General features: G+C 37.3%; 101 protein-coding genes, 1 tRNA gene, 1 pseudogene and 1 riboswitch (2 of these 104 cut by a window edge). Of the genes and pseudogenes, 27 read left to right on the forward strand and 76 right to left on the reverse strand.

What is annotated here, in order from left to right; genetic code table 11:
* Positions 1-85, forward strand: the 3' end of a protein-coding gene (locus AC4BHA_RS01050; RefSeq protein ID WP_490558013.1) for a CidA/LrgA family protein. Its footprint begins 305 nt before the window's first position; only the last 85 of its 390 coding nucleotides appear in the window; the start codon falls outside the window, past its left edge; the stop codon is at positions 83-85.
* A complete protein-coding gene (locus tag AC4BHA_RS01055) occupies positions 70-762 on the forward strand; it encodes an LrgB family protein (protein ID WP_490558014.1) in 693 nt (230 codons plus the stop codon). The genes AC4BHA_RS01050 and AC4BHA_RS01055 overlap by 16 nt, the downstream gene beginning before the upstream one ends.
* Positions 763-798: 36 nt before the next feature.
* Here the strand turns inward: AC4BHA_RS01055 and AC4BHA_RS01060 are convergent, their stop codons facing one another.
* The 4 genes from AC4BHA_RS01060 to AC4BHA_RS01075 form a co-directional block, all read right to left on the reverse strand.
* Positions 799-2,349 (reverse strand): hypothetical protein, encoded by a 1,551-nt coding sequence (locus tag AC4BHA_RS01060; RefSeq protein ID WP_490558015.1) that lies wholly within the window; start codon positions 2,347-2,349, stop codon positions 799-801.
* Between the two features lie 224 nt (positions 2,350-2,573).
* The gene (gene proC, locus AC4BHA_RS01065) at positions 2,574-3,389 is read right to left on the reverse strand and encodes a pyrroline-5-carboxylate reductase (RefSeq protein ID WP_139891893.1); all 816 of its coding nucleotides are present in this window, start codon (positions 3,387-3,389) and stop codon (positions 2,574-2,576) included.
* 93 nt (positions 3,390-3,482) lie between these two features.
* Positions 3,483-5,357 carry a squalene--hopene cyclase gene (shc, locus tag AC4BHA_RS01070; protein ID WP_140461496.1) on the reverse strand — a complete coding sequence of 625 codons (1,875 nt, stop codon included), beginning with the start codon at positions 5,355-5,357 and terminating at the stop codon, positions 3,483-3,485.
* 23 nt (positions 5,358-5,380) lie between these two features.
* Positions 5,381-6,418, reverse strand: a complete 1,038-nt coding sequence (locus AC4BHA_RS01075; RefSeq protein ID WP_490558016.1) for a threonine synthase — start codon at positions 6,416-6,418, stop codon at positions 5,381-5,383.
* A 101-nt stretch (positions 6,419-6,519) separates the two neighbouring features.
* Between AC4BHA_RS01075 and AC4BHA_RS01080 the strand changes: the two genes are divergently transcribed.
* Together AC4BHA_RS01080 and AC4BHA_RS01085 are read left to right on the forward strand one after the other, a co-directional pair.
* Positions 6,520-7,014: a hypothetical protein gene (locus AC4BHA_RS01080; protein ID WP_139891890.1), complete on the forward strand. Its 495-nt coding sequence runs from the start codon at positions 6,520-6,522 to the stop codon at positions 7,012-7,014.
* Between the two features lie 205 nt (positions 7,015-7,219).
* Entirely contained in the window at positions 7,220-7,456 is a 237-nt protein-coding gene (locus AC4BHA_RS01085; protein WP_139891889.1) for a hypothetical protein, read from the forward strand.
* 126 nt (positions 7,457-7,582) lie between these two features.
* On the opposite strand, the gene AC4BHA_RS01090 is transcribed toward AC4BHA_RS01085, so the two are convergent.
* Positions 7,583-8,461 carry a GNAT family N-acetyltransferase gene (locus AC4BHA_RS01090; protein WP_148630253.1) on the reverse strand — a complete coding sequence of 293 codons (879 nt, stop codon included), beginning with the start codon at positions 8,459-8,461 and terminating at the stop codon, positions 7,583-7,585.
* Positions 8,462-8,735: 274 nt separating this feature from the next.
* On the opposite strand from AC4BHA_RS01090, the gene AC4BHA_RS01095 reads away from it, so the two are divergent.
* The gene (locus AC4BHA_RS01095) at positions 8,736-9,110 is read left to right on the forward strand and encodes a hypothetical protein (RefSeq protein ID WP_490558017.1); all 375 of its coding nucleotides are present in this window, start codon (positions 8,736-8,738) and stop codon (positions 9,108-9,110) included.
* A gap of 15 nt (positions 9,111-9,125) precedes the next feature.
* Here AC4BHA_RS01095 and AC4BHA_RS01100 read toward each other — a convergent pair whose 3' ends face one another.
* The 15 genes from AC4BHA_RS01100 to AC4BHA_RS01170 all read right to left on the reverse strand — a co-directional run bounded on the left by AC4BHA_RS01100 (position 9,126) and on the right by AC4BHA_RS01170 (position 24,793).
* Positions 9,126-10,793, reverse strand: a complete 1,668-nt coding sequence (locus AC4BHA_RS01100) for an FAD-dependent oxidoreductase (protein WP_490558018.1) — start codon at positions 10,791-10,793, stop codon at positions 9,126-9,128.
* A 174-nt stretch (positions 10,794-10,967) separates the two neighbouring features.
* Positions 10,968-11,531 (reverse strand): alkyl hydroperoxide reductase subunit C, encoded by a 564-nt coding sequence (gene ahpC / locus AC4BHA_RS01105; RefSeq protein WP_066103636.1) that lies wholly within the window; start codon positions 11,529-11,531, stop codon positions 10,968-10,970.
* Between the two features lie 497 nt (positions 11,532-12,028).
* On the reverse strand, positions 12,029-12,505 hold the full coding sequence (locus tag AC4BHA_RS01110; RefSeq protein WP_066103634.1) for a GNAT family N-acetyltransferase: 477 nt from the start codon (positions 12,503-12,505) through the stop codon (positions 12,029-12,031).
* Complete coding sequence (locus AC4BHA_RS01115; RefSeq protein ID WP_490558174.1) at positions 12,502-14,004, reverse strand: M81 family metallopeptidase; 1,503 nt, start codon at positions 14,002-14,004, stop codon at positions 12,502-12,504. The genes AC4BHA_RS01110 and AC4BHA_RS01115 overlap by 4 nt, the downstream gene beginning before the upstream one ends.
* 22 nt (positions 14,005-14,026) lie before the next feature.
* Positions 14,027-15,478, reverse strand: coding sequence for an aldehyde dehydrogenase family protein (locus AC4BHA_RS01120; RefSeq protein ID WP_490558019.1), 1,452 nt, complete (start codon positions 15,476-15,478; stop codon positions 14,027-14,029).
* 3 nt (positions 15,479-15,481) lie between these two features.
* Complete coding sequence (locus tag AC4BHA_RS01125) at positions 15,482-16,780, reverse strand: aminotransferase class III-fold pyridoxal phosphate-dependent enzyme (RefSeq protein WP_490558020.1); 1,299 nt, start codon at positions 16,778-16,780, stop codon at positions 15,482-15,484.
* 3 nt (positions 16,781-16,783) lie between these two features.
* Complete coding sequence (locus AC4BHA_RS01130; RefSeq protein ID WP_490558021.1) at positions 16,784-18,130, reverse strand: aminotransferase family protein; 1,347 nt, start codon at positions 18,128-18,130, stop codon at positions 16,784-16,786.
* A gap of 85 nt (positions 18,131-18,215) precedes the next feature.
* Positions 18,216-18,872 (reverse strand): 3-oxoacid CoA-transferase subunit B, encoded by a 657-nt coding sequence (locus AC4BHA_RS01135; RefSeq protein WP_066103624.1) that lies wholly within the window; start codon positions 18,870-18,872, stop codon positions 18,216-18,218.
* A complete protein-coding gene (locus tag AC4BHA_RS01140; protein WP_077248016.1) occupies positions 18,869-19,552 on the reverse strand; it encodes a CoA transferase subunit A in 684 nt (227 codons plus the stop codon). Before AC4BHA_RS01140 ends, AC4BHA_RS01135 begins: the two co-directional genes overlap by 4 nt.
* A 72-nt stretch (positions 19,553-19,624) precedes the next feature.
* Positions 19,625-19,894 (reverse strand): YokU family protein, encoded by a 270-nt coding sequence (locus AC4BHA_RS01145; RefSeq protein ID WP_066103622.1) that lies wholly within the window; start codon positions 19,892-19,894, stop codon positions 19,625-19,627.
* The gene (kamA, locus tag AC4BHA_RS01150; protein WP_066103620.1) at positions 19,891-21,306 is read right to left on the reverse strand and encodes a lysine 2,3-aminomutase; all 1,416 of its coding nucleotides are present in this window, start codon (positions 21,304-21,306) and stop codon (positions 19,891-19,893) included. Before kamA ends, AC4BHA_RS01145 begins: the two co-directional genes overlap by 4 nt.
* A 408-nt stretch (positions 21,307-21,714) precedes the next feature.
* Entirely contained in the window at positions 21,715-22,359 is a 645-nt protein-coding gene (locus tag AC4BHA_RS01155) for an SDR family oxidoreductase (protein WP_490551672.1), read from the reverse strand.
* 28 nt (positions 22,360-22,387) lie between these two features.
* A complete protein-coding gene (locus tag AC4BHA_RS01160) occupies positions 22,388-22,972 on the reverse strand; it encodes an RBBP9/YdeN family alpha/beta hydrolase (RefSeq protein ID WP_066103618.1) in 585 nt (194 codons plus the stop codon).
* Between the two features lie 144 nt (positions 22,973-23,116).
* Positions 23,117-23,689 carry a nitroreductase family protein gene (locus AC4BHA_RS01165; protein WP_066103616.1) on the reverse strand — a complete coding sequence of 191 codons (573 nt, stop codon included), beginning with the start codon at positions 23,687-23,689 and terminating at the stop codon, positions 23,117-23,119.
* Between the two features lie 153 nt (positions 23,690-23,842).
* Positions 23,843-24,793, reverse strand: coding sequence for a peptidylprolyl isomerase (locus AC4BHA_RS01170; protein ID WP_077248015.1), 951 nt, complete (start codon positions 24,791-24,793; stop codon positions 23,843-23,845).
* A 430-nt stretch (positions 24,794-25,223) separates the two neighbouring features.
* Between AC4BHA_RS01170 and AC4BHA_RS01175 the strand changes: the two genes are divergently transcribed.
* Complete coding sequence (locus AC4BHA_RS01175) at positions 25,224-25,676, forward strand: OsmC family protein (protein WP_066103613.1); 453 nt, start codon at positions 25,224-25,226, stop codon at positions 25,674-25,676.
* A 103-nt stretch (positions 25,677-25,779) separates the two neighbouring features.
* Here AC4BHA_RS01175 and floT read toward each other — a convergent pair whose 3' ends face one another.
* Genes floT through AC4BHA_RS01190 form a run of 3 tightly spaced genes read right to left on the reverse strand, consistent with a single transcriptional unit; the run spans position 25,780 to position 28,574 of the window.
* Entirely contained in the window at positions 25,780-27,330 is a 1,551-nt protein-coding gene (gene floT / locus AC4BHA_RS01180; RefSeq protein WP_066103610.1) for a flotillin lipid rafts scaffold protein FloT, read from the reverse strand.
* 15 nt (positions 27,331-27,345) lie between these two features.
* Positions 27,346-27,879: an NfeD family protein gene (locus AC4BHA_RS01185; protein ID WP_066103608.1), complete on the reverse strand. Its 534-nt coding sequence runs from the start codon at positions 27,877-27,879 to the stop codon at positions 27,346-27,348.
* 20 nt (positions 27,880-27,899) lie between these two features.
* Positions 27,900-28,574, reverse strand: a complete 675-nt coding sequence (locus tag AC4BHA_RS01190; RefSeq protein ID WP_490558022.1) for a PspA/IM30 family protein — start codon at positions 28,572-28,574, stop codon at positions 27,900-27,902.
* 229 nt (positions 28,575-28,803) lie between these two features.
* Between AC4BHA_RS01190 and AC4BHA_RS01195 the strand changes: the two genes are divergently transcribed.
* Positions 28,804-29,133 carry a hypothetical protein gene (locus AC4BHA_RS01195; protein WP_066103604.1) on the forward strand — a complete coding sequence of 110 codons (330 nt, stop codon included), beginning with the start codon at positions 28,804-28,806 and terminating at the stop codon, positions 29,131-29,133.
* On the forward strand, positions 29,120-29,275 hold the full coding sequence (locus AC4BHA_RS01200) for a hypothetical protein (protein ID WP_175354253.1): 156 nt from the start codon (positions 29,120-29,122) through the stop codon (positions 29,273-29,275). The genes AC4BHA_RS01195 and AC4BHA_RS01200 overlap by 14 nt, the downstream gene beginning before the upstream one ends.
* A gap of 37 nt (positions 29,276-29,312) precedes the next feature.
* Here AC4BHA_RS01200 and AC4BHA_RS01205 read toward each other — a convergent pair whose 3' ends face one another.
* The 3 genes from AC4BHA_RS01205 to AC4BHA_RS01215 all read right to left on the reverse strand — a co-directional run bounded on the left by AC4BHA_RS01205 (position 29,313) and on the right by AC4BHA_RS01215 (position 35,108).
* Positions 29,313-32,810: a S8 family peptidase gene (locus AC4BHA_RS01205; protein ID WP_490558023.1), complete on the reverse strand. Its 3,498-nt coding sequence runs from the start codon at positions 32,808-32,810 to the stop codon at positions 29,313-29,315.
* 296 nt (positions 32,811-33,106) lie between these two features.
* Positions 33,107-33,778: a DUF3885 domain-containing protein gene (locus tag AC4BHA_RS01210; protein ID WP_066103600.1), complete on the reverse strand. Its 672-nt coding sequence runs from the start codon at positions 33,776-33,778 to the stop codon at positions 33,107-33,109.
* 94 nt (positions 33,779-33,872) lie between these two features.
* Positions 33,873-35,108 (reverse strand): helix-turn-helix domain-containing protein, encoded by a 1,236-nt coding sequence (locus tag AC4BHA_RS01215; protein ID WP_066103598.1) that lies wholly within the window; start codon positions 35,106-35,108, stop codon positions 33,873-33,875.
* A gap of 217 nt (positions 35,109-35,325) precedes the next feature.
* Between AC4BHA_RS01215 and AC4BHA_RS01220 the strand changes: the two genes are divergently transcribed.
* From AC4BHA_RS01220 to AC4BHA_RS01230, 3 genes are all read left to right on the forward strand, one after another.
* On the forward strand, positions 35,326-37,632 hold the full coding sequence (locus tag AC4BHA_RS01220; RefSeq protein ID WP_148629757.1) for a glycoside hydrolase family 2 protein: 2,307 nt from the start codon (positions 35,326-35,328) through the stop codon (positions 37,630-37,632).
* A gap of 84 nt (positions 37,633-37,716) precedes the next feature.
* Entirely contained in the window at positions 37,717-38,718 is a 1,002-nt protein-coding gene (locus AC4BHA_RS01225; protein WP_066103594.1) for a sugar kinase, read from the forward strand.
* A gap of 171 nt (positions 38,719-38,889) precedes the next feature.
* Positions 38,890-40,377 carry a potassium/proton antiporter gene (locus AC4BHA_RS01230; RefSeq protein WP_139892017.1) on the forward strand — a complete coding sequence of 496 codons (1,488 nt, stop codon included), beginning with the start codon at positions 38,890-38,892 and terminating at the stop codon, positions 40,375-40,377.
* Between the two features lie 103 nt (positions 40,378-40,480).
* Here the strand turns inward: AC4BHA_RS01230 and AC4BHA_RS01235 are convergent, their stop codons facing one another.
* The 3 genes from AC4BHA_RS01235 to AC4BHA_RS01245 all read right to left on the reverse strand — a co-directional run bounded on the left by AC4BHA_RS01235 (position 40,481) and on the right by AC4BHA_RS01245 (position 46,351).
* Complete coding sequence (locus tag AC4BHA_RS01235; RefSeq protein ID WP_490558024.1) at positions 40,481-42,655, reverse strand: ATP-dependent Clp protease ATP-binding subunit; 2,175 nt, start codon at positions 42,653-42,655, stop codon at positions 40,481-40,483.
* Between the two features lie 214 nt (positions 42,656-42,869).
* Positions 42,870-45,533: a pyruvate, phosphate dikinase gene (gene ppdK, locus AC4BHA_RS01240; protein WP_066103591.1), complete on the reverse strand. Its 2,664-nt coding sequence runs from the start codon at positions 45,531-45,533 to the stop codon at positions 42,870-42,872.
* Entirely contained in the window at positions 45,533-46,351 is an 819-nt protein-coding gene (locus tag AC4BHA_RS01245; protein WP_066103589.1) for a pyruvate, water dikinase regulatory protein, read from the reverse strand. Before AC4BHA_RS01245 ends, ppdK begins: the two co-directional genes overlap by 1 nt.
* A gap of 311 nt (positions 46,352-46,662) precedes the next feature.
* Between AC4BHA_RS01245 and AC4BHA_RS01250 the strand changes: the two genes are divergently transcribed.
* The 3 genes from AC4BHA_RS01250 to AC4BHA_RS01260 are packed head-to-tail and all read left to right on the forward strand — an operon-like array spanning position 46,663 to position 49,713.
* Entirely contained in the window at positions 46,663-47,979 is a 1,317-nt protein-coding gene (locus AC4BHA_RS01250; RefSeq protein WP_066103587.1) for an alkaline phosphatase family protein, read from the forward strand.
* A 12-nt stretch (positions 47,980-47,991) separates the two neighbouring features.
* Complete coding sequence (locus AC4BHA_RS01255) at positions 47,992-49,266, forward strand: MFS transporter (protein WP_066103586.1); 1,275 nt, start codon at positions 47,992-47,994, stop codon at positions 49,264-49,266.
* Positions 49,267-49,323: 57 nt separating this feature from the next.
* Positions 49,324-49,713, forward strand: a complete 390-nt coding sequence (locus tag AC4BHA_RS01260) for a DUF3021 family protein (protein WP_066103583.1) — start codon at positions 49,324-49,326, stop codon at positions 49,711-49,713.
* Between the two features lie 153 nt (positions 49,714-49,866).
* Here AC4BHA_RS01260 and AC4BHA_RS01265 read toward each other — a convergent pair whose 3' ends face one another.
* Positions 49,867-50,622, reverse strand: coding sequence for an exodeoxyribonuclease III (locus AC4BHA_RS01265; RefSeq protein WP_490558025.1), 756 nt, complete (start codon positions 50,620-50,622; stop codon positions 49,867-49,869).
* Between the two features lie 118 nt (positions 50,623-50,740).
* On the opposite strand from AC4BHA_RS01265, the gene AC4BHA_RS01270 reads away from it, so the two are divergent.
* On the forward strand, positions 50,741-50,992 hold the full coding sequence (locus AC4BHA_RS01270) for an alpha/beta-type small acid-soluble spore protein (protein ID WP_066103579.1): 252 nt from the start codon (positions 50,741-50,743) through the stop codon (positions 50,990-50,992).
* A gap of 461 nt (positions 50,993-51,453) precedes the next feature.
* Here the strand turns inward: AC4BHA_RS01270 and AC4BHA_RS01275 are convergent, their stop codons facing one another.
* From AC4BHA_RS01275 to AC4BHA_RS01305, 7 genes are all read right to left on the reverse strand, one after another.
* Positions 51,454-51,795, reverse strand: coding sequence for a PTS sugar transporter subunit IIA (locus tag AC4BHA_RS01275; protein ID WP_218975783.1), 342 nt, complete (start codon positions 51,793-51,795; stop codon positions 51,454-51,456).
* Positions 51,796-52,530: 735 nt separating this feature from the next.
* The gene (locus AC4BHA_RS01280) at positions 52,531-53,010 is read right to left on the reverse strand and encodes an acyl-CoA thioesterase (protein ID WP_490558026.1); all 480 of its coding nucleotides are present in this window, start codon (positions 53,008-53,010) and stop codon (positions 52,531-52,533) included.
* Positions 53,011-53,111: 101 nt separating this feature from the next.
* Positions 53,112-53,846, reverse strand: a complete 735-nt coding sequence (locus AC4BHA_RS01285) for a gamma-glutamyl-gamma-aminobutyrate hydrolase family protein (protein ID WP_066103574.1) — start codon at positions 53,844-53,846, stop codon at positions 53,112-53,114.
* 127 nt (positions 53,847-53,973) lie between these two features.
* Complete coding sequence (locus AC4BHA_RS01290; protein WP_066103573.1) at positions 53,974-54,840, reverse strand: YitT family protein; 867 nt, start codon at positions 54,838-54,840, stop codon at positions 53,974-53,976.
* Between the two features lie 30 nt (positions 54,841-54,870).
* Positions 54,871-55,302: a MarR family winged helix-turn-helix transcriptional regulator gene (locus tag AC4BHA_RS01295; RefSeq protein ID WP_066103571.1), complete on the reverse strand. Its 432-nt coding sequence runs from the start codon at positions 55,300-55,302 to the stop codon at positions 54,871-54,873.
* A 174-nt stretch (positions 55,303-55,476) separates the two neighbouring features.
* Positions 55,477-56,580: a branched-chain amino acid aminotransferase gene (locus AC4BHA_RS01300; RefSeq protein WP_066103569.1), complete on the reverse strand. Its 1,104-nt coding sequence runs from the start codon at positions 56,578-56,580 to the stop codon at positions 55,477-55,479.
* A gap of 133 nt (positions 56,581-56,713) precedes the next feature.
* Positions 56,714-57,316 (reverse strand): DUF6438 domain-containing protein, encoded by a 603-nt coding sequence (locus tag AC4BHA_RS01305; protein ID WP_139891881.1) that lies wholly within the window; start codon positions 57,314-57,316, stop codon positions 56,714-56,716.
* Between the two features lie 1,089 nt (positions 57,317-58,405).
* Between AC4BHA_RS01305 and AC4BHA_RS01310 the strand changes: the two genes are divergently transcribed.
* Positions 58,406-58,558 carry a YpzG family protein gene (locus AC4BHA_RS01310; RefSeq protein WP_077248014.1) on the forward strand — a complete coding sequence of 51 codons (153 nt, stop codon included), beginning with the start codon at positions 58,406-58,408 and terminating at the stop codon, positions 58,556-58,558.
* 45 nt (positions 58,559-58,603) lie between these two features.
* Here AC4BHA_RS01310 and AC4BHA_RS01315 read toward each other — a convergent pair whose 3' ends face one another.
* The 8 genes from AC4BHA_RS01315 to AC4BHA_RS01350 all read right to left on the reverse strand — a co-directional run bounded on the left by AC4BHA_RS01315 (position 58,604) and on the right by AC4BHA_RS01350 (position 71,128).
* On the reverse strand, positions 58,604-59,656 hold the full coding sequence (locus AC4BHA_RS01315) for a ribonucleotide-diphosphate reductase subunit beta (RefSeq protein ID WP_490558027.1): 1,053 nt from the start codon (positions 59,654-59,656) through the stop codon (positions 58,604-58,606).
* Between the two features lie 16 nt (positions 59,657-59,672).
* Entirely contained in the window at positions 59,673-61,937 is a 2,265-nt protein-coding gene (locus AC4BHA_RS01320) for a ribonucleoside-diphosphate reductase subunit alpha (protein ID WP_490558028.1), read from the reverse strand.
* A gap of 28 nt (positions 61,938-61,965) precedes the next feature.
* Entirely contained in the window at positions 61,966-62,430 is a 465-nt protein-coding gene (gene nrdG, locus AC4BHA_RS01325; RefSeq protein ID WP_490558175.1) for an anaerobic ribonucleoside-triphosphate reductase activating protein, read from the reverse strand.
* A complete protein-coding gene (locus tag AC4BHA_RS01330) occupies positions 62,427-64,307 on the reverse strand; it encodes an anaerobic ribonucleoside triphosphate reductase (RefSeq protein WP_490558176.1) in 1,881 nt (626 codons plus the stop codon). Before AC4BHA_RS01330 ends, nrdG begins: the two co-directional genes overlap by 4 nt.
* A 132-nt stretch (positions 64,308-64,439) precedes the next feature.
* A riboswitch (cobalamin riboswitch) is annotated at positions 64,440-64,621 on the reverse strand.
* An 86-nt stretch (positions 64,622-64,707) separates the two neighbouring features.
* Positions 64,708-66,948 (reverse strand): DEAD/DEAH box helicase, encoded by a 2,241-nt coding sequence (locus AC4BHA_RS01335; RefSeq protein ID WP_490558029.1) that lies wholly within the window; start codon positions 66,946-66,948, stop codon positions 64,708-64,710.
* A gap of 165 nt (positions 66,949-67,113) precedes the next feature.
* Positions 67,114-67,569: a YueI family protein gene (locus AC4BHA_RS01340; RefSeq protein WP_066103561.1), complete on the reverse strand. Its 456-nt coding sequence runs from the start codon at positions 67,567-67,569 to the stop codon at positions 67,114-67,116.
* Between the two features lie 379 nt (positions 67,570-67,948).
* The gene (locus AC4BHA_RS01345; protein ID WP_490558030.1) at positions 67,949-68,875 is read right to left on the reverse strand and encodes a manganese-dependent inorganic pyrophosphatase; all 927 of its coding nucleotides are present in this window, start codon (positions 68,873-68,875) and stop codon (positions 67,949-67,951) included.
* A gap of 90 nt (positions 68,876-68,965) precedes the next feature.
* A complete protein-coding gene (locus tag AC4BHA_RS01350) occupies positions 68,966-71,128 on the reverse strand; it encodes a DNA topoisomerase III (protein WP_066104290.1) in 2,163 nt (720 codons plus the stop codon).
* Positions 71,129-71,443: 315 nt separating this feature from the next.
* Between AC4BHA_RS01350 and AC4BHA_RS01355 the strand changes: the two genes are divergently transcribed.
* Complete coding sequence (locus AC4BHA_RS01355; RefSeq protein ID WP_175354252.1) at positions 71,444-71,587, forward strand: hypothetical protein; 144 nt, start codon at positions 71,444-71,446, stop codon at positions 71,585-71,587.
* Between the two features lie 78 nt (positions 71,588-71,665).
* Here AC4BHA_RS01355 and AC4BHA_RS01360 read toward each other — a convergent pair whose 3' ends face one another.
* Both AC4BHA_RS01360 and AC4BHA_RS01365 read right to left on the reverse strand, forming a co-directional pair.
* Positions 71,666-72,727 carry a hemolysin family protein gene (locus AC4BHA_RS01360; protein WP_066103558.1) on the reverse strand — a complete coding sequence of 354 codons (1,062 nt, stop codon included), beginning with the start codon at positions 72,725-72,727 and terminating at the stop codon, positions 71,666-71,668.
* Positions 72,728-72,800: 73 nt separating this feature from the next.
* Positions 72,801-74,108: a hemolysin family protein gene (locus AC4BHA_RS01365; protein ID WP_066103556.1), complete on the reverse strand. Its 1,308-nt coding sequence runs from the start codon at positions 74,106-74,108 to the stop codon at positions 72,801-72,803.
* Between the two features lie 818 nt (positions 74,109-74,926).
* Here AC4BHA_RS01365 and AC4BHA_RS01370 point away from each other — a divergent pair.
* From AC4BHA_RS01370 to AC4BHA_RS01390, 5 genes are all read left to right on the forward strand, one after another.
* Complete coding sequence (locus tag AC4BHA_RS01370; RefSeq protein WP_490558031.1) at positions 74,927-75,415, forward strand: STAS domain-containing protein; 489 nt, start codon at positions 74,927-74,929, stop codon at positions 75,413-75,415.
* Positions 75,416-75,561: 146 nt separating this feature from the next.
* Positions 75,562-75,635 (forward strand) — tRNA-Arg (locus AC4BHA_RS01375).
* A gap of 374 nt (positions 75,636-76,009) precedes the next feature.
* Positions 76,010-76,609, forward strand: coding sequence for a DUF6944 family repetitive protein (locus AC4BHA_RS01380; protein WP_066103552.1), 600 nt, complete (start codon positions 76,010-76,012; stop codon positions 76,607-76,609).
* 222 nt (positions 76,610-76,831) lie between these two features.
* Entirely contained in the window at positions 76,832-77,248 is a 417-nt protein-coding gene (locus AC4BHA_RS01385; RefSeq protein WP_490558032.1) for a hypothetical protein, read from the forward strand.
* Positions 77,249-77,254: 6 nt separating this feature from the next.
* Positions 77,255-77,746, forward strand: a complete 492-nt coding sequence (locus tag AC4BHA_RS01390) for a hypothetical protein (RefSeq protein WP_148629767.1) — start codon at positions 77,255-77,257, stop codon at positions 77,744-77,746.
* Positions 77,747-78,285: 539 nt separating this feature from the next.
* On the opposite strand, the gene AC4BHA_RS01395 is transcribed toward AC4BHA_RS01390, so the two are convergent.
* Positions 78,286-79,374, reverse strand: coding sequence for a copper resistance D family protein (locus tag AC4BHA_RS01395; protein WP_490558033.1), 1,089 nt, complete (start codon positions 79,372-79,374; stop codon positions 78,286-78,288).
* A gap of 3 nt (positions 79,375-79,377) precedes the next feature.
* Positions 79,378-79,956 (reverse strand): copper resistance CopC family protein, encoded by a 579-nt coding sequence (locus AC4BHA_RS01400; RefSeq protein WP_139891877.1) that lies wholly within the window; start codon positions 79,954-79,956, stop codon positions 79,378-79,380.
* 357 nt (positions 79,957-80,313) lie between these two features.
* On the opposite strand from AC4BHA_RS01400, the gene AC4BHA_RS01405 reads away from it, so the two are divergent.
* Complete coding sequence (locus AC4BHA_RS01405) at positions 80,314-80,520, forward strand: hypothetical protein (RefSeq protein WP_490558034.1); 207 nt, start codon at positions 80,314-80,316, stop codon at positions 80,518-80,520.
* Between the two features lie 73 nt (positions 80,521-80,593).
* On the opposite strand, the gene fbp is transcribed toward AC4BHA_RS01405, so the two are convergent.
* Positions 80,594-82,522, reverse strand: coding sequence for a fructose-1,6-bisphosphatase (fbp, locus tag AC4BHA_RS01410; protein WP_066103543.1), 1,929 nt, complete (start codon positions 82,520-82,522; stop codon positions 80,594-80,596).
* Positions 82,523-82,946: 424 nt separating this feature from the next.
* Between fbp and AC4BHA_RS01415 the strand changes: the two genes are divergently transcribed.
* A complete protein-coding gene (locus AC4BHA_RS01415; RefSeq protein ID WP_139891876.1) occupies positions 82,947-83,684 on the forward strand; it encodes a cyclase family protein in 738 nt (245 codons plus the stop codon).
* A gap of 177 nt (positions 83,685-83,861) precedes the next feature.
* Here AC4BHA_RS01415 and AC4BHA_RS01420 read toward each other — a convergent pair whose 3' ends face one another.
* The 5 genes from AC4BHA_RS01420 to AC4BHA_RS01440 form a co-directional block, all read right to left on the reverse strand.
* Complete coding sequence (locus AC4BHA_RS01420; RefSeq protein ID WP_066103540.1) at positions 83,862-84,116, reverse strand: sigma-G-dependent sporulation-specific acid-soluble spore protein CsgA; 255 nt, start codon at positions 84,114-84,116, stop codon at positions 83,862-83,864.
* 164 nt (positions 84,117-84,280) lie between these two features.
* Positions 84,281-85,900: a long-chain fatty acid--CoA ligase gene (locus AC4BHA_RS01425; RefSeq protein ID WP_066103538.1), complete on the reverse strand. Its 1,620-nt coding sequence runs from the start codon at positions 85,898-85,900 to the stop codon at positions 84,281-84,283.
* An 84-nt stretch (positions 85,901-85,984) separates the two neighbouring features.
* On the reverse strand, positions 85,985-87,127 hold the full coding sequence (locus AC4BHA_RS01430; RefSeq protein WP_490558035.1) for an acyl-CoA dehydrogenase family protein: 1,143 nt from the start codon (positions 87,125-87,127) through the stop codon (positions 85,985-85,987).
* A gap of 201 nt (positions 87,128-87,328) precedes the next feature.
* The gene (locus AC4BHA_RS01435) at positions 87,329-87,619 is read right to left on the reverse strand and encodes a YxcD family protein (protein WP_066103535.1); all 291 of its coding nucleotides are present in this window, start codon (positions 87,617-87,619) and stop codon (positions 87,329-87,331) included.
* Entirely contained in the window at positions 87,607-88,050 is a 444-nt protein-coding gene (locus AC4BHA_RS01440; RefSeq protein ID WP_225983572.1) for a hypothetical protein, read from the reverse strand. Before AC4BHA_RS01440 ends, AC4BHA_RS01435 begins: the two co-directional genes overlap by 13 nt.
* Before the next feature lie 250 nt (positions 88,051-88,300).
* On the opposite strand from AC4BHA_RS01440, the gene AC4BHA_RS01445 reads away from it, so the two are divergent.
* Entirely contained in the window at positions 88,301-89,176 is an 876-nt protein-coding gene (locus AC4BHA_RS01445) for a phosphatase PAP2 family protein (protein ID WP_066103533.1), read from the forward strand.
* 330 nt (positions 89,177-89,506) lie between these two features.
* On the opposite strand, the gene AC4BHA_RS01450 is transcribed toward AC4BHA_RS01445, so the two are convergent.
* Positions 89,507-90,295: an SDR family oxidoreductase gene (locus AC4BHA_RS01450; protein WP_066103531.1), complete on the reverse strand. Its 789-nt coding sequence runs from the start codon at positions 90,293-90,295 to the stop codon at positions 89,507-89,509.
* Positions 90,296-90,447: 152 nt separating this feature from the next.
* Between AC4BHA_RS01450 and AC4BHA_RS01455 the strand changes: the two genes are divergently transcribed.
* Positions 90,448-91,371: an NAD(P)/FAD-dependent oxidoreductase gene (locus AC4BHA_RS01455; RefSeq protein WP_490558036.1), complete on the forward strand. Its 924-nt coding sequence runs from the start codon at positions 90,448-90,450 to the stop codon at positions 91,369-91,371.
* A 184-nt stretch (positions 91,372-91,555) separates the two neighbouring features.
* Positions 91,556-91,948, forward strand: a complete 393-nt coding sequence (locus AC4BHA_RS01460) for a DUF1648 domain-containing protein (RefSeq protein ID WP_066103528.1) — start codon at positions 91,556-91,558, stop codon at positions 91,946-91,948.
* Positions 91,949-92,030: 82 nt separating this feature from the next.
* On the opposite strand, the gene AC4BHA_RS01465 is transcribed toward AC4BHA_RS01460, so the two are convergent.
* The 20 genes and pseudogenes from AC4BHA_RS01465 to AC4BHA_RS01560 all read right to left on the reverse strand — a co-directional run.
* Positions 92,031-93,071 (reverse strand): aldose epimerase family protein, encoded by a 1,041-nt coding sequence (locus AC4BHA_RS01465; RefSeq protein ID WP_139891872.1) that lies wholly within the window; start codon positions 93,069-93,071, stop codon positions 92,031-92,033.
* 215 nt (positions 93,072-93,286) lie between these two features.
* Positions 93,287-94,270, reverse strand: coding sequence for an aldo/keto reductase (locus AC4BHA_RS01470; RefSeq protein WP_490558037.1), 984 nt, complete (start codon positions 94,268-94,270; stop codon positions 93,287-93,289).
* 31 nt (positions 94,271-94,301) lie between these two features.
* On the reverse strand, positions 94,302-95,465 hold the full coding sequence (gene mmsB, locus AC4BHA_RS01475; RefSeq protein ID WP_066103520.1) for a multiple monosaccharide ABC transporter permease: 1,164 nt from the start codon (positions 95,463-95,465) through the stop codon (positions 94,302-94,304).
* Positions 95,462-96,997 (reverse strand): multiple monosaccharide ABC transporter ATP-binding protein, encoded by a 1,536-nt coding sequence (gene mmsA, locus AC4BHA_RS01480; RefSeq protein ID WP_490558038.1) that lies wholly within the window; start codon positions 96,995-96,997, stop codon positions 95,462-95,464. The genes mmsB and mmsA overlap by 4 nt, the downstream gene beginning before the upstream one ends.
* An 80-nt stretch (positions 96,998-97,077) precedes the next feature.
* Entirely contained in the window at positions 97,078-98,157 is a 1,080-nt protein-coding gene (chvE, locus tag AC4BHA_RS01485; RefSeq protein ID WP_066103515.1) for a multiple monosaccharide ABC transporter substrate-binding protein, read from the reverse strand.
* A gap of 107 nt (positions 98,158-98,264) precedes the next feature.
* Positions 98,265-99,344, reverse strand: a complete 1,080-nt coding sequence (gene chvE, locus AC4BHA_RS01490; protein ID WP_066103512.1) for a multiple monosaccharide ABC transporter substrate-binding protein — start codon at positions 99,342-99,344, stop codon at positions 98,265-98,267.
* A 221-nt stretch (positions 99,345-99,565) separates the two neighbouring features.
* Positions 99,566-100,633, reverse strand: a complete 1,068-nt coding sequence (locus AC4BHA_RS01495) for a GntR family transcriptional regulator (RefSeq protein ID WP_375138406.1) — start codon at positions 100,631-100,633, stop codon at positions 99,566-99,568.
* A gap of 408 nt (positions 100,634-101,041) precedes the next feature.
* A pseudogene (locus AC4BHA_RS01500) lies at positions 101,042-101,613 on the reverse strand (nucleotidyltransferase family protein).
* A 184-nt stretch (positions 101,614-101,797) separates the two neighbouring features.
* Positions 101,798-102,970 carry an acyl-CoA dehydrogenase family protein gene (locus tag AC4BHA_RS01505; RefSeq protein WP_139891871.1) on the reverse strand — a complete coding sequence of 391 codons (1,173 nt, stop codon included), beginning with the start codon at positions 102,968-102,970 and terminating at the stop codon, positions 101,798-101,800.
* Positions 102,971-103,016: 46 nt separating this feature from the next.
* Positions 103,017-104,195, reverse strand: coding sequence for an acyl-CoA dehydrogenase family protein (locus AC4BHA_RS01510; protein WP_373925476.1), 1,179 nt, complete (start codon positions 104,193-104,195; stop codon positions 103,017-103,019).
* Between the two features lie 36 nt (positions 104,196-104,231).
* Positions 104,232-105,521 carry an acetyl-CoA hydrolase/transferase family protein gene (locus AC4BHA_RS01515; RefSeq protein ID WP_490558039.1) on the reverse strand — a complete coding sequence of 430 codons (1,290 nt, stop codon included), beginning with the start codon at positions 105,519-105,521 and terminating at the stop codon, positions 104,232-104,234.
* Positions 105,522-105,524: 3 nt separating this feature from the next.
* Positions 105,525-106,718, reverse strand: a complete 1,194-nt coding sequence (locus tag AC4BHA_RS01520) for a thiolase family protein (protein ID WP_140461519.1) — start codon at positions 106,716-106,718, stop codon at positions 105,525-105,527.
* 32 nt (positions 106,719-106,750) lie between these two features.
* On the reverse strand, positions 106,751-107,926 hold the full coding sequence (locus AC4BHA_RS01525; protein WP_148629774.1) for an acyl-CoA dehydrogenase family protein: 1,176 nt from the start codon (positions 107,924-107,926) through the stop codon (positions 106,751-106,753).
* Between the two features lie 150 nt (positions 107,927-108,076).
* Positions 108,077-108,859: an enoyl-CoA hydratase/isomerase family protein gene (locus tag AC4BHA_RS01530; RefSeq protein ID WP_490558040.1), complete on the reverse strand. Its 783-nt coding sequence runs from the start codon at positions 108,857-108,859 to the stop codon at positions 108,077-108,079.
* 47 nt (positions 108,860-108,906) lie between these two features.
* Positions 108,907-109,689 carry an enoyl-CoA hydratase gene (locus tag AC4BHA_RS01535; protein WP_490558041.1) on the reverse strand — a complete coding sequence of 261 codons (783 nt, stop codon included), beginning with the start codon at positions 109,687-109,689 and terminating at the stop codon, positions 108,907-108,909.
* A 22-nt stretch (positions 109,690-109,711) separates the two neighbouring features.
* Complete coding sequence (locus AC4BHA_RS01540) at positions 109,712-110,482, reverse strand: 3-hydroxyacyl-CoA dehydrogenase (RefSeq protein ID WP_490558042.1); 771 nt, start codon at positions 110,480-110,482, stop codon at positions 109,712-109,714.
* Between the two features lie 48 nt (positions 110,483-110,530).
* Positions 110,531-111,682, reverse strand: a complete 1,152-nt coding sequence (locus AC4BHA_RS01545; protein WP_490558043.1) for a thiolase family protein — start codon at positions 111,680-111,682, stop codon at positions 110,531-110,533.
* Positions 111,683-111,695: 13 nt separating this feature from the next.
* Entirely contained in the window at positions 111,696-112,832 is a 1,137-nt protein-coding gene (locus AC4BHA_RS01550) for an acyl-CoA dehydrogenase family protein (RefSeq protein WP_490558044.1), read from the reverse strand.
* 264 nt (positions 112,833-113,096) lie between these two features.
* Positions 113,097-114,185 (reverse strand): CaiB/BaiF CoA transferase family protein, encoded by a 1,089-nt coding sequence (locus AC4BHA_RS01555; RefSeq protein ID WP_490558045.1) that lies wholly within the window; start codon positions 114,183-114,185, stop codon positions 113,097-113,099.
* Positions 114,186-114,276: 91 nt separating this feature from the next.
* Positions 114,277-115,343, reverse strand: the 3' portion of a protein-coding gene (locus AC4BHA_RS01560; protein ID WP_490558046.1) for a sigma-54 interaction domain-containing protein. Its footprint extends 181 nt past the window's final position; only the last 1,067 of its 1,248 coding nucleotides appear in the window; its start codon lies beyond the right edge, outside the window; its stop codon occupies positions 114,277-114,279.

A 115,343-nucleotide genomic window follows, 5' to 3' on the forward strand; every position in this document is an offset into this window, starting at 1 on the left:
CCTGCTGATATCCGGAGGAACCAGTCAGATACTCGAAAATTCAATGAACAAACGAAAGGATCAAAATAAATGGGGAAATTACTGATTGCCATTACAATTATTATTATAACTGTCATCATATTTCTTTTATTAAATAAACTCTATATCCGATTTTCCTATCCCTTTCTTTTGCCAATCTTAACAACAACCATTTTTATTGTTTGCATCCTTTCAGTTTTTAATATTTCTTATGATACATACATGATTGGCGGAGAATGGATTAATCAATTACTTGGTCCGGCAGTAGTTGCACTTGCTTTTCCGCTTTATAAACAATGGAGAATGTTAAAAGATCATATATTCGTCATTTTAGGAGGTGTCTTTCTTGGGGTATTGGCAGGAATGGTTAGTGGACTTCTATTTAGTAAGCTGGCTGGTGTAGCCGAAGAGACTGCCGTTTCCATACTGCCAAAATCATTAACTACACCGGTTGCTGTACAGATCTCCGAGGAATTAGGCGGGGTTCCAGCATTAACAGCTATTTTTGTCATGATAGCAGGTCTAACCGGAGCTATTTTAGGGCCGCTTATTTTAAATCTATTCCACATAACAAATCCCGTTAGTAAAGGGATTGCTTTGGGCAGCGCATCCCATGCAATTGGTACCTCAAAGGCATTTGAATTCGGTGAATTAACGTTTTCCATGAGTTCTATCTCCATGACATTAAGCGCTGTTTTTGGTTCCATTATAGGACCAATTATCATGAACCTCTTTATTAACTAGGGGTAAAAAAAGTCCGTTTTTGCTGAAACGGACTTTTCATATACTTTGCGCTACCTCTTTAATCCCGTAATTTTCGTTCTCAATTTGTTTCACCTTATCGCTGCATTCCTGTAATTGTTGATTCAGTTTGATAAGCTCCTTTTCATATTTACTTTTAATCTTATTCTCCGTTTCAATCATGAAATCAATATCCGTTAATTCCTTCTGTATTTGTTTAATCCCAATTCGATCAGCCCGTTTAAAGTCACTATCCGAATCTAAAATATCTCGGACTAAGCTCTCAAGAAGCTCATCCACTTTTTTCTCTTTACCAAGCTGATCAAGTGTCACTGACATATTCAGCAATTTATTAGTAAATTGTTTGATTAAACTGGTTTCCAATATTTCATTGCTTTTGGATGCAGCTAATTGGTTTAATTTTTTTTGGATGTGAATGTACTCAGTACGATGTTTTTCAAAACTTTGATTTATCGTCAACTCATTTATATCCATAAAAAGGAGTGTTGATTTAAGCTTGTACATTTCGATATTCAATCGTTCCTGAATATGTTTTTTTTGATTTGCAAATTCGTTTATCCGCTGCCGGGATTTATGGACAGATGAACTCATTTCGATATGTTTCATTTCTAATAAATCAGAATGATACTCCAATTGACGGTATTCCTCTACCCTTCTTTTCCATTCATTCAGGAATAAAACTGGACTGGATACAGAATTTTCATCGCATAAATACGCTAAAGTTATTTGCATTAGGATAAAAGGCATTAGCCTTTTTTTTATGGCATGATGCTGATAGTTTATTTGAAGGACTCTGCCTCCAAGGACATAGGGTGTAATAAAATATGGAGAAGTTAATAATTTTGTCGTAGGGGAAATATTTTCTTGATTGATTAATGGGATATTCATTGGAAGCTTTTCATTGTAGTTCATTAAAAGCTTTGTAAACATATCAAAAAATGAAGGAAGACTGATATTTGATACCTGAATAAGTAAAGTGGATAATTCTATTTCTTTAAAAACCTCAATTGACAAATAATTTGCAGGCAATTGTTGAAGAAGGATCCATTTTTCATCCTCTGAGAGCTGAATTATAAATTCATATATAGTGTTTAAAAAATCCTGCTGATCCTCAACCGAAAGATTTTGAAAGCGATATTCCACCTCATAAAATAGCTGTCTGAGCTGATAGTGAATAATGTGATGGATCCTTGTAAACTCAATTTGTTCCGTGTTTTGAAGGAATGATTTTTCCTGATTTATATATATTTGATATACTTTTTCAACAATTTCTTCACATTGATTATCCACATGGATAGCTTCACTATAATAAACACCTTCTAGTTCAAGTGTTTTATTCATTTCCTGAAACAAACTGACCTGCAATGCCTCATCTGAGAGATGAATATATTCATCGGTTTTTTCAAGAAGGCAGTTTACATAATCAGTATTATGTTTCCTAGAAATGATTTTGTTAAAATTAAATGGGATTAGTTCTTTTAGATTTAAATTCGTTAATAAACTATAAATGATTCGTAAATCGGTTCCTTTCAACGAATAGATACTGTTAGATAATAAAGTTCCATCCATAGTACTCACTCTCCCGGCCTTAACGGATAGAAATATTTTAACATGGAAATAGTTGTTAATATACATGTGAGTGTAAATCTTTTTCAATTTAATACGGATTGATAGGAGTGTAATTCATAAAAAGCGGGACAAAGAATGGTTTAACTACACCATGAATAATCACTGCATAAAAAACAGCATCCATATCCCTAAAAGGTAAAATGGATGCTGCATTATTTTCGTTTCTAGTAAACTTCATCATTCATTTTCTTTGATTGTTCAGCACAAACCTCCATCGCTTTAATGACAGAACTTCTGAATCCTTGTGCCTCCAGTTCTGTGATGGCAGCAATCGTTGCACCACCTGGGGAGCAAACTTGATCCTTCAGTTCTGCTGGATGAATCCCTGTTTCCAAAGCGAGTTTTGCCGATCCCATAATGGTTTGTTCAGCCATTCGATAGGCCTTTTTTCGATCTATCCCTAATTTCACAGCTGCATCTGCCATTGCTTCAATTAATACGAAAATATAGGCTGGAGAAGAACCGCATAAAGCAATAAACGCTTCGAAATCATCTTCTTTAAGAATTTCATATTCTCCAAACACACTAAATAACTGGCAGATTTCCTCTAACTCTTCTCCTGTGACATGGTCATTTGGACAAATAGCTGTCATCCCTGCATTCACCAGGACAGGAGTATTAGGCATAGACAATATAAATTTTGATTCTGCTCCAATCCATTCATCCATTTGCTTTATTTTAACTCCGGCAGCAATCGAAATAAGAATCTTCTTATCAGTAACATATTCTCTTATTTCTTTAATAACTTCTTCATATTGGTTTGGATTAACTGCTAAAAAGATTATATCTGAATTTAGGACAACTTCTTTATTATCCAGAGTTGTATGAATCGGCCACTTTTCCGAAATAGCAACTTTTGATTCTTCTGAGCGCACAGATACCAACAATTGATCAGCGAGTTTTTGATTACTGTTAATCAAAGAACCAACCATCGCTTTCCCCATATTTCCACAGCCAATAAAACCTATTCTCTTATTCATGCTTCAACACCTATTCTTCCTCATTTGCCACTATTCTAACATAAAACAAGTAAAAAATAGAAAATTAGGATTAGCGCGCTCATTCCCAATTAGCTATGTATGGTCAGTAATCAGTTTCTTTTCATAATGACCCAGTGCTAACAGAGGAAAAATATAATTATAGCTTTCATAAATGATATAAAAACCACCCCGTAAACCGAGACCTGTTGGATACCTGTTTGCATTAGGATGGTATAACTCTTCATTTATTAAAAAGTTAACCCCTTTCTGAATGGTTGGTGAAGTTGCCCGCTTAACTGCTAAGAGAGCATCCAATGCCCAGGCTGTCTGGGATGGAGTACTGTAGGACAATGGGATATAACGTTCTTTATCTGCACTCATACAGGATTCTCCCCATCCTCCATCTTTCAGCTGGATAGACTCCAGCCATCTGATTGCTTTTTGGATAGAAGGGTGCTCAGGCTTGATTCCGATTGCACATAGTCCAGTCACCGCTGCCCACGTTCCATAAATATAACAAACACCCCATTTTCCATACCAGCTACCATCTGATAATTGTTCTTTCAGAAGCCAGGCAGCTGCTCTTTTAATAAAGGAATGGTCATGTGTTAATCCAGCATAATTACCCATAAATTCTAAAACACGACCTGTCAGGTCTGAGGTAGAATCGTCAATGATGGCATCCTTTGCATTTTCGATTGGTAGATAAGCAAATAAAGAATTATAGGCATCTTTTTCAAAGGCTCCCCATCCTCCATCCTTATTTTGCATGCCCTTCAAATACGAGAAACCTTTTTTCCAAGCAAGATTTGCTTGTTGGTTCAATTTACTTTGCTTTGTTAATGCTCGTAAAACCGCACTTGTATCATCATTATCCGGTATATAATGATTGCTGTCAGAAAATCCCCATCCCCCAGGAATCACATCTGGAGCATGTACTGTCCAATCCCCTCTCGTGCTTTGTTGTTTTTTCAGCAAATACGCATTTGCTCGATCGATAACAGGATGGGTTGCCTTAACCCCCGCTTCTTGTAAGGAATAGCTTAATAAAGCTGTATCCCACACCAGGGAGGGTGAATTTTGCAAATGAAGGCCATAAGGTGTATCCGTTAAATAGCTCTTCATTCCCTCCATCGCCTTAAGAATAATCGGTGAGTTTCGTTTATACCCTAAGGCAAGTAAAGCATAAATCATATAACAGGTAGCCGAACTATAACTATACAGTGTCCCATTTTTCTCAACCCGGTCAATCATTAGCTTTTCTGCAGATTGATAGCCTGCTTTTTGCCAAGAGGATGGAGAAAAATTGAGGATCTTTAGTTGATTAATCAATTGTTCTGTCTGAAAAAAACGTTCCTCTCTAAACCATCCACCTTCTTGTCCATCAAGGAAACTCTTATCTATCCCCTTGTGTTCATACATAAATCGTTTATTAATGCAGATGGTCATAGGAGTTAAATGCACTCTGGCATAGTTACTGCATTGATACATGTTAAAAGGTACATGGGGCGGGAGCATAAAATAACTCATCGGAAATTTAAAAAAGCTTGGATAATTATACATTCCATTGACTGCGAGCATCATTTTAGTCATAAAGTGAGATTTTGATACTCCACCATGCTTAATTATAAATTGTTCAGCTCGCTTCATCTCCTCATCCATCCGAGTAAATTTGCCTGACACAAGCAGGGCTGTATAAGATTGAACGGTGGCAGATAAATTACCATCCTTCTCATCCGGATAGATACTCCAAGACCCATTATCATTTTGAGTGCGCAGCAGCCGTTTCACTAGTTGATGCATTAATTCTTCTTCATCTATTCCTAAGGTCCGTATAAGTAAGATCATAAAACAATCCGTTAATGAAGATCCTTCAAAGTTGAATGTCCATGAACCTGATTGATTTTGTGTTTTTTCCAGCCTTTCTAGCTTGGAGGCTATATACTTCTCAACGTTAGATTTTGTCATAACTATCTTATCACCCCAAAAAACTATTTGGATTTTCCTATCTCGCTAAAATTACTAAGGGGTATCACAATCGATTCATTTTTGATTGAAAAGTCTCGATAATATCTCATGCATCCTGCGTAGGCTGCTGCACTTTGTTCATCTATCTGATAACCTCTCATAAAAAGCGCTTTACTGGCTTGAATGATTTCAGTTTTCGTAATGGTCTGTAAGTGTCCATCTGTCTCTTTAATCATTTTTATCAATTCTTTATATAGGGGTTGAGGGATAGATACCGCTTTACTTTTTACAGGCAGAGAAGTTGATTGAATGTCGACAATGATAAATCTGGGGAGTTTTCCTATTAAATGATGTTCTAAAAGATCCTTAAATCCATAATAAGTACCTACTGCTAACATACTGGTTTCAACCGAGAACGTAACGATATCAGGATGACGGTGTCCCAACTGCTCCCATATCTCATATGCATATGTTTTTGCTCCCTCAATCATATAGGGGTGAAAGTCGGGTAAAATAAAATTATTTGCAGCAGATTCTTGATCAGAAACAAAATCGCTTACTCTGACTCCTTCATTTCTGTATGCATCCACCAGCTGACAGGCTGTATTTTCAGGTAAAGCTAACTCACAGGCAATTTGAGCATGTTTTGCATATTTAGCAACAGAAAGACTCATACAAGTGGCTTCCGTTATAAGGATGTTTTGTATCTTTTTCTCTAGTAACTTAGTCACTAATAATGCTGAGCATCTATCTATATAAGATTGGCTTGGTAAAGTGTTTTCTAATTTTAAGTAGATGTGCTGATTGTCCGAGTCCAATTTATCGAGCACGGTATTCCCCTCACCTAATGATACCTTCTCCCATGCACGTTTGTTTGCTTGTACTGATACTACTAGATAGTACTTCCACATCGTCTGGTTCTCACCAACAATCCAATTATCCTTAAAAATGCTTTTACTTGTTTTGATTATTAACAGACCGCCGCATGTACAACAATTTTTATCCGTTTCCTCCATGAATAGCTCCTGGCAATCTACACAAATAAATTGAATTTCACTCATTCCTGCTCCTCTCGTTAATCAGTTAATCAACATATTAAGATGGAAAAGTTTGCGTTTTTCATTTATGATGATGGTATTAATAAAAATATGGAGGCGATTAGATGATTGATGTATTTCATGGAACCTCTACTACCAATTATGAAAAAATTCTCGATAAAGGCCTTACACTACGGACCTCTTTCAGTCATGGAAAAAAGCATGGTGATGCTATTTATGCCACGACACGTAAACATTGGGCTAAAAAGTTTGGACCAAACATCATAGAGTTTCGCGTCAATACGGAATACTTCTTATTTATTGAAGATGAGGACTATGCTAAATTATATGATTCATTTACCAATGAATTCGTACAACCTTACGAAACGATAAGTGCATATATATACCATAAACAATTCGATAAAATTCGTAATTTATCTGGAGTTAATAACAGAACAAACATTAAATTATTTATTAGAGATACCGAATTTAAAATAGGCAGCTTGCTTCGCGAAATGCTCACCTCTAACGGCTACAAAGGTATTGTTATCTCATCAGAAGACAGTAAAGGTCCATTTTATGATCTGACAATTTATGACCTTAGCTGTATTAGCATGTAAACCACCTCCTTTTTACTTATTCGAGAAACCTCACCACTATCCTCATGGCGTTTTTTTAAAACTGTTTCCTGCTGAATAATAAGTTTATAGATACTAAATGGTTAAATAAGGTTAATTTCAAGAATATGTATATATTCTGCAAATTAAAGTTGTTATAATATTAACCAGAATACATAAACTTTCGAAAAAGATTGGAGGAGATTTGTTGGCTAAACAGCATTCACTAACTGAATACCTTATTCCAGGCAGTCTGTTAACTGGCCTTGGAATTGGACTATCCATTGGGTCTCCAGGTGTAGGGTGTCTTGTTGGTTTGGGCGGTGGCTTCCTATTAACGTCAATATGCAATATTTTTCTGGATGGACAATCCAAACTATTAGGGATGGAAGAACTCGAACAAAGAATCAGTAAACTTGAAGAGAACGCAAAAAAGAACGGATGAATGGTGAATAGTCGCACCATCTTCGTTCTTTTTTCTTTGTGATTATTTAAGTTTTAACCTTACTTGATTTAAATAATTTCCCCTTATATGATCATGTGATTCTTGTTCAAACAATTGATCATATAACTATTCGAAACTTTCCTTTTTCAACTCTCGGTTATACACTTCGAACAATTTTTCCACTGAAATACCATTGATTTTCATTCCTGTTATCTCACTTTCCGTGATTTCCAGATTACTTAGGTCACAATTCCTAATCTTTGATTCCTGGAGGTCACATCTTACAAAGGATATCGGATTTTTGTCATCTCCAAGATTTGTGTCCATAAATTCGATTCCTGCAAGGGTAACTAATCTCATATTAGAAAAGGATAGGTTTAAATCTGCAAAATAGGAGTGTTTTAAATTTATGTTTTGGAATTTTGACTGACTAAGATTACAGTTACTGAAATGAGTACTTCTCAAGTTACTGTTACTAAAAGAACTCTCTTCTAAGTTGACTTGGTACCATTCTGTATATGCCATATCACAATTTTCATATGGTTTATTTGAAATATCATGATTTTCTACCGAATTATCAGATTTTGTCAAACTCTCTTTCCTCTTTATGTAGCAAAACTCATCTTCCGACTTAAAGATCGTTTTATAGCCCAATTTCTCGTAAAAATGGTGATTATTAAGCTGTCTGCTGGATGTCTCAAGGTCCCATTGTCTTACGCTTGGAAATTTCTCCTCAATTAATTCCATTACTCTGGAACCGATTTTGAGATTCTGAAAATCTGGATCAACGTATATACGGTCTATTCTTCCATATGACTTACCGGTAATCGTCACGATAACTCCACCAACTATAGCCTCTTTATAGATGATTTTGTAATAGGATAATTCTTCGATCATATATTTAGTCATTTCAACTGAAGTATAGCCAGGAGGCTGGATATTGCAATCCACAATCTCTTGATCTATAAGCCATCTTTTTGCTTCTTCATCAAATGTTTTCTTCATTAGTTCTGTTAATTTTTCAGCGTCACAAAAGATTGCTTTTTCAATTGTTAACAAGTTGTAATCTCCTTTTTCAAAATTCGACTGGATAAACTGATGAATAGTTCTAAATTTTGTAACTATCAAGTGAATTCTACCATAATTTACAAGTTACACGTCATTTATTTAGTTATTTGTTTAAGAATACAAACAATATAAACTGAAGTATTTATAGTCGGGTATAACCATCTCTATATTGCACAAAATGTAAAATAGAATATAACAAGGAGTCTAATATATGCAAAAAATTTTGTATCGTATAATATGGGTATTGATTTTATTAGGCATAAATCTTTGTGCCCTTCCCATTTCGATTTATTCGATCTTCGCAGTTGAAAAAGGGACAAACATTACCACAATGAACTATACTTTGGCAATTACCATTATGGTTATCAGTAATTTCATTACACTCCAGCTCTTCATTGCCATAAAAAAGAATCAAAAAAAGAACGCAATTTATGGAATAATCATTGCTGTCACTCAAATAATTGCCTTCATTTTATTCATGCATTTGTATGAGATTGCAAGCATAATCATCTTTTTACTTTCACTCATTGCATCTGTTACCATGATCATAAAAACCTGGAGAAACAAAAACCCAGCCTTGATGTAAGGCTGGGTTAATTGTTTAAGCTTGTTGTAACACTGCTACAATTTCATTAATTTTTTTAGCGCCAAAGACTACTTGTTCATCATTAATAATCATGGCTGGAACACTCATTACTTTATATTTCTTTTTAATATCTTGGAAGTTGCTGATATCAATCATTTCTGCTTCGACATTTGGGTTTTCAATTGCAATTCTTTGAGCACCGACAACAACATCTGGGCAGTAGTGGCATGATAAAGATACCATAATCTTAATATTTGCTTTTTTATCGATTGCCTGAATAGACTGCTTGATTGAGGAATCTAACGCTTGTCCAGGACCTGCCAGGTTATAAATGGCCAAGATAAAGGAATTAAGCTCATGTCCTCCCGGTACACCATGGAACTTCACGCCACTGTAATTCCCTTTATGATCAAGCAACGAAACAACCGGGAATTTATCAGCATTGATTTTCGTTTCCATTTCAGTATTTTCGCCTTTTGGATAAACTTCCAGATGAAGTTTATCGCCAAGTTCAGCAACATCGATCAAGAAATCACGTAATTCTACAGATTTAGGCATACTTTCATCCACAATACTTACTAATGTTACATCATTCTCCATTTTGGCAAAAATACCTTTTAATTGTCCTTTGATGGCATCGCTTAGTAGGCTGCTCTTACCACTTTTAGCTGTTTCTTTTGGTGCAGATTCTTTTTTCTCTGCCGGTTTTTCTTCTTTTGGCTCATCTACAATGCCAAGACGCTCTTTTTCTTCAGCAACATATTTCTGTACGTCTGTTCCGGCAATCGCCCCATCGGCAACAGCTGTAATAACTTGACGTAAAGATTTTGGACGAAGATCTCCAACAGCATATACACCTTTAATATTTGTTCTCATTTCTTCATCTGTAATAATGTAACCACGTTCATCCATTTCTACATGACCTTTAAAGATCTCTGTCTTAGGCTGATATCCCACGAAAACAAATACACCGAATGCGCCATCTTCTTCTTTCGCTGTGTATTCCCATTCTTCCTTCGTTACATTATTAATAAATCGGGCATGCTGAACCATCTCCACCCCTGAAACCTCAAGCAATTCCGTATTAAATTTAACATCTATATGTTCGTTGGCAAAAACCTTATCTGCGATAGAAGGAGCACAAGTAAACTCAGGTTCACGAGCAATAATGGTAACCTTGCTGGCAAAACGGGTTAAATACATCGCTTCTTCAGCTGCGGCAAATCCTGCTCCAATGACAAACACTTCTAATCCTTCGAAGAATTCACCATCGCATGTTGAACAGTAGGCAACACCACGGCCCGTGAATTCTGCTTCTCCAGGGAATCCAAGTTTACGAGGACCTGCACCTGCTGCAATGATTACAGATCTTGCCTGATACTCGCCATTGATCGTTTTAATTATTTTAACTTCTCCGGATAGGTCAACATCCGTAACATCTGTTTTGGTAAATTTAACACCAAAATCTTCACATTGTTTTTTCATTTCTTCTATTAATAAAGGTCCAGTCGTCTTACGAACACCCGGATAGTTAACAATTTCATTTGTCGTTGCAGCTTGGCCACCCATATTTCCTTTTTCAATAATAAGAGTGTTTAATTTTCCACGTCCGGCATAAATACCCGCTGACAATCCAGCAGGACCTCCGCCAATGATAATTAAATCTAAAATTCCTTTTGTCAAAATACTCACCTAATTTAGTAAACTTTTTAATAAAAAAGGTACTTATCATTTTAAGTACCTCATTTGATCATCTGATAGAAAAAACATTCAAAAACTGGACAAGCAGCTGTCAGTCCTTAAGATAAAATTTACACTCATCTTCCATTAAGAAAGATAAATGCAAATGATTAATAATTATATTTTACCTACTAGGTCCAGGCTTGGCTCAAGTGTTTCTTCACCAGGAGTCCATTTTGCTGGACATACTTTATCACCGTGTTCTGCAACAAACTGAGCAGCTTGTACTTTACGCACAACTTCTTCAGCATTACGGCCAATACCTAGGTCGTGAATTTCATATGCTTTAATTTCACCCTCAGGATTCACAATGAATGTTCCACGAAGCGCTTGACCAGCTTCTTCAATTAATACTTCAAATTGACGAGAAAGAACATGCGCCGGATCTGCAAGCATAGGATATTTAATTTTGCCGATTGTATCTGTAGCGTCTGCCCATGCTTTATGTACAAAATGAGAGTCCGTAGATACGGAGTACACTTCGCAGTTAATTTCTTTAAGGGCATCATAATTATCTTGCAGGTCAGCTAATTCAGTTGGGCACACAAAAGTGAAATCAGCTGGATAGAAGAAAAAGATTGACCATTTACCTTGAACATCTGAAAGACTTACTTCTTTAAACTCTCCATCATGGTAAGCCTGTACTGTAAAATCCTCTAATTTTTTATTAATAAGTGACATATCGTATATCCTCCTAAACAATATCATCATCTAAGTGATGTTTAATACTATATTATAATAATTATTAAAAAGAAATTTGTCAATTACTTATTTATAATTATTATCATATTCCTTTAAAATTTTCCGCTCTTCCATTAGGTAAACTCAATAAAAACTCTCTATATAAACGGTAATCAGGATCAAACATAATTACTGTCGATACAGTAAATTTATCAATTGAATTGTATTTTAATGATAAAACGTGAGGGAAATCACCGAATTATATTATATAAATATAATTTGTTTTGCTTTTTTCTTTCACTTGCTAGTATGCCCAAAAACGTTCATTTTTTTCATCTGTTTATGTTTCAATACAATCTATTTATCAAGGTACTTTTTATCTTCATTTGAAGGTTTTGTTTTATAAAAAGAAGAGCCACACTGGCTGTAATAGTCCCTTTGCAGCCAATAATCATCAAAGAAAAAAACGTGTGATTAGTCACACGTCCTGTTGTTGATTATAAAATTTTCTCCATATACAACCGATCCTCACCGTCTCCGAATTCACCATACCTTAATTCATTTACAGTAAAACCGATGTTTTTATATAATTTAACAGCAGCCGTGTTTGCTTCGCTTACAGTTAAACTGACTTTATGAAAACCATCATCCCTCAGAATGCTCAGAACCTCATGTAAAAATTGTGTCCCCAATCCTTTCCCATGCTGATCTGACCGTACATAGTAGCCAAATATATAAGCTTTATCCGGCTGATTATAATCTCTCATACATTCACAAACCGCAACTGGTCGTTCATCCCCCTGTTGTCTATAAAGGATTAGTTTTCCGTATCTCGCCAAAGGAACCAGTGTTTGTTCATCTACCGCTCCCAACCCAGGAAATGCATCCTTTTCGAGCTCCATCATCATGTTCTGCTGTGCAGGCGTTAGGGATTCGGGTATTTCAATGTAATACATCGAATTCGTTTGTGTCATGATTTTTTCCTCTCTTCTACCTTTAGAAATTCTATATTTTTTAAGGGCCATGTTTGTTCCGGGATATTTTTATAGGGTAGCTGTGCGATGTTATTAGCGGCCGCGCCCGGTGCATCAACATAAATGACTTCACTTATCAACGGATCAAAAGCTGCCCTGAAATGATTTTTAGCTTTCAATATCAAATACCTGTACGCACTTGGTTCTATCCCAATATGACGAAAAAGTTCAGGATCATTAGCAGACATAGGTCTTCCAATTAGGAGAATATCTATATTTCTTACTCGAATCCAACAAGCACCCTTAACATCTACTTTCAAATCTTTATTAAATGGTCCACTATTATAAAATACACCATCAGTTAACCTGATAACAGTCGCTTGCACATTAACCGGTAATCCAAACTCAGGATAGATTTTCCCGCCAAGTGACAGTTGGACGGTTCCACCAACTCCCACACTCCTGCATATATCAATTGCCTTAGAATCCGTTAATGCTCCAAAAAGCGTTTTCTCTCTATTGTATTCTATACATTCTCTCAAAAGCTTCGTTGTATCTCCACTGCCACCGCTCAACGGATTATCAGAAATATCAGCTAATGCGATTGGTTTATTTTTCTTCATTGCTAACGCAAGCTGAAATGCTTCTTTAACATCAGGCAATTTGACGATAAATTCTTCCCTTAGTTTCCAAAATATTTTGGCCAAGTCACTGGCAGTACGTTCGGCCAACAACTGATTTTTAGCAATTACTATCACACTTGCACCTGCGCTCGGTACATCTGAATATGGAAATCCACCAAATACGGAAATGTTTAAAATACCATCTTCCTCTTCATAACGGTGAGCAAGCTTCATCATTTTTGCCATTGGACCTTCCATTGTCTTCATATTGATTGAGGGAAGCAGCATGGGAATTTTAACACATCTCGCTACATAATCTACGCCAAGCGAAAGATGATTCATTAATGCATTCGCGGCATTTACTCCTTGCTCATACATATCAATATGCGGATAGGTTTTAAATCCAAAATGATAGGGTGTAATTCCAACGATGGCCGGACTAATATTGGCATGTAGATCCAGGGTCGTTGCAATCGGGATATCTACCCCAAGTTTTGCTCTAATCTTTAAAAGTAAATATTCTTCTGCATCATTAATTCCCTCAATGACCATTGCTCCATGCAGGGCAATCAATAATCCATCAAGCTTTCCTGCCGCTTCCATTAAACCCATAAGCTCTGTTTCAATTTCTTCGTATGTTTCATAGGTTACCGGACCCGAAGGAACAGCTGCTGCACAAAGAAGGGGGACTATCTCTACCTCTTCAAGTTTCCTCAGAACATCAATAAACCCGCCAACCTCTGTCCTTGTATTTGTATAAACGTCAAAAATTTGGTTCCCTTTAAAATAACCCTCATTCTTAAAATCCTGAATAGTCGTCTTAGTTCTAGAGAAACTATGGGATTCATGATAAAAAAAAGCTATTCCAATCCTCATTTGTTTCACAAGGGAATCCCTCCTATAGATAAGTCATATACACTGATTTCCATTCCGTCATACTATCCAAAGCATGATGGGATACTTCACGATGGCCATTCCCTGAATACTTCATCCCGCCAAACGCAACACCAATTTCAGCATTAGCAGTTCCGTTATTCACATAAACCAATCCACTTTCAATTTCAGCAGCAGCTCGGTTGGCAATAGACAAACTGCTTGTAAAAATGGATGTCGACAGTCCATATTTCGTATCATTATTAACCTCAATCGCCTCTTCATAGCTGTCCACTTCAATAAAGGCAAGAACAGGTCCAAATATTTCTTCTTTAGCAATCGTATGTTCCTTTTTCACATCACTGAAAATAGTTGGTTCAAAAAAACACCCTTCTTCGTTCGCTAATTTCTTTCCTCCACACTCCAATAAGGCTCCTTCTTCTGTAGCTATCCTTACGTATTTCTCAACCACCTTCATTTGCTGCTCATTTACTAAAGGACCTATATCTATATTTTCATTAAGGCCATTACCTATTTTCAATTCCTTCGTTAACTTTACGACCCTTTTCAATAAATCCTCTTTAATCGATTGTTCAACAATAACCCGGCTTGTCGCCGTACATTTTTGGCCAGTTGTTCCATATGCACCTTTAGCAATACACTCTGCTGCATAATCTAAATTAGCGTCCTGTAGAACAATTGCTGCATTTTTCCCACCTAGCTCAAGGGAAACCCTTTTTAATTGTTTGGCACCTACCTGTGAAAGCAGCAAGCCTACTTCAGTAGAGCCTGTAAAAGAGATCACTTTGACATCTTCATGTTCAGCAAGCTGCATTCCCACCTGACTGCCGCTCCCTGTAATGAGATTTAAAACCCCATTTGGGAGACCAATTTCATGAAAGACTTGCATAAATATACCTGCTGAGAGTGCAACCTCAGAAGCTGGTTTCCACACAATCGTATTCCCACTGATTAAAGCAGCACAAATTTTATAAGCGGCAAGCGCTACCGGAAAATTCCACGGAGTGATACATGCAACTACACCAAGCGGCTCACGATTCATCGTAATCGTTCGATTGTTGTTGCCGGAAGCAATGGTTTCACCATACATTCTGCGACCTTCCCCAGCCATATAGCGGCATGTTTCTATGACGACATTCACTTCCCCGCGTGTTTCCGCCAGAACTTTCCCCATTTCTTTGGTCATAACTTCGGCTAATTGATCTCTTTTTCGTTCAAATAATTCTGCTGCCTTCCATAAAAATACAGCACGTTCCGGCGCGGGTGTTCGTCTCCAGCTTTTAAAGGCAAGGTGAGCATGCTGTACAGCCTGGTCTACCTGGCTTGAAGTTGCGATTGCATACATACCCACCGCTTCATTCGTTGCAGGATTCTTGCTTTCCCGATAATTCTGATTTAAATCGTGAGTCCAATGACCATTCATGTAAAGCAGCTGTTTTGTAAATTCTTTGGACATTTACTAAATACCCTCCTTTACCACGTCTCCAATAACGGTTTCGAGAATGGTTAACCCAGCATCCAATTCTTCTGTTAATATATTTAATGGCAGCATGAGCCTGATGGTTTGCCCGTTAACTCCGCAGTTCATGATTAGTAAATGCTTATCCAGGCATCGTGCTTTGATAAGCGGCACAATGGACTTTTTATCGGATTCATTGAATTCAATGCCAATCATCATACCGATTCCGCGGACTTCTTTTATTGGCTCGTATCCTAGCAAACTATTTTGCAGCCTATTAACAATTTGCTCACCGAGTTCTTTACTCCTCTTTACCAGATTCTCTTCTTCAATTACCTGTATACTTGCTAGGGCAGCTGCACATGAGATTGGGTTGCCTCCAAACGTGGAGCCATGCCCCCCTACAGGCCATTTATTATGTAAATCCCTATTTGCCACAATTGCACCAAGAGGCAGTCCGCCTGATAAAGCCTTTGCTAAAACGAGAATATCTGGAGTTACTCCTGAGTGTTCCGAAGCAAACATCCGCCCAGTTCTGCCAAATCCTGTTTGAACCTCATCAAATATTAATAAAATACCATGCTCATCAGCAATACTCCTTAATTCCTGTAAAAACAATGGAGGTGCGGGATAGTAACCGCCTTCCCCCAAAACCGGTTCAACAAGTATAGCAGCCACTCTCGATGGGTCAATATGTAAATCAAATAACGAACGTAATTGGTTAATACAATAATTTGTCAAATCAGCATTATCGATATTTTTTACTAAACCGGGATATGGATAAGGTGTATGGTAAACCTCTCCTACCAGCGGTTCGTAGTACTTTTTATATTTACTGCTTGATCCTGTTACAGTAGTAGCACCTAACGTACGTCCATGAAAGGACCCATTGAAAGCGATAATTCCCGGGCGGTCAGTAGCCGCACGTGCCAGCTTCAATGCTCCATCAATGGCTTCACCGCCTGAATTTGAGAAGAATACAGTATCTAAATTACCTGGCGTGATTTGTGCCAGCTTTTCAGCCAAGCCGATCACAGTCTCGTAATAGCCATAATTCAAACCAAAATGAACGAGTCGCTCCGCCTGTGTTTTTATAGCGTTAACGATTCTTTCATGAGAATGGCCGAGTGCATTAACTGCTACCCCTGAAACAAAATCAATATACTCTTCTCCATCCTTCGTCCAAAAACGTGCTCCCTTACCTCGATCTATAATTAATTCCGTCACTCTTGTGCTAACTGGAGATATATGTTTTCTCGCTTTCTCTGTTAATTCAGTAACTTTTTCAGAATGACTCATGATTTACTTCCCCCTCGAATACATAAATTGTTGCAGAGCAAGTTCTAATATATTTATGATTGCATCGATTTCTTCCCTGGAGACTGTTAAAGGCGGAGCAATTAACAAATGATCACCTTCATAGCCATTGATTGATCCACTTCCAGGATAAAAGACAGCTCCAATTTGCATGGCAATCCGATTAATCACTTCAGATGTTGAGCTAGAGGGAGGGAATGGGTCTCCTTTCGGACTGGAAGCAAATTCAATGCCTATCAAAAGGCCTTTACCCCTTATATCCCAAATGACAGGGTAACGGTCCTGAAGCAGTTTAAGTTGTTTAATTAAATATTCACCCTGCATAACTACGTTGGGAAGGATTTTATTGTGAGCTAATTTTTTCAGAACTGCCAATCCGGCAGCGACAGAGACCGGATGGCCACTGTATGTATATCCATGCGCAAATTTCCCCTTGCTGTTTTGAATAATCCCTTTAATTAATCGATCGTGAACAATCATACCGCCAAGAGGCGAGTAGCCGGCTGATACTCCCTTGCCAAACGTAATAATATCCGGTATGAAATCAAAATGCTCTACAGCAAAATAGGTCCCTGTTCTCCCAAAACCCGTCATCACTTCATCTGCAATCAAAAGAATATTATAATCGTCACATAACTTTCTGACCTCTTTAAAATACGAGTCTGGCGGACTTACACTTCCCAATTGGCTCCCGACGATTGGCTCAGCTATGAAGCAAGAAATTTGTTCCGGACCTATCTCAATAATCAACTTTTCTATATCCTTAATGCATGACCAATTGTGTTGTTGATTGCAATCATCGAGCTTTCTTTGGTATGGGCATCGTTTACAATGAGGGGAATAAACATGTTTAAAATCAAGTAGATTTTGAGTGTATACCTGCCTTCTTTTAATATCGCCTCCAGCAGACAAGGATCCTAAAGTATTCCCATGATAAGATTGCCATCTGCCAATCACAATATGTTTTTCCGGATTTCCTGCACCTTTATGATATTGCTTTGCAAGTTTAATAGCACTTTCATTCGCCTCCGAGCCGCCACAGGTGAAATAAACCTTGTTTAATGGAACGGGAGCAATCTCCGCAATTCTCTCTGCCAGAAGATGCAATACCTCGGTTTCAAAACGCATCGAATGTACAAAGGCTGCTTTTTTTGCCTGTTCAGCCATCGCTTCAGCAATTTTCACATCCCCGTGACCTAAATTTGCGGCAACAGCACCGGAGCATGCATCAATATATTGCTTGCCATCCTGATCGTATAAATAAATCCCTTGCCCATGCGTTATGATTGGGTATTTATTCGTAAAATCACGATGAAATACATGGTCAGCCATTTGCGTCTCTCCATTTCATAGAGATGTTCTATCATTTTTCTACATACAAGATATGCTTAAAAAGCAAGTTCAAGACTTTTTTATGCTACATATCAAAGCCAACAAATTCACTGTTTAATTGAATTCTGAAATCCGCTTCCGTTTTTTCTTTAACAGTTTCCACTGTTATTCCTGGACCAGTTTCCACTAAAATAAGCCCCCTATCATCGACTGCAAATACGGCCAATTCAGTTATAATGAAATCCACTCTGCGCTCAGATGTAAGCGGATAATTAAGATTCTTAACGAGCTTCGGCTTCCCCGCTTTTGTTGTATGTAAGGTTGTTACGATAATTCTTTTAGAGCCCTCTAATAGATCCATCGCTCCTCCTACACCCAAAACCGCTTTTCCTGGAACTGCCCAATTTGCTATCCTGCCCATTTCATCCATTTGCAGAACACCCAAAATCGAGACATCAATATGGCCCCCACGTATCATCGCAAAAGATGATGCACTATCAAAATAAGATGCACCAGTCATGACAGTTACAGGAAGCTTTCCTGCATTCACCAAATTGGGATCTGGTTCATTTAATGGGGTAGGTCCCACCCCAAGAATCCCATTCTCTGTATGTAGAAATACGGATAGATGAGGAGCGATAAAATCTGCCACCAATGTTGGAATCCCGATCCCCAAGTTGACAATATCACCATTTCCAAGGAATCGTGCAGCACGTTTGGCAATCGTCTCTTTTGCACTCACAACGACTCCTCCTTTAACACTAAGTAATCAACATACAAATGAGGTGTGATAATTTCCTCAGGATCGAGTTCTCCCGCTTCTACTATTTCATCAACTTCAGCAATCACGATATTCCCGGCCGTCGCCATAGCAGGATTAAAATTCCGGGCAGACTTTATATAAATTAAATTACCAAGTTTGTCTGCTTTATAGGCCTTAATCAGTGAAAAATCAGCCTTCAAAGAATGTTGCAATATATATTTATTATCATTGAATTTTTTTTCTTCTTTCCCATTTGATAAGTCAGTGCCTACTCCAACGGGTGTATAGAATGCTGGTATTCCAGCTCCACCCGCACGAATCGCTTCTGCCAGTGTGCCCTGCGGCAGAAGTTCAATCTCAAGCTCTCCCCCCAAATAAGCCTCCACTACATCCGGGTTGGATGTGAAATAAGAACCTATCCCCTTTCTTACCTTCTTTTTTTGAACAAGCACTCCAAGTCCCCTGCCTGGCTCACCGAGATTATTGCTGATAATTTCAAGATTATTTATCCCTTTTCGGTCAAGAGCGTGTACCAATGTTATTGGACATCCCACCAATCCAAAGCCCCCAACCATGATACGGGCTCCGCTCTTTAGCAAGGATGCTGCTGCATCAGGTAAAAGTACCGGTTTCAACCTATTCACCTCTGTCCATTTCATTTTAATAAAAACGCCAAAGAATATAGCTTTTCTTTGACGTTGAATAACTGAAATCGCTTACATATTTTTTGTCTATTTGAAATAGTTTCGCTTTAATAACCTTGGTACTTTCATCAATTCTTCAAAATGTACAGTGCCTGTTAATTGTTTTGTATTAATGAGCAATAAATGGTCCTCAATCTCCTCAGTCTGTTCATCCGTTAAATATTCCATTTGGCAATTGCCACAATGGATGGCTGGTGTTTCCTTTATTTCTAGTGATTGCGTTCCATCTGGCAGCTCCCAAAATACAGTGGTATTGGTCTCAATTGCCCCATCTTGTTCACACCATTGGCATTTCATACTTTTGAATCCTCTTGATCAGTTTTAGTTGTTTTTGTTTGTTGGGCCTTGAATTTCTTTTCTTTTAGAACGTCCCGTTTATCTCGTTGATCTTTTAGTGACGAATGCTCCGGATTTTGTTGATAGGCGTTTCGCTTGTTGTATCTTTCTAATCCATCCGGAGTAATATTAAACTTTTCATCATCCATAATGGACAAGATACCTGTACTGTTGTAATCTTCATATACATTTGGGTATGTTTGTTTGAAATATTCATCTGCACGACCGGACACATAGTTCTCCGGTTCTGGATATGATGTAATCACACCTTCAAAATTACGTAAGATCACTTTATTTGAACTTTGTGAAATGATGTAGTTCGGCTGAAGCGGTATTTTTCCACCCCCGCCTGGTGCATCAACCACAAAAGTCGGCACAGCATATCCGCTTGTATGACCGCGCAGCCCCTCCATAATTTCTAAGCCTTTACTAATAGGAGCTCTGAAATGTCCAATTCCTTCTGATAAATCACATTGGTAAATATAATAAGGACGAACTCTTATTTTGACTAAATCATGCATTAATTTTCTCATGATTGGGACACTGTCATTAATCCCAGCCAAAATAACCGCCTGATTGCCCACAGGTACTCCCGAATCAATAAGCAGCTCGCAGGCACGCTTTGATTCTTCTGTAATTTCGATCGATGTATTAAAATGTGTATTCAGCCAAACGGGATGGTACTTTTTAAGAATGGTACATAAATCTTTAGTGATTCTTTGCGGAAACACGACCGGGGCTCTAGTTCCAATACGAATAATTTCTACATGAGGAATGGCGCGTAAGTTTTTTAATATATATTCCAGTATACTGTCATTAATGAGAAGGCCATCACCACCAGAGATTAAAACATCCCGGACTGCCGGTGTTTGGCTGATGTAATTGATTGCTTTATCCAACTGCTTCTTCGGAACTCCCATACCAATCTGACCAGAAAACCTTCTTCTTGTGCAATAACGGCAGTACATGGAGCATTGATTTGTTACTAAAAATAAGACACGGTCCGGATAACGGTGAGTTAACCCTGGAACTGGGGAATCTTCATCTTCATGTAAGGGATCCTCTAAATCATACACCGTTTTGTGGAGCTCTTTTCCTATGGGAACGGATTGCATACGGATTGGACAGCGCTCATCATCAGGATCCATTAAAGATGCGTAATAGGGCGTTATATTCAAGGGAATCGTTTTAGTTGAGATCCGTACACCTTCTTCCTCTTCTGGTGTAAGATTAATCACCTTTTTTAAATCATCAAGTGTTTTGATGGTGTGGGTTAACTGCCAAATCCAGTCATTCCACTGATCATCCGCTACATCCTTCCATAACTCGATTTCACTCCAATGGCGTTTAGGTTTGTATAAATTATAGTCCACTATTCTCCCTCCCATGGTACGTATTCCATAACATCTCGGCTATGTGAATGGATAATTATTCGAGCTTTGCTCAGAAAAACCATATCGGTGGCTTTATTGTCATTCGATTGGTAAATTGTACTCCATCTGAATGGTAAGCTCATTCTAAATCATTCAGCTCCTGAGCTGAGCGCTGAAAAGAAGTCTCCTACGGAATGAAGATTAACATTTAATTTTGATTTACAGATACAAAATCTAATATATGAGTGAATGAAAATATGGTGTATTTAACCCAATCTCAACCTATCACCTCTAACCTTACACTGTCAATGACAAAAAATTTTGACAATTTAAGTCGAAAGATTTTCATATTTTTTATGACAAACAAATAAAGCAGTTCAGCTAAAAACTGAACTGCTTCGACAAATTTTATAGTTGGTTAAGAGCTTCCTCAATCGGGGTATCACCTGATATTAGATCAAAAGAACGATTATAGCTTGCCTCATTCGTGAGGCAAGCCAAAATAGTTCGTGCCACATCCTCACGCGGTATCGTTCCAGCCTTTATTGTATCCCCAGTACGGATTTTCCCGTTTCCAGGTTCATTCAGCAATCCACCCGGCCTTATAATCGTATATGTTAATGGGCTGTTTTCCAGAATTCGATCTGCATAATGCTTGGCAACATAATAAGGTTTAATTTCATCGCTCCAGTTTTCGCGGTTGTTAGCCTGAAGGGCACTGACCAAAATAAATCGTTTGATTCCAGCCTTTTCAGCTGATTCCATCATTTTCACTGCACCATCAAGATCAATTAAAAGCGTTTTGTCATGACCTGTGCTTCCTCCTGACCCAGCTGTGAAGCATATCGCATCTGATCCTTCAATTGCCTTCGCCAGATTTTCTACGCTATCTTCTAAATTAGCAAGAACAGTCTGTATACCACTATTTTCAAATGATTTTACCTGCTCTTCTTTTCTGATCATCGCTTTTACATTGTGTTGTCCATCTTCCTTAATGAGGTGAACCAATTGATTGCCAATTTGTCCATTTGCACCAACTACTACTATATTCATAGAAACAATCACCGTCCTATCCATACATTCAGCCTTCATTTACTGCAAAATCATGATTTTGATCCAGACAATAATCAAGAATCCACTGCCATTTTCCAAAACCGGAGTCGATATTGATATGACCTTTATTCACAACCAAAAGTTGTATAATACCCAAGTCTTTATAAAATTGACTGTCTTCAACAGAGCAATAAGAATCGTTTGTGGATTGAATTTGCAGTGTATGATCAATAGACTGTATTAATTCTTTACCCTTAACTGGAAGGGGAAAAAACCTTTGGATGATTTCATGCTTTAAATAGGGAGAGGGCGGTGCCACTAAAATAACACGGTTAACCGATTTTTTTATCTTATGAGCATTTTTGAGAGCAAAATGAAGCCATAGGACACATCCTAAACTGTGAGCAACAACGGTTATATGGTCTGAGGTAATAGTTTGAAAGGTATCTTCCAATTTTTTTATCCACTTATCTTTATAAGGATCATCATATTCAGGAAGGGTCGGATAATAAACTGTTTCACCTGCATCCACCAGCTCATTATACAGCCAGGATTGCCAATGTTCAGGTCCGCTTCCGCCAAGTCCATGTATTATGAGAAAACTTCGGTCCATATTAACCCCTCCTTTTACCGATTTTATTCCATACTAAGTTTATCAGATTAATATATTTTATGTCTACTTTTATAGTAATCAAACTTTTTCCAAAAAATAAACCGGTACAGAGTGAATATCCTCTTTGTACCGGCTTTCGTTAATTTAATTGGTTATCCATGTGGTCACTTCATCAATAGATTTTCTTGAACCTTCTTTAGGATTCATATCTGGATATCCTAAATAGATAAACCCAGTTACAGCACCATCCTCAGAGAGATTAAAAGCCTTACTCATCCGTTTATCATGGCATTGTTTCCCGGTTCTCCATACGGCACCCAGTCCAAGAGCGTGAGCTGCCAGCAGGATATTTTGTGTAGCTGCATGGACAGCAGCGTATTCTTCTTCAATCAGAACCTTTTCATTCTTCACTGGTTCAACGGCAGTCACTATGATAACAGGAGCACGATAGGGATTCTTGCTTACTTTTTCTAATCTTTTTTTACTTTCTTCTGACTCAAGATCATCTAATTCAGATTTCAGGATATCCACTAACACATCACTGAGGATTTTTCTGCCATCCTCTTTCAAAACAAAAAACTTCCATGGTTCTGTACGATGATGACATGGTGCCCATGTTCCCGCTTCAATAATTTTATGTATGAGCTCATCAGGTATCGGCTCATTTTTAACCTTGCCAATACTTCTTCTTCCTTTAATGGCTTCAAATAGTTCCATAAACATTACCTCCCTATCTATTTTTCTCTATATTTTGTAAAATTTAGTTACTACTATACTATATATCCCTATGTTAGAAAGTACAAAAATTTCTTCTTCTCAAACAAAAAAGAGCAAACCAGTAACGGCTTGCTCTTAATCATTTATACATAATTATTCAAATTTATTTTTAATTTTATAATCTTTCTTTAAATCTTCCAACCATGTGCTGTACTCAGAAGATATCTTTTCGCTTAGAGCGGCTTCTTTAGCATCCTCTTTTGATTCTTCATAAGTGGATTCTTTAGCTTCTTTATGGCCTGTAGCTTTAATAATGTGGTAGCCATATTCTGATTTAACCACATCACTTACTTCATCAACTTCTAAAGCGAATGCTGCTTTTTCAAACTCTTCTACCATTTCTCCTTCAGAAATATAGCCGAGCTCTCCACCATTTTCAGCAGATGCTGTATCAGTGGAATTTTCTTTGGCGAGTTCAGCAAAATCCTCGCCGTCTTTGATTTTTTTCAATAATTCCTTTGCTTTGTCTTCGTCTTCAACAAGGATGTGGCTAACTTCAACTTGTTCAGATTGATCATAATTTGCTTTATTCTCTTCATAATAAGCTTTTACTTCATCCTCAGTGATTTCAATATCTTCCTGCATTAACTTTTCGATTTTAATATTTACCGCTATATCCTCTTTTAAATCATCAAGAGTTAAACTGCTAGCTTCAAGTGCTGATTTTAAAGCATCCTCTCCACCATAGCTTTCTATATATGCATCTACTTCTTTATTAATTTCACTATCATTAACTTTTATATTGCGCTCATCTGCTTCCTTTTCAATAACCTTCATCGTAACTAAGCTATCTACAGCAGAAGCTCCATACACATTGGCCATTGTGTCATATAATTCACTTTTAGTAATACGGTCGCCATTGACACTGCCTACTGTTTGAGATTTAGTATAAGCATATGCTCCGCCAGCTATAGCTGCAGTTAATACGGCAGCTGCTGCAATACCAGCAATCCATTTTTTATTTTTACGTTTTTTTGTTTGATCTGTTTTTATTTCAGTAGCTTTCTCTTCTGTATCTGAAGTATTCTTTGTCTCGTTGGTCATAATATAACTCCTATCGAAATAAAATTTATGTTGTCTGTTAACAATACTATAATCATATAATGTGTCAGGAATATGTCAAATATAAAATACCCACTGTCAAATATTGTTTAGTCAATGAAACAATGAATATTATTAGCATTACTATATGTAATATTATCTAATATAGTATATAAAAATATCATAAAGTGAAAATATAACCACTAGTTGAATTTGCACTGTATGTTTTCACTCCCTAAAGGATACTGGTCTACAAAAATAGATCTTCAATCATTAATTTTCTAACATAATAATATGTTCCAACCTTGTCCTAAAGTATGGTTAGACGATTAAAAATAAAAACTCCTTTTCAACTATATTTAAGCACTTTGTGTGAATTAGATTCATTTACGCATTAAAATGAAGATAATAGTAAAATAAAGGGGACTTTATAATGGCAGAGCATCAATTTATTTTAGAGGCTGTTTGGCCTGGATTACGAAACGATATAGGAGAAATACATACTAAAAACCTTCATACTAAAGTTTCGATACCGGAGGAAATGGATGGACCTGGAATCGGAACAAATCCTGATGAAATGTTACTTGGTGCTGCAGCAACCTGTTATATTATTACGCTGGCAGCCATGATGGAACGCAGCTATTTAGAAAAAGAAGGGTTAACCTTACAGTCAGCGGGAATTGTCGATGTAACAAACGGTGTGTTTACCTATAAAAAGATCATTCATCGGCCAACGATTATACTAAAGGACTCTGCAACAAAAGAAGATATCGGACTTGTCCAAAAACTAGCCCAAAAAGCTGAAGCATCCTGCATGGTCAGCCGTGCTCTCAAAGACAATGTAGACATAGAATTAGAAATCACGGTTAAGCGTATTTCTGAATAATGGTTATATACTCTAGAAGATTTTGAGTTTATTCAATCCTAATATCCGTAATAAACAAGAAACAACCTGAGCCCATATGAACTCAGGTTTGTTTATTGTTTATTTAGAGTTGATCTGGAGTACGATCAAGTCCCTTAACAATAGGAATCTCAGTTTTAGCCAACTCTTCTTCAAGGTTTATTCTGGGACTGACGCCTGAATTTTTACCTGCAAAGCTTTCAATTAACTCTTTCATGTCGATACCGGAGGATGCTTTTAATGACTCTTGTAAAGTTGCCATTAAATTCGTCGCATATCCGGTCACTTTATTGGCGCCGCCGCCTGTACCGCCGCTCCCTGTATCAACAATCGTAATTTTATCAATACTGCTCAGCGGTTTAGCCACTTCCCTTGCATATTCCGGAAGCATTTTTAACATCATATCCATAACAGCAGCCTGACCAAATTGCTCGAAGGCTTCTGCGATTTTTTGCTTTGCTTCCGCTTCCGCCAAACCTTTTAAACGAATGATATCCGCTTCGGAAACCCCTTGTGCTCTTTGTGCTTCCGCTTTTGCAAGACCATCTAAACGTACTCTCTCTGCTTCCGCTCTCGCCATTGCTTCGATGCGATATTGATTGGCATCGGCTTCAGTTAATTGCTTTGTTTTTTCCGCAGAAGCTGCTTGTTCAACTGCGTAGCGATCTGCATCCGCCTTTTTCTTCACTTCAGAATCATATTGCTTTTCACGGCGCAAAATTTCTTTTTCTTCTAATTCAATCAGCTTCTGCCGCTCAATGATTTTAATTTGCATCTCTTGTTCCGTAACATCTTGCTTAGAACGTGCAGTCTCCAAATCATATGCCTGATCGGCTTTTGCTTTAGCAATATCCTGTTCACGTCTGAATTCAGCAATTTTCAATTGATTTAATTTTTCTGCCTCTGCGATTTCAGTTGCACGTTCAAGTTCAGCTTTTTGCGCTTCCTTGGATGCTTCAGCCCGTTTGATCCGTGTTTCTTTATCGGCTTCGGCTGTTGCGATATCCGCATCCCTTTTCACCTGAGCTATTCTCGGTTTACCAAGCGATTCCAAATATCCATTTTTATCACGTACATCTTTAATTGTAAATGAAACGATAACCAATCCCATTTTCGCTAAATCCTGTGAGGCAACCCTCTGCACTTCCTGTGAAAATTTTTCACGGTTTTTATAGATTTCCTCAACTGTCATCGAACCAAGAATGGAGCGTAGATGCCCTTCCAGTACTTCTCTTGCTTCCTGTTCACGGTCATCCTTCGTTTTCCCTAAAAATTGTTCAGCAGCCGTTGCAATTTCAGAAATGGTATTACCTATTTTAATAATGGATACACCATCGGCCATTACCGGCACACCCTGTTCGGTATATACTTCCGGTGTTGAAACCTCTAATTTACTCGATAATAAGCTCAACGGCTCAGCTTGCTGGAATACTGGAAGAACGAAGGTCCCTCCTCCGCGTACAATTTTGATTCGATTTCCGGATTCATCAATATGTACATTTTTACTGCCTAAGTAACTGCCCGTGACAATCAATGCTTCATCAGGACCAGCTGTTCTATATTTTGTAACAAAAACTCCTATAAGGGCTAATAAAATAAATACCACTGCACCAACAATACCGTAGATTAATGTCATACTACTCCCACTCTCCTATCCCAGTTCATTTAATTCTTCATGTGGACTGACATGCAGAACACCATTTTGGATATCAATGATTAATACCTTTGTCTCAGATGGTATCGCTTCTTGGTCAAAACTTACGGCCGGCTTTGAAAACGTTCCGCTTTTACTTGTTATTAATACTTCACCATACCCATTAACAGGTACTGATGTTATCACTTTTCCCAACCGTCCCTTTAGTTCATCCTCGGTTATCGTTAAAGATTCATGAGCTGCCGACAAGGGGACTAAAACGAATAGATTAATAATAGAGACAAGTATAAAAGCAATTGCGAAGGAAATAAAAAAAATGGGAAGTGCCCGCAATGAGGTTAAAGAAACAAGCACATACCCTGATCCGCTTGCAATGGTCAAAAAGCTTAGTATAAGGGTTGGGTTTAAAAAGTCAGGGAGGTCTAATCCGGCAAACAGATCATTAAATAATATGAAGAAAAACGTAAGGATACCGGATATAATCAGTGAATATAAGAAAAAATCAGCTAATTCCACCCCTAAAAATTCCATACTAATCAACCCTTTATCAGTTATTTTTCGCTATTCAATGAATCCTTTAATCTTTGTAATTCTGATTCAACTAATTTTTCGGTTTCCATCTTTTTAAACTCATTATCAATTTCAAGATGATTACTTTTAAGCTCTTTACTGACTTCCGCTTCTGCTTCATATTCCATTACTTTTTGTTCCATTCGTTCAAATCCAGCTTTGGCCGAATTTCGACTTTCTGTATGGAAAGAACGATTTACTGAAGTTTGCACTTTAGCAGAAAGCGCTCTTGCCTTTAATGTATCTCTGCGCATCACAAGTTCCTGATAATCAGCTTTCATTTCTCGCAGTCGATTTTGCAAATCCTTGACATTTTGTTTAGCCTGTTCATGCAAATTCTCCAATGAGGCAAGCTCAATCCCGAGCTGAAGTTTGTTTTCTAAAGCTTGTTTTGCAAGCGTCTCTTTACCAGCTTGAATGGCTTCCATTGCCTGAGTATTACGTTTTTCAATCAGTAATTTTAAATCGGTGATTTTTCTGTGGGTTAATTTCTCCTCAGCCATGACCTTTGCAGTTGTCTTCTCTGCTTCTTCAATTTCTTGATTCATTTCTCTTAGGTATTGGTCGGCCATTTTAATGGGATCTTCTGCTTTTTCAATGAGTGCATACAATTCTGAACTGACCACCGTCTTCATTCGTTTAAAAAACTCAAACATCTTATCAACCTCCTAGGATAATCTTACCATTTTATACGGTTGAATATCACTGAAAGTTTCAATTATTTTACAATATTATAATAATTCAAAAAATTTTATTAATGAAATACGATAGTTATTCACACCATGAATAATCTAATCATGCTTTTTGCTCAATCTTTTACTCCGCAATAGCCTTTATAGTAAGCTTAAAAAATAACAACATAGTTATTCTGAAAGGAGATTTTCATTGAATATAGAAAAACCAGAATCAATCGATGCAATTATAAGTGACTTAAATAATGAAATAAGCTACTCTTTAACTACTCTTTCACCGTTTAAAAAAACACCGGAAGAGTTAAAGGCGGCCAGCCAATTGGCTACATTAAGAGATTCAGATATAATGGCTATTTCGTCAATGGCTCGTATATTGATTTCTCAAAGTCAACACCAAACAGATCAAGAAATAGCATCCAAACTAATAAAAGAACTATCCAATTCTCATCCGAATCGTTTCATCAAAAAAATATGCAAAAAGATGGCAAAGCAAAAGTGGGGTGAAAAACATGAGACAGAATGACCTTCATCATTTATGGGAGAAAATTAAGCCAATCACATCAGATCCCATTATCCAAAAACAATTCTGGAGCATTCTTGTCAAACTAATTAAAAACGAACGAAATCTTCAAAACCAACTCCCCATTCAGAAGGAAGAAGTGTAAAAAAGGTTTCCAGAAAACCTGGAAACCTTCTAAGTACCTATTTCTTTTCTTGCACGCGGATTGTGTACGGTGACAGAGAAGCAGAACCTTGAGCATCTTTTAATTTTATATAATAGGTACCTTTTTTAAGACTGATATTTAAAACTTCTGTATCATTTCCAGCATATCGGTCAGAGCCGGCGATTTTTTTGCCATTTTGATAAACCTCAAAGGCTCCATCCAATTCTCTGCCGCCACTTAAAGTGATTTGACCGCTGAAGGCTTTATCCACTTTAAGCTTGTACCAATCTTCATCATTTTTCTTTGTATTAAATGCGTTAAATCGGCCTGTTTTCTCCCATTTTCCCTTCGATTTCTTAAAGCTGATTGGTTTTGATGGTTTATTTTTCTTAATAACAGTCCCGGCATCTTCATCTTTGTGATTCACTTGACTGAGCTTAAACGTATATTGAGTTAAAGAGAATGGTAAATATTCCCCATCACCCATAATCGCGATAAAATACGCTTTACCCTTTTGGAAATAATGTGAGCCATATGCACCTGCAGGATCATAATAGGAATCTATATATTTAATCGTATCTAAATCCGCATCATCTACATTCTTGTTATTATTTTTATCTTCCATTACGGCAATATACGAATAAACATCACCTTTAACTAGTGCAGGGAGTCCTGGTGTGCTTGGTTTATTATTATCCACCGTTAATGCATAGTTACCAGATGCTTTGGCTGTGTATCTAAACAGATCCGTATCCGATAATTTTGCGTAATCTCCTTTAACAGTAGTACCAGGAAGAGTCTTTACGTTTTTCATAGAATCGTTGTTCTCGTATTTATCAGCAGGCTTACCTACCAATCTTGATTCAAAGAAATATTTATCCGTAGAATAGGAATCAGACATCCAATCCATCTCAATCTTCATATAATAGGTTTTTCCAGCTTCAAGTGAGGCATAAAACGTATTAAGCTTTTTGCCGGTAAATGGATCATAATTATCAGCAACTGCTTCTAGTAAACGGATTTCATTTCCGTCTTCACCTTCAGATTCAACGACCTGATAAATGGAGTACGAATGTTTAGCTGTACCTAAATCAAAGGCATGGATTCCTGCTGATGTTACATTGACTTTATACCAATCTTCATCATAGCGTGACTGTAAATAACCCGATTTTTCACTTGTTAATTTATACGGAATGGCCATTTCATTCAGCATTTCAATTACTTCATCGTCGCCTTCTTCTTCCCAATATTCTTCATCATCACCAACATATTCTTCTTCTTCGTCATACTCTTCATCACGATCATAAATGGAATGAATTCCATCCTCGTCCGCTGGCATTTTGACTAGGCTGGCCTTGAAAATATAGGGATCACCGTTTTGTCTGATTGCACCAGTTATCTTGGTAGCCGATGATTCGAATCCTTCTGAAAGGATAAAAAAGTCAAAGAAACTTTCGGAATATCCTTCATATTTGTTAGAAATTTTAATGGTATAGGTTGTTTTAGGCTCAGCAGTGAATACATCCTGTTCACTTTCTCCGATGGTGCCGCTGTTAATTTCCTGTTCAAGAATATTAACATGCGTTGGCTCTTCTTCTGAGTTACCATCCTCTATGTCTCCATCTGCTTCCTTACTCATACCCTCACCTTCAGTAATTTCCTCCTTTTCTTCCAACTCCTCTTCATCTCTAATGTCTGTCAAAGCATAGACAAACATGCTGACGTCTGCACCAGGTGTACCATTTACAGAAAGCTTAATGTTTTCCTCTTTTTCACCCGTTGTAAATTGAAAATAATCATCATCTCCATTTTCGCCAACAAGATGCATTTTTTTACCGGTAGTATCATATGACAATTTTGGTATTATAATCGGGTTTTCTTTACCGGATTCATCTTTTGAAACAGTTACTTTTTTGAATACTAATTCATATTCAGATAATTTGCTTCCGGCCACATCGTAATTTCCGCTAATATCTTTAACACCAACGGTCAAAGTACCATCGTATGGTGCTTTAAAGTAATAACCCTCTGTTTTACCTTCAGTGACATCATCGATTTTTTTCGTGCTTGATTTATCCTTTCCATACATACTCACAAGTAATTGGGAATCAAACACTTTAGATCCCATTAAATTGATTTGATATGTTTCACCTTTTTTTACGGTATGCTTAATCCAGTGCTGTTCCAAAGGTTTCATAAATGTTTTTTTCACCGTATAGCTGCTGCCAACCGTTTTAGCACTTTTCATAATTGTATCCTTATTCCACACGGCAGTAGTTAAGGATGGAATTTTTTTAATATCAAAGCTTAAAGCAGATGATGGGTTGATTAGTCCATATCCATATTTCTTATCGTAGCCCTTCGTACTCAAATCGGTAGCTGTTTTCTTCAAGATGTATTCTACCTGTTCCGGTTTTAATTTAGGATATTTAGATAATAATAAAGAAACCGTACCAGTCACCATTGGAGCTGCCATCGATGTGCCGCTAAATGAAGCAAAAGTCGATTTTTTCTCATAATCATAGATTGGTGCATAAACATTATCCCCAGGTGCTACCAAATCTGTCGATACACCATAGGATGACCAGGATGTCAGTGTTTTGCTTTTATTCACAGCACCGACACTAATGACTCCTTCATATGCAGCCGGGTAACCTTTCATATCAGATCCTTCATTACCAGCCGCAGCAACAATCACAATTCCAGCCGCTTTCGCTTTTTTGATTGCGGCTTCAAGAACCGGTGAACTGAATGGGCCACCTAAGCTTAAATTAATTACCTTCGCTTTCTTTTTAATCGCATATAAAACACCTTCTGCGATATTGTAATCATACGCACCCCATTCTCTATTAAATACATCAATAGATAAAACCGAGGCATTTGGATTTATGCCATATCCGCCAATTCCATTATTCTTCTCAGCTGCAATTATGCCGGCTACATGTGTGCCATGATCCTCCGGCAATGAGGCGTTAACTGGATTATGGACATTATAGCTTGATACAATTTTGTTTTTTAATTCAGGATGATTTTTATCAATTCCCGTATCAATCACAGCCACCAATACTTTATTTTTCCCTGCTTTTTTCTGTGCCACAGGTAAGTTTAACAGCTTGTTATAATATTGTTGACTGATCTTAGGATCGGTTTTGACAGAAGAAGTTTTATACTTTACGCTCGGCGAAATCGATGTGACCGAATTAGATTTACTTAATTCCGTGTAAGCTTGTTTAGCTGCGGATGCTGTTTTAAATTTTACAACTGAATAACCAAGGTTCCCGCCAGCCTTCATCACTTTCCCCTTATATTTGGTCAGGGTTTTCTTAGATAACGATCCACTATGCTTAATAACCAAGGTGTCTGCCTGAATATATTCGTCATATTTCTTCGTTGTTGGTTTGTAAATTTTTTCGGAACTGCGGATTTCATCTCCCTTTTGGTTTATTGAACTCACCTTTGCCGCAGCAAATACCCCACTTGTACCCGACGTGAGCAGCAATGCGGTTACGGCTATGACAGCTACTATCTTTTTCATTCTTTCTCCCCTTTTTGTCTTCACTGATTTTTAAATTGAAGACTATTACCATTTCGTTACATTTATGTAAATAACCTGCTGTTAATTATGAAAAAGATTCGACAAAATTCTTTCTCTGCTATTTTGAAATCGGCAAAAAAACTGTTCAGCATTTATGCCAAACAGCCAGTTATAATTTAAGGTGATTTTATTAATTAAACTGGGACCAAGGTAATATGTATATATTGCATCAGAAAAAATAAGCAATACAGCAGAAGTGCAGCATCATAGACGATGACTGCACTTCTTTTAATTTATCAATTGCTTCTCCGGTTCAACGCTCGTTCAATCTTCTGCCGATCCACATCTTCCACCCAATCCTTATGTTGTTCATATAGCGGGCGCAGTCGTTCAGCGTCTATAGCAATAACCTCACACCCACGGTCATCATAGACAAATAAAATAAGGTCTTTAGTGATGTTCACTAAGAAGACATCCGGATAATGAATGGCGTCCCCTCCGAATCTTGGCTTTAGAGGAAAATCTTCGTGAGTTGCTGCTTTTAATAATTCAGTTATGCGTATGTCCTTTGTTTTACACAATAAGGAAAATTGCTGCGTTTCATATTCTTCTTCATCTAACTCAAAAGGATATGGACATGTTCTCACCTGAATATGATTTAAAGAATTTCTATACTTTAGAAAAGGTTCATATACCTTCAACTTTCTCGTATGCTTTACATTAGTTTTATACGTGTACATATTCGTTACAAGGAATACGTCATCATATTGCTCAAATAATTGATTAAAGATCGTATCAAGTTGCTTGTACACTAGCCTAAATCTTTCACAATTTAGTTCACCATTTTTTTTGAACTGATAATTAGTGCCACCGAGCGTAAAGTGGATTCCTATGTCCCATTGATTATATATACTTGGCATTAATTCGATAGATGGAAATTTCTCCTTCAGATAGTCTATTACTTTCAAAGATTGATTCTCTCTTTCTATTATTAAGTGTATGGCCAATCTTACTAATTAAATAGAATTATTAATTCGGGTCTATTATGCCGTAGAAAAAAATTTACTCACCTGTTAATCCGGTTCCTTTTACATATTGAGAAGGTGTCATAGATGTAATCCGTTTAAAAATCCTACTAAAGTAATTTACATCATTAAATCCAACTAGGTAAGCAACATCTGTGATTGACATATTTCCATTTAATAAATATAACTTGGCCGCCTCTATTCTTTTTAAATTGATGAAATCGGTGATACTTTTGCCTGTCTCCATTTTAAATTTTTTTGATAAATGTGATGGATTCACATGAATAGACTCTGCTATTTCATTAAGCATCAAGGGGCTTTCCAAATTGAAATTAATATATTGCACAGCATTTTTGACAATTGGACTAAACTTTCGTGTTGAGAACTCATTGACGAGTTCACAATATGCATCAAGCATACTCCTCATAAGCTTGTGTAAATATGGAAGATTATCTGCTCTTTCAATCAGAATAGCATATTTTTCTGAAATATCATGTAGATAAACCGGATGAACTCCGCCTTTTTCAGCAGCAATTCTAAATAATGTATTCTGAACAAACGTTAAATTTTTAGTCGATCGAATTGGATTTTCCGGCACCCTATTTTTTAGATGTACATCAGTTAAACCCGTTAATTGGTTTAATGCCCCTTCCTTATCCCCTCTTGCAATGGCATCTATAATTCTTTTTTCTATTTTATAACGGTGTTCAATGATCTTTTCACGATCCTCTTCTTCATGCTGAATAGGTTTTACTGGATTACTTTGTTTATTAATAGTCGGTGTAACCAGCTGTGATGACGAAATATAGTCGTGAGGACACAAATTTACTAATAACTCTCCAATACTTCTTATTTCTTCATCACTTAGGATTGATAAAGTCTCGTAGAAATCTTGATATTGCTTTCTGTCACTAATGGGTAAACTTTGAGAGGAGATAATTTGGCTGATAAATAAATCTGAAGGTAAATCAGACAAAAAAGGGCCAACCATCACTGTGCCTGCATATTGATCATCTTTCCAGATTCCAGCAAAAATACATTCCAATTTAGCCGAATTAATATAATGTAAATATTCATTTTTATTACTTGCCTTTAAAAATTCCGTGATTGATTTATTTTCCTCTTCGTTATTTGCCAATCCACTTGGTATCTGGTGTTTAGCCATTAGGATAATTTTATTTCCATCCAGGTCAAGCAGTTTTACATCCAATTTAACAATTGAACTGACCAGATTACATAGCTGAGCGTATACTTTTATCTGTTCCTGATTCAATCTAAATCATCCTTTAAAATTCACTTTTTTATTTTCATTATACAATGAAAACGCCATCACGAACTAAAAATAATACTAAAAAAACAAAAATTGTACGATATTTTTCTAAAATTAATACCTATAATGAAATTAATTCAGTAAACACTATATATGAAGACAATCTGTTCTTATATCCTGATTGTTTACTGAATTAATTTATAAACAGGGAGTTCAATACATGAGAAAAGTAATTAATCTGAATGACGCATGGAAATTCATTAAAGAAAACGTACAAGATGCAATGAACCAAGTTTATGATGATGCTAATTGGGAGTCCGTAAACGTCCCTCATACGTGGAATGCGATTGATGGCGCAAATGGATTTGATTTTTATAAAGGAGCATGCTGGTACAGAAAAGAATTTACTGTAGATACTATAAATGCCGGCAATAAAGTATATATCGAATTTAATGGAAGCAATAGTGTCACAGACGTTTATGTTAATGGACAACACCTTGGCCAACATCGTGGCGGTTACTCTATTTTCAGATTCGATATTACAGATGTTCTTACTTTCGGAGGTAAAAATACGATTGCCGTAAAAGTCGACAATACAGTTGTTGAAGATGTATATCCTCAAATGGCTGACTTCACTTTCTTTGGCGGAATTTACCGTGATGTTAATTTAGTTATTGCTAGCCATGTTCACTTTGATTTAATGGATCATGGTTCCCAAGGTGTTTATATCGTTCAAGATGAAGTGACGAAGGAACAAGCATCCATTACCCTAAAAACTAGACTTACAAATGATCATGAAGAAGAGAAAAAAGTTCGTTTATGGGCTGATATGCTTGATGCAGAAGGTAAGACAGCTGCTTATGGAGCAAAAGAGATTGTTCTTCCAGCAGGACAAACTACTGTTGTTGAATTGCCAATCAAAATCGAAAACCCAATCCTTTGGAATGGCCGTAAAAATGCCTATATGTATGAAGCTAACCTATCTTTAACAAGCTATAACGATGTAATTGATGAACTTTCCATTCCATTTGGTGTCCGTTACTTTAAAGTGGACCCTGAAAAAGGCTTCTTCTTAAATGGAGAACACCTTCGTCTGAATGGGGTTTCCCGTCACCAGGATCGTAAAGATATGGGCTGGGCAATCACTAAAAAAGAGCACAAAGAAGATATGGAATTTATCAAAGAAGTGGGCGCTACTTCCATTCGTTTGGCCCACTACCAACACGATCAATATTTCTATGATTTATGTGACCGTGAAGGTATGGTTGTTTGGGCCGAGATTCCGTTTATCTCTATCATGTCCAAGACTGAGCTTGAGGGTATAAACGCTAAACAACAAATGGTTGAGTTAATCAGACAAAATTACAACCACCCTTCCATTATGTTCTGGGGTGTTCAAAATGAGATTCAAATTGGCGGTAACAGACCAGAAGTAAGAAAACTTGTTAAAGAACTTAATGAGTTAACGAAAAAAGAAGATCCAACACGTTTAACTACACAGGCCAACGTTATGTTTGTTCCTGATACAGATGAATACAACTATATCACCGACACGATTGGTTACAATAAATATTACGGATGGTATCAAGGTAAGGCAGAAGATTTTGCTGAGTGGATTGATGCTTATCATGCAACGAACCCACAAGTTAGCCTTGGTATCTCTGAGTACGGTGCAGAAGGTATTATCCAGTACCATACAAACGATCCAAAAGTAAAAGATTACACAGAAGAATACCATACTCTATATCATGAAACTGTATGGAATATATTCGCTGACCGCCCATTCCTTTGGTCAACATATGTATGGAATATGTTTGATTTCGGAGCCAACATTCGTGATGAAGGCGGTGTAAAAGGCAGAAATAATAAAGGTTTAATGACTTACGACCGTAAAATTAAAAAAGATGCATTCTATATGTACAAAGCAAATTGGTCTGATGAAAAATTCGTACATATTACAAGCAAACGATTTGTAGACCGTGCAGACGAAAAAATTACAGTTAAAGTGTATTCTAACTGCGAGGATGTAACGTTAGTAATAAACGGGACTACCTATACAGCAGAACGTAACCGCGCTGCCTTTACCTTTAATGATGTGGCACTGGAAGACGGCATGAATACTGTAAAGGCAATCGGTACATCCGAAGGAAATACATTCGAAGATACTGCTCACTTCAATAAAGTGGATGAGCCAAATCCAAGCTACCTAGTTCCAGAAAGTGATGCTGGCGGAGTGGTTGCTAACTGGTTTGACATGCCTGATTTAGATGAAGACATGGAAATTGAAGAACTTGTTATCACTGATGATGTATATTCTACTCGCAATACACTCGGTGAGTTATATAAAAATGAAGAAACTAAGAAAGTATTAGAGAAGTATTTAAAAGGATTCAATGAGGATAATCCAATGTTCGGTATGGCAGAAGGTATGTCAATTGATATGCTGGCATCCATGGCGGATGATATATTTACTGAAAAAATGATGTATGCCATTAACAAAGAGTTAATTAAAATTAAAAAAGCTTAATTTAAAAAATGGAAATAGCGATCTGGGTTTATACCCGGTCGCTATCTTTCCTATATTCTTAGTCAAATAAAGAAGGTGCACGTATTGAAATCAATCATGTTATTTGGTGAAATGCTGTTGCGTTTAACACCAACCAATCATCAAATGTTAATTCAGGCAAGCCAGCTGGATATGATGTATGGTGGTTCTGAAGCAAATATTGCTGTCGCTCTCAGTCATTGGGGTGAAAAAACCTCCTATGCTACTTGCTTACCAGATAATAACCTTGGACTTGCCGCTGTCACACAGTTAAGAAAATATGGTGTAAACACTAATCATATCGTCTATAAAGGCAAGAAAATGGGCTTATATTTTGTTGAACAAGGTCATTCCATCAGACCTACAGAAGTCACTTATGATCGCCAAAACTCCGCTTTTGTTGAAGCTTTGCCAAATGATTATGATTTTGAAGCGATGCTTTCCGAAGTTAAATGGCTCCATGTCAGCGGAATTAGTTTAGGTGCAAGTAAAAATGCACGTGAAACGACTATGGAATTGGTCAAGGCGGCAAAACAAAAAGGCATTAAAATCAGCTTTGACTTTAACTATCGTGCAAAATTATGGACATTAGATGAAGCAAGAAAAGCTTACATCGAAATCCTGCCATATATTGATGTTATTATCGGAAGTTACCTGGACGTTCTAACAATCAGACAGGAAAAAAGAGAAGTTAACACATTCGAAGAAAAAATCGCTTTATTAAAAGAGTTTCAAAAAGAGTATCAGTTTGACCAAATTTACACAACTGAAAGAAATATTCTTGGTAACAATGTACAAGAATTACGATGTGCCATTATAACTGAAACAGAGCACTTCACAGCAGGTCCGGTTAAAGTAAATGTTCTTGATCGAATCGGTACGGGCGATTCATTTGTAGCTGGCGTATTATATGGAATCAACAATCAATACAGTCCTCAAGAAATCATTAATTTTGCCCTATCATCATTCGCCTTAAAACATACCATTATCGGCGATTTTCAAATTGCCAGCAAGGCGGATGTTCAACAATTTGATGTTGAAAATGAAAAAGTAGTTATCAAACGCTAATGAAAGCAGGTGCTAAAAAAGCACCTGTTTTTCATTTTCTCCCCTCTTCTGCTCCCTTTCAATAAAAAGCAATTCTCGAAAAACAAGTTTGAAGATTATGCAATTATGGAGATAGGTATATATATTCTATTAACAGCTTATATAGATTTACAGAAAGTGAGTCGATTGTTCATGCCATCTGAAGTACTAACAACTGATTTTTATATTTTAATAGCAGCGATCCTATTAATCCTCGGAATTCTGTCTACCAAATTCTCAGCAAAATTAGGAGTCCCTTCACTCGTCTTTTTTATACTGGTCGGAATGGCCATGGGAAATGATACCTTCGGCGTAATTAATTTTTCGAATGCAGGATTAGCACAAACGATTGGTGTTCTGGCCTTGATTATTATTTTGTTTGAAGGTGGAATACAAACTAAATGGAAATCATTGCGGCCAATTATTCTCCCTTCCCTTTCACTGGCAACCATTGGTGTTTTGATAACCTCTGCAATAGTTACGATAGCAGCTCATTATATTCTTAATGTTGATTGGCTGATAGCTATGTTATTCGGTTCAATTGTTGGATCAACGGATGCAGCAGCAGTATTTGCTGTATTAAAAGGACAAAACATACAAGACCATTCAGGTAAAACATTAGAGGCTGAATCTGGTTCCAATGACCCGATGGCAATCTTTTTAACCGTGTCCTGTATTGAAATGATTACCTCTTCTGAAGTAAATGTAGTTAATCTAATTGGATCTTTTATTGTCCAGATGGGACTTGGTTTACTGCTTGGATGGATATTCGGGAAAATAGCCGTTGCTGTGCTTAATCGGATCAATTTGGAATCAACTGGCCTTTACCCTGTTTTCGCTGTTACATTCGCTTTATTAACATACGGTATTACTGCGAATCTAAACGGAAGTGGATTACTGGCCGTCTATGTAATGGCTATTATCATTGGAAACTCTGAGGTCGCCTATGAAAAAGCTACACAATTCTTTGCCGAAGGATTTGCCTGGATGATGCAAATTTTAATGTTCATTATATTAGGCTTACTTGTTAATCCCGACGATTTATTTTCACTTGAAATTATCTTAAAAGGCTTATTGCTTTCTGTTATTTTAATCCTGATTGCAAGGCCGGCAGCTGTATTCATTTCTACTATTAAAATGAATTTCAATTTTAAAGAGAAAGTATTTTTATCCTGGGCTGGCTTAAAAGGCTCCGTACCAATTGTCCTGGCGACATTTCCCTTACTTGCAAACATTGGAGACAGCCACCTGATTTTTAATGTTGTCTTCTTTGTTGTATTAACAAGTTGTTTAATACAAGGATCCACCATATCCTTCGTGGCTGGCAAACTTGGATTAGCCGAGCCTGCCAGTGAAACCCCTAAGCATTCACTTGAAATTGTCTCACTGGGTAAGGCCAATGCTGAAATGGTGAAATATCAAATGGAACCGGACTCTTTCTTGATTGGGAAAACACTAATTGAAATACCATTCCCTGACCATACATTGGTCAATGCAATCATAAGAGATGACAAATTGGTTACCCCTACCGGTGACACAGTGATCAAAGAAGGCGATTTTCTCTATGTATTGACACCTAAGTTAAAAAAACGCAGCGTAAAACAGTTACTGCGAAAGAAAAATACTGATAATGAAGAATAATAGTAAGATTAGAAGTTAGTATCCTATTTCAAAACTATGATAGCTTAAAGAACAAAATCTCATCAAAAAATGCCTCCTATCTCAAGGATAGGAGGCATTTTTATTAGACAGTCACTACTTTTATTTCGTTTTTGATCACTTCTGCTTTAAATGTTCTCTTGTCTGGGTGATTAAAGATACAATCCGCAATTCCATCCTCAAGTTGTTCCTGAATAACTCGACGTAATGGACGTGCTCCAAAAGCAGGATTATATCCAAGCTCAGCCAGTTTTTCTTTTACTTCATCTGTTATGGTCAGTTTAAATCCTTCATGATCAAGAATTTCATATAGTTCAGCAAGCATAATATCTACAATTTCAAGTAAGTTTTCTTTTGTTAATGATTTAAACTCAATGATGCTATCAAAACGGTTTAAAAATTCAGGCTTGAAGTAGCTGCCAAGAGATTGAAGAATAGATACTTCTTCCTCTACTCCTCCTGCTCCAAAACCAACTTTCTTAACTTTCTCACCGACTCCTGCATTACTTGTCATGATAATCACTGTGTCTTTAAAGTTTACTGTGCGTCCCTGACTGTCTGTTAAACGTCCATCTTCAAGGATTTGCAAGAACATGTGCATCACATCTGGATGAGCTTTTTCAATTTCATCCAAAAGAATGATGCTATATGGTTTACGGCGAACCTTTTCGGTTAATTGTCCGGCTTCTTCATGTCCGACATATCCCGGAGGAGAACCGATTAATTTAGACACACTGTGTTTCTCCATATATTCACTCATATCTAAACGAATCATAGAGTCTTTTGTGCCAAACAATTCTTCTGCCAATGCTTTTGATAGCTCAGTCTTCCCAACTCCAGTCGGACCTACAAATAAGAATGATCCAATTGGGCGATTTTTGGCTTTTAAGCCGGCACGGCTCCGACGAACAGCTTTCGCCACTTTTTGAACGGCCTCATCCTGACCGATTACTTTATTTTTAAGTTCCTCTTGAAGCTTATTCATTCGAACAGCTTCATCCTCTTGTAGCTTACCTACTGGTATACCTGTTTTCTGTTCGATGATTTTCTGGATATCTTCTACAGTTACCTTCGGCTTTTCACCAGTTCCTGTTTTAAGCATATTTTCAAGTTTTTCTTCTTCGTCTCGAAGTTTGGCAGCCTGTTCATAGGCTTCTGTTTTTAATGCCTGTTCTTTTTCTTTGTGAATTTGCGCCAATCTTTCTTTTACTGATTCTTCACCTTGATTTTCAATTGTCAAATTCAATTTAGAACCAGCTTCATCCATTAAGTCAATGGCTTTATCCGGCAAGAAACGATCTTGAATATAGCGGTGTGACAGTTCTACCGCTGCTTCTAATACTTCATCACTAAATTCAACAGAATGGTAGGATTCATATCTTTCTCTTAATCCTTTTAGAATATCTAACGCTTCTGCAGTTGTAGGCTCATTAACCATTACTGGTTGGAAACGTCTTTCAAGTGCCCCATCTTTTTCAATTTGACGATACTCATTTAATGTTGTTGCACCTACTAATTGTAACTCTCCACGCGCAAGCGCTGGTTTCAGAATATTCCCTGCATCCATGGAGCCTTCTGCAGATCCGGCACCTACAAGCTGATGAATTTCGTCAATAAACAGAATCACATTTTTTCTTGTTTGCAATTCTTGAATAAGCTGCTTCATCCGTTCCTCAAATTGCCCACGAATACCAGTATTGGATACTAAGGAAGCAACATCAAGCAGATATACTTCTTTATCCTTTAGTTTTAAGGGAACATTCCCTTCCGCAATTTTAAGCGCAAGTCCTTCAGCAATCGCTGTTTTACCAACCCCTGGTTCACCGATCAGGACTGGATTATTTTTCGTACGTCTGTTCAATATCTCAATTACACGTTTAACCTCTTCTTCACGTCCAATCACTGGATCAATGAGTCCTGCTTTTGCATTATAAGTTAAGTTACGACCGTATTGATCAAGTAATCCTCCACCATTAGGCGGCTGTGTTTGTGTTCTGACCTGTTTATGCTGGTTGTGATTTGTCTGGTCCATTGAGCCAGACATATCTGACATAAATGAATCTCCGTTACCCTGGTTGAAAAATGATTCTAATGTAAATGGCTTAAATGGATGTAAATTCATTCCTCCCATTTGAGCTCCTAATTTATTGCGTTCCTCTTTATAGCATGAAGAACACAAATGATGATTTTCCTGATGTCCATTCACCCTTAATTGCATCTGTACAGTTGCTTGGTTTTGTTGGCATTTTTCGCAAACCATAGATGTATCCTCCTTATAATTCTAAATTTATTTTATCGTTTTACAGTTACTAAACTCATTTGAAAATTGGTCAATTTGACTTTGACTATCTTTGACCTTAATTACATTATACTCTGACCTTTTTTGACTTTCAACTATTTTATACCCCTTTGTTTATTTTTTAATCATAAAAAAAGGAAGCGCCTGATACAGCGCTTCTTAGATAAACAAATAATTAATTAGTCACGGCTTCCTTTATATCATCATATCGCAAAGTTGCCTGTGCAGCTGCCAGCCTTGCCAATGGAACACGATAAGGCGAACAGCTTACATAGTCTAAACCGGCTTTATAACAGAAGTCGATTGATATTTTTTCTCCGCCATGCTCCCCGCATATGCCAGTTTTTAATTCAGGTTTTGTTTGTCTGCCCAATTTCACTCCCATTTCGACCAGCTTACCTACACCATCTTGGTCTAACACTGCAAAAGGGTTTTCAGGCAGGACTTTTTCTTCTATATATGTTTGTAAAAACTTCCCTTCCGCATCATCACGGCTGTATCCAAAAGTTGTTTGGGTTAAATCGTTAGTACCGAATGAGAAGAAGTCTGCCTCTTTGGCAATTTGATCAGCAGTAAGTGCTGCCCTTGGGATTTCAATCATAGTACCAATCGTGTACTGGAACTTTTTGTCCGTTTCTGCCTCTACCTGAATCGCTGTATCCATCACCAATTGTCGCATTTGTTTCAATTCATTCACATGTCCAACAAGCGGAATCATGATCTCAGGCTGAACCGGAATACCGCGCTCCATTAAGTTAGCAATCGCATAGAAAATAGCTTTTGCCTGCATGCCGTATATTTCTGGATGAATCATGCCTAATCGGCAACCGCGATGTCCAAGCATAGGATTAAATTCATCCAATTGACGAACCTTTTTTAACAGTTGCTCTTTTTTCATTAATTCCTTTGAATCAGGATCAGTAATTTGAAGCTTCGTCACTTCGATGATTAATTCTTCTTTATCAGGTAAGAATTCATGTAATGGTGGATCTAATAAGCGAATAGTAACCGGATTTCCCTGCATGGCTTCAAAAATGCCTTCAAAATCCTCTTGCTGCATTGGCAATAAATATTCTAATGCTTTATTTCTTTCCGCAATGGTCTCAGAAAGAATCATTTGTTGGACAAACGGTACACGTTTTGCATCCATGAACATATGCTCTGTTCGACATAGTCCGATTCCGCCAGCCCCAAATTCGAGAGCCTTTCTTGCATCCTCTGGATTGTCGGCATTTGCACGTACCCCTAGTTTTCTAGTTTCATCCGCCCATGATAATAAAGTTAAAAATTCATCCGATAATTCTGGATCAATCATTGGAATCTCTCCAAGCATGATTTCACCTGTAGATCCATCTATCGTAATGGTATCATGATGGTTCACTACTGTATCGCCAACTCTGAATTGCTTTTCTTTTAAATCAATCTTTAATGGCTCACAGCCGCAGATACATGGCTTTCCCATACCTCTCGCTACCACGGCAGCATGGCTTGTCATTCCCCCACGGGTTGTAACAATTGCCTGGGCAGCAACTATTCCATGAATATCATCAGGTGTCGTCTCAGGACGGACAAGAATGACCTTTTGGCCGTCATTGCCCAATCTTTCTGCTTCATTCGCATCAAATACTACTTGGCCTGTAGCAGATCCTGGTGATGCTGGAAGGCCTTTAGCCAGTTGTTTTCGTTCATAAGTGTCATCAATTCGGGAGTGGAGTAGCTGATCCAATTGCTCCGGATCTACTCTTAACAGCGCTGTTTTTTTATCGATGATCCCTTCCTGCACCATTTCTACAGCAATTCTAATGGCTGCCTGTGCAGTACGTTTACCGGATCTCGTTTGAAGAATGTATAATTGTCCACGCTCAACCGTAAATTCTATATCCTGCAAATCCAAATAGTGTTTTTCAAGCTGCTTGCATGTATTTACGAATTGTTCAAAAACATCTGGCATATCATTTTCCAAGGTATGTATAGGCTGTGGTGTCCTGATTCCCGCAACTACATCTTCTCCCTGAGCATTAATTAAATATTCCCCATATAAAACATGCTCTCCGGTGGATGGGTTTCGGGTAAATGCCACTCCTGTTCCGGAATCTTCACCCATATTCCCAAAAACCATGCTTTGAATATTAACTGCTGTTCCTAAATGTCCAGGAATTTTATTTAAACGTCTGTACACTTTTGCACGCTGATTATTCCAAGAATCAAATACCGCTTTAACAGCTAAAAACATTTGCTCACGAGGGTCTTCGGGGAAACTTTGTTTCGTGTGCTTTCTAACAATATTTTTATAACCTTCTATAACTGTTTTCCAATCTTCGGCGGTTAATTCAGGATCATTTTGATACCCTTTTTGTTCACGTATATCTTCCAGCAATTGCTCAAAATAAAATCCATCAACTCCCAAAACCACATCGCTGAACATTTGAATGAAACGACGATAAGAGTCATAAGCAAACCTTGGATTTCCTGTTAACTCTGCCATGCCAACAACCGTTTTATCATTCATACCGAGATTTAAGACAGTATCCATCATACCCGGCATTGAAAAGACGGATCCTGATCTAACAGAAACTAAGAGGGGATCAGTTGGGTCGCCAAGCTTTTTACCAGTGCTCTGTTCAAGATTTTGGAGTGCCTCGAGAATTTGCTCTTCCATCTCTTCAGTAATTTGTTTTTCATTTTCATAATAAGAGTTACAGGCTTCTGTACTGATGGTGAATCCAAATGGTACAGGTAAACCGATATTCGTCATTTCAGCTAAATTAGCTCCTTTACCACCCAATAAATCTTTCATATTACTATTTCCTTCGTTAAAAAGATAAACATATTTAGTCATCATACATAGCTCCTCTCACCTTTTAAAATATCCAAAATAATACTCGCTGTTTCTTCAATAGCTTTATTGGAAACATTAATGATCGGACAGCCGACTCTTTTCATAATTTTCTCGGCATAATCCAATTCCTCTAATATTCGCTCATAACTGGCATAGTTAGACTGAGAGGTTAAACCTAATGATTTTAATCTTTCTTTACGGATTGCATTTAACTGGTCTGGAGTTATAATCAGACCAACACATTTACTCTTTTTAATTTTGAATAACTCATCAGGCGGTGAAACTTCTGGAACTAAAGGCACATTGGCTACCTTGTACCCTTTGTGTGCTAAATACATCGATAATGGAGTTTTTGAAGTCCTTGAGACTCCTATTATCACAATATCTGCATTTAAAAGACCCCTTGCATCTTTACCATCATCGTACTTGACGGCAAATTCAACTGCTTCAACCTTACGAAAATAGTCTTCATCCAATTGTCTGGTTAATCCTGAAAGATGATTGGCTGGCTTATGGAATTTTTCCTCAAATGCATTTAATAATGGAGATAACAGATCAACTGCTACTACATTCGCTTCTTTAGCCCGCAAATCCACATGCTCTTTTAAGGAAGGAATAACAAGGGTGTACGCAATAATGGAGGAGTCCTGTTTTGCTAAATTGATAATTTCATCAATATCTTCTTCACTTTTTACATATGAATTTCTTCTAATATCTACTTGTCCGCCATTAAACTGTGTGGCAACCGCCTTTACGACAAATTCTGCTGTTTCTCCTACCGAATCAGATATGACGTATACAATTTCCCTCTTGTTCATCAGCCAATTCCCTTCTATCCATAAATTAGTTATGTATTCGTAATATATAAGCAATGACTGTTATTTTTCTGTTCATCTCCCTCTCTAAATCAACCTCAATTAATTTTTTCGTTAACTTAATAGTATCACCACTTTTTTTAAAATTCAAACTAATATGTTATACTTTTTACCAATTAGTATAACACAATTTACTTCTTGAAAATCATCTATTATATATAAATATATCTCAATTTTGTGTATTTTCAAAAAAATAAACTATACAATTCATTACACAATAGTAAAATAAAAGATAAAGCGGAAAGGAGGTATCTATGAACGGCCTAACAAAGCGAATAATTGTAATATCTTTTGATTGCTTATCTGCATTGGATTTTCCTAAATTAACTAATTTAACGCACTTCAGGGATATAATTGAGAGAGGATCTTATGCAAACCATGTTCAAACCATCTACCCCTCTTTAACCTATCCTTGTCATACATCCATCATCACAGGTAATTATCCGAAAAGACATGGGATTATCAACAATACGCTTATTCAGCCCGGCCGGAAATCTCCTGATTGGCAATGGTACAGATCTTCTATTAAAGGCACTACTTTATATGATCAGGCAAAAAAGGCCAACCTAACAACCGCTTCCCTTTTATGGCCTGTCACTGGCCGTGCGAACATCGATTACAATTTGCCGGAAATTTTTCCAAACAGACCCTGGCAAACTCAACTGCTTGTCTCACTCTTCAGCGGCAGTCCTCTCTACCAATGGCAGCTGAATAAAAAATTCGGCCATCTGAGGCAGGGACTGAGTCAACCACATTTAGATGACTTTGTGCTGGCCTCTTGCCTTGAAACAATCAAAACGAAGCAGCCACATTTACTTCTTGTTCATTTCACAGATTTGGATTCAAAGCGACATGACCATGGATTTGATTCCAGCGAAGCTAATGAAGCACTGACAAGGCATAATGAACGTCTTGGCCAAATTATTACCACATTGAAAGAAATACAATTATATGAAGAAACAACAGTGATTGTCCTTGGGGATCACAGTGCATTAGATGAAAATAAAGCGATACAAGTAAACACCCTATTTAAACGGGAAAATTTTATACATATTAACAAACAAGGAAAATTGATCAATTGGAAGGCTTATTGTAAATCCTGTGATGGATCAGCATATATTTACGTAAAAGATAAAGAAGATATCGGTACCTACAAGCGAGTTCAGTCATTATTGACTAAATTAATGGAGAACAAAGACAACGGGATTGAACAAATCCTGACTGGTACTGAAGCAGAAAATTTAGGGGCAGACCCAGCTTGTGCCTTCATGCTTGAAGCAAGAAAAGGGTTCTATTTCACGGAATCTTATGAAGGCGATTTCATTAAGCATATAAGCGCAGAAGATGTGAAGCGTGAACCCAAATATACATTGGCCACACATGGATATTCTCCTCAAAAACCAGATTACAGCACCGTATTTATAGCAGCAGGCAAAGGAGTCACAAGCGGACAAATCATTCCAAACATGCACCTTGTCGATATAGGTCCTACATTAGCTGCTATGCTGGGTCTCTCCCTGGGAGAAACAGATGGAAAGGTGATAGAAGCGTTTATCCAGCCAAAAGAATAAAGGAGGTAAGGTATGAGTTCACTAACAAAGCAGGAGAAAAGCTGGGCTTTTTATGACTGGGCAAATTCAGCCTATTCAATTGTAATCGTGACAGCCATCTTTCCTATTTATTTCAAAGCAGCCGCAGATGCAGCGAATATATCGAATGCTACGTCAACTGCTTATTGGGGTTATGCCAATTCTATTGGTACATTATTAATCTCTATTTTGGCACCGCTCTTGGGTACAATTGCAGATTTTAAAGGATTTAAGAAACGTTTCTTTATTTTCTTTTTTTCACTGGGGATACTCTTCACTTTCATGCTAGCAATCGTACCTTTTGATCAATGGATCATTTTATTGATTTGCTACATCATCACTTCCATTGGTTTTGCAGGCGCAAATATTTTTTATGATGCCTTTTTAGTAGATGTGACCGATGATAATAAAATGAGTAAACTCTCTGCTCACGGATATGCATTGGGGTATATAGGAAGTACCATTCCATTTATCATTGGGATTGCCCTCACCCTGCTCGCTCAACAAAAAATCATTCCACTCTCCATTACAGCAGCAATGCAAGCAGCCTTTATAATCACAGCACTATGGTGGGGATTATTTACGATTCCGCTGTTAAGAAATGTACAACAAACATATTATATTGAACGGGTTAGAAACCCAATCAGGATGAGTTTTAAACGCCTGTTTGCTACGTTCCAAAATATCAGAGCCTATCGTCATTTATTTATTTTCCTGATTGCTTATTTTTTTTATATTGATGGTGTGCATACGATTATTACGATGTCGACTGCCTATGGAACTGATTTAGGCTTTAGCTCGACTACCTTGTTAATTGTTTTATTTGTCACGCAAGTCATAGCCGCTCCATTCTCTTTGCTATATGCCAGACTGGCAGCTAAATACAATGAAAAAATCATGATTTTAGTAGGTATAGCAATCTACACATTTATTTGTATCTACGCTTATTTTATTACGTCAGCGCTTGATTTTTGGATATTGGCTATCCTGGTAGGTACGTCACAGGGTGGGATTCAAGCTTTAAGCCGCTCCTATTACGCTAAACTTGTGCCAAAAGAGTCTTCAAATGAATTTTTTGGCTTTTATAATATCTTTGGAAAATTTGCTGCTATTACCGGTCCATTTTTAATGGGAATCACAACGCAAATTACCGGCAATACAAATATTGGTGTGCTTAGTTTAGTGGTCCTATTTATCATTGGCGGGCTCTTCATGCTCCGTGTGCCAAATACTGCCCAGCATGCCCCTACTGTTACGGCAAAATTATAAATATGTTAACAAATATAATCTGTTTATTGGTAAGGTCTACTCTTGTGAATATGATATATGAACGAGGTGAAGACAATAGCTTATGTAACGGCAGGAATGATAAGAGCGTTTATACCTTTTTTAATTTTGACTAGTATATCAATTGTTCTTTATTACGGCTCTGGCCCGGTTCATGAGGTAAGAAGTACGTTTATTGTGGGTATAATCAGTGCTCTAGTTGCAGGTTTTTCAGTTATATACAGTATTGATGGCTGGTCGTTGAAGAAGCAGAGTATAATTCACTTTGGTTTTATGCTTTTGACCATTTTTCCATGTCTTATTTTCAGTGGATGGTTTGAAATAAAATCTTTAATGGATATTGCAGCCTTATTGGGTATCTTTTTGATATGGGGAATTACTTTATGGAGTATCTTCTACCTCATTTTTGGTATTCTAATCAAACGGTAAACCATAAAGAGATTTACAGAATGCTTTAACAAACAAAAAGAAACACTTTCTCGAAATGCTGAAAGTGTTTCTTTGTTTTCAAATAATTTTTAGATTAATGCCTTACTTTTGAATATGGACTTCTCTATACGACTAACTAAAAATTACATCGACTCAAATTTTCATTTCCAAAGAAATTGGACAATGGTCACTACCCATAATTGACGTGTGGATTTCTGCTTCGGTAATTGGATTAGCGATTGATTCAGACACAATAAAGTAGTCAATCCGCCACCCAATATTACGTTCGCGGACTTTGCTCATATAAGACCACCAGCTATACACTTCTGTTTTATCAGGATAGAGATAACGGAAGGAATCAACAAAACCGCTAGATAATAAAGCTGTCATCTTACCTCGTTCCTCATCTGTGAAGCCAGAATTCCCTTTATTTGATTTGGGGTTTCGTAAATCTTCGGGTTTATGAGCAACATTTAAATCTCCCGTTAAAATCACTGCTTTCTCTTTATTCAATTCATGTAAGTAAGCATAAAGTAAATCTTCCCAAACCAAACGGTACCCAAGCCTTGCCAGGTCACGCTGTGAATTTGGTGTATACACATTTACAATGAAAAATTGATCAAATTCCAATGTAATGGCTCTGCCTTCCACATCATACTCATCATTCCCAATCCCGTATTTAACGGATAATGGTTTTTGACGAGTAAAAATTGCCGTGCCTGAGTATCCTTTTTTTACAGCGTAATTCCAGTATTGATAATAGCCATCCAGCTCCAGATTAATCTGGCCCTCCTGCAGTTTAGTTTCCTGCAAACAAAATATATCAGCGTTTAATTCTTTAAAAGTATCCAAAAAACCTTTTCCAACGCAAGCTCTTATCCCATTCACATTCCAAGAAACAAATTTCATAACTTTAATTTTCCCCCTGCTAAATATCTCTATCTAATTCATATAAAATTCATTATAACAAATCGAGTAGATAAAATGCGGTTTGGGCACCTTATATTTAAAGGAGACGTGATTAACGATGGCCAAACGCAGAAAAATTTTAGTACCTGAATCCAGGGAACAATTAGATCAGCTGAAAGCAAAAGTGGCGCAAGCCGACCACCCGGACAGAGCAAAATATGAAGTAGCTAAAGATCTTGGCATTCCCCTCAATGAAGGATATAATGGTCGCATTGCTGCAGCAGATGCAGGAAAAATCGGCGGTAAACTAGGTGGAAGCATGGTGAAGGAATTAACCAAATTGGCAAAGGAAAATATATTGAGGCAATAAAAAAAGCCTCTCAGGCTTCAAAAAAAGTTAAGTGAAGAATTATAAAAGCTGAAATTTATAGAGCTACAGAGTTTTTCAACTATTTTGTTAACCCCCGAAGATACAAGTTGATTGCTCGTTAACTCAATTACAGCTAATCCTGTTTTCCAAAATTACCGTTTCACTCTCAAATGATTTAATTTACTTTACTGTACTCAGACGCAACCGGAAGATCGCCAATTGCTATTGGTAAGGCCCTTACTTGTAATAATACAGCTGATTTCAACAACGCTGTCATAGAGTAAACTTCCTGATTGCTCCTTTATTCATTGACAGCTTGTTGTAATGCCTTTCTACCCATCAATTCAATGATAATACAAGCAAACCTTCTTTTTAATTTGGCAACGTTCCTACTCTTTCCAGTTTTTATTTGCCATCTTCAATATCGGTAAACCATAATCCCTTCACAGCCAATTTATTCCTCATACATTTTTATAAATTCTTCTATCAATTCCGGTGTGTAACTCGCTGCTTTCATATAATTCTACAAATTCAGCAGCCATATTCTTAACTGTCAAGGTTTTCATCAGATTATTCTGTGCAAGTAGCATTAAGAATGATACATTCATAACTTCTTCCGTTTCTTTCTGTAATAAACAAACTTGCGTTTGATGAGCCATTAGAATAGCATCTGTTGATTCTTTCAATTTTTGGTGAGCTAGGCTATAATCTCCGTGCTTCGCTGCAGCAATTGCTTCCACCGCACAGCTTCGACCGTCTCCACCATGGAGAATTAACCTGAATTTTTCTACTTCATTCATCATTTTCCCTCCATTTAGATAGATTTGATATTTTATAATATTGCAGTCCTCATCTCTGATTCTCCTGCTTTATCTTATGCTATCCATATTTTCATATCTTTTAATACGTATCAGATTGGAATTTCCAATCAATATTCCATAGTCGAAAAATCATTCATAACGTTGATAAAACAATACCCTTTTTAAAGGCTTACTAACCAGAAATTTCAAATGCAATAAATCTCATAATCATCAGCATTCACAATTAGTATTTTCATATAATATAGTACCTTCGTTTGAGTTATTTATATCTGACGATCCTAAGATTTTTATGATAGGATAATCATCCAATTAATACTGGGAACATCTGATCTTGAGTCTATATCACTCTCTGTAAACCCTGTTCAGTTTCGGAGGTATACACATGGTTAATATGAAATATCTAGAGGAGTCAGATACCATTATTTATTTTTCAGAAATAAAAAAGGGAAGGCCTCAGCCCTCCCTGTTATCATCTGTGTTAATCTCTATAATAGTAAACTAGCTCCCTCAGGTTACTGAATTCGGTCTGGATCTATGTATATGTTTTCTCTCTTCTTTTGGTAGAAGTAACTCAACTATAGCTATTCATCTCTAGAAATTTCCTTCTAATTTAGGACTATTTCTTTTTAAAAAGCAGGAATAATTGAGGAGTATTAGCCGTTACAAAAATCATCATAAAACCTTGAAAAACATATTTCCAAGGTTTTGGTGACTCCCTTATTTAGATTTCTCCTTTCTCATTTTCCGTTCTTGATACTTCGCTTCAGCACGATTATACAGCTCTTTTTCAAGCTCGGTTTCAGGCAGTACTTTAGGAACTGAAGAGGGCCTTCCATCTTTATCAATCGCAATCATGGTCAAGAATGCCTCAGACGTTAGTCTTCTCTCTCCAGTCATCAGATTCTCTCCTTCAACCCTTACATACACCACCATTGAGGTATTGTGTGACCAAGTAACAAACGCCTCCAAACAGATAGCCTGCCCAGATTTAATAGGAGCATGAAAATCGAACGAATCACTTGAAGCTGTAACCACTGGTTTTCTACAATGACGCATCGCAGCAATTCCTGCAATTTTATCAACATACGCCATTACCTTACCACCAAAAATCGAATTGTACTGATTTGTATCAGCAGGTAAAACTAAATCAGTCAAATAAGCTTTTGAATTACTTGGTACTTTGCCTTCATCCAACATGGCGCTCGACCCCTAACCCAGTATATTCTATTTATCCCAATATACTACACATAGAAAAAGACTGCCAAATGACAGTCTTTTCGTTTAGCTTACTTAATTTCTCATAAAGCGTTTTGCTTACAAACACCAATAAAATGTCTTAACAATTGATCCATGCTGGCATCATGTTTACGCAATTCTTCTGGATGAAATTGTGTTGCCATAATTGAATCATCAATTCCTTCAAACGCTTCTATTAATCCATCTTCAGCCTTCGCGACTGGTTTTAAGCCTTTACCTAACTCTTTTATGCCCTGATGATGAAAACTATTCACATCCATTTTATCCTTTTTGACAATACTATATAGTTGGCTATCCTGTTCTAAAAAAACTGTATGAACTGGCTCAGGCCGCTCTACATTTGATAGATGCTCCAAATCATCAGAATTATCATCTTCTTTATCTTCTTCAACATGCTGGTAGAGACTTCCACCTGCTGCTACATTAATTAAATGTGAACCCCTGCATATTCCAAATAACGGTTTCCCTTGCTTGCGTGCTTCTTCAATGATTTGGAAATGTGATTGATCTAGCCCCTTATGTGTGTCTCCTAAATCCTCACTTGGTGGTTCATTGTAAAATATCGGATTCACATCAATACCACCCGTTAATAAAATCCCATCAACCATCGAAACCCAAATCTTAGCGAGTTCCTCATTACCCAATGGAAAAATCAATGGAATTCCACCTGTTTTTTTTATTGCTTCTGAATAACTTAAAAATACAGTTGTTGTATTGTTTCCTTCTATTTTTAATATATTACTTGTTAACCCAATAATCGGTTTATCATTTTTCATATCTAAATTCCTCCCTTAATCTCTCACTTCTATTCCCATTAAATATTATTTTTACTCTAGAAATATTTGTAATTTATTCAACTAACAAAAATAGCAGCCCAATGATGAGCTGCTATCGTATTAAATATTAGTGTATGTTTTTCTTTTCAAAGTTACCGCCCATAACATCAGAAACGTTCTGAATCGCTATAAAGGCATTTTCATCAATATCATGTACAACATCTTTTAATTTAGCCAATTCCAGACGTGTCATTACGCAATAAACCATTTGCGTATCTTCCTTTAGGTAGCCACCCTTTGCATAAATAAACGTGGTCGATCTTCCAAGGCGATCCTGAATAGCCTCTGAAATTTCTGCATATTCGTTGGAAATAATCGTTACAGATCTAGATTCATTTAAACCTTCTACTACGATATCCATAACCTTAGCGGCCATATAATACGCGAAAATAGAATACATTGCAGAATCCCATTCAAATACGAAACCTGCAGCTATAAAGATGAAAACATTTATGAACATAATGATTTGTCCAACTGGTAATCTTAATTTCTTAGATAATAAAATCGCTATGATTTCTGTACCGTCAAGGGCACCGCCAACACGAATGACAATCCCAACTCCAAGTCCAAGAATCAATCCTCCAAATAACACAGCCAGGATTTTCTCATCTGTAAATGGCTCAATATGATGCAACATTGCTGTACTAACAGAAAGGACAGCAATACCATAAATAGAGGAAATCGCAAAAGTTTTACCAATTTGTTTGTATCCAATATAAAGGAATGGCAAGTTAATAATAAAGATGAATAGTCCCAACTGTAATTTGGTTATATGTGAAAGCATAATGGATATCCCAGTTATTCCACCATCAATGACACTGTTTGGTACCAAGAAGAGTTCCAATGCAACAGCCATCATGACTGCACCTAGTGTAATGAAGAAAAATCTTGTTAGTATTTTTAATATAGATGCTTTTTTATGTGTTTTTGGCAAAACTATTCCTTCTTTCTTTATAAATATTTATTATTTTGATTGATAATCAGTAAATTTTTGAAGAATAGAATTTAATATCTTCAGTTCGTGTTCATCCAGTAAAGCTGCATACTTTTTTAAAATTTCTCGGGAGTTCTCTCTTGCCTTCTGAAGAACTTGAACCCCCTCTTCGGTAAGTGTTACAGCGACAAACCTTCTATCCTTCTCATCTTGAACTCTTGAAACAAATCCATGCTGCACCAGCCTTTCAAGCATGACGGTGATCGCGCTTGGTTTCACATTGAGGATTTTCGCTAAATGTTTAACGTTTGTCACTTTTTCTTTTTCAATTTTATTTAACAAATGAAATTGCGATCCGGTAATCCCCAAATCCTGATGCTGCGTAATCTCCGACATGATTGTTCTAATTGTTGAAATCAATATACTTTCAAATTCTTCTATTTGATTTTCTTTACCATCCATCCTATATTGTCCTCTCTTACATCGAGAATAATTTTAATTTTTTTGCTTAATTATTATACCATATTATAATTAAATAGTTTAACTATCTTATATATACACTTTCCAAATTAATATTAACCAAACAAAAAGGCATAAAAAAAACCGTGGTTACCCACGATTCTCTTTCAAAACTTTTTATTTATATACATGTATCTGGCTTTCTTCTTTGACTTCCTTTATCCAATTGAATGGATCTTCTACTTTTCCATTTTGTATTCCTGTGATGGTATCATATAATTTTTGCGTTAACGTTCCTATTTTCCCTTTGTTGATGGTTAAAATTTCATTATCCCATAATAATTCACCAATTGGCGAAACTACTGCTGCTGTTCCTGTCCCAAAGGCTTCTTCCAATTTCCCATTTTTATTAGCCTCAATAATCTCCTGCATAGAAACTCGACGTTCTGTAACTGGGATGTTCCAATGTTGTAATAGCTGAATAATTGATTGACGAGTCACACCATCCAATACACTGCCGTTTAATGCAGGCGTGACAACCTCACCATTTATTTTAAAGAAGACGTTCATGCTTCCGACTTCTTCGATATACTTTTTCTCAATTCCATCAAGCCAAAGCACCTGTGAACAGCCAAGTGCTTCTGCCAATTCCTGTGCTTTAAGACTGGATGAATAATTACCGCCTGTTTTGGCCATCCCTGTACCGCCCTTTACAGATCGTACGTAATCTTTCTCAACACCAATTCGAACGGGATTGATTCCCTCTTTATAATACGCTCCCACTGGTGACAAAATGATTATGAACTGATAATGCTTGGACGGTGCAACACCCAAATAAGGTTCTGTTGCAATAATAAACGGCCGTACGTATAAAGAAGTACCTTCCCGGTCCGGAATCCATTCACGATCAATATCGATTAGGATTTCCAATGCCTTGATAACAAACGACTCATCTATATGGGGGATGCATAAACGATCATTAGATTTGTTCATCCGTTCAAAATTCTTTTCCGGTCTAAACAGAAAAACCCGATTATCGTGAGTACGATATGCTTTTAGCCCTTCAAAAACCGTTTGTCCATAGTGAAAAGTCATGCAGGAAGGCTCAAGTGTAATAGGTTGATAGGGAATAATCCTCGGATCATGCCACCCACCCAATTCTTCATCATAATCCATAATAAACATATGATCCGTAAAAATTCTTCCGAAGCCAAGTGTTTCAGGATTGGGCTTTTCTTTTTTATAATTGGTTTTTGTGATAGAAATTAGTTGAGTATCCATGTGATGTCCCCTTTAAATTGTCAGAATAATTAATAAAATTAATTGTACTCCTCAAATAGGGAACCTGCAAGTAGCAAACTTAAAATTAATAAAAAAACTCCAATTCATCGACTATTTCTCATAATCAAATGTTTTAGCGCTCCGAGCTCATAATGATATATGGATGTATACGACCTGTACTATCTTTTCCTAACTTATCAATCTGCCAGTTATGATAATTAGCCTCATTCACATTAATCATTTGAAATGCATCAGCTTGATTGGAGCTGGATATTACATATTCCTCATGTGAGTTCGACTTTCTTTTAATATGGAAGAGATAGAGAGGTTGTTTAATTAAATTCTTTAATCCCAATAATTCTTCCATTTTTCTTTCAAAGGCATCCAATTTTTTCAATGTATGCTTACTATTATCACAAGCAGCATCCTCGTCACCCAAATCATGTACCACTGTCTTATGTTCGCCAAATTGATATACCAATCGGGTAACACAAGTCGGGCTATCCGGCACAATTTGTGCAGTAGTATTATAAATGAAGTTTTTGTAATCGAATGATAGCAAGAGATCTTCAATTTTTTTAACTCTTTGCTTAGAAACCGTAAAGTTCTTAACGCCTATATATGAAACATACTTCTCACCCTGCCAACTTACATGCCCTTCACTTGTGATGGTTGCCTGATAAATCGGGGATTTGCCAAGACATGATGTCCGCGAGATGGAAAATTCTTTAAACAACTTTATACTTCCTCCTATTAGTACAAACTGATTCTTTAGAGTGCTAGATATCTATATATTTATCACCGTGCTCACTTTTCAAACATTTTCCAAATTATAATAGGTCTACCATATATACTATGAAAGACCAATACCATTTATAATAAGCCAACTGACACATTAATTAAAGACCAAAAGTATCTATTTAAGGCTGGCTGCTACAAGTATAATATGAGTTAAATTTCCTAAATTAATATAGTTTTAAAAAAATATAACATACCTCTTTAGATGTTAGTTATCATTTTGCGGGAGAGTGTATTTTACATGGTGAAGAAATTGAAAAGAGAACAAGCTGATCTTTCTTGACAATATCGAGGAATGTTTCTGTATGGATTTCTGCCAATAAATTAAAATCAATCACTAAGCTACTATAACATATCTGTAAAAATTGATGTTTCAGATAAATATGCTAACTTTAATTTTACGAAAATTAGAAACAGCAATCTTTCTTTTGGACAAATTTTATCTGAAAGAAGTGCTGGCTCATAAGCAGAAAACAAACTATAAGAAAGCCCGACTTTTATTCAATAACACATTTACTTATACAGGTTCCGCAATAAGGATAAATCGATGATGTGTTACATCAAAGTACCCATCCGCCTGAATAATCTGGTGGATTATATATCATACATCCAATTAATGATCCAACTCAAAACTCGGTACTTTCCAAGGAATGGCTTTTAGATATAAAAGTACCAACATCATAAAACGTTGGATTGGATAGGCTTCTTGACTATAAACAACAGTCATATCATTCTTCCGGACTTCTTTCAGTGCTATTTCATCGTATTTTCCCCTTTAACAGATGATTTTATAAATCATTCTGTCAAAATGGGAGACCGCGGCATAGATTTCTCCGTTATTATTGTTCATATTCCAAATTTCGCATAATTATCCACCATCAATATCCATATTATATATATTTTATCATAATATAGAAAATAATTCGTGAACTTTTCCCGAGATTAAAAGGCACTCATTTTGTATATCCTATACTTGATGTCCTCAAAAGGGACATCAGAACGTATCCTACTGATGGGGTGATAAGCAATGAGTTATCGGAATCATTTAGATCCACACTCTTCTCTTTTTCACCATAACTGGACAAGGCGGAAGCGCTCAAAATCACAGGTTAACGGACATACTGCAATGTCCCAAACCAATATCATTTTGAGGAGCAATGCGAAAGCTCACCGCTGGTAAGGATGCCTTCAAGCAAAAAGACGCCGTAATGGCGTCTTTTTACATTTACAGTTCATCAAATCCATTGGTATCTGTTGTTTTTGTATATTGTCTTGATTTCTGCTCAAAGAAATCCGTCTTGCCTAAATCCACTTCCTGATAGGCAACAATCCATCTTAATGGATTTTTGTTCGAAACCTCTGGAAACGGAGATCTTCCATACCCCAATTGATTGCAACGCTTATTAGCCATAAACTGGATATATTGTTCGAGCTCAGCCATCGTAATTCCCTCGATTTTATTTCCTATAACTTTATAACCCCATTCAATCTCAAGCTCTGCAGCAGTTCGGAAGGTTTCAATCGCAAAATTTTTCAATTCTTCTGTATTTGTTTCAGGATGTTCAGCCAATATTTCTTTAAAAATCTTCTCAAACAGCCCAACATGGATCTGCTCGTCTCGATTTATATAATTAATCATCGTTGAAGTTGCCACCATCTTTTGGTTTCTGGCCAAATTATAAAAGAAAGCAAAGCCTGAGTAAAAGAAGAGCCCTTCTAGGATTACATCATAGATAATCGATTTAAGCAGATTTTCAATTGTTGGGTTTTCTGTGAAATCCCGATAGCCATCAGTAATAAAATCATTTCGTTTACGCAAAATCTCTTCGGTTCTCCAATATTCAAAAACTTCATCTTGCTTGCTTTTCTGGACAATACTTGACAATACATAGGAGTAGGAATGGTTATGAATGACTTCTTGCTGCGCCAGCATAATCATCAATGCATTCAGAGATGAATCGGTCAGATAGTCGGCGACTTTACTGGCATAGTCAGACTGGATACTATCAAGCAATGCCAACAAGCCTATAATTTTTAGAAAGGATTCTTGTTCAATTTCTGAAAGATTTGGAAATTGTTTCGCATCATTCACCATATTAATTTCAAAAGGCGTCCAAAAATTAGATAGCATTACTTTATATTTAGGATATGCCCATGGATAGCGCACATCATCCCAATTTAAAATATTTGAATTTCTGCCATTAACAATACCCGTTGAACTATTCGGTGCTTCCCGATCGACTAATTTACGTTTTTCCACTATTGTTTTTGTATCCATTATATTTCCCCCATCCTTATTGGCAGCTTTCGCATTCTTCTATAACAGCGCTTGAAGTAGAACGTACATAGTATGTTGTTTTTAATCCGGTCTCCCATGCAAGCAGATGCAAGTCTAATAAATCACGTGCTTTAATATCATTACGGACATACAAATTAAACGAGATTCCTTGGTCGATATGTTTTTGACGACGTGCATTTTGGAGAATGCTCCATTTTTGGTCAATTAAATAAACGGATTTATAATACCACATTGTCTCCAGATTCAAGTCAGGTACAGTCACTGGAATACGGTAATTCTTCTTCTCTTCGGAATATTCCCTTCTGAAAATTGGATCAATTCCGGATGTAGAACCGGCAATAATCGCAGTTGAAGAATTTGGTGCTACGGCCATAAGATAGCCATTTCGAATTCCGGATGTATGCACTCTATTTTTCAATTGACTCCAAGCATCTGAATCATAGCCTCTTTGATCAAAATAAGATCCGGTCTCCCAATCAGATCCTTCAAAAAATGGGTAAGCACCTTTTTCACCAGCTAAATCCACACTTGATTTAATCGTTAAATAAGCGATTTTTTCGTATAATCGGTTACAGTACTCAACGGCTTTCTCTGATTCCCAGGCAATGCCCTCAAGTGCTAATAAATGATGCCAGCCAAATGTCCCAAGTCCTATAGCACGATAATTTTTATTCGTTATATTTGCCTGAATGACCGGGATATTATTTAAATCAATGACATTATCAAGCATTCTCACCTGTATCTTAATTAAGCGTTCAAGGACATCTTCCTTTACAGCTTTGGCAAGGGAGATAGACGAAAGATTACAGACAACAAAGTCACCCGGTGTTTTTTCAATAATAATTTTCCCATCCTCGGTTCTTTGTTCAATAACTTTGGTAGCACTTTGATTTTGCATAATTTCCGTACATAAATTACTGCAATATATCATTCCTTTATGGCGATTAGCATTAGAGCGGTTGACCGTATCCCGATAAAACATATAAGGTGTTCCTGTTTCAAGCTGAGAAATCATGATCGCCTTAAACACTTCAATGGCAGGTATTTCTTTTTTGGAAAGCTGCGGATGATTGATACATTCAGTATATTTTTGTCTGAATTGGCCATCCCCTGCTTCTTCATCAAAATAATCTTCAAGAGAATATCCCATTACTTTTCTTACTTCATGCGGATCAAATAAATACCAGGTACCCCGCTCCTTGACCATTTCCATAAATAAATCCGGAATACAAACACCAGTAAATAAATCATGCGCTCGAAAACGTTCATCCCCATTATTTAAACGCGCTTCGAGGAAGGCAAATATATCCTTATGCCAAACATCCAGATAAACTGCAATGGCACCCTGTCTTTGGCCCAGTTGGTCCACACTGACGGCGGTATTATTTAATTGCTTCATCCATGGTATAACTCCTGAGGAAACACCCTTAAATCCTTTAATATCACTGCCTCGCGCTCTAATTTTCCCTAAATAAACACCTATTCCTCCGCCATTTTTAGATAGATTGGCAATATCGGTGTTTGAATCATAGATACCTTGCAAACTATCATCAACAGTATCGATAAAACAACTGGATAATTGGCCATAGCTTTTCCCAGCATTAGCAAGCGTAGGAGTTGCCACCGTCATATATAGATTGGATAAGGCCCAATATGCTTCTCTTATTAATTTGATTCGCTGTTCTTTAGGCTCATTCATCATTAATGTCATGGCAATAATCATAAACCGTTCCTGAGGAAGTTCATATAAGCTTCCATGATGAGATTTGGCTAAATAGCGATCTGCCAGCGTCCGAATGCCAATATACGTAAACAACTGATCTTTTGATGAATCGATGACTGCTTCGAGTTCATTGATTTCGTCTTCCGTATATTCATTTAACAATGCTGGATTATAAATCCCCATATCAGTCAATAGTTCAACAAGCTGATGAAAGCTCCCATATTTGTGTGTTAAATCATATCCCCGGCTTTTTGAAGCTTTATCATATAACTGGTCTAAATAAATAGTTGCCGCCACAAATGTCCAATCAGGCTCATCAGCAGAGATACGCTCTACGGCGCTTAGTACCAGTAAATTCACCAACTCTTTCTTGCTATAGTCAGACTTATACTCAAGTGCTGTCTTGATTTTTTCTAAGTATTCCTCTGCTGAATACATAGATGTATAGGAACTAACACATTCCTTTATGTATGTTTCTATGCTTTTTAAATTTATGACTTCCAGACTTGCATAGTTTGATTTGTAAGATACTGCCATACTAATTTCCCCCTTATTAATTGCCGATCTATTCAATCAAAAACTCCTGTAATGGTATAATTCTTTGATTTGAACTTCCACGGAACGGTAAAGTTATATCCCTTTTATCCAATTCGAATTTTCCATCAACCAATACATCACATAGATACAATAATTTTTGATAAGACGTATTTGGATGCGAGAGAATCTCCTCTAAAGTAAAACCGCTGTAAATCCAAATATTTTTACCGCCTTCCTTTAAAAGCCTTGCCAGCTTTACTAGCTGATCTGCCTGAATAAACGGTTCCCCACCCGAAAATGTTACATCCGTCAGCGAATTGCTCATTAATTCTTTATAAATATCTTCTATGCTAATGTTTTTGCCGTTTCTTCCATTCCAGCTTTCAGGATTGTGGCAACCTTTACACTGATGAGGGCAGCCGGCAAAGAAAACGACTGTTCTCATTCCTTCCCCATCGACAACACTGTCATGAATAATGTTCATTACTCTCATTGTCCATGCTTCACTCGATTCTTTTCTTCCTCGGCCTTGGCAGGATTCCATTTACTCATGTCCCCTACAAGATAACCGGTAATCCTTCTGATTCGTTCTATCTTCAACTCATCATCGTTATGGCAAACCGGACATTGTTTTTCAATATATCCTTTGTAATTACACTCAAGACATCGATCAACTGGATGGTTAATGGACCCGTATCCGATATTGCTTTTAGCCATTGTACGAATGATGATATCCAGCGCTTTTAGATTATGCTTTGGATCTCCATCAATTTCCACATACGTAATATGTCCCGCATTGCATAATTCATGGAAAGGAGCTTCCTTTTCAATTTTCTCGACTGTACGAATTGGGTAGTGAACTGGAATATGAAAGGAATTCGTATAATAGGCACGGTCCGTCACATTTTTAATAACGCCAAATTCTTTACGATCCCGTTTGACAAATTTTCCGCTCAGACCCTCTGCAGGGGTAGCGATTAAGGAAAAGTTCATATTAAACTCTTCTGCCGCGTTATCTGCTTTCTTTCTCATAAATGATACAATTTCATAAGCCAAGTCGTATGCTTCCTCATTCTCCCCATGATGATAGCCAGTCAAGGCTTTAACACATTCCGCTAAACCGATAAAGCCAATTGATAGGGTCCCCTGTTTTAACAGCTCGCCTACTAATTGTTCTTCCTTCGCCTTTTTACTGCCTCTCCAAACACCTTGTGTATATAAAAATGAAAAATGGCTCACTTTCTTTTTTGCCTGATATTCATACCGATCAAATAACTGCCTGATGGCAATATTACAAATTTCATTTAGTTTTACGTAAAATTGTTCAATCGAATTAGATTGCAGCGCCAGTTTTACGAGGTTAATAGACGTAAAGGATAAATTGCCTCGGCCTATGCTGTTTTCTATCCCATGACGATTTCCCATAACCCTTGTGCGGCATCCCATATACGCAACCTCGGAATGATGTGTTCCATCATAATACTGATAATTAAAGGAACTATCTATAAAACTAAAATTCGGAAACAGCCTTTCCGCAGTTGTTTCAAGTGCTAATTGATAAAGGTCATAGTTTGGATCAGACTCGTCAAAATTAATACCAGTTTTCACTTTGAAAATCTGGATTGGAAATATGGGAGTTTCCCCATTACCTAAACCTGCTTTTGTAGCTAATAAAAGATTTCTAACAAGCATTCTGCCCTCTTTTGTTGTATCCGTTCCATAATTCACGGATACAAATGGAACTTGTCCGCCTCCGCGTGAATGCATGGAATTACAGTTATGGATAAATGCTTCACATGCCTGATAAACGGAACGCTCCGTTTCCTTCCATGCTGTTTGATGAAGCAACACCTCATTCCATTCACAAGGATATTGCTTCAAACGTTTCACATGTTTTTTAAATGTTTTCTTTACATAGGGGGCTAGGTCCGCATCAAACATCGGAAACGATTGGCCGCCATGCTGCATATTTTGATTAGCCTGTATAATGATGGAAGCAAGCGCCATTGCACTGCCAATATCCTGCGGTGGTCTCATGGTACCGTGACCCGTATTAAAGCCTTTCTCAAGAAGATTCCCCAACGGAATTTGGCAGCAAGTTGTAGTACCAGTAGCATAAAAATCCAAATCATGCGAATAAAGGAGATTTTCATCAATCGCATGTCTTGCTTCATCAGAAAGTAAATTCTCCTTTGCATAATAGCGAGCACTTTCACTCGCAAACTTGCCCATTTGTCCCATTGGAGAGGAGGCATTCATATTGGCATTTTCATTGATCAACTCCAAATTATTCAGATGAACTATTTCTTCAAATGATTTTAATAATTCGTCTACTGGAGTTTCTGTCAATTTACTCTTTTCAGTAACCATTGGCTTCATAATATTTCCCTCCACGCAAAAAATCCCATTGCCTAAAATAAGCAATGGGAAAAGAAATAATAACAAGATTGAACTGTTCAATATTGCTATTTCATCCGTTCCACCCTCATTGCTCCCGATAAAGGCAAACCAGTGAAAAAGGCAGGTCTCCTGACTCATGCTTCGCTTTACTCTAAGTCCTTCCCATAGATTTCTCTACAGTGGTTTACTTATTTCATCAGCATTTACAGTTGCGGGTACAGTTCCGGATTTTAACCGGATTCCCTATTAAGTCGTAATACGACACCTTAAACACGTTAAAATCAATATATAGTATTTTAGATATAAAATGATAACAACATATAGAATTATAAATCTTATATGTGAAAATAGCAACTAAAATTCCGACAATTTATTTAGGCAATTGCTGGAGAAATTGATTGATAAATGCTTCGGATTCCAATCGAATTCCAATGTATGGCGGATGAACACGTTTATTGGCTTCAAGAGGAACCCCCAACCACAATACTTTTTGGTCAAGGATGACAAATGTGAAGCTTGGCCCATTCTGAAGATGGATATCCGGATCCAAATAGGAATGGGAATCTGGAGAATACATCATCAGTCTTGTTCTTGAGTTCCTCGTCTTCACTCTTTGAACAAAATCCGATGATAACACACTGGAATTTGGCAAGGAAAGGATAATGGAAGATTGGGCTTTTTTTAAATCCTGATAGAACCCTTCCAAATTTCTTGCATAAATCCATTGTAATTTTGGATGATGGTTGGCAATCCATTTGCCTATTTGATCCATATTGACCATTTGATTCCGTTTCATTTGATATTGAACGAGCTGATGAAGAGTTTTTGTATGCGAAACTTTTGATTCTATAAACTCCACATCGCTGACATGAATCAGTTTCCCTTTTGTTCTGGTAATTGCAACATTTAACAGCCGTTCACTTTCCCTGCCCGTTAAAAGCATCCCTGCCCGATTTTGCGGATAACTATCTACACTATCAAATACCATTACTTCCCGTTCACTTCCCTGGAAACGATGGACAGTGGCAGCCAATATATCATGCAGGCCGTTCTCTTCCTCATATAGATCTTTAATTAATGTTTCCATCAATTGTGCCTGCGCACGATAAGGGGTTGCATAACCGATTGATTTACTCCCATTGCTGTAGGCTTCATGAATGACCTGAAAGGATAACAATAGATTCATCAAATTCATTCTAGAACCAGAGGAAGTGCCCGTAAAGCAGTGTTCCCCTGTGAAGCTCGTATTTAACAGTACGGAAGCACGATCTACAAAAGGTGTCTTTGAAACGATATCTTTTTTATTTATATGAACACTTGGATGATCGCCAACCAGTGAATTATAAACATATTGGTTCGTAAAAGCGGAGATATCCGGATGCATTCTCCTCTGTTCCTTTAATAAAAACAAATGAGTATGAAGTTTTCCCCCACGTGCAATATCAGCAACACCGGCACGATGGAAGATGTCCTCCTTCAGCCAGCGGTCTACAAGCTCTCCCCTCGAAACCGCAATAGGAGGTAATTGCTTAAAATCCCCACAAATAATACAACGCTTGGCAAGTGCGCCGGCAAAGGCAATTTGCGGGATAAAGGCCATACTGGCTTCATCAATGATAACTAGATCATACTCTTGTTCAAAAATACTCGGGTCCATTGCTGCTTTCGCCAAGGTAGTCCCAACAATGAAGGCATTTTTGACTAAATGAATTTCTTTTTGCCTTATTTTCTCTAAGATTCTGCCCAGTTTTTTTTCAAGGTCAAGAAGCTGCTCCGAGTCACGTACGCTAAAAGACAGAGACAGATCTTTTTTTAGCAGTTTCTTTTCTTCATTAATCGAATCCCTTTCCTTCACTAAATGTCCATCATGACTTTCCAATAATTTAGTCGGCAATATATCCCCATGCATCAGAAGACCCTCACCAGTTTGAGAGCCGTAACGTAAAATATCTCCTTCATGAAAACGATCCGCTCGTTTAACAAATGCCGTAATTTCGGCAAGCAGGACATCCACAGCCTGATTACTGTGAGAGAGAACTAATATACGTTTCTTTTTAAAATATTTATTGGCTGCCGTTCGTGCTAAAGTATACGTTTTTCCTGTACCAGGCGGTCCCCAAACATATGTGACCGGGTTATATTTTGATCTGACATATAATTCGCGTACCGCGCTTTTACTTGTTTTGTCCGTTCGTTTATCAGGCATGGAAGGCTCCATGATCCGTTTAACCCGACTTCTTTTCCGCTTACTTTTCCTGATATCATCCAGTCTTTCAATTAGCTGATCTAAAAGTTCCCATGGGTCATGATAAATCGTAGCCTCTTCAATCAATTCACCTATTGATTGTTCAAGAGACAGAAGCAAACTATTGCCCTCAGAGGATAGGATTCTGGCATCAAACCGACTCCCGCCCCATTCCAGCTTAGCAATCGTTCCAACAGGTATACGCAAAATACTGGATGACTCAAAATAGTACGTAAAAGAATCACCTGACATAATCTTATTGCCATTCATCAGGTGATAGCGGGTACTTCCATATTTTTTTAAATACTGAATCTCTTCTTCAAGTGCTTCCTGCCATTCTTCAATATACTCTTGTGTTGAATTCATTCTTTGTGCCCCTCAAATCATAAACCTAAATTATCTCTAATTTGATAACTATACCATACAAACTAAAACTAGAATAGTCGATGGCACATACTCACCTAACCGAAACATGCATCCAGACACCGTATTGTTTCTCGTATTAAGGGGTGCACAGTTATGACATTTTGTTTATGATTTTTTTGTAAAGAGTTGCTTAAGTGATTCAAAAAAACCTGTCTTTTTTTCTGTCTCCTCAGTATTAGTTTCTTCCTGTGCCGGTTCTTCTAATGTAATGTTATCGTTATTAATTGCATGATCATAGGCCAATACCAAACCATTAGGTGAATTATAGTCTTTATTGGTCACGATTTTAAATTGAATCCCATGTTCATCTGCTGCTTTAACGAATTTCGATAGATGGGAATAATTAATGTGGCCATTTAAATAAAGCTTAGCGCCCTTATTTTTTTTCAATAGGTCAATAAATCCATGTGGGATTTGTTTTTGAAAAACCTGAGCCTGTGTTAATGCGACAACCACACGTTCACGTAAGCTCCCAAGAAATTCTTTCCGTTCAGCAGGCTTTATTTCTTTAACGCCATGTATCCCTTCCTGTAAGTAATCATCTACTGTTTTCTTATTCATTTTATTTCCTCCTTGAATACTAATTAACATATGTAAATCGTTCTTAACTTGAGCTTATGTATTAGTTTGGTTAAGTGCCTTCTCAACGATTCCCTATTCGGAAAACCTGATTATTATCTTTACTATTTTTTGATTGATCTGCCTGCATTATGTATTTTAAAGCTCGCTATTTGTGTACCATTATTGATGTGTCCAATCGACACTCTGGATATGAATATATAAAAAGGCACCTGTTAAAAACAGGTGCCTTGTTCGAAAAAATTGAGGCGAGTCACCACACTCCACATAGTGTGTACCATAAGGTATGTGCTCGACTTACACAATTCAGCTCATCGCATATATTAATATAACATCATGCCAGAAATTTTGCAAGTAAAATTTACGATAATGCTTCTGTTAATGCTGGAACTACCTGTTTCTTACGGGAAACAACCCCTTTTAGAACAGCTGTATTATTTACCAATGTTACATGGAAAGCTTTTTCAACAGCTGCAGCTTTATCACCAATAGCAAGGGCAACAGAATCATTTGTTAGGATATCTGTTACAACTAATAGAAATAAATCCAGACCCTTTTCATTAATAGCTGCCTGCATAGCTGCTTCGAGTTCAGCTTGCTTCGCCATTACATCGTTTGTATCAACTGCATTCACTTGTGCAATTTCCACTTTTGATGTGCCCATGGAGAACTCTTTAGCATCCAAAGAAATTAATTCTGCAATAGTTTTCTTGCTTAAATCTGCTCCAGCTTTTAACATTTCCAATCCGTATTCTTCTGCATCAACACCAGCTATTTCAGCCAATTCTTTTGCAGCAGCAACATCTTGCTCCGTGCAAGTTGGAGATTTAAATAATAAAGAATCAGAAATAATAGCGGATAACATTAAGCCAGCTACTTCTTTTTTGATTTGAATTCCGTTTTCTTTGTATAGCTTATTTAAAATGGTTGCTGTACATCCAACCGGCTCAGCACGGTAATACAATGGATCAGCTGTTTCGAAATTTGCAATACGGTGGTGATCAATAACCTCTAATACTCGAACCTGATCGATATCATCCGCACTTTGCTGTCTTTCATTGTGGTCTACAAGAATAACTTCCTGTGTTTCTTCCGCAACCTTCTCAACCAAACGGGGAGCTGCCACTTTAAATGTATCAAGTGCATATTGTGTTTCACCATTAATCGCACCAAGTCGAATCGGTTCTGCTTCAACACCCAACTCTTTTTTTAATTCAGCATAAGCGATTGCTGAACAAATTGTGTCAGTATCTGGATTTTTATGTCCAAAAATCAATACTTTACTCATTTACAAAAACTCCCTTAATATAATATGTACTCCATTTACCAGCGCAAATGGAAACTTCTTCGACCATTATACCTGAATGCACAAAAATTTTTAAGTTTTTGGAGCAATTTCATTTGAAAACAGGAAATTAATTTTACCGTCCTTCCATTCAATCGCCGCGTCAAATGATTTTTCTCCTTTTTTAAACCCTTTTATGACATTGGTTTTCCCATCTTTTAATAATTTCTGCATATTGGTTTGGGAAATCTTTTTTCCAAGGATTTTTTTCGAAAATGTAAATTTACACTGGTTTTGCTTATAATTCGCACATCCATAAAATTCACCCTTATCGACTATATCCCCTTTACACAGCGGACAGGCGCCTACCTTTTTCCCTGTTGTAAACTTAGAAGAGGTACGTTCAATCGTTTCAACCTTTAATCCTGTAAAATCCCAGGTTTCAAAGCCTTTTACAGCATCCTCAATAATCTTCCCCGTTAATTTCTTTGTCTGCTCCATAAATTGAGCAGCTGATGCTTTCCCTTGCCCGATTTCGGCCAAGCGCTGCTCCCATTTAGCTGTCATTTCAGGTGAAGCCAATATCTCGTCGCCTATCGCTCTGATCAACACTTTCGCTTTATCAGTCGCAAATACTTGATTCTTTTTAACATCTATATATTTTCTATCCTTCAGCATCGTAATAATTCCCGCTCTTGTTGCTTCCGTTCCCAGTCCTTCTGATTTCATTAGCACTTTTTCGAGTTCTTCATTATCAAGATGCTTACCGGCCGTTTTCATTAACGTAATTAATTGTCCCTCGGTATATCGTTTAGGCGGTTGCGTTTTTCCTTCTTTTACTTTAACGCTTTTCACTTTACCTTCATCATCTTTTTGGACATTCGGAAGGATGGTATCTTCATCCTTTTCTTGCTGGAAAATAATTTGTCGCCAGCCTTCTCGTATTTGCTGCTTTCCTTTTGAAATGAACTCTGCTCTTCCATCAACTAATGTTATGAGGGTTGTATAGTCAAATATGGCTGATTCATAGTGAGCAGCAATCAAACGACGCACAATTAAATCATAGATATTCCTTTCTTCTCCTGAAAGCTTGGCTGGATTCGTCACCTGTTCAGTAGGAATAATCGCATAGTGATCCGATACTTTCTTTTCATTAACAAACCTAGAGTTATTGATAATGGATTCGTTTGGAACGGGTATGAATGATTTATATTCCTCGAACTGAGCAAGTTTCGATAGGATCTCCGGGAATGTTTCCGCCTCTCCTTTAGTCACGTAGTTTGAATCACTCCGCGGATAAGAGACAATTCCCTTTTGATACAGTTTTTGCGTGATATCCAGCGTTTGTTTTGGTGAGTACTTATACATTTTATTGGCGGTTGCCTGTAAGGCCGATAAATTAAATAATAAGGGCGGCTGGAATTCTTTACGCTCCGTCTTCATTTCTATAATTTTCGCATCTTTATTTTTACAAAAAGCTGCAATATTTTGAGCCATCTCCTGCTTATCCAGTCTGGACTCCTGATCCTTTTCCCATTTTCCTTCATAAGTCTGCCCATTTATATCAAACGTAGCAATGACTTCCCAAAATGGCTTAGATTCAAATTTTTCAATCTCCAATTCCCGTTTCACTATTAAAGCTAGTGTAGGTGTCTGTACTCTTCCTGCAGAGAATACATCATTCATCCCTTTTTGTTTAAGCAGCAAGGAATAGGCTCTTGATGCATTCATGCCAACAAGCCAATCTGCACACGATCTTGTATAGGCTTCATGATAGAGAGGTATGGTTTCCTGGCTGTCACGGAGGCTGTTAAATCCTTCTAATATGGATTTTTTCGTTAAAGAAGAGATCCATAAACGCTTCATCGGTTTACGAACGCCGCTCACGGCAATAATATTGCGTACGATTAATTCACCCTCCCTCCCAGCATCACCTGCATGAATAATTGATTCGACATCTGGTCGCTTCAATAATTGCTTGATAATGTTAAATTGCTTCGTTTTTGATTTTGTTACTTCATATGTAAATTTATCAGGGATTATTGGCAATGTGGCAATAGCCCATCTTTTCCACTCCGGTTTATATTTCTCCGGTGAGGATAATTCGGTTAAATGTCCGATGGCCCATGAACATAATGCCCCTTCCGGAAATACTTCATTAGGAGCAATCTCTAAATACCCGTCCCTTTTTTTGAAAGAGAATGGAGATGCCAGTGTAACTCCTTGATCCGGTTTCTCCGCAATAATCAATGGGATTCCCATTTTCAGGTCAAACTCCTTCTATGAAAATTTGTTCATTACTTTAGCTTAAGAATCTAATTAAAAAAGTCCACTTGCTAATAGTATCATTTTTATTATTTTTTAAAAGATACTTCTATTTTACTACAAGGTTTCTGAAAAGTTTAAACTGGTAATTGATGGATAACTTTAATTGATTAGAGTATATTTAAAAAGCATATATATCTTCGTAACTCATTTACTATTAACTTTTTACCGAAATTTAGGCTATTTTATAGATAAAAGTTTTGAGGACATTACTAATAGATCAGATTAAATAAAGGAGGTATTTGTATGGAGACTGAGCATCTTCCTCAAATAAAGAAGGCATTGCTTAACTCATGGTCTTTAAAATCAAGCTCTAAATGGTCTTCGGACACCAATGACTCTCAGTATAATTACTTAAAACAAGCAGTATTCCACTATTTAAATGCATAAAAAAGAGGCTCCGAAAAGTCTTACAAACGACTCAACGGACAGCCTCCTCCTTCTACATACTATTGAACGAACTTGCCATTAAGTTGCAGGCAGTTCATCTCCATTGTATTCATCTTTAATTTCTCCGACAATTTCTTCTAAAATGTCTTCCATCGTGACCAAGCCGGCTATAGTGCCTTTTTCATCTACAACGATAGCCATGTGCACCCGACTCTGCTGCATTTTTAATAATACATCCTTGATATGAGTAGTTGATTTCAAACGCGGCATATCATGAATAAAATCCTGAATCGGTCTTTCACGCCCTGCTGCTATATTTGTCAGCATTTCTTTTGTGTTAATAAATCCAACCAGAAGATCTTTATCGCTATTTTCCGTAACAGGATAGCGAGTATATTCATAGCGATCAAGCGTTTCAAGAATTTCTTCAAGAGACATTTGCTTATCCAAAGTGACAATTTGATTTCTTGGAATCATAATATCTTTTAAAATACGTTCATCAAATGCAAAAATGTTCTCTAGATAAGCCAGCTCAGTTTGATTTATCTCTCCGCTCTCATAACTTTGAGTGACAATTAGTTTCAATTCTTCTTCCGAATGGACTGTATCATGTCCAGCAGGCTGTACACCAAAGATTCGAAGGATAAATTGCGCAGAACCATTTAATGCATTAATAAAAGGTTTTGTTACTCTTCCGAACCAATATAGCGGCGGCGATAAAAGCAAGGATAATCTTTCTGCAAATTGGATCGCCAATGTTTTAGGAGCAAGTTCACCTATAACAACATGCAAGAACGTGACGATCGTAAGAGCAATTACATAGGACAGGACAGTAGATACTGAATCTGAGATCCCCCATTCATCAAATACGGGATGGAGCATTTTTTCGACTGTTGGTTCCCCCAACGCACCTAATATTAATCCTGTAACCGTAATACCCAACTGACATGCTGACAGGTAATAGTCTAGATTTTCTGCAACTTTTTTGGCAAGAACCGCCTTTTTGTTGCCTTCAGATATCAATTGTTCAATTCTGGACATCCTTACCTTCAAAATGGCAAATTCAGCACCAACAAAGAATGCAGTAAGTCCAATAAATATAGCTACTAAAAATAAATTTAAAGCGATTGATCCGTCCAATTATTTCCCCCAAAAAGGGGGATTCACCTCCAAGAATAGTAAAAAAATTTGTTGTTCCAATATTTTCATTTGATTATTTCTTGACATTTTGAGTAAACAATACTTGTTTAATTTGGTGGTTATCCATTTCCTTTACAGCCCATAGATGCTTACCATGCTCCAATGAGTCTCCATTTTGAACAGTATCAATTTTTTGATATTGAATCCAGCCTCCAACTGTATCTATATCTTCACTGTCCTCAAACTCTAAACCAAACAGTTCCTCCATCTCACTCAAAAGGACTCGTCCATTAATCATATATTGGTTTTCTCCGACTTTACGGATATCGGCCACTTCATCAGCGTCAAACTCATCGCGGATTTCTCCCACAATTTCTTCCAGAACATCTTCCATCGTAAGAATTCCTGAAGTGCCTCCGTATTCATCAATGACTAAAGCCATATGTACCCGTTCCTGTTGCATTTTCAACAGTGCATCCTGTATATGGGTTGCTTCAAGAACATAAGGCAAGTCTCTAACAAATTCTTCAAGTTTACGTTCTCTTTTGGCAGCAATATGAGTCAGCATTTTTTTCACATTTACTACACCGACAATCTTGTCTTTATCCCCATCTTCAACAACCGGATAACGTGTGTAGTTATGTTCATCAATAATACTCACGATTTCGTCATAATTCATATTCAAATCGAGCGTAACCAATTCAGTTCTTGGAACCATAATATCCTTGGCAACACGTTCATCAAATGAAAACACGTTTTCCATGTATTCCAATTCCGTTTGATCAATTTCCCCGCCCTGAAAGCTTTGAGTCATAATAATCTTTAGTTCTTCCTCAGAATATGCCTCTTCATGTCCAGCAGGTTTGACTCCAAATGCACGAAGAATGACTCTCGATGTCCCATTCAAAGCTTTAATGAATGGTGACAGCACTCTGCCAAACCAATATAAAGGCGGCGCAAGCATTAGTGTGAGTTTTTCGGCAAATTGGATCGCAAGCGTTTTTGGTGCCATTTCCCCCACTACAACATGCAAGAAAGTAACCAGTATAAATGCAATCGCATAGGACGATGCTGATGCAACAGCATCAGACACATTAAAAAGATTAAACAAAGGATACAATAGACCTTCCACCGCTGGTTTACCCAGTGCACCAAGTCCTAAAGTGGTTACGGTAATACCAAGCTGACAGGCAGAAAGATAGTAATCAAGGTCACTTGCTACTTTTTTCGCAAGCACTGCTTTTTTGTTTCCTTCTGAAATTAATTGATCAATACGGGACATCCGAATTTTTACTACCGCAAACTCAGATGCTACAAAGAACCCTGAGGCTCCTATTAGTACTACAAGTAAAACAAGATTGATTATCGTGGTTATGTCCAATTATTTCCCTCTTAAGAGGGATTCACCTCCAAATTATTTTTAAAAATTTTTACTAGTTTCATAGTTTTTTACGTTTTGTTATTAGTTTTGGTTACATCCTTATAATCTCTAAATACTCTTCTGCATGCAAAAGACCAAACCGAGAATGTTATATGCTCTCAAATTGGGTGAAAATATAATTAAAAGTAGAAATTAATCGTTATCCTTCCTTACCATGGTAGGACACGATTCAAGAAGAGTTAAGCGGAAGATCCTTCTCTATTGAAAAACATCTTTAAAAGGAGTCTGTTGCATTGGATTATCATTCTAAGCCTTTCACCTTCTATCAAGTAAGCCTCCTTGAATAATATAGTTAGAAAAAACTATAACATAAAACTAATGATAATATAAAATGAAACCACTTATGAATATAATAAACCTCATCTAAAAGTTCAAAAAACTTTCACATATTTTATTAAAATAACATCCTTTGAGTACTAAACAATCCTAATAAAAAGGCAATAAACCTTTATTTGTTTATAATTTAGATAATCCTATAAAAATATCCATTTCAAAATTATTATTGGGTTTATAGTTTTTTGTATACGTAAATGCAAATATATAACTCTACAGAATCTTTAGCAGTACTCTAAAAATATTTTTATACTGTGTAGATGTAAACTCTAGGTCTAAACAATCCACACTTATATATAGTATTCTTATCAGTCGGTTTAATTTCGAAGTTTTTTTAAAAATAAAGGATTTACTTGTGTTACTACCGAATTAAACAATAATATACCTGAAGTCAATGTATATATTTTATATAAGCGAGGTTGAAGATGGAGACTAACGAAAAAGAATTACTTCTTAAGCAAATAAATGATTTAACCGAGAAAGTCAGGGAGTTGGAAGCTAAGGACCGTAAAGTTACAGTCCCGATGATTGCTTCCATCATACCCGACACCTTACTTGTTCCTTTAACTTTTGATGTTTCAGTAGCCTACTTTGATCAGGTTATTCAAATCATATTAAATTATGTAAACAACTCAGAAATCGATTCCATTGTACTTGATTTTTCCGGTTTCGTTCTAAAAGATTGTGATAATTTAGAACTGATGGGTGAGAATATAGGAAACTTAATATCCTCCTTAAAAGTGATGGGAATACAAGTCCTTGTTGTAGGATTATCACCAGAATTTGTAAAAGACTTAGTCTCTTCCCAATTACCTTTTACCAATTCACTACATGCATTCTCAACCTTTAAAACAGCACTGGAATGTTTAATGAAAGAAAAGGGTCTTATTATGGTAAAGGAATCACTGAAATAGATCGAGATTTCAGTGATATGGAATTTAACACCCTATAACATTTTCCGTAATAAACAAAACCATATTTATTAATTTAGAATATTAATTGGTTAATAAAGTTGACCTTTAGTAATAAAATTATTATAATTATAAAGTATCTTACATAAGTCCCAGTAGCTCAGCAGGATAGAGCAACAGTTTCCTAAACTGTAGGTCGGAGGTTCGAATCCTCTCTGGGACGTACGAAAAGCCTTGATTTATCAAGGCTTTTTTTTGTGTGTAAAGTAGCTGTCTAACGTTTGCCGATAATCTGCCGAAAACAATAGATGAGATTATACATTTTGAAATATTTCTAGTGGTGTCCCAATGTCGGTTGGTCGGGCAGCCCCCCAACTTATTACTTTTATGCTTACATATATAAGTAGGTACATTTCCTTCAAATTTCTCGCTATTATAAAAAACAAAGTTCATATTCATCACTTTTATTTACATCCTTCTTGAAGAAATTCTGGAAATAGGACCATGCTGCATGAATTTTTCGTTATTTAATTTAGCAGAACATAAATTTACATATTTGAATACGATGGTGTATGACTAAAACCACAAATTAAGTTGGTGATTCAAATAGAAACCAAAACACAGATTACAACAGGTGCAATGTGGGTAGGCGCGTTTGGCAGAATTGTAACTGCTATTGGGAATACACCACCTATATCACTCGATAATAAGGCCTCATCTGATATCAATTTAATTGGTTACAATCTTCAGCTTGCGGCTACGACAGTCCTGGTTGACACTGAGAGCGTCCTGACACTAAATAAAGTTGGTAATATAATTCAGGCGGGCGGCTTGTCTGCAGAAGTGGCCGGTTATATCCTTCCATTTAGTGATTCAAATGCACAACAAACCGTATTCAATATAGGAAATGAAGGACAAGCATTGGGCACGGTTTTGTCTTTTATGTATTCATTGGAAAGAATCACTAAACTTGCTAATCTATATAATGCATTCGGAGGTTTGTTACAAACCATTGGGATTAATATGTTAGTAATAGCGGGATTTTTACCATCAACCAGTCTTAAGAGACAGCAATTCAATTCCATAGGCAGCTGGATACAAGCTATTGGTGCTATCATCCAAGCAATCGCTCAAACAATAAGTGAGTCGGATCTTTCCAAATTTCAAACCGTTAATTCAGTTGTATACTATAAATAGATAAAATTGCATTTCTTTATAAATAGAGGCGTTCCAAAAAGTCATGTTGACGATTTATTGGAACTCCTTTTTTATTTAGTGGAATATTACAATTCATATATTAATCATTTGAAAAAAGACATCTGTAATCACAATGGCATCCAGATTATATACTCTTGGAACTTCTTTAATCTTTGGGCATATATTGTTTTAACTTACTTTATAGATCAAAGGGGAAAAGATATGGCAAACACTATAAAACAATATGGGCATGCTCTTCAATTAGCCGGCGGTAACTTAGTCTATATATCAAATAAAATCTATCCACAGTTTGCTGATAATGGTTTAATCATAAACCCAGAACAATACTATATAGATTTAAAAAATGCAGCAAATGTTGCACAGACTAGCGTTCTTTGTTTAGAAAATACAATTCCTCCCTCATTTTTAGTCATTGAACATACTCAACTAGTATCATCCTTCCAAGGGATTCTAAATTGCCTAAACAACGTATTTAACACTGATAGTATGAATCATTTATTTGAATTAAATGAAATAGAACTTGAGAAAGATTTTTCATCATTAAAAAGAATTCAAGAGGATTTAAATCAAACTACATTAAAAGTTATGGAGAAAATCAGGCTACAATCAAGTAGGTGATTAGAGTTGATTAAAAAGGACTCAGAAAATCAATTTATCGAATCTTTGCCTGTTGAATTTGGAGATAAGGTTGATTTATTTGGCCAAATGATTGTCACAATAGGTAACCTTCTTACAGTTCTCGGCATCAGCTTTGAGGCAAGCGAAGTTGAGGAAATTGAAGAAGAAGAGCAATTAGAAAATACGGCAGATTCTTCTCCCCCCCCTGACCAGGCCAATGAATCCAACTTAGGTTTTATCCTTGCATTAATTGGAGCAAGTACTATAACAATTGGTGATTTAGTATCTATTGGCGGTACTTTTCTGGATATAAAACAATCAGAATTAAATGAAAAGAATGAGCAAACATATAGGGAAGAACAAAACAAACAATTTAAAAAAATCGAGAACCAGATTACCCTATTGCAAAATGATGTGAATGCTTTATTTTCGTTAGTCAATTCATTAAAAAATGAAGTTAGTCATATACAAAATTTTTTATATGCTAGATATAATTAAATGTATTTCCACACGTTTCTTTATCTCAATGGGATATATCCTATATCCTCACAATCGAATCAGCTATATACTTATCTTTATAATTTCAGATAGTACCATACAATAAGCTCCACATGTTTTTGAGCATAGTTGTGAGTAAATTGCAATTAATAGTCTGTATGCATATATCCATAAATAATTTTTATATTTCTCATTAATAAAAACGTCCTATAAATGCCTAGGACGTTCCTATTCATTATGCTTCTGCTGACTTTCGTTTCGTAAGAACGAATATAAAATATAGTTGGCAAAGCGATTAAATCTTTTTTGCTTGATGACCACACCCTATGAATACTTTGTAGTTATTCGTTACTCTATTGCTTCACGTTTAATCACCGATTTAATCGCTTTTTCAATTTCAGCGTAGCCCGTACATCGACATATATTCCTTATATAGAAAAAGGCCAATCCATTCATGAATGGCACCCATTTTGTTAAAAATAAACTCATTTTATAATCGCTAACTTAAAACCTACGGAAAAATTTATAATAATTCCCTTTTAACTAACACTCATGATCAAAGCCAAATAGCTTGAAAGGACAAAGAAGATACTAAGCACTAATGTGATCATTGATGAAGCTTTTTTAATAAACGCATAAAATAGCAAGGCTAAAAATAGAAAAGCAATAGTAATAAGTAAGATACTGATTGAATTTACACTCATCTGAACATCCATTCCTGAATAATACTGACCTTGATAAAAGAGTTCGAATAGAAAAGATAATCCTTCATGTTCCAATGTACCTGCACTTGGCGGTGATTGATGGCTCATTGCAGCAGTTGCCGAAAAAATCAGTAGTGCTACTATACTTTCGGCTTTCACCCAGGGAACTGGATTAAAGGTTTCGTCCTCCCTTAACCTCCGTCGAATGAGTATGCCATTAACGAAAGCGTAGGCAAGCAGCACCATAATAAGAATATGTTTTATCAATAAAAATTGTCCATAATCAACCATCCAAGAATTTGGATATTGCGATAGATCTATAACAAATGTCATAAGGACTATTCCTGAAGCAGCTGTCACTAGGACACAACTAATTGCAATTGGGGTAAACCATCGCAAAAACTGCAGCCAATTCTCTTGATTTTTTGAGAACCAACTTATAACAAATAGAATACCAACCCAGACCGTTACAGCAGTAACATGCACAAAATGAGTTAAAAAACCGATGATCTGTTCCGATGTACTTGCATGACTGGACCAAGCAAGGCCCATAATCAAAAGAATGGTTAAAATACATCCAATCCAAGAGTATTTAGAATCTTCTCTTTGGTGAAATTTAGCAATAAACAAGAGTAAAATTAACATCACAATAGTTGTAAAAATCCATGCCTTGCCAATTTCGAACGTTAATAATACCGTTTGTATTCTCCCCTGCCAGTCTACTCTTTGCTGTAAGTTCAAGATTCGAATGAGTACGGGTGAAAAAGAAAATAATCCAACACCAATGGCAGCTAAGATCATATATTTCTTTCCTACAGATATGCTAGGCCGATGATGGTTTGGAACAATGGATAGAATAAAACTGCCCATTAATATGGAAAGACAAAGATATAGGGCAACTTCGCTAAAAATTACAGAGGACATTGTTTATTTTTTTCTCCTTAATGCAATAAAGGTGATTATAATAGTGACTATTAAAACACCGATAATAATAGGAACGAGATTGGATGATATATCATTTTCTGTTTGATCATTAGCAACATTTTCATTCGAATCCTGTTCATTTAAACCATCTTGATTTCCTTCATGATTTTCTACATTTTTACTCACTTGTTCTTCCTCATCGTTATTAGCTAGTGGAGATTCAGTCTCAGCAATTTTCACCTCGAATGAAAACTCCCCTTCCATTTGATGGCCATCTGCACTAATAATATTCCAATCAACAACATAATTTCCATTTATCAAACTAACAGGAATTGTTCCTGTAATTTCAGTGTCCGTGATCGTAATATTTTCAACTGAAACAGCTTGTTCCTTGGAATCCAATAGTTTAAAAGTACTGCCTTGTTCAATTTTCCCACTAAATATTAATGTTATTTCACGTAACTCTTCTGAAATAACTTCTCCGTCACTAGGTGTAGAACTCTCTAAATGAGAATGCGCAAAAGCATCAGGTACAAAAGAAACCATTAACAGTACTGCGATGATTAGTATAATTTTCTTCAAAACATTTCCCCCTGTTCGTAATTTCTTGAAATCAATTCTAATTATTGCAAAGTTTACATGTATCCCAAATAATAAGATAAGCGTATTCAGACTTATTTGTAAATTATAGATTACAATAGGTTTGATAATTTAAGGAACCCCTCACTATAATATAGGAAATAAAGAAAACAAAGAAGTCATTTACCTTTATTGAGAATTCACACAATGAACAAGGAGATTATAAACTATGAAATATATTTGCCCCGTATGCGGTCATAAAGGTCTGTATATACCCGCTTATTATGATTCCAAACAGTTAAAGAGGGTTCATATGAAATATGTTCCTGCTGCAGATTCAAATATGGTGTAGATGATGATGTGGAATTGGAAAGCGGAGAGTTTTTACCCGTAAGAGATGTTCACAATATCTATTGTTCAGTGTGGCTGAATTTAGACGCACCTGTCGCCTCACCTTATTACTATCCAACTTACTGCCAAGAGAGGAAAGTGAAGCCAGAACATTTAGAAAAGCAATTAAAGAATATAGGTATAAACACATTTGGAAGACCGATACATGAAGTATAAAGTTAACCATATTGATTTTGCTGAAACAAAAAAAACAGGAACACTGTTCCTGTTTTTTAAGTACAAGCTGCTATCAATCCATATAGCGATATTCCCTTAAACTATTTAATATTGAAATTTCCTGAATTATTTTCTCTCCAATATTGGTTTCTCTAACCTTTTTCCGTTTTAATTCTTTATCTACCAATCTTTTTATTGATAAAACATCTGTCCCGTTAAGTAAGACATCTTCCTTTGAATTAAAATGCTTATGGGCGACCAATTGCATACCGTAAGAATTATATAGCAATGTATATCCTGCTATGCCTGTAGTTGATTGGTATGCTTTGGAGAAACCTCCATCAATTACGATCATTTTTCCATTTGCCTTAACTGGATTTTCTCCCTCTATTTCTTTAACTGGTGTATGGCCATTTATGATATGACCTGTGTCAGGATCCAGATCAAAATCAGCTAGTATTTTGCGACAAATTTCTTCATTCTCGCGTAAATGATAGTATGGATTCTTTCTTTCTTTATGGGTTGACTTGTCCTTAATAAAGTACCTCTCAAAAGTTGTCATTTCTCTTTTTCCAAAGAGTGACGAATATTCTCCCGTCCATAAATACCAGACCATATCCGTCGCAAGATCACCCGACTCTTCAGGATGTGCAAAAGAATAACGTAAATATTGCTCAAAAACATCAAGTAACTCACGACCTGAATAGGTGTTATTATCGACGGTCATCTTCTCCATATTTCCTTCTTCATCTAAAGGAATACACCCATGTATTAATAGGTTCCCGTTATATTTTAAATAAAGGCTTCCTTTCTTCATAAGGAAATTCATATGTCTCGCGAGCTTTTCTGAATTCTGAACTGAGAATAATAACTTTTCCATAACCTGCTGTTCTTCCTCTAATAACTGTTCAGGCTGTTCGGGATTAACCGTGGCAAAGCAAGTGTTTTCAAGAGGGTAAGTCTCCCCATAAATCGTTATTTCATTTTTATCATAATCAATTTTCTCTAATAAAAGCCTATCTGACATATTAAAGCACGGACGTCTCTTTATTATAGGCATTTCGAGTTTGAATTGAATCATCGCAATTGCTTGATGAATTTTCGTTATTTGTAATTTTTCATGACTAGATAGTTTCTGATCTGAATGTACCTTTGGTCTGAAAGCCGGATTGTCATCATAGTATTTCTCAGCCAGAGTTAACAAAGGCCTCAAATTGATTCCATACACATCTTCAATAATATCGAGATTGTCATACCTTGCACAAATACGAATAATATTAGCAAGACAAACCAATGAACCAGAATAAGCACCTAGCCAAAGTACATCGTGGTTACCCCACTGAATATCAACCGAATGATAATTGATTAGAGTTTCCATGATTTTATCAGGTTCAGGTCCACGGTCATATATATCGCCAACAACATGAAGATGATCGACAACCAATCTCTGAGTTGTATAGGCAAGACCTGTTATGAGTTTATCAGCTTGGCCTAAGGAGATGATTTGCTCAACAATTTCATTATAATATTTTTCCTTATTTGCTTGATTCGTTTTGTACAGCAGTTCTTCGATAATAAATTCAAACTGCTTTGGCAATGCTTTTCTTAATTTCGAACGGGTATATTTGGATGAAGCATGAGAAATAAGTCTCATCATCCGCTCAATAATAACGATATACCATTGATTCAATTCTTCTTTATTATCAAATTGATTTTTAATTAACTTTAATTTCTCTTCAGGATAATAAACTAATGTCGCAAATTCATTAATTTCTTTTTCTAATAAAACATCTTGAAACAAGTCTTTGATTTTTTGTTTTACATTCCCGGAACCGTTTCTCAGTACATGTTGAAAAGCTTGATACTCCCCATGTAAATCACTGACAAAATGTTCTGTCCCCTTCGGTAGGTTAAGGATGGCTTCCAAATTAATAATTTCTGTTACTACTTTTTCTTCACAATCATATTTTTGGACGAGTAAGTCCAGGTATTTTGAATTCAAATATAAGTATCCCCTTTCGATATTTCTATCAATCTAATCGATTGGATCTAATTAATAAAAGGGGAAAGCGAATGCATTTGTAAATTCCCCGAATTAGCGAATATAGTAATTTAATTATAATTTATTTAACCAATAGTTGAATACAGATTTTTTAAATTTCTAATAGTAAAACCGTCACTGGTTTGCAATAATAACTTTGACCGGGATAAGTTTTTTAAGAATGAATAATTCTATTTCACTATTGGTAAAAATCATGCTCAATTCATTAACCATTCTCTTATCTGTAATGATATTAACTATTGCAAAAGTAATAAAAAATATCATACCTGATATTCTTTTTAAAGGGAGAGCTTGTTGCCGTTACACCTCTATGATAAAGTATATAATAATTATTCGAAAATTGAAAATTATGGAGGCTGAGTAGATGGTAAACAATCTGTTGCAGGTACTTAATATCTTGAAATCTAAGGAGTGGGTGGACCTCACTCATACATTTGGACCAGATTCCCCTCATTTCTTTATGTTTGATGACGCACAGATTGATACTTTATTTACTCATGAAGACGGATTCATGGCACAGCGTTATTCGTTCGCTGGTCAATATGGAACCCATATTGATCCTCCCATTCATTTCGTGCCAGACACCCGGTATTTGGACGAATTGGAACTAAAGGAGCTTGTGTTGCCCTTGATTGTGATTGACAAATCAAAAGAGGCGGCGAAGAATCCTGATTTCACACTCACCATCCATGATATTTTAGATTTTGAAACAGAACACGGAACAATTGAGGCAAATACATTTGTGGCTTTGCGCACCGACTGGAGCAAGCGCTGGCCAGACAAAGAGGCCTTCTCCAACAAAGATGAGGAAGGCCATAATCATATCCCTGGCTGGGGCTATGAAGCGTTGAAATTTTTGTTTGAAGAACGAAGAATCAAAGCTATTGGCCATGAAACCTTTGACACCGATTCAGCTATTGACTTCCGTAAAAATGGGGAACTTAGAGGCGAATATTATGTACTTTCTCAGGATACGTATCAAATTGAACTCATGAAAAACCTGGACAAGTTGCCTCCTAAAGGAGCTATCATCTTTAATATCGTACCGAAACCTGAAAAAGCGTCAGGCTTCCCAGTACGTTCGTTCTCTATTTTGCCTTGATAGGACAAATATAAAAAAGGAGTTGCTATGCACCTCCTTTCTTCTTGAGCAATTTTTAGTAAATAAATCTTATATAGTGTCTCTGGAATAATTGAATCGTTCTGCCTTCTCCCTGAAACGTATGATGTCAGCAAAGCTTGATTTTGTAATCTTGAAGTCGTGCGAAATAAAAATTCTTCAAACAAACAACAACTCATAAATCTCATTTAAATGCTTGGATCGTTCTTCGTCCTGCTCTTGGTTTGAATAAGCAATGGCATTTTGTAAAACCCTATTTAGGTAGTGACTTTCACCCACTGATAAATCTCTGACAAACTGTTCTCCGCTGTCGTAATTTCCGTCAGAAATCATATTATAAATATGCTTGCCAACTTTGCTGTCCTCCGTATGTGCTGATAAAATTTCCTTCACATATCCTAATGACTGGTTCATAAAGTACACTCCTTAATGAATAGTAGTTATTCCTTTATTCTTTACAGGAGAGAACAAATCATACCAGCATTTACCGATTCATCCTTAGATTTATAAAGCAACCGCAATAAAAAAGCCTAAACCATATCCTTAATGGTTTAGACTTCTCCCCTACCTATCCACTATTAGTTATTAGATACTCTCTCTTGAATCATTTCTCTCAATTTAGCCTTTAGAAATTTACCAACGGAGGTTTTCGGGATTTCATCCATAAAGATGATTTCATCTGGAATCCACCATTTTGCAAATTGCGGCTTAAGGAAGCTTTGAATCTCTTCTTCGGTAACCTTTCCATGAAATTCAGGCTTAAGAACTACACACCCGACCGGTCTTTCCTGCCATTCGGGATGCGGTATGGCTACGACACTTGCTTCAAATATCGCCTCATGAGCCATTAAGGCGTTTTCCAGATCAACAGATGAAATCCATTCACCGCCGCTCTTAATTAAATCCTTTGTTCGATCGACCAGCTTGATTGTGCCCTCTTCATCTACAGTTGCTATATCTCCAGTCAACAGCCATCCGTCTTTAAATGCCTCAGCAGTCCGTTCATCACGATAATATTCATCTGCAATCCAGTTGCCCCGTAACATCAGCTCACCCATATCCAATCCGTTCCAGTTCACTTCTCCTTCAGAGCCGACCACTTTCATTTCCAGGCCTGGTACAAGCAAGCCTTGCTTAGCTCTAATATCGAGCAGCTCTTCTTCCGGTAAGTCTAACTGATAGCTTTTCAGACGTGATACAGTTGCCAATGGTGCCGTTTCTGTCATTCCATAAGCATGTAGGAATGGTATTTTATATTTAATTTCAAATTGCTTAATCAATCCTTTTGGTGCAGCCGAGCCACCGCATAAAATAAATTCCAATGTGCTGGTATCATATGTACCTTTTTCAAGCTCCTGCAGGAGACCTAACCAAATTGTCGGCACACCAGCTGTTTTTGTCACACCTTCTGATTGGATAAATTCGGCTAATAATTTAGGATTAAATTGAGGTCCAGGCAGAACCTGAGTTGCTCCAAACCAGGTGGCCGCAAATGGCAATCCCCAGGCATTCACATGAAACATTGGCACAACAGGCATGACCACATCACGTTCAGAAACAGCTGTTGTATCTGCTAGGCCGAGTGCGAAGCTATGCAGCACAATCCCCCGGTGCGAATACAATACACCTTTTGGATTCCCAGTTGTTGCTGATGTATAGCACATTCCTGCTATTTCATTTTCATCTAAATCATTTATAAATGGAGTTTTCGGGTTGCCGACTGCTAGAAGTTCTTCATATGAATATGCGGGTTTAAGACTTGTTGAGGGTATTTCTGTCTGATCCGTCATAATGATATAGGCCTTGACGGTTGTCAGCGCTGGGGCGATTTTTTCTATTAGGGGTACAATATCTTCATCAATCAATAGTACCTTGTCTTCTGCATGATTAATAATATAGGTAATATGTTCTGCGGATAAACGAATATTAATGGTATGGACAACAGCTCCAATGCCAGGTACTGCAAAATATGCTTCGAGATGGCGATGGTGATTCCACGCCAGCGTACCGACTTTATCACCTCTTGATACATTCATTTTCTGGAGTACATCCGCCAGCCTTCTTGTCCTTTCACCGATCTCTTTGTACGTTAATCGCTGCACCTTATCATGAGTCCTTGATACCACTTCTTTCTTCGGAAATACTTTTTCAGCTCTTTCCAGCAAAGAATGTACAGTTAATGGCACGTGCATCATCATTATTACCCCTTCCTCCTATTAATTGAATATAGTACTCTTAAATCTCACCTGACCTTGAGTCCAATGCTAATTCACTTTCCCCCATTAAAGTCCAAGGTTCTTAGCAATGATCGTCTTCATAATTTCATTTGTACCGGCATAAATACTGGCAACCGGGGTATCCCTGAATCGTCTGGCAATCTTGTATTCTTCCATGTAGCCATATCCACCGTGTAGCTGCATGCATTCAACCGAGATGCGTTTAGACATATCTGTTAATTTCCACTTGGCCATTGAGACTTCTGCTACTATATTCTTCCCGGCTATATGATCTGCAATTAATTGATCAAGAAATACTCTTCCCATTTTTATGTCGGATGCGATTTCAGCCAGCTTAAACTTCGTATTTTGAAAATCACTGATTGATTTTCCGAATGCTTTCCTTGACTTAACATAATCGAGCGTCATCTGAAGCATATCCTCAGCAGCAACCTGAGCTGAAATAGCTACGATTAACCGTTCCTGCTGGAGCTTATCCATCATATACATAAAGCCTTTCCCTGCTTCTCCCAACAAATTTCCCTTTGGTACGATACAATCCTCAAATAGGAGCTCCGCTGTATCCTGGCAATGCATACCCACTTTTTCTAGTTTACGTCCTCTTGAGAAGCCTTCCATATCTCTTTCGACAACAAGCAGGCTTATTCCTTTATGCTTGGGTATAGCATGTAAATCCGTTTTACAAGCTACAATGATGAGGTCTGCGTGGATTCCGTTCGTAATGAAGGTCTTCTGTCCATTTAAAATATAATGGTCCTCTTTTAATTCTGCGTATGTAGATAAGGAAGCAAGATCAGAGCCTGCACCTGGTTCTGTCATGGCAATAGCTGTGATGATTTCCCCGCTGACACATTTGGGAAGCCATTTCTCCTTTTGTTCTTTCGTACCATAGGCGTTAATATACGGCACAACAATATCATTATGGAGACCAATCCCGATTGTACCGGAACCAAGGCGCTCGAGTTCTTCATTAATGACAACTGATATACCCCAATCCGTTTCCAAGCCGCCATATTGCTCTGGTAAATCCGGGCATAAATATCCCTCTTGACCAAGCTTGGACCAAAATTTTCTTGGAATCAGTTTCTCTTTCTCCCACTGGTCATAGTATGGATACGCCTCTTTTTTTAGAAACTTTCTAAAGGATTTTCTAAATATGTCATGCTCTTCATTTAAATAAGGATGCATCTTTTATTTCCTCCTATATGTATGTAAGCGCTTAAATAATTTCTTATGCTTTTTATATTAGCGACCAATATGTATAAAGTCACGAACATTTTTATAATTTTCTAAAAATACGTAACAGTCCCAGTCAATTGATGAATAGACTGATTATAAGCTAATCATTTTAAATAATAAAAAAAGAGGCCTAAGCCTCTTTTCATACTTTTATTGAACGTAGGCAATAATGCCTTCCTCGTCATCTAATTCAAGTTCAATAGCTGCAGCAAATGGATCCATATTCAGCTCATGCTCAATATAAAAACGCAGTGCTTCAATCATGTTTGCGGTGATTAGAATTTGGGATCTTCCATTAACATGTGCTTCTGCGGAGAACCCATATTTATCGTCATACAATAATTCAATTTCAACTTGTTCAGGATTGACTTGCTTTTTAGCTGCGATATAAACACAAAGTGAATTAATAATCTCATTCTCTGAAATTTTTATTGTCTCCACGTTCCGTCAACCTCTTTTCGTGGACGGTTACTACGTGTAAAGATTTTTTTGATTAAAGCAACAATCAGCAAAATTGCAAGTACATTCAATAATAAACCAAGTACGGATCCCATGGCACCCATATTAGCTAGCAAACCGCCGAATAATAAACCGGCAATACCGCCAAGCATCATACTTTTCATGAATCCACCTTTATTAAATGAATTTGTTTTAGTTGCTTTGGCATTGCTGTTTGTTGTTGATTTTTGCTTATTAACTGTTGAATTGTTTTGGTTGAAATTAGATTGGTTATTATTTGAATTGAACGATTTTTTACCTGAACGGTATGATTTTGCACTAACCTCGTGTGAAGTTCCTACAAACGCATGTTCAGCCACCGGTGCAAATACAAAGGTAACCAACATAAAAGCAGTTAACATTTTCTTTAACAAAGTAATTCCTCCTGTAATTCTAGTAGTCAGGCTTAGTTTCCCATATTTGTATTTACGAATCAAGTTTTAAGAAGTTTCATTGTTTTTCATTTTTCTTCAAAATTTATATAGATTTTTATAAAATTTGTAAGCTTATCATTCAATTCAAATAAAATATGTAAAAATTGGACCCTTTTTACTATTCCTACAATTCAAAACGTTATAATATATACACTATGAATATATTGAATCAGGAAGGGAACGTCTGTATATGTATCAATCTATGTTTACGATTGCTATCACCATCACGATTATGACGGTTTTTTTAGTTATTATCCTATCAAAGCGTAACCCTTTCATCGTATTTAAGATTTTATGGGATAGCCGAAAGAACAAAAAATCATGGATTCATTTTGCATTACTTGGGACTATACTTTTAATCAATAAACTGGAATTGCAAATAGAGAGCAATTTTATTCATATCGGGGACTATTCTCATATTATTCAGCAGTATGAAGGGCAATTACTGGCTAATTTCCAAAACCTATTGTATAATATTTGGTTAACAGAAATCACAACTTTTTTCTACATCATTATATTTGTCACTTTGATTTCAACATCATTTGTCCTCTATTTCATCCAACAAAACAAGCAATTATTCTATACATTTATTTATGCCGTTGGGCTGAATTATCTTATTGCCATACCCTTTTATCTTTTTTTACCTGTTAATGAGGTATGGTATGTCCATTCTCAGGTACACTTTTTAATCCCGGAAGTTTATCCGGACTTTGAGACTCAATATCGGAATGTATCAGGATTGAATAACTGTTTCCCAAGCCTGCATAACTCGATTTCACTGACTTTATTATTCTTAAGCTATAAGTCGAACAATAAGCCTTTTAAATGGTTTATGACTGGCAGTGTGGGAATAATCATGTTCTCCACTATTTATCTTGGCATACACTGGCTGACAGATATGGCTGCAGGAGTACTTCTTGCTATTACAGCCTTTACGATGGCCAATTTGATCTCTATATTGGTAAGTAAGTCTGCGCGAATGGAAGGAAAAATGACACCCAACCTGCTTTTCATCAAAAATAAAACCGTATCTTCAAAGATTAAATCCGAAAAGCAAGCGAACTAATGTTGAATTATCAACCTAATAGGACTTTAAAGTCTTATTCGAAGAGACACCTAAAATTTCCGCTTCTTTATCAGGAAAAGAAAAATCATAGATTAAATCTTATTAAAAAGGAACCATATAAAAGCGGCATCGTCAACAACGATGCCGTTCATTATTATTAATGGTTTTCATATAAAGTTCCAAAGAGATTCATTAGAATAACCACTTGCTATGTTGAATAAATTCAAAAAAAATATAAAGCGAATACACAATTATTTATTTCAATAAATCTCCTCATTCAATCTCTATCTTTTACAAATGGACGGGTATTCTTTCAAACTCTAATAGAAATTAAATTCCCTTCACTTTTCCACCATCGACTAATAATACTTGTCCGGTTACATACGTATTGAGCATTGATAACAGAAATACTGCATAGTTAGCAAATTCCTCTGGTTCTCCGTATCGGCCAAGCGGAATTTGCTTTTGTGCATTTTCTTTTACTTCATCTATGGATAACCCTTGACGCTCGGCTGTTTTTTCATCCAAATAGGTTATCCTACCTGTGGATATAACACCAGGTGCAATCGTATTTATTAAGATATGGTCCTGAGCAAATTCAGATGCTAATGTTTTCGTTAAACCGGTAATACCAAGGCGGAATGTATTGGATAACAGCAATCCCTGAATTGGTTCCTTAACAGAAATAGAAGCCATATTAAGAATCCTTCCACCCTGATCTTTCATATAAGGATACACTTCTCGAATCATTCGAACATAGCTTAATAAATTCAATTCAAACGAGTTTTGCCAGTCCTCATCAGATAATTCCATAAATGTCCCTGCCGGCGGTCCTCCTGCATTATTGAGTAGAATATCAATTGTTCCAAACTCTTGCACCGTTTTCCTTACCAAGTCCTTAATTTGTTCAGGCCTTGTAATGTCAACTTCACAATAGACAACCCTGCTTTTTTTGTTTAAAGGGATTAGTTCATTTGCCACTTTTTCTAACTTGTTTGCATGTCTGCCAGTTATCATTACATTTGCGCCCTCTTCCACTAACTTTTGCGCAATAGCTTTTCCTAAACCTTGACTAGATGCAACCACTAACGCGTTTTTTCCTGCTAATTTAAGATCCAATCGTTCAACCTCCATTCTTATTCGGATATCTAATTTTTACATTTCGACCAATTGTTTGTCAAAATACAGTATGAATGGGTATAGAAGGGTATAATATCTTATTTCATCCTGATACTAAGGGATGACGTTAAGCAGGAGGCAATGGTACTACTATGAGAAATTCTTGGGAATGTATTGTTATAGGTGGAGGTATTGCCGGCACTCAGGCGGCAATACAAATGGGCAGAAGCCAAATTAATTGTTTAGTTATTGATTCTAAGGAAGCAGGACGGTCTAATTTATGTAAGGATTATCGAAATATCATCGGATGGCCTGAAGGCGTCAGTGGTGAAGAATTACGAAAAAAAGGACAGCAGCAAGCATCTGAAACAGGAGTTACATTCATCAAATCTGATGTGAAGCAAATATCTAAAAGAGATGATGAATTTTTGATAACGACTTATAACGAAACGTATCAAACCAAGACTATTTTACTGGCTACAGGCGTTACCGATCGGATACCTGATATCCCCAATATAAGAGAGTGCTTGGGCAGCACCATTTATATATGCACAGATTGTGATGGCTACGAAGCGATGGATAAAAAAATTATTGTGATGGGTGCTGGTGATCCAGGTGCCAATCTTGCAGTATCTTTATTAAATTGGACGGATGTTATAACCTATATCAATCATGAGAAAACACCTGTCTCAGCGGACATTCTATCTAAACTTAACCAACATCATATTACGTACTTAGAAGAGGAAATAGAATCTGTGTCAAAAGAATCAGAGGACTTTTTTACAGGCGTCCATTTAAAAAATGGTGAATCCCTGCAAGCTGATCGAGCTTTTATCGGCTTTGGCGGCAATAAAGTTCATACAGAATTGGCCAGTCAAATTGGTGTTCATATAGAGAATAACAGACATATTAAAGTGGATGCACGAACAAAAGAAACCAATGTTAAAAATGTATGGGCAGCGGGAGATATTGTATCGCACTCCGAACAGGCCACGATTGCCATGGGGGATGCGACACAGGCGGCCATTTGGATCAATAAGCGATTAATGGAATACAAACGAAAAGGATTGTTGTAGACCAGTATATTGGTTATTTTAGAAAGAGAGAGCGGATATTAAACCCCGCTCTCTCTTTGTTTTGTTTATTTAAAGATAATGGTTGCCAAAGTTTTCAGTACTTTGTAGGATTCTCGTATAGTTGCATTACGTTTATTTGGTTATATGGTAAAATTAGGTTATCTATTTTAAAAGGAGGGCGTAAATGGTCAAGCATCCCATCGAAAACAAAAAAACATTATTTGAATTTAGTTTTAATATAGTATCTTTAATCCTACTTATAATCATTTTTGTATACATAATGATTAGATGGTCAGATATACCCAATAGTATTCCTATGACATTCGATTCGAACGGTCATGTTTCACATTGGGGGGAGAAAAAAAGCATTTTAGCTCTTCCGTTCTTCGGATTATTAATTTGGTTTGTATTCAATTTCATTGAAAAGGATCCGCATAATATTAACCTACCTTTGTATCGAAATGACGATAAATCGAAAGAGTTAAAATACAATAGAATTCTCGTAAATGCAATTAAAAATGGCATTGTAATTTGTTTTGTCATAGCTAACTGGAGAATTATCCTATCGGTTTTGTAATAAGCAGAGACACAAAAAGAGGACCCAATCTTAAAGGTCCTCGTCTAATCCATTAAAAGCATCACTCTCTTTAAACATAGCCTTATTTAAAAATATATCTCGTATGCGCTTGATATACATCATCTTTTTTAAGTGTGACCGGAGGGAAATCAGGTTGGTTAATAGCATCTGGGAATCCCTGTGTTTCCAAACATATAGCCATATGATGATGCGGACGGACACCCCTGATTTCATAATCCCCTTCCGATTGATTGCAAGTATAAATAACAACGGCTGGTTGGTCCGTTTCCACTAATAATTTACGTCCACTCTCAGGATCGTATAATTCTATTTCTCTATTAAAATTGGAATCCAAAACGAACGGATGGTCAAAGCCATTGCCTGCTAACTCATTTTGTTTGTAGCCACTATCGACACCTTGAGAAATCGGCTTGCTATTCGTAAAATCAAACGGTGTTCCCTCGACAGGAATTAATCGACCAGTCGGAATAGAATCTTCCTTAAGCTCAATATATCGACTGCTTTCGAGCTGTAATTCGTGATTTTTGATTGTTTTGCTCAAGTCACCACTTAAATTAAAATATGTATGATTCGTTAAATTGATGATCGTATCTTCATCGGTGGTAGCTTTATAGCGAATATCAAGCTGATTGTTTTCATTTACTAAATAAGTCGTTGTAACCTCTACCTTGCCAGGGAATCCTTCTTCTCCTGCTTTACTTGTATAGCTGAATTCAACCCCAACAGCATCCTTTTCTTCTACTACTTTATAATCCCAAAGAACATGGCTAAACCCCTTAACCCCTCCATGCAGGTGGTTATCCCCCTCGTTTTTAGTGATCTGGTAGGACTTCCCGTTAAGAGTGAACTGACTATTTGCGATTCGTCCTGCAATTCTGCCGACAACCGCTCCAAAATAAGGTGAATGATTCTCGTAATCTTCCATACAATCAAACCCCAATACGACATTCTCCATATTTCCCTCACGGTCAGGAGCAATAATATCTGTAATCACACAACCATAATTTATAAAACGAACGGTAAATCCTGATTTATTAGTAATTGAAAATTGCACAACTTCCTGATTCTCAATTTCACCAAATACCTTCTGTTCAATTTGCATGTACTTTCTCTCCTTATCATATAGAGGTGTAACCTAATTTTATATTTTGTATGTATTCCTTCACAACAAACGTGATTGAAAACGCTATTATTAGTCTATTTAAGAAGATATAAATTGTGCAAATAAACAGGCATTAGAAAATATATAAATCTCTAATACCTGCTCCTTTTTTATTGATTATCTATTAATCGTTTCAATCTCCCGTTTAACTGGCATTAATAAGGTCCGCGAATATAATCATGTACTTCATTCATATAAAACGTTTGCAGCCTATCTAACTCTTCTTTTGAAAAGGATTTAGTTTGAATCGCCTTTAAATTTTGGTCAACTTGTTGCGCACTTTTAAAACCAGGTATTGCACATGTAATTTCTTCATGGTCCAGAATCCATCGTAAAGCTGAATTAGCCATGGTACCTCTTCCATCCGCAATCCAGGAAAGCTGATTGCTAAGCTCAACTCCTTTTGAAAACTCAAGTCCTGCAAATGTTTCACCAACATTAAATTTTTCTCCATTTGCATTAAAGCTACGGTGATCATTTTCTTCAAATTTTGTTTGGGTGCTGAATTTTCCTGTTAGCAAACCACTGGCCAGTGGTACGCGGGCTAATATACCAACCCCCTGTTTTTTAGCTGTCGGGAAGAGTTCTTCAAGCGGTTTTTGCCGGAATATATTGAAAATGACCTGTAATGCTCTGACACCTGGAATGGTAAGACAGAATAAACCTTCTTCAACAGTCTCTACGCTCACGCCATAATGGCGAATTTTCCCTTCCTGCTGAAGCTTATCCAGCACAGTAAATACATCCGTATTCTTTAAAATATGTAAGGGCGGACAATGAATTTGATATAGGTCAATCCGTTCGCGGCCAAGCCTTTTGAGACTGCCCTCACAATATGCCCGAATTGCCTCTTCCGAATATGTATCTGGATCATGAATATCACCGGCTCGACAAAATTTCGTAGCAATATGGATCGTATCCTCTTTGCCTTTCGTCGCTTCCCTTAACAGTTCTTCGCTTCTACCACTTCCGTATACATCCGCCGTATCAAAGAAGTTAACTCCATTCTCCATAGCGCGATTTAAACCAAGAAGAGCATCCTGGGTATCAGCCTTTCCCCAATCACCGCCAATTCCCCATGTCCCAAAACTAATCTCACTTACAGATAAATCGGTATTACCAAGTCTGCGATAATTCACTTTCCAAACACCTCTTTTTGTTAAAATAAACTTACGATGATTTATTTTTATTATACACGTCAAACCCTACAGCTAGCAACAATACCAGTCCTTTAATTGTCTGTTGATAATCCACGCCTAAGCCAATTAACGACATACCATTGTTTAATACACCCATTACCAAACCACCAACGACAGCGCCTATAACAGTCCCTATACCGCCATATGCGGATGCCCCGCCAATAAAGACCGCAGCGATCGCATCCAATTCAAAAGAGTTACCCGCTTTAGGAGTTGCTGCATTCAACCGAGCTGCAAATAATAATCCTGATAAGGCAGATAATACACCCATGTTTACAAATACCCAGAAGGTAAGCCATTTTGTTTTAATACCTGATAATTTTGCTGCTTTTTCATTACCGCCAAGCGCATATAAATGTCGACCAGGGACTGTTTTATTTGTAAAGAATGAGTAAGCAACAATTAATACAACTAAAATCACCAAAATATTAGGAATACCTTCATATGAAGCTAGGAAATAAGCAAATATATTCATTACTGCTACTATAAATACCAGTTTTAAAGCAAATAACCACATTGGAAGTACTTCAAAATTGTAAGACTGTTGTTTTTTACGCTTTCTAAATTCACTCCATAATAGTACGAGAGAGATTAAAACTCCGACAATCATAGTCAGTAAATCTAATTCTCCTGTTTTATTCAGCCCCGGTATAAACCCTGTACTCATTTGGCGGAAGGACTCAGGAAACGGAGCAATGGATTGCCCATTGAGAACAAGCATAGTAAGTCCGCGGAAAATCAGCATCCCTGCGAGTGTAACGATAAATGCTGGGATTTTAAGGAATGCAACCCAAAATCCATGCCAAGCTCCTATTAAAGCTCCTATAATAAGACAAAGAATGACAGATAACCAAACCGGCATGTTCATTTCAATCATAAATATCGCTGACATAGCTCCAACAAAGGCTACAATCGAACCAACGGAAAGATCGATATGCCCCAATATAATGACCAACAACATCCCGATTGCTAAAACAAGAATATAACTATTTTGCAGAATAAGATTTGTAATATTAAGAGGTTTTAGTAATATGCCATCCGTTAATACTTGAAATAGCACCATGATAAAGATCAGAGCCAATACCATTCCATACTGTCTTATATTATTTTTCAATAAACTAGTCAGTGTTTTCACAGCTGTTCCACCCCTGTTCTGGTCATGTATTTCATAATTTTTTCTTGTGAAGCTTGATTCCGGTCAAATTCTGCGGTAAATGTGCCCTCACGCATGACATAAATTCTGTCGCATATTCCTAATATCTCAGGCAGTTCTGATGAAATGACCAATACTCCCATTCCTTTGTCGGCCAATTCATTAATAATAGAATAAATTTCATACTTTGCCCCAACGTCAATCCCACGTGTTGGTTCATCCAAAATCAAGATTTCCGGTTCAGCAAAAATCCACTTGCTTAACACGACTTTTTGTTGATTTCCTCCACTTAGATTCATTGCTTTTTGTAAGATACTTGGGCTCTTTATATTCATTTTTTTGCGATATTGCTCTGCTTCAATAATTTCCTGATTATCATTTACAACTAGTTTTTGAGATATTTTACCCAGATTTGCCAATGTGATATTCGTTTTAATATCTTCTTCCAATACAAGTCCATATGATTTACGGTCTTCAGTTACGTAAGCAATGCCATTATCGATTGCTTGTGTAATATTTTTCAGCTTCAGTTCTTTTCCCTTTTTAATTATTTGGCCTGAGATTTTTTTACCATAAGCCTTTCCAAACAAACTCATCGCCAGCTCGGTTCTCCCAGCTCCCATTAATCCGGCTATGCCAATAATTTCACCGCTTTTTATTTGGAAACTTACATCATCAACCACGTTACGATCGGAATTGTTTTCATCCTGAACCGTCCAGTTTTTCACTTCTAATATGGTTTCTCCGATATTTGGTGTGTGTTCAGGATACCGATTCGTTAAGTCACGTCCTACCATCCCCTTAATGATTCGGTCCTCCGTAACACCTTTTTTCATATCAAGAGTTTCGATAGTTTTACCATCACGAAGGATGGTTATCGAATCGGCCACCTTTGCAATCTCATTTAATTTATGAGAGATTATTATGGAGGTCATTCCTTGTTTCTTAAATTCAAGCATTAAATTTAAGAGATTTTCACTATCATTCTCATTTAAAGCTGCAGTTGGTTCATCTAATATAAGTAATTTCACTTTCTTGGATAATGCCTTTGCTATTTCAACTAATTGTTGCTTTCCTACACCCAGTTGATTAACCGGTGTATTCGGTGATTCATTTAACCCAACAATTTTCAGTAAGTCTAATGTTTTTACAATTGTTTCATTAAAATTTATGATTCCATGTTTTGTTTGTTCATTGCCTATAAATATATTTTCAGAGATAGATAGATAAGGGATTAAAGCCAATTCTTGATGGATAATTACAATGCCTAGATTTTCACTTTGCTTAATATTTTTAAATTCACACACTTCTCCATTAAATAAGATATCTCCTGAATAAGTGCCATGTGGGTACACTCCACTCAATACTTTCATTAAAGTAGATTTACCAGCTCCATTTTCTCCGCAAAGGGCGTGGATTTCGCCTTCTTTAATTTTTAAATTCACATGGTCAAGAGCTTTTACCCCAGGGAATGTCTTCGTGATATTTTTCATTTCTAATAAAATTGATGACACGCCATTCACCTCAACTGTATAAATTTAGATGCTGTTTAACCGTTTACATTACAATCAAACAGCATCCGCCATACATTCTGTTAATTGCTTAGCTCTTCTTCTGTGTAATATCCGCTATCGACTAAAATTTCTTTATAATTTTCTTTATCTACTATTACTGGTTCTAAAAGATAAGATGGTACAACCTTGTTTCCATTGTCATATGTTTCAGTGTCATTTACTTCTGCTTCCTTGCCTTTTAGAACTGCATCTGTCATTTCAACTGCTTTTTTAGCCAATGCTCTCGTATCTTTAAAGATGGAAGAGGTTTGTTCACCGGCAATGATTGATTTTACTGATGCCAAATCAGCATCTTGTCCGGTAATAATCGGTAATGGTTTGCTATCCGATCCATAACCAACCCCTTTTAAAGAAGAAATAATACCAATAGCTAATGCATCATTTGGCGATAAGACTGCATCTACACGATCAGATGAATATTGTGAACTTAGTAAGTTGTCCATACGAGTTTGCGCTGTTGCGCCATCCCAGCGTAAAGTAGCAATTTGCTTCATATCTGTTTGTTTACTTTTAACAACCAATTTCCCAGAATCTATGTATGGTTTTAGAACAGACATTGCACCATCATAGAAAAAGTATGCGTTGTTATCGTCTGGAGATCCGCCAAACAATTCAATATTAAATGGTCCTTTGCCGTCCTTAAGACCAAGTTTTTCTTCAATATAAGAGCCTTGTAAAACACCAACTTTGTAGTTATCAAATGTGGCATAATAACTCACATTATCTGTCCCTTTAATTAAGCGGTCATAGGATATAACCTTAATATCCTGGTCAGCTGCTTTTTGAAGAACTTCTGTCAATGATTCCCCATCAATAGAGGCGACTACTAAAATATCTACTCCTTTAGTAATCATATTTTCAATTTGGGCAATTTGATTTTCAATGACATCTTCGCCATATTGAAGATCTGTTTTGTAGCCTAGCTTTTCAAACTCTTCGACCATATTTTCTCCATCAAATACCCAACGCTCTGATGACTTTGTCGGCATAGCGATTCCAACAAACCCTTTTTCATCACCGCTGGATTTTTCATCGCTGCCACATGCTGCTAAGGTAAGTACCAGTGCAAACATCATCATTGCAGTAACAAATTTTCTCATGTTTTGAACCTCTCCCTTTTGATAAAAATAAAGGTTTCTAATTTATGCTAGCCCCATAAAGCTTGGAATATAGAAACCTTTGAAAAAAACGAGACCCACTATTTCTTTTATTTGCTTAATTCTTCTTCTGTGTAATATCCGCTATCTACTAAAATTTCTTTGTAGTTCTCTTTATCAACTGAAACCGGTTCCAATAGATAAGAAGGTACAACCTTATTTCCATTGTCATATGTTTCAGTATCATTTACTTCCGCTTCCTTACCTTTTAGAACTGCATCAGCCATCTCCACTGCTTTTTTAGCTAATGCTCTCGTATCTTTAAAGATGGTTGAGGTTTGCTCACCGGCAATAATAGATTTTACTGATGCCAACTCAGCATCCTGTCCAGTAATTATTGGTAATGGTTTACTTCCAGTTCCATAACCAACCCCTTTAAGAGAAGAAATAATACCGATACTGATTCCATCAAATGGAGATAAAACGGCATCTACACGATCAGTTGAATATTGTGAACTTAGCAAGTTGTCCATACGAGATTGTGCAGTTGCGCCATCCCAACGCAAAGTAGCAATTTGCTTCATATCTGTTTGTTTGCTTTTAACAACCAATTTCCCTGAGTCTATGTATGGCTTTAAGACAGACATTGCACCATCATAGAAAAAGTATGCATTGTTATCATCTGGAGACCCGCCAAACAACTCAATATTAAAAGGTCCTTTGCCGTCCTTAAGTCCTAGCTTGTCTTCAATGTAGGAGGCTTGTAGAACACCAACCTTAAAGTTATCAAATGTGGCATAATAACTCACATTATCTGTCCCTTTGATTAATCGGTCATAGGAAATAACTTTAATATCTTGATCAGCCGCTTTTTGAAGGACTTCTGTTAATGATTCCCCATCAATAGAGGCAACTACTAAAATGTCTACTTCTTTAGTAATCATGTTTTCAATTTGGGCAATTTGATTTTCAATAACGTCTTCGCCATATTGCAGATCTGTCTTGTAGCCTAACTTTTCAAATTCCTTGACCATATTTTCTCCATCAAATACCCAGCGCTCCGATGACTTTGTTGGCATGGCAATTCCAACAAACCCTTTTTCTTCCCCACTGGATTTTTCATCGCTGCCACATGCCGCTAAGGTAAATACCAGTACAAACATCATCATTGCAGTAACAAACTTCCTCATGTTATTAACCACTCCCTTTTGTAAAATAAGGCTCTCATTCAATTTATTCCCAAAACATTATGAATATAGAAACCTTTCAAAATAATGCATGCGCTTACATTAATATCATACTACTTGTTAGTACAAGTACGCTACATAAATTATTCTCCTTTGCATATTTTTTACAACCATTTGTGAACAAAATAAAAAACCCATTTTGGTGGGTTTTTAAAAAGAAATTCCTATAATTTTCTCGTTGAATTTCGTAATATTAACTCTGGTTTATAACGGATTGAAGGATCTCCATCTACTTTATTTTCAATCAGCTGGATAATTGTTTCTGCAGCTTGTCTACCCATTTCAAATTGTGGATGTCTGATGGTCGTTAATTTCACTTCAGATGCAGTCGCTAAATTTGAGTCATCGAACCCTACAATGGATAGATCATCAGGTACACTAATTCCATATTCCCTAATAACATCAAGAGCAGACAAAGCTATTTCATCGTTATAACAGAAAAGCCCTGTAGGTCTTTGTTCAGAATTTAGTAGTTTCCTAAATTCTTCATTCAGTACTTTATCTTTTTCTATTGTTGTACAAGGTAGGATCATATTGGGTAAGATGGGGATGCTATACTCCCTATGCGCTTTGATAAATCCCTGCATCCTCTTAACACCTTGCTGGTCATCCGTTTTAAAAATACCAGCAATGCGTCCATGCCCCAATTTAATCAAATGTTCTGTTGCCATATAAGCGCCTAATTCATCATCTACCGTTAATCTATAAGGGTGTAGCTCTGGATAATAAGCATTAATCATTAAATATGGTATTTTTTTCCTCTCTAAATTTAAATAATATTTCAGGTTCGGATTATAATAATTACTTTTAGTCGGTTCTACAATTAAACCGGCAATCCCCCTGTTTGAAATATTCTCCAAACACAACTTTTCTTTATTTAAATCATTATTTGTACTATAAAGGAGCAGAGTATATCCTTTACTGCTTAGATAGGACTCAACTCCATTAATGATGGAGGGGAAGATGTAATTGGATATATATGTAGTCAAAAGAGCAATTGTTTTTTCAGATGGTTGATTTGTGTTCCGGTCAGCACAAAAGGTGCCTGAACCTTGCTCTGTATACAACCAGCCTTCATTTACAAGATCATTAATTGCTTTACGCACTGTATGTCTGCTAACTCCAAATTGCTGAGTTAAACTATATTCAGAACTTATACGCTGATCGGGTATATAATCGCCTTCTTCGATGAGCTTCTTAATCTCCATCTTTACTTGTTCGTATTTTTTCATTATATGAATCACCCCTCACTATGAACAAACGCGAATCATGAATAGTTTACCATAACTTGTAAGTACATGTTAGAGGCGTGAGTCATCCAATTCTTACGATTCTGTAGAGTTATATAGTTACAGTTTGATTGCCCATTTCAGCTTCCCTGCTAAATAACCTTGAATATACCCCATGTTTATTCTCAAACAGTTCCCTATGTGTACCTGTCTCAATTACTTTTCCATTTTCCATAACAATAATTCGGTCAGCCGATAGGACAGTGGAGAGTCGATGTGAAATGATCAGGATGGTTTGTGAATTTTACATTTCAAAAAAAAGAGGAGATTAATAAACGGTAAAATATCAAAATGATAGATTTTATAGAGATACTATTAAAAAGAGGGAACGTAAATGAGAGTCTATCATTCTTAATCAGATATATCGCGAACTTCAATTTTATGCCAAATAGACTTCCAATTCTTTTTTGAAATTCGGTCCTTATAAATAACAGCCAGTTCTTTTGACTCACGAAAATGGGGAGTTGGCTTAACCTCTAAATTTATGACATCATCTAATCCATATGGAGCAATAAGGATTAATTTATTCTCATGATCTAACTTTATCCCTAGAGCTGTCGCTGTTTCTGGGAATTTTGATATGGCATCTTGCGAAGAAGTATATGGAGAAAAGTTATTAATCGTATGCATTCTAGCCTCATTTTTCACAGACCAAGGTATATTAGGCATAATACTAATCAATTTATCTCAAATTCTTTTTCCATATCCTCATTAATTATTGATTTATCAAAATAGATAACATCAACATCCGGTGTTTCAGTACGATCTTTAAATCCGTGCAAAGCATCCCAAATCTTTGAACGTATAAATCCTGCACATATCCACCAGTCAGGTAAATTTAATGTGCTTACAGCCTTTATAATCTCCATCATTTTTTCATCGTTTTGAATTAACCTAATAACATCTGCTTCATTCTTTAACATCTTAAAACCACCCACCTTCCACAATCGAACATATATTCCAATTTTAACAAAAAATATAATCAGTATGCCGTAATATTTTATGCTTTTAAAAAAACACCTCAAAGCAAAAAAATAGATTCCACTCATCCGTTGGAATCCTGCCCATTTTTATTTTGATATCAATGCCTGTCTGTCTTAATAAGAATTATGTATACATCATTTGTGAATGATTATAGAAATCTTTCTTTATTTGAGCAGCAATGATATTTTTCTGGATTTCTGAAGTACCTTCATAAATTTTGGTGATTCTTGCATCACGATAAAATCGCTCGATTGGATATCCTTTCATATATCCTAGGCCTCCATGAATCTGAACGGCTTTATCAGCTACTCGATTAAATATTTCTGAACCTAGCAATTTAGACATAGCCGCTTCTTTAACAACATTCTTTCCTTGGTCTACCATCCAGGCAACCTTATAGGTTAATGCACGGAGCGATTCAATGTCCAAGGCCATATCAGCCAAATAGTGCTGGATGATTTGCTGTTCAAAAATCGGCTTTCCGAATTGGTGCCGTTCAAATGCATATTGGACCGATAATTCCAATAATTTTTGACAGGATCCAAGATTCCTAGCGGCCAGACCTACGCGGCCATTAGCTAGAATCTTTAGAGCATTCACATATCCCATTCCTTCTTGCCCCAGAATATGATCTGCCGGAACCTCGCAGTCTTCAAAAAAGATTTCGAAAGAATGAGAGCCTCTCAAGCCCATTTTTTCTTCCTTTTTCCCAATAATCATTCCTTTTGTACCCTTTTCAATCAAAAAGGAAGTAATTCCTTTAGGACCTGCAGCCGGATTGGTCACAGCCATCACGGTAAATAAACCGGCAATTGATGCATTTGTTATATAGTGCTTGGACCCATTTAGAAGATAGCTGTCTCCTTTTCGAACGGCTCTCGTTCTAATCGCAGCAGCATTTGAACCAGCTTCAGGCTCTGTTAAAGCAAATGCACCAATTAATTCTCCAGTTGCCATTTTGGGTAAATATTTTTGCTTCTGTCTATCATTTCCCATCTCAACAACCCCAACAGAGCCAATACCGGTATGTGCTCCAATGATGGTCGTATAGCCATTATGCGTACGGCCAAGCTCCTCATATATGGCACATTTTCCAACCATATCGAGGCCAAGTCCGCCATATCCTTCCGGAATACTCAAACCAAATAGACCCATGTCCCTGCTTAGCTGCATGATGTCCTCAGGTATATGATCATTTTTCTCGATTAAGTCTGCTTTCGGATCGACCGTTTCATCAATGAAATGTTTGATCATCTTTTTCATTTTTATCGTTTCATCTGATAAGGTAAAGTCCAAACTCGTTCTCTCCCTTCTCTTCTTTTTAATTTGATCTATCCAGCTTTCAAGTGAGTCCCAATTGTTTAGAGATAATGACCTTCATAATTTCATTCGAGCCTGCAAAAATGGATGTGACTGGTATATCTCTATACCGTCTGGCAATTTTGTATTCCTCCATATAGCCATAACCGCCATGAAGCTGCATACATTGGGTGGAGACACGTTTTGCCATCTCTGTCGTCCACCATTTAGCCATACTTACTTCCTTCACAATTTCTTTTCCATCAATATGTTTTTTGATTAAATCATCGACAAAAGTCCGACCAAACTTTATTTCTGTAGCAATTTCGGCCAGCGTAAATTGAGTGTTCTGAAATTGGCTGATTGGCTTTCCAAAGGCATCTCTCTCTTTTACATATTGTATGGTTAATTGAAGCATATCTTCAGCAGCTACGACCGCATTTGTTGCGCATAAGAGCCGTTCCTCCTGAAGATTCATCATCATATAGCGGAAGCCTTTTCCTTCTTCTCCTAATCGATTTGAGACTGGCACTATACAATCTTCAAATATTAGCCCACTCGTATCCTGACTGTGCATTCCCACCTTATTTAACTTCCTCCCACGCGTAAACCCTGGGGTATCTCGTTCAACTAATATAAGACTGATTCCTTTATGTCTTGGTTCAGCTTTTGGATCCGTTTTACAGGCAACAATTATCAAATCAGAATGGATTCCATTTGTAATAAATGTTTTCTGACCATTTAATATATACTGATTACCTTTACGGATAGCCGTCGTTTGGATGCTTGCCAAATCTGATCCAGCCCCTGGTTCTGTCATTGCAATCGAAGTAATCAGTTCCCCTTTAACGCATTTTTTCAAAAATCTATGCTTTTGTTCCTCATTGCCAAATGTATGTAAATAAGGAACAATGATATTGCTGTGAGTTCCTATGCCCGTCAAACCAGCTCCTATTTTTGCTAATTCTTCACTTAAAATAATAGCAAAGCCAAAATCAGTACCCATTCCGCCATACTCCACACTGACCCACGGGCAAATAAAACCTTGTTCACCCATCTTCTCCCAAAAGGATCGAGGGATCAATCTCTCCTCTTCCCATGTTTCAAAATAGGGAACAGCTTCTTTTTGTAAAAAACTCACGAGTGATTTCCTGAACATTTCATGTTCATCAGTAAAAAATGGCCGTCTTGCCCTTTTTATCTGATCCTGTTTCACCTTGATTGACACCTAAACCCCTCCATGTAAAAAAGATTATTGCTACAACTGTGATGTAAGATTAGCACTTAAACTTTCTCTGAAATTCGGGTGTACGATGTTCAGCATTTGCTGTCTTCGTTCTTTAAGTGATTTGCCAAACAAGGAAGCAATTCCGTACTCTGTCACAATATAATCAATCTCTGATTTTAAGGATGTAACAGAAGATACAGTATTTTTTATTCTCGACCTAGTACCTCCCATTGCAGTCGCTGGAAGGGCAATAATAGCTTTTCCACCTTTTGAAAATCTGGCCCCACGAATAAAATCCATTTGGCCGCCAACTCCAGCTAATGGATAATTGCCAATTTGCTCAGCATTTATTTGTCCTGTCAAATCGACTTCCAAAGCTGAGTTAATTGAATAGAAATCCGTAATCTTTGAAATTTGTAAGCTATTATGTGTAAAATCTGCTGGGTATAAGCAAATATCCTTATTGAGGTTGGCGAAGCTATATAACTGCTGACTTCCAGTTAAAGTGGTACAAACCGTTTTACCAGTCATCACTTCTTTTCTTTCATTAGTAATAACTCCTCGCTTCATCATTTCCATGACACCGTCTGTTATAGTACCGGAATGAACACCCAATCCCTTCTTTTCCTTAAGGGCCAAAAGAACGGCATCTGCAATTCTACCTATCCCAACTTGAATCGTTGCATAATCAGGGATTAATTGTGCAACATTTTTACCGATTGCCTCTTCTATTTTGTTTGGAATTCCAGATGAAATCGTCAATAAACTATCATTTGATTCAACAAAATAATCAATCTCTGATACATGAATTTCTGAATCCCCAAATGTCCTGGGAAGATTGCTATTGACCTGAGCAATGACTTTACCAGCATGTTTACTAAGTGAATGGATAATATCGACTGAGATTCCCAGATTACAATAACCATTTTGATTGGGAGGAGTAACCTGAATCATGGCAAAATCAATTTTATTTGTTTCCACCCATACCGGTAACTCGGATAAATTCAAAGGTATGTAATCACCATTTCCTGCATGAAAAACTCCCTTTAATAATGAAGATCCAAGGAATGTCCTGATAAAAAAATGAGGATTCCCCTCCGATTCAGCATACAAGCAGGGACTTCCAACAATACAAGTGTATAAATTTAATAAATGAAACCGTTCCTTTTGCCGAATAAGTTCCTTTACCAGCTGTTGCGGTTCATTACAAAAAGGTGCCAAAAAGACATTGTGAGAGGAGTCTATAAGAGAGATTGCTTTTTCTGCAGTGACGATACGTGAACGGTAAAGATCCAAATCCAACTCTTTCTTCTCTTGCATGGCCTAAACCTGGAGATTCTCAACAATGGAGGATATTCCCAAACCTCCGCCGATGCAAAAGGTGACCAATCCATATTTTTCTCCCCTGCGCTCCATTTCATGAATAAGCTTGGTCATTAAAATACCTCCAGTACCTCCGATTGGATGGCCAAGCGCAATCGCTCCGCCATTTACATTCAATCGTTTCGTATCCAAATCCATTTCTTTAATCACAGCTAAGGTTTGAGCAGCGAATGCTTCGTTTAATTCTATCAGCCCTATATCCTCTAACTTCAATCCGGCTAGCTTCAGTGCTTTTCTCGTAGCTGGTGCAGGACCGATTCCCATAATATCTGGAGAAACACCGGCAACTGCCTGAGCAATGATTTTTGCTTTACATTTATAGCCCTTTTGAATAGCTGTTTCTTCTGCCATTAGCATAACCAACCCCGCGCCATCATTCCGTCCGCTTGAATTCCCTGCCGTTACAGTCCCATTTTTCTTAAAAACAGGTTTAAGCCGCGCCAATTGCTCCATACTCGTTTTTCTTGGATGTTCATCCACTTTAAATATTTCTGTCCCTTTCTTCGTCTTTATCTGATATGGAATGATCTGATCATTAAACAGGCCAGAAGAAATAGCACGTTCAGCCTTTTCTTGACTTAAAAGCGCATATTCATCCTGCTCTTCTCTGGTGATTGAATATTTTTCGGCAAGGTTTTCTGCTGTCATCCCCATGGTTAAATGACCGTATGTCTCGATTGGTTGTGCACGCGGCTGACTTTCCGTATTGGAATCAAGGATTTCCGTATTACCTGTGCCAAACCCATAACGAGCATTACGTAAATAGAATGGTGCCTGACTCATACTTTCAGCACCACCGGCAATTACTATGTCCGATAAACCGCACATGATTTGCTGGACACCATTATGAATAGCCTGCACTCCTGATCCGCATTGGCGATGGACCGTATAACCCGGTGTTTCTATTGCAAGTCCGGCACGCAATAAAGCTAATCTTGCCAGGTTGGGCTGATCTGTGCTTTGTTTCGCCTGACCGATAATGACTTCATCAATCTCATCTTTCTGTACTCCTGTGCGTTCAATCAATCCGTTTATGGTGGCAGAAGCAAGATAATCCACTTCCTCATTTTTTAACGATCCGCCTATCTTGCCAACCGCCGTCCGAACAGCCTCAACAATCACCGCATTTCTCATACTACATCCTCCCATCAACCTTGAGTATCATACTAGTAAGACTTAGGCAAACCTAAGACATGCTCCGCTACATAAGAAAGAATCATATTGGTTGAAATTGGTGCCACTTGATAAAGGCGTGTTTCTCTGAATTTCCTTTCTACATCATATTCAGCCGCAAAACCAAATCCTCCAAACGTTTGCAGTGCTGTGTTAGCAGCATCCCAAGACGCATCAGCGGCAAGCAATTTTGACATATTCGCCTCAGCCCCACATTTTATACCTAGATCAAATAGCCTTGATGCCTCCTTACGCATTAAGTCCGCTGCCTCTATTTGGATATGTGCCTTCGCCAACGGGAATTGAATTCCTTGATTTTCCCCAATTTGCCGATCAAAAACGACTCTTTCGTTTGCATATTGAGTTGCTTTCTCTATAAACCATCGTCCATCCCCTATACATTCGGCCGCAATTAATATTCGTTCTGCATTCATACCATCTAAAATATAGGAAAAACCTTTTCCTTCTTCACCAATCAAATTTTCGGCTGGTACCTTTAAATTTTCGATAAATAATTCAGTGGTAGAATGGTTCATCATCGTCTGAATGGGACGGATGGTAATACCATTGTTTATTGCTTCCTTCAAATCAACAAGCAGAACAGATAATCCTTCCGTTTTTTTCTTAATTTGACTGACTGGCGTAGTCCTCACTAGCAGCATCATTAAATCAGAATGCTCTGTTCTTGAAATAAAGACTTTCTGACCATTCACGACATAATGATCTCCTCTTCTTTCTGCAAAGGTCCGTAATTTAGTCGTATCGGTTCCTGTCGTTGGTTCTGTGACTCCAAAAGCCTGCAATCGTAATGTACCGTCAGCGATACGAGGTAAATAGTTTGACTTTTGTTGCTGGTTTCCATGCCGGGCTAACGTCCCCATTATGTACATTTGAGCGTGACAGGCACCAGCGTTGCCTCCGCTTCGATTAATTTCTTCAAGAATAATAGAAGCCTCCGCAATACCTAATCCAGAACCACCATACTCTTCTGGGATCAAAGCTGATAGAAAACCATTTCTCGTTATTTCATTTACAAACTCTTCAGGGTATGCATTTTTCATGTCTAGCTCTCTCCAATAAGAGCCGGAGAATCGTTGACATACTCTTCGTACACTGTGACGCAGCTCTTTATTAAATTGGATTGTTTTTTCCAGCGGAACAGATTTCACCAATCTCACCTCCTATCACCTATTGTTTACTTAACACGTCTAACCAAGAGAAAAAATTAGAATAAGTGCTCCTGTTTATACAATTTATTAATGTTTGCTTAAAGGTAGCTCACCGGAAACATATTTTAATAATGACAGGCTCTCCTGATTTTACTTACCGATAAACTTAGGCGACCGTTTCTCGACGAATGCTCTTACTCCCTCAAGTCGATCCGAGGTTGATAAACATCGGTTATAGTACTCTTGTTCTATAATTTTTGCTTCATTATTCTTTAATACAAACAAGGAATCTATTGCTGCTTTTGCTTGCTGGACAGCTATAGGGGCATTACGGGCAATACCCCCAGCAAATTCGAGTGCTGATTCATATAATTCAGCAGAACTGGTCATCCTGTTCAATAATCCATCCTTTTCCGCTTCTAAAGCCGACACAATCCGTCCTGTACATATCCATTCCTTTGCACGGTGAACCGGTATTCGCTTTGATAGCAATCTCGTTCCGCCACACCCAGGCATAATTCCACGCGTCACTTCTGGCAATCCAAACTGTGCCGTATCTGCCGCAATTAAAAAATCACAATTCAAAACGAGTTCAAAACCTCCAGCCAATGCATACCCATCCACTACCGCGATAACCGGTTGCTTAAGAGATGCTATAGCAGTGAACATTTCCCGAAATAGCTGGTGCTGATTTTTCCACTCTTCCTCATTCAGCTCATTGCGCTCCTTCAAATCTGCTCCCGTACAAAAAGCTTTCTTATTGGACGATGTGATTAAAACCGCTCTTGCTTCACTTTCAGAAATGATTTGAGTCACAGCAAGAATTTCTTTAGCCATCTCTGTATCAAAGGCATTAAGCGCTTTGGGTCTATTTAATCGTATTTCGGCTATTTGCCCCTCCACACCGACCCGTTTCCATTCAACATAGTTCATACAGATGATTCCCCCAGACTTCTTCCCAATAGCAAACACGTAAATGCTTATTGATGAGTAAATACCGGACGGCGTTTTTCAAGGAATGCAGTGACTCCCTCTTTCATATCCTCCGTTGTAAAGATTTCCTGGAACAGGTTTGATTCCAATTCGAGCCCATCCTGTAAATGGCCGTCTGTTCCCTCATTGACTGCCTGCTTGATTCTTCTTAAAGCCTGAAGAGAATGCCTGCTGATTTTTCGGGCCAGTTTTCGGGCAGCTTCAATCTCTTCTTCTTCTGTAGCAATTTGATTAATGATCCCGAGCTGAAGCGCTTCTTCAGCCGTTATCGAATCGCCTGTAAACATCAGCTCTTTTGCTTTAGCTGAACCGATTAAACGGGGCAGCCTTTGCGTTCCCCCTCCACCTGGAAATAGGCCGAGCTTCACTTCAGGCAAGCCAAGTTGGGCCGTCTCCTTGGCAATACGCAGATCACAGACAAGTGCAAGTTCAAATCCACCGCCCAGTGTTATTCCATTTAAATAGGCAATAGTAGGCTTTGGAAAATCGGATATCAATTGAAAAACCTCATTTTTCTTACTGGGCTGTACTTTGGCTTCGGTGCTTTGGTTAATCATGTTGGGGAACTCCTTAATATCTGCTCCCGCCATAAATGCCCGGTCTCCTTCCCCTGTTAAAATAACCGTGACCACTGAATTGTCATCTCTCAGTTCAGTAAAGGCATCACAAAGCTCACTTGCCAGTAGTTCACTCAGAACATTCATCGGTGGATTATTAATAACGACCGTTGCGACATTATTCTCTTTTTCAACACGCAGCAATGAATACATAGCACTACCTCCTCTTAATCTATTATTTTGGCTGCATACGAATTGCCCCATCCAGGCGAATTGTTTCTCCATTCAGCATTGGATTTTCAATAATACTTTTGACGAGCATGGCATATTCTGAGGGATATCCGAGCCTTGGCGGGAATGGTACCATCGCACCGAGAGCCATCCTGGCCTGCCCTGGTAATCCCCCAAACAAAGGTGTGTCAATCAAACCCGGAGCAATCGTCATAACACGAACTCCGCTTCTCGCTAAATCTCTTGCCAACGGCAAGGTCATGCCAACAATTCCACCCTTTGAAGCACTATAGGCTGCTTGGCCAATTTGTCCATCAAAAGCTGCTACTGAAGCTGTATTAATGACAACACCTCTTTCCCCTTCTTCATTAGGTTCATTCTTAATCATTTGTTCTGCAGCCAGACGAATTACATTAAATGTCCCAACCAAATTGACCTCAATCACTTTTTTAAATCTGCCAAGATCATGAACTTTATCCTTAGAGACGACTTTTTCACCTACTCCAATTCCTGCACAATTGACGACCGTATTGATTTTCCCAAACGTTTCAACACTTTTCTCAATGGCAGTCCGAATCTCATCCTCACTGGTTACATCCGCTTTTACAAAGATCACATTTTCATGACCGAGTGATTCGGCTAATGCCAACCCTTTATCTTCCGAGCGATCGATAATCGTTACTTTCCCGCCATTTTCCACAATATTCTTGACTGTAGCCTCTCCCAGACCCGAAGCTCCACCTGTTACAACAGCAATTATATTTTGCATCTTCATACAACCAACCTCCATTTTTTAGTTTTCAATCATACCTGTTTGATTGTTCTATTCAATTCGTTTGATAATCGTTGCATTGGCCATACCGGCACCCTCGCAAATAGCCTGTAATCCATATCGTCCACCCGTTCTTTCAAGTTCATGCATTAAAGTAACCATGACCCTTGCCCCACTTGCACCAAGAGGATGACCGAGTGCAATCGCTCCTCCGTTTACATTTAACTTATTCATGCTTGCTTCAACTTCTTCCTTCCAACAGAGCGGAACTGGTGCAAAGGCTTCATTGACTTCATATAAATCCATATCCTGTATCGTCAGTCCTGCTCTATCAAGTGCCATTCTCGTCGCCTCTATCGGTCCAGTTAACATCAGGGTTGGATCGGATCCTACAATCGTTCGGGCAATTATCGAAAATCTTGGTTTTAAGCCTAATTCCAACGCCTTCTCCTTAGACATGATTAACAGGGCTGCAGCTCCGTCACTCATTTGACTGGCATTCCCAGCGTGTATCACACCATTTTCTCTAAAAACTGTAGGCAAAGTGGCCAGCTTTTCAAGAGACGTTCCCCGACGTGGGCCTTCATCCTGTGTAACTAAAGTCTTTGCTCCCAAATCATCCAATACTTCCACTGGCACGATTTCACGATCAAAGCGCCCCTCATTTTGGGCTTGAATAGCTCTCTGATGACTCAATAGAGAAAATTCATCAAGTTGATTGCGGCTAAAGCCCCATTTCTCAGCAATTCTTTCTGCTGATAGTCCTTGATTGATTAATTCATAACGGGAAGACAGCTGTTCACTAGGCTGTGAATGCTTTCTTGTTGAACCCATCGGCACTCGTGACATACTCTCCACTCCACCCGCTACAACGATATCCATATCTCCACTCAAAATGGCTTGTGCGGCAAAATGAACCGCTTGTTGACTGGAACCGCATTGTCGATCAATCGTCGTGCCAGGTACTTTAATGGGGAAATCAGCCATCAAGGCAGCTGAACGTGCAATATTTAACCCTTGTTCTTCCACTTGGGATACACACCCAATAATGACATCCTCAATCAAATCAGAAGAAACACCTGCCCTGTTTACTACTTCTTTTAAAACGTTTGCGAGCAAATCATCCGGGCGGATGGAGCTCAATACTCCATTACGCTTTCCTACCGGTGTTCTGACTGCTTCAACAATTACGGCCTCCCTCATATAACTCTCCCCCTTATAATCCAATTTTTTTAGCGATTATTTGCTTCATAATTTCATTTGTACCTGCATATATCGAGGTGACCGCTATATCCCGATATCTTCTCGCAATCGCATATTCTTCCATAAAACCGTAACCACCGTGCAATTGCATACATTGGCTGACCAATCTCTTTGCCATATCGGTTATCCACCATTTAGCCATGCTCACCTCGGTGACAATATCCTGACCCTCCATATGCCTCACGATTAAACCATCGATAAATGTACGGCCTATCTCCACCTCAGTCGCCATTTCAGCAATCTTAAATTGTGTATTTTGAAATTCACTGATTGATTTACCAAAGGCAGTCCGCTGTTTGACATAATCAATCGTGATTTTTAACGATTCCTCGGCTGCTGCTAAGGCCTGAATCGCACACATTAACCGCTCCTGCTGAAGTTTGGCCATCAAATAATAGAAGCCTTTATTTTCTTGTCCTAATAAATTACTAACCGGTACTCTTGCATCCTCGAAAATTAACTCAGTCGTTTCACCCGCAAGCTGACCGATTTTATTCAGCTTTTTACCACGTATAAATCCAGGTGTTTCTTTTTCGACTACAATGAGACTGATTCCTTTATGTCCTGCTTCTGGATTTGTTTTACAGGCTACGATGGTTAAGTCGGACCTGAGCCCATTTGATATAAACGTTTTTTGCCCATTAATAATATAGTGATCCCCATCTCTAACAGCTCTTGTCTGCAAATTCCCTAAATCTGATCCCGTTCCCGGCTCGGTCATTGCAATGGCCGTTGAATATTCACCTGTAATGCACTTTGGAATCCATCTTTGTTTTTGTTCTTCTGTACCGAATTCATATAAATATGGGACGACAATATCATTATGTAAAACACATCCTCCGATTCCGCTTCCGACTCTTTCAAACTCCTCAGCAAGAATGACCGAATAAGCAAAATCCGCATTAAATCCACCATATTTTTCATCTGCCCACGGTACTAGAAACCCTTGGTCCCCTAACTTTCCCCACAAATCTCCAGGTGTGCTTTTCTCCTTCTCCCAATCAAGATAGTAAGGAATCACTTCCTTATCTAGAAATTTCCGAACAGATTCCCGAAAAATACGATGCTCTTCCTTTAAATAACTAGTCATATTTGTACTCCCTTTCACTTAATAGTCTTATATCTGTACACCCTATATACATGCAATTATCATGCCAACTTGTTAAATGGGTATTCCGCCAGATTGTGAGATTGGTTGTATGAAATCTGTACACCTTCCCATTCATTAGTGTCTCGTTTCGTCCATTGTCGCTTGCTGTAGCAGGTTGGTTTAAACGGCGCCTAGCAAAATACGCTAATTATCAATCTATAAAGAAAAAACTGCCGGTATTCATACACAGCAGTTTACTAGCGTTTATTTTTGATAGGTTCGATTATGCTGGCCAAGCTTTGGATAGGTACCGATTATTTCATTTGAAAATGCTCCTGATTGAAATCCAGTCACCATATATCGATATGAATCTTTCTCGTGAATTAGATTTCTGTCCTTCATATAGATATGTTCGCTTAGCTCACCGGCTTCAAGAACAGGCGCCATGCAGCAATCCACTTCCATAGAGAAATTGATCCATTCCTCGAATGTTTTACTTGCAAACAATTGAACTATTTCCTGATAAACTTCATTTTCCTTATTCGGCCTAGAAAATTGAGCATTTATCCATACATCCTGTCTTGTTGCCGCGCAAAAATTTCTCCAAAACTTTGTCTCCAACGCACATAACGTCATATACCTGTGATCTTTGGTTTCATAAATCCCATAACAAATCACATTACCATTTAAAGTAGGGATTCCGTTTTTTCTGCCTGTTGCTGATTCAATAAACACATGGTAATTCATTAATGCAGCAGTCGTGTCCAATAAAGCAATATCTAAATAGCTTCCACTGCCTGATCGTTCTCTTTGAAAGAGGGCACCTAGTATAGCTTCGGTTGCTGAAGTTCCACCGATCAAATCAGCAAATGTAAGTGACGGTTGAATGGGTCTGCCATTCCCATCCTTTAACTGAGCTAATACACCGCTAAGAGCCATGTAATTCAAATCATGGCTGCCTAGTTGGTGCATGGTTCCTTTTTGACCATAGCCGGATAAGGAGCAATAAATAAGCGATGGATGCAGGACTTTTATATCTTCGTATCCAAGCCCTAAGCGAGCCATTACACCAGGACGGTAGCTTTCAATTAAAATGTCTGAATTACGGATCAACTCAATCGCCAATTCTTTGTCCGCTTCGTTTTTCAAATCCAGGGCCAAGCTATTTTTATTTCGGTTCATACACCGGAAAAGATAATTTTCTTTTTGATCATCCTCCAATGGCATACGCGCATGATCTCCAGTTGGAGGCTCTATTTTAATGACTTCTGCTCCTAAATCTGCCAGCCGCAGGGTTGCATAGGGTCCGGGCAAGTTTTGGGTGAAATCAACTACTTTAATTCCCTTAAGCATGTACGCTTCCTCCTTAAATTCACCTAATTCATATCCTGTTAAAATATAGAATTTATCCCATCCATAAAGAATGTCTGATTTTCAAACACCTTCATTTCTGCTGTTTTAAGTGGGAAGATTCAGGCAGTAACCAATCATACTTCTTTAGCTTGTCATACAATACAGATCGGCTGATTCCAAGCAGAAGACAGGCCTTACTTTTATTCCCTCCTGACATTTCCAATGCTTTTTGTATGGCCATCTGCTCCGCTTTCTCTAATAAAGGCTGTGTTTCATCTTCCTCCTCTTCATTCAAGAAAAAATCATAGCCAACTTTCTGCAGAATATATTCTGGAATGTCCTCTAGGCCGACTTTGCCATCCTCTGCAAAAATCATGGCTCTCTCCCAAACATTCCGCAATTCCCGGATATTTCCGGGCCAGTCATACTCCAATATTGCTTTCTCGAACAATGGGTTCCACCCTGTAATACTTGTCCCGTTTTGTTTATTAAATTCTTTAATAAAAGCTTCGCTTAGGAGGAGAATATCCTTTTTTCTCCGCCTTAACGGAGGAATCTCGAAGGATATGACATTCAAGCGGTAAAATAAATCCTCCCTAAATTCCCCTTCAGCAACCATTTTTTCCAAGGGACGATTGGTAGCGGCAATGATTCGGACATTTACACTGATCCGTTCTGTTCCGCCTACTCTGTAAAACTCTCTTTCTTGCAGGACACGAAGCAGCTTGGCCTGAATGGGTAAGGACATATCCCCAATCTCATCGAGAAAAAGTGTGCCACCATTAGCCATATCAAATTTGCCGATCTTCCCTTTATGTTTAGCGCCTGTAAAAGCGCCTTCTTCATATCCAAAAAACTCTGACTCCAATAAATGCTCTGGTATAGCTGCGCAGTTCACCGTAATAAACGGACCCTTTCCAAATGGACTGGCACTATGGATGGCATGGGCAAACAACTCTTTACCTGTTCCGCTTTCCCCAAAAATTAATACCGTGGTCTTTACCTTGGCTGCTTTCATCCCACTCCTCATAAGCTTATCCATTTGCTTATCGTGTGACAGGATTTGATCAAAAGTAAATCTTGATTTCTCAAGCTTGGTAGGATTCAGATTCTTCCTATCATTTATCTCTGCACTTTTGAATAACTCACGGACTTCGT

The organism is Pradoshia sp. Z3_51 (genome assembly GCF_058215915.1).

What these genes read in the sequence shown, in the direction of transcription:
- AC4BHA_RS01160 (WP_066103618.1), bottom strand. Translation starts at nt 22,972, where the DNA reads ATGGACCGAAGTTTTCTCATAATACATGGACTTGGCGGAAGCGGACCT.
- AC4BHA_RS01295 (WP_066103571.1), bottom strand. Translation starts at nt 55,302, where the DNA reads ATGGATGGTAAAGAAAATCAAATAGAAGAATTTGAAAGTATATTGATT.
- AC4BHA_RS01535 (WP_490558041.1), bottom strand. Translation starts at nt 109,689, where the DNA reads ATGTATTCATTGCTGCGTGTTGAAAAAGAGAATAATGTCGCAACGGTC.
- AC4BHA_RS01080 (WP_139891890.1), top strand. Translation starts at nt 6,520, where the DNA reads ATGATTGATGTATTTCATGGAACCTCTACTACCAATTATGAAAAAATT.
- AC4BHA_RS01230 (WP_139892017.1), top strand. Translation starts at nt 38,890, where the DNA reads ATGCCATCTGAAGTACTAACAACTGATTTTTATATTTTAATAGCAGCG.
- AC4BHA_RS01355 (WP_175354252.1), top strand. Translation starts at nt 71,444, where the DNA reads ATGGAGACTGAGCATCTTCCTCAAATAAAGAAGGCATTGCTTAACTCA.
- ppdK (WP_066103591.1), bottom strand. Translation starts at nt 45,533, where the DNA reads ATGACTAAATATGTTTATCTTTTTAACGAAGGAAATAGTAATATGAAA.
- AC4BHA_RS01300 (WP_066103569.1), bottom strand. Translation starts at nt 56,580, where the DNA reads ATGGATACTCAACTAATTTCTATCACAAAAACCAATTATAAAAAAGAA.
- AC4BHA_RS01455 (WP_490558036.1), top strand. Translation starts at nt 90,448, where the DNA reads ATGAGAAATTCTTGGGAATGTATTGTTATAGGTGGAGGTATTGCCGGC.
- AC4BHA_RS01465 (WP_139891872.1), bottom strand. Translation starts at nt 93,071, where the DNA reads ATGCAAATTGAACAGAAGGTATTTGGTGAAATTGAGAATCAGGAAGTT.
- AC4BHA_RS01120 (WP_490558019.1), bottom strand. Translation starts at nt 15,478, where the DNA reads ATGTCCAAAGAATTTACAAAACAGCTGCTTTACATGAATGGTCATTGG.
- chvE (WP_066103515.1), bottom strand. Translation starts at nt 98,157, where the DNA reads ATGAGAAAATTTGTTACTGCAATGATGATGTTTGCACTGGTACTTACC.
- AC4BHA_RS01255 (WP_066103586.1), top strand. Translation starts at nt 47,992, where the DNA reads ATGAGTTCACTAACAAAGCAGGAGAAAAGCTGGGCTTTTTATGACTGG.
- AC4BHA_RS01145 (WP_066103622.1), bottom strand. Translation starts at nt 19,894, where the DNA reads ATGAAATGCCAATGGTGTGAACAAGATGGGGCAATTGAGACCAATACC.
- AC4BHA_RS01335 (WP_490558029.1), bottom strand. Translation starts at nt 66,948, where the DNA reads ATGAATTCAACACAAGAGTATATTGAAGAATGGCAGGAAGCACTTGAA.
- AC4BHA_RS01445 (WP_066103533.1), top strand. Translation starts at nt 88,301, where the DNA reads ATGTATCAATCTATGTTTACGATTGCTATCACCATCACGATTATGACG.
- proC (WP_139891893.1), bottom strand. Translation starts at nt 3,389, where the DNA reads ATGAATAAGAGAATAGGTTTTATTGGCTGTGGAAATATGGGGAAAGCG.
- AC4BHA_RS01460 (WP_066103528.1), top strand. Translation starts at nt 91,556, where the DNA reads ATGGTCAAGCATCCCATCGAAAACAAAAAAACATTATTTGAATTTAGT.
- nrdG (WP_490558175.1), bottom strand. Translation starts at nt 62,430, where the DNA reads ATGAGAGTAATGAACATTATTCATGACAGTGTTGTCGATGGGGAAGGA.
- AC4BHA_RS01415 (WP_139891876.1), top strand. Translation starts at nt 82,947, where the DNA reads ATGGTAAACAATCTGTTGCAGGTACTTAATATCTTGAAATCTAAGGAG.
- AC4BHA_RS01545 (WP_490558043.1), bottom strand. Translation starts at nt 111,682, where the DNA reads ATGAGGGAGGCCGTAATTGTTGAAGCAGTCAGAACACCGGTAGGAAAG.
- AC4BHA_RS01055 (WP_490558014.1), top strand. Translation starts at nt 70, where the DNA reads ATGGGGAAATTACTGATTGCCATTACAATTATTATTATAACTGTCATC.
- AC4BHA_RS01155 (WP_490551672.1), bottom strand. Translation starts at nt 22,359, where the DNA reads ATGAATATAGTAGTAGTTGGTGCAAATGGACAAATTGGCAATCAATTG.
- AC4BHA_RS01205 (WP_490558023.1), bottom strand. Translation starts at nt 32,810, where the DNA reads ATGAAAAAGATAGTAGCTGTCATAGCCGTAACCGCATTGCTGCTCACG.
- AC4BHA_RS01165 (WP_066103616.1), bottom strand. Translation starts at nt 23,689, where the DNA reads ATGGAACTATTTGAAGCCATTAAAGGAAGAAGAAGTATTGGCAAGGTT.
- AC4BHA_RS01200 (WP_175354253.1), top strand. Translation starts at nt 29,120, where the DNA reads ATGAGACAGAATGACCTTCATCATTTATGGGAGAAAATTAAGCCAATC.
- shc (WP_140461496.1), bottom strand. Translation starts at nt 5,357, where the DNA reads ATGACAAAATCTAACGTTGAGAAGTATATAGCCTCCAAGCTAGAAAGG.
- AC4BHA_RS01425 (WP_066103538.1), bottom strand. Translation starts at nt 85,900, where the DNA reads ATGATGATGCACGTGCCATTAACTGTACATTCTTTGCTGGAAAGAGCT.
- AC4BHA_RS01265 (WP_490558025.1), bottom strand. Translation starts at nt 50,622, where the DNA reads ATGAAATTTGTTTCTTGGAATGTGAATGGGATAAGAGCTTGCGTTGGA.
- AC4BHA_RS01370 (WP_490558031.1), top strand. Translation starts at nt 74,927, where the DNA reads ATGGAGACTAACGAAAAAGAATTACTTCTTAAGCAAATAAATGATTTA.
- AC4BHA_RS01190 (WP_490558022.1), bottom strand. Translation starts at nt 28,574, where the DNA reads ATGTTTGAGTTTTTTAAACGAATGAAGACGGTGGTCAGTTCAGAATTG.
- AC4BHA_RS01315 (WP_490558027.1), bottom strand. Translation starts at nt 59,656, where the DNA reads ATGGATACAAAAACAATAGTGGAAAAACGTAAATTAGTCGATCGGGAA.
- AC4BHA_RS01125 (WP_490558020.1), bottom strand. Translation starts at nt 16,780, where the DNA reads ATGAGTCATTCTGAAAAAGTTACTGAATTAACAGAGAAAGCGAGAAAA.
- AC4BHA_RS01220 (WP_148629757.1), top strand. Translation starts at nt 35,326, where the DNA reads ATGAGAAAAGTAATTAATCTGAATGACGCATGGAAATTCATTAAAGAA.
- AC4BHA_RS01185 (WP_066103608.1), bottom strand. Translation starts at nt 27,879, where the DNA reads ATGGAATTTTTAGGGGTGGAATTAGCTGATTTTTTCTTATATTCACTG.
- AC4BHA_RS01275 (WP_218975783.1), bottom strand. Translation starts at nt 51,795, where the DNA reads ATGATGAATGAAGTAGAAAAATTCAGGTTAATTCTCCATGGTGGAGAC.
- AC4BHA_RS01250 (WP_066103587.1), top strand. Translation starts at nt 46,663, where the DNA reads ATGAACGGCCTAACAAAGCGAATAATTGTAATATCTTTTGATTGCTTA.
- AC4BHA_RS01090 (WP_148630253.1), bottom strand. Translation starts at nt 8,461, where the DNA reads ATGAAGAAAACATTTGATGAAGAAGCAAAAAGATGGCTTATAGATCAA.
- AC4BHA_RS01430 (WP_490558035.1), bottom strand. Translation starts at nt 87,127, where the DNA reads ATGCATCCTTATTTAAATGAAGAGCATGACATATTTAGAAAATCCTTT.
- AC4BHA_RS01420 (WP_066103540.1), bottom strand. Translation starts at nt 84,116, where the DNA reads ATGAACCAGTCATTAGGATATGTGAAGGAAATTTTATCAGCACATACG.
- AC4BHA_RS01175 (WP_066103613.1), top strand. Translation starts at nt 25,224, where the DNA reads ATGGCAGAGCATCAATTTATTTTAGAGGCTGTTTGGCCTGGATTACGA.
- AC4BHA_RS01130 (WP_490558021.1), bottom strand. Translation starts at nt 18,130, where the DNA reads ATGGCTGACCATGTATTTCATCGTGATTTTACGAATAAATACCCAATC.
- ahpC (WP_066103636.1), bottom strand. Translation starts at nt 11,531, where the DNA reads ATGTCACTTATTAATAAAAAATTAGAGGATTTTACAGTACAGGCTTAC.
- AC4BHA_RS01075 (WP_490558016.1), bottom strand. Translation starts at nt 6,418, where the DNA reads ATGAGTGAAATTCAATTTATTTGTGTAGATTGCCAGGAGCTATTCATG.
- AC4BHA_RS01235 (WP_490558024.1), bottom strand. Translation starts at nt 42,655, where the DNA reads ATGGTTTGCGAAAAATGCCAACAAAACCAAGCAACTGTACAGATGCAA.
- AC4BHA_RS01540 (WP_490558042.1), bottom strand. Translation starts at nt 110,482, where the DNA reads ATGAAGATGCAAAATATAATTGCTGTTGTAACAGGTGGAGCTTCGGGT.
- floT (WP_066103610.1), bottom strand. Translation starts at nt 27,330, where the DNA reads ATGACATTAATCTACGGTATTGTTGGTGCAGTGGTATTTATTTTATTA.
- chvE (WP_066103512.1), bottom strand. Translation starts at nt 99,344, where the DNA reads ATGAGGAAGTTTGTTACTGCAATGATGATGTTTGTACTGGTATTTACC.
- AC4BHA_RS01395 (WP_490558033.1), bottom strand. Translation starts at nt 79,374, where the DNA reads ATGTCCTCTGTAATTTTTAGCGAAGTTGCCCTATATCTTTGTCTTTCC.
- AC4BHA_RS01320 (WP_490558028.1), bottom strand. Translation starts at nt 61,937, where the DNA reads ATGGCAGTATCTTACAAATCAAACTATGCAAGTCTGGAAGTCATAAAT.
- AC4BHA_RS01515 (WP_490558039.1), bottom strand. Translation starts at nt 105,521, where the DNA reads ATGCAAGAGAAGAAAGAGTTGGATTTGGATCTTTACCGTTCACGTATC.
- AC4BHA_RS01520 (WP_140461519.1), bottom strand. Translation starts at nt 106,718, where the DNA reads ATGAGAAATGCGGTGATTGTTGAGGCTGTTCGGACGGCGGTTGGCAAG.
- AC4BHA_RS01280 (WP_490558026.1), bottom strand. Translation starts at nt 53,010, where the DNA reads ATGTTGGATGAAGGCAAAGTACCAAGTAATTCAAAAGCTTATTTGACT.
- AC4BHA_RS01555 (WP_490558045.1), bottom strand. Translation starts at nt 114,185, where the DNA reads ATGCTTAAGGGAATTAAAGTAGTTGATTTCACCCAAAACTTGCCCGGA.
- AC4BHA_RS01345 (WP_490558030.1), bottom strand. Translation starts at nt 68,875, where the DNA reads ATGAGTAAAGTATTGATTTTTGGACATAAAAATCCAGATACTGACACA.
- AC4BHA_RS01170 (WP_077248015.1), bottom strand. Translation starts at nt 24,793, where the DNA reads ATGACCAACGAGACAAAGAATACTTCAGATACAGAAGAGAAAGCTACT.
- AC4BHA_RS01550 (WP_490558044.1), bottom strand. Translation starts at nt 112,832, where the DNA reads ATGACTAGTTATTTAAAGGAAGAGCATCGTATTTTTCGGGAATCTGTT.
- AC4BHA_RS01285 (WP_066103574.1), bottom strand. Translation starts at nt 53,846, where the DNA reads ATGAAAAATGATAAACCGATTATTGGGTTAACAAGTAATATATTAAAA.
- AC4BHA_RS01340 (WP_066103561.1), bottom strand. Translation starts at nt 67,569, where the DNA reads ATGAATAAGAAAACAGTAGATGATTACTTACAGGAAGGGATACATGGC.
- AC4BHA_RS01115 (WP_490558174.1), bottom strand. Translation starts at nt 14,004, where the DNA reads ATGAGGATTGGAATAGCTTTTTTTTATCATGAATCCCATAGTTTCTCT.
- AC4BHA_RS01260 (WP_066103583.1), top strand. Translation starts at nt 49,324, where the DNA reads ATGAACGAGGTGAAGACAATAGCTTATGTAACGGCAGGAATGATAAGA.
- AC4BHA_RS01140 (WP_077248016.1), bottom strand. Translation starts at nt 19,552, where the DNA reads ATGAAATGGACAGAGGTGAATAGGTTGAAACCGGTACTTTTACCTGAT.
- AC4BHA_RS01245 (WP_066103589.1), bottom strand. Translation starts at nt 46,351, where the DNA reads ATGAACAAGAGGGAAATTGTATACGTCATATCTGATTCGGTAGGAGAA.
- AC4BHA_RS01110 (WP_066103634.1), bottom strand. Translation starts at nt 12,505, where the DNA reads ATGACACAAACGAATTCGATGTATTACATTGAAATACCCGAATCCCTA.
- AC4BHA_RS01270 (WP_066103579.1), top strand. Translation starts at nt 50,741, where the DNA reads ATGGCCAAACGCAGAAAAATTTTAGTACCTGAATCCAGGGAACAATTA.
- AC4BHA_RS01310 (WP_077248014.1), top strand. Translation starts at nt 58,406, where the DNA reads ATGAGTTATCGGAATCATTTAGATCCACACTCTTCTCTTTTTCACCAT.
- AC4BHA_RS01095 (WP_490558017.1), top strand. Translation starts at nt 8,736, where the DNA reads ATGCAAAAAATTTTGTATCGTATAATATGGGTATTGATTTTATTAGGC.
- AC4BHA_RS01060 (WP_490558015.1), bottom strand. Translation starts at nt 2,349, where the DNA reads ATGGATGGAACTTTATTATCTAACAGTATCTATTCGTTGAAAGGAACC.
- AC4BHA_RS01330 (WP_490558176.1), bottom strand. Translation starts at nt 64,307, where the DNA reads ATGGTTACTGAAAAGAGTAAATTGACAGAAACTCCAGTAGACGAATTA.
- AC4BHA_RS01495 (WP_375138406.1), bottom strand. Translation starts at nt 100,633, where the DNA reads ATGAAAAAATACGAACAAGTAAAGATGGAGATTAAGAAGCTCATCGAA.
- AC4BHA_RS01385 (WP_490558032.1), top strand. Translation starts at nt 76,832, where the DNA reads ATGGCAAACACTATAAAACAATATGGGCATGCTCTTCAATTAGCCGGC.
- AC4BHA_RS01530 (WP_490558040.1), bottom strand. Translation starts at nt 108,859, where the DNA reads ATGAACTATGTTGAATGGAAACGGGTCGGTGTGGAGGGGCAAATAGCC.